This window comes from Gemmata sp. SH-PL17, assembly GCF_001610855.1.
Classification (GTDB): domain Bacteria; phylum Planctomycetota; class Planctomycetia; order Gemmatales; family Gemmataceae; genus Gemmata; species Gemmata massiliana.
This window is the reverse complement of sequence record NZ_CP011271.1, coordinates 4,201,355-4,316,697: the sequence shown is the minus strand read 5'-3', so window position 1 is coordinate 4,316,697 and position 115,343 is coordinate 4,201,355. Positions and strand designations below refer to the sequence as shown.

At 62.9% G+C, this 115,343-nt stretch carries 91 protein-coding genes and 1 riboswitch (2 of these 92 running past the window's edge); of the genes, 48 read left to right on the top strand and 43 right to left on the bottom strand.

Annotated features, from left to right (window positions below; genetic code table 11):
• The 4 genes from VT84_RS18005 to VT84_RS17990 form a co-directional block, all read right to left on the bottom strand.
• Positions 1–809, bottom strand: the 5' portion of a protein-coding gene (locus VT84_RS18005) for a putative sulfate exporter family transporter (protein ID WP_052554149.1). 607 nt of this gene lie to the left of the window's left edge; 809 of the gene's 1,416 nt are visible here — the first part of the coding sequence; it begins with the start codon at positions 807–809; its stop codon lies off the left edge, out of view.
• Positions 810–845: 36 nt separating this feature from the next.
• Positions 846–2,159: an NAD(P)/FAD-dependent oxidoreductase gene (locus VT84_RS18000; protein ID WP_052554147.1), complete on the bottom strand. Its 1,314-nt coding sequence runs from the start codon at positions 2,157–2,159 to the stop codon at positions 846–848.
• Positions 2,160–2,183: 24 nt separating this feature from the next.
• On the bottom strand, positions 2,184–2,666 hold the full coding sequence (locus tag VT84_RS17995; RefSeq protein WP_052554145.1) for a MarR family winged helix-turn-helix transcriptional regulator: 483 nt from the start codon (positions 2,664–2,666) through the stop codon (positions 2,184–2,186).
• A gap of 66 nt (positions 2,667–2,732) precedes the next feature.
• Positions 2,733–3,200 (bottom strand): hypothetical protein, encoded by a 468-nt coding sequence (locus tag VT84_RS17990; RefSeq protein ID WP_204249787.1) that lies wholly within the window; start codon positions 3,198–3,200, stop codon positions 2,733–2,735.
• Positions 3,201–3,630: 430 nt separating this feature from the next.
• Between VT84_RS17990 and VT84_RS17985 the strand changes: the two genes are divergently transcribed.
• The 3 genes from VT84_RS17985 to VT84_RS17975 are packed head-to-tail and all read left to right on the top strand — an operon-like array spanning position 3,631 to position 5,565.
• A complete protein-coding gene (locus tag VT84_RS17985) occupies positions 3,631–4,152 on the top strand; it encodes a helix-turn-helix domain-containing protein (RefSeq protein ID WP_052554143.1) in 522 nt (173 codons plus the stop codon).
• 29 nt (positions 4,153–4,181) lie between these two features.
• On the top strand, positions 4,182–4,736 hold the full coding sequence (locus VT84_RS17980) for a transposase (RefSeq protein ID WP_082839376.1): 555 nt from the start codon (positions 4,182–4,184) through the stop codon (positions 4,734–4,736).
• Between the two features lie 37 nt (positions 4,737–4,773).
• Complete coding sequence (locus tag VT84_RS17975) at positions 4,774–5,565, top strand: IS3 family transposase (RefSeq protein WP_255359554.1); 792 nt, start codon at positions 4,774–4,776, stop codon at positions 5,563–5,565.
• A gap of 127 nt (positions 5,566–5,692) precedes the next feature.
• Here VT84_RS17975 and ispH read toward each other — a convergent pair whose 3' ends face one another.
• Positions 5,693–6,628: a 4-hydroxy-3-methylbut-2-enyl diphosphate reductase gene (gene ispH, locus VT84_RS17970; protein WP_052554141.1), complete on the bottom strand. Its 936-nt coding sequence runs from the start codon at positions 6,626–6,628 to the stop codon at positions 5,693–5,695.
• A gap of 317 nt (positions 6,629–6,945) precedes the next feature.
• Positions 6,946–7,287 carry a DUF6370 family protein gene (locus tag VT84_RS17965; protein ID WP_082840481.1) on the bottom strand — a complete coding sequence of 114 codons (342 nt, stop codon included), beginning with the start codon at positions 7,285–7,287 and terminating at the stop codon, positions 6,946–6,948.
• A gap of 429 nt (positions 7,288–7,716) precedes the next feature.
• Here VT84_RS17965 and VT84_RS17960 point away from each other — a divergent pair, with 429 nt between their 5' ends.
• A complete protein-coding gene (locus VT84_RS17960) occupies positions 7,717–8,787 on the top strand; it encodes a hypothetical protein (protein WP_082840480.1) in 1,071 nt (356 codons plus the stop codon).
• Positions 8,788–8,831: 44 nt separating this feature from the next.
• Entirely contained in the window at positions 8,832–11,168 is a 2,337-nt protein-coding gene (locus VT84_RS17955; RefSeq protein ID WP_082840479.1) for a DUF6797 domain-containing protein, read from the top strand.
• On the opposite strand, the gene VT84_RS17950 is transcribed toward VT84_RS17955, so the two are convergent.
• Positions 11,150–12,733: a serine/threonine-protein kinase gene (locus tag VT84_RS17950; RefSeq protein ID WP_052554134.1), complete on the bottom strand. Its 1,584-nt coding sequence runs from the start codon at positions 12,731–12,733 to the stop codon at positions 11,150–11,152. The two genes, VT84_RS17955 and VT84_RS17950, sit on opposite strands and share 19 nt — an antisense overlap.
• A 205-nt stretch (positions 12,734–12,938) precedes the next feature.
• Here VT84_RS17950 and VT84_RS38650 point away from each other — a divergent pair, with 205 nt between their 5' ends.
• Entirely contained in the window at positions 12,939–13,106 is a 168-nt protein-coding gene (locus VT84_RS38650) for a hypothetical protein (RefSeq protein WP_157469592.1), read from the top strand.
• Positions 13,107–13,141: 35 nt separating this feature from the next.
• On the opposite strand, the gene VT84_RS17945 is transcribed toward VT84_RS38650, so the two are convergent.
• On the bottom strand, positions 13,142–13,546 hold the full coding sequence (locus VT84_RS17945; protein WP_052554132.1) for a CBS domain-containing protein: 405 nt from the start codon (positions 13,544–13,546) through the stop codon (positions 13,142–13,144).
• Positions 13,547–13,611: 65 nt separating this feature from the next.
• Positions 13,612–15,732, bottom strand: coding sequence for a sigma-70 family RNA polymerase sigma factor (locus VT84_RS17940; RefSeq protein WP_082840477.1), 2,121 nt, complete (start codon positions 15,730–15,732; stop codon positions 13,612–13,614).
• A 124-nt stretch (positions 15,733–15,856) separates the two neighbouring features.
• Between VT84_RS17940 and VT84_RS17935 the strand changes: the two genes are divergently transcribed.
• The 4 genes from VT84_RS17935 (at position 15,857) to VT84_RS17920 (ending at position 20,848) form a co-directional block, all read left to right on the top strand.
• Positions 15,857–17,242 carry a DEAD/DEAH box helicase family protein gene (locus tag VT84_RS17935; RefSeq protein WP_082840476.1) on the top strand — a complete coding sequence of 462 codons (1,386 nt, stop codon included), beginning with the start codon at positions 15,857–15,859 and terminating at the stop codon, positions 17,240–17,242.
• A 114-nt stretch (positions 17,243–17,356) separates the two neighbouring features.
• Positions 17,357–18,577, top strand: coding sequence for a DUF790 family protein (locus tag VT84_RS17930; protein ID WP_052554126.1), 1,221 nt, complete (start codon positions 17,357–17,359; stop codon positions 18,575–18,577).
• A gap of 229 nt (positions 18,578–18,806) precedes the next feature.
• A complete protein-coding gene (locus VT84_RS17925) occupies positions 18,807–19,457 on the top strand; it encodes a hypothetical protein (RefSeq protein ID WP_052554124.1) in 651 nt (216 codons plus the stop codon).
• Positions 19,458–19,504: 47 nt separating this feature from the next.
• A complete protein-coding gene (locus tag VT84_RS17920) occupies positions 19,505–20,848 on the top strand; it encodes a COG3014 family protein (RefSeq protein ID WP_082840475.1) in 1,344 nt (447 codons plus the stop codon).
• Positions 20,849–20,959: 111 nt separating this feature from the next.
• Here VT84_RS17920 and VT84_RS17915 read toward each other — a convergent pair whose 3' ends face one another.
• A complete protein-coding gene (locus VT84_RS17915; RefSeq protein ID WP_082840474.1) occupies positions 20,960–21,910 on the bottom strand; it encodes an ornithine cyclodeaminase family protein in 951 nt (316 codons plus the stop codon).
• Between the two features lie 126 nt (positions 21,911–22,036).
• Entirely contained in the window at positions 22,037–23,233 is a 1,197-nt protein-coding gene (locus VT84_RS17910) for a pyridoxal phosphate-dependent aminotransferase (protein ID WP_082840473.1), read from the bottom strand.
• Between VT84_RS17910 and VT84_RS17905 the strand changes: the two genes are divergently transcribed.
• Positions 23,232–24,674: a glycosyltransferase family 4 protein gene (locus tag VT84_RS17905; RefSeq protein ID WP_082840472.1), complete on the top strand. Its 1,443-nt coding sequence runs from the start codon at positions 23,232–23,234 to the stop codon at positions 24,672–24,674. The genes VT84_RS17910 and VT84_RS17905 overlap by 2 nt on opposite strands.
• A gap of 79 nt (positions 24,675–24,753) precedes the next feature.
• Here VT84_RS17905 and VT84_RS17900 read toward each other — a convergent pair whose 3' ends face one another.
• The 10 genes from VT84_RS17900 to polA all read right to left on the bottom strand — a co-directional run bounded on the left by VT84_RS17900 (position 24,754) and on the right by polA (position 37,613).
• A complete protein-coding gene (locus VT84_RS17900; protein WP_239465882.1) occupies positions 24,754–25,734 on the bottom strand; it encodes a DUF1559 domain-containing protein in 981 nt (326 codons plus the stop codon).
• Positions 25,735–25,783: 49 nt separating this feature from the next.
• Positions 25,784–26,227: a lipoprotein gene (locus VT84_RS17895; RefSeq protein WP_052554112.1), complete on the bottom strand. Its 444-nt coding sequence runs from the start codon at positions 26,225–26,227 to the stop codon at positions 25,784–25,786.
• 405 nt (positions 26,228–26,632) lie between these two features.
• Positions 26,633–27,700, bottom strand: coding sequence for a sulfate/molybdate ABC transporter ATP-binding protein (locus VT84_RS17890; protein WP_052554111.1), 1,068 nt, complete (start codon positions 27,698–27,700; stop codon positions 26,633–26,635).
• Positions 27,701–27,732: 32 nt separating this feature from the next.
• Positions 27,733–28,623, bottom strand: a complete 891-nt coding sequence (gene cysW / locus VT84_RS17885) for a sulfate ABC transporter permease subunit CysW (protein WP_052554109.1) — start codon at positions 28,621–28,623, stop codon at positions 27,733–27,735.
• Positions 28,624–28,626: 3 nt separating this feature from the next.
• On the bottom strand, positions 28,627–29,460 hold the full coding sequence (cysT, locus tag VT84_RS17880) for a sulfate ABC transporter permease subunit CysT (RefSeq protein ID WP_052554107.1): 834 nt from the start codon (positions 29,458–29,460) through the stop codon (positions 28,627–28,629).
• A 76-nt stretch (positions 29,461–29,536) separates the two neighbouring features.
• Positions 29,537–30,001, bottom strand: coding sequence for a 6,7-dimethyl-8-ribityllumazine synthase (gene ribE, locus VT84_RS17875; protein ID WP_052554105.1), 465 nt, complete (start codon positions 29,999–30,001; stop codon positions 29,537–29,539).
• Positions 30,002–30,089: 88 nt separating this feature from the next.
• The gene (locus VT84_RS17870; protein ID WP_082840471.1) at positions 30,090–31,664 is read right to left on the bottom strand and encodes a protein kinase domain-containing protein; all 1,575 of its coding nucleotides are present in this window, start codon (positions 31,662–31,664) and stop codon (positions 30,090–30,092) included.
• A 275-nt stretch (positions 31,665–31,939) separates the two neighbouring features.
• Complete coding sequence (rho, locus tag VT84_RS17865; protein WP_410000400.1) at positions 31,940–33,295, bottom strand: transcription termination factor Rho; 1,356 nt, start codon at positions 33,293–33,295, stop codon at positions 31,940–31,942.
• Positions 33,296–33,996: 701 nt separating this feature from the next.
• Positions 33,997–34,617 (bottom strand): dephospho-CoA kinase, encoded by a 621-nt coding sequence (gene coaE, locus VT84_RS17860; RefSeq protein ID WP_162271753.1) that lies wholly within the window; start codon positions 34,615–34,617, stop codon positions 33,997–33,999.
• 29 nt (positions 34,618–34,646) lie between these two features.
• On the bottom strand, positions 34,647–37,613 hold the full coding sequence (polA, locus tag VT84_RS17855; protein WP_082840469.1) for a DNA polymerase I: 2,967 nt from the start codon (positions 37,611–37,613) through the stop codon (positions 34,647–34,649).
• 948 nt (positions 37,614–38,561) lie between these two features.
• Between polA and VT84_RS17850 the strand changes: the two genes are divergently transcribed.
• Positions 38,562–40,235, top strand: coding sequence for a hypothetical protein (locus tag VT84_RS17850; protein WP_082840468.1), 1,674 nt, complete (start codon positions 38,562–38,564; stop codon positions 40,233–40,235).
• Between the two features lie 354 nt (positions 40,236–40,589).
• Here VT84_RS17850 and VT84_RS17845 read toward each other — a convergent pair whose 3' ends face one another.
• Complete coding sequence (locus VT84_RS17845; protein WP_162271752.1) at positions 40,590–41,330, bottom strand: 4'-phosphopantetheinyl transferase family protein; 741 nt, start codon at positions 41,328–41,330, stop codon at positions 40,590–40,592.
• Between the two features lie 83 nt (positions 41,331–41,413).
• Here VT84_RS17845 and VT84_RS17840 point away from each other — a divergent pair, with 83 nt between their 5' ends.
• Entirely contained in the window at positions 41,414–42,397 is a 984-nt protein-coding gene (locus VT84_RS17840; RefSeq protein WP_082840466.1) for a DUF1573 domain-containing protein, read from the top strand.
• Positions 42,398–42,535: 138 nt separating this feature from the next.
• Here the strand turns inward: VT84_RS17840 and VT84_RS17835 are convergent, their stop codons facing one another.
• Positions 42,536–43,147 (bottom strand): hypothetical protein, encoded by a 612-nt coding sequence (locus VT84_RS17835; protein WP_082840465.1) that lies wholly within the window; start codon positions 43,145–43,147, stop codon positions 42,536–42,538.
• A 669-nt stretch (positions 43,148–43,816) separates the two neighbouring features.
• On the opposite strand from VT84_RS17835, the gene VT84_RS17830 reads away from it, so the two are divergent.
• The 3 genes from VT84_RS17830 to VT84_RS17820 all read left to right on the top strand — a co-directional run bounded on the left by VT84_RS17830 (position 43,817) and on the right by VT84_RS17820 (position 47,401).
• The gene (locus VT84_RS17830) at positions 43,817–44,479 is read left to right on the top strand and encodes a redox-sensing transcriptional repressor Rex (RefSeq protein ID WP_239465924.1); all 663 of its coding nucleotides are present in this window, start codon (positions 43,817–43,819) and stop codon (positions 44,477–44,479) included.
• A gap of 371 nt (positions 44,480–44,850) precedes the next feature.
• A complete protein-coding gene (locus VT84_RS17825) occupies positions 44,851–45,336 on the top strand; it encodes a chemotaxis protein CheW (RefSeq protein WP_082840464.1) in 486 nt (161 codons plus the stop codon).
• A 43-nt stretch (positions 45,337–45,379) separates the two neighbouring features.
• Entirely contained in the window at positions 45,380–47,401 is a 2,022-nt protein-coding gene (locus VT84_RS17820) for a methyl-accepting chemotaxis protein (RefSeq protein ID WP_082840463.1), read from the top strand.
• Between the two features lie 624 nt (positions 47,402–48,025).
• On the opposite strand, the gene VT84_RS17815 is transcribed toward VT84_RS17820, so the two are convergent.
• Positions 48,026–49,462, bottom strand: a complete 1,437-nt coding sequence (locus tag VT84_RS17815) for a sigma-54-dependent transcriptional regulator (RefSeq protein ID WP_082840462.1) — start codon at positions 49,460–49,462, stop codon at positions 48,026–48,028.
• Positions 49,440–50,930, bottom strand: coding sequence for a sensor histidine kinase (locus VT84_RS17810; protein ID WP_052554085.1), 1,491 nt, complete (start codon positions 50,928–50,930; stop codon positions 49,440–49,442). The genes VT84_RS17815 and VT84_RS17810 overlap by 23 nt, the downstream gene beginning before the upstream one ends.
• 224 nt (positions 50,931–51,154) lie before the next feature.
• Between VT84_RS17810 and VT84_RS17805 the strand changes: the two genes are divergently transcribed.
• The 6 genes from VT84_RS17805 to VT84_RS17780 all read left to right on the top strand — a co-directional run bounded on the left by VT84_RS17805 (position 51,155) and on the right by VT84_RS17780 (position 58,557).
• Positions 51,155–52,480 carry a TIGR02996 domain-containing protein gene (locus VT84_RS17805; protein ID WP_082840461.1) on the top strand — a complete coding sequence of 442 codons (1,326 nt, stop codon included), beginning with the start codon at positions 51,155–51,157 and terminating at the stop codon, positions 52,478–52,480.
• 165 nt (positions 52,481–52,645) lie between these two features.
• A complete protein-coding gene (locus VT84_RS17800) occupies positions 52,646–53,386 on the top strand; it encodes a hypothetical protein (RefSeq protein WP_157469590.1) in 741 nt (246 codons plus the stop codon).
• 99 nt (positions 53,387–53,485) lie between these two features.
• A complete protein-coding gene (pyrH, locus tag VT84_RS17795) occupies positions 53,486–54,226 on the top strand; it encodes a UMP kinase (RefSeq protein WP_052554079.1) in 741 nt (246 codons plus the stop codon).
• Positions 54,227–54,356: 130 nt separating this feature from the next.
• Positions 54,357–54,917 carry a ribosome recycling factor gene (gene frr / locus VT84_RS17790; RefSeq protein WP_052554078.1) on the top strand — a complete coding sequence of 187 codons (561 nt, stop codon included), beginning with the start codon at positions 54,357–54,359 and terminating at the stop codon, positions 54,915–54,917.
• A gap of 152 nt (positions 54,918–55,069) precedes the next feature.
• The gene (locus tag VT84_RS17785) at positions 55,070–58,102 is read left to right on the top strand and encodes a calcium-translocating P-type ATPase, PMCA-type (protein WP_082840459.1); all 3,033 of its coding nucleotides are present in this window, start codon (positions 55,070–55,072) and stop codon (positions 58,100–58,102) included.
• A gap of 32 nt (positions 58,103–58,134) precedes the next feature.
• A complete protein-coding gene (locus tag VT84_RS17780) occupies positions 58,135–58,557 on the top strand; it encodes a (2Fe-2S) ferredoxin domain-containing protein (protein ID WP_052554076.1) in 423 nt (140 codons plus the stop codon).
• Positions 58,558–58,713: 156 nt separating this feature from the next.
• Here the strand turns inward: VT84_RS17780 and VT84_RS17775 are convergent, their stop codons facing one another.
• Entirely contained in the window at positions 58,714–59,820 is a 1,107-nt protein-coding gene (locus tag VT84_RS17775) for a GTP-binding protein (RefSeq protein WP_052554074.1), read from the bottom strand.
• A 124-nt stretch (positions 59,821–59,944) separates the two neighbouring features.
• On the opposite strand from VT84_RS17775, the gene VT84_RS17770 reads away from it, so the two are divergent.
• Entirely contained in the window at positions 59,945–61,240 is a 1,296-nt protein-coding gene (locus VT84_RS17770) for a putative oxidoreductase C-terminal domain-containing protein (protein WP_162271751.1), read from the top strand.
• A gap of 4 nt (positions 61,241–61,244) precedes the next feature.
• Here the strand turns inward: VT84_RS17770 and VT84_RS17765 are convergent, their stop codons facing one another.
• Entirely contained in the window at positions 61,245–62,027 is a 783-nt protein-coding gene (locus VT84_RS17765; RefSeq protein ID WP_162271750.1) for an NAD-dependent epimerase/dehydratase family protein, read from the bottom strand.
• Between the two features lie 67 nt (positions 62,028–62,094).
• Here VT84_RS17765 and VT84_RS17760 point away from each other — a divergent pair, with 67 nt between their 5' ends.
• The 3 genes from VT84_RS17760 (at position 62,095) to VT84_RS17750 (ending at position 66,565) form a co-directional block, all read left to right on the top strand.
• Positions 62,095–63,051, top strand: a complete 957-nt coding sequence (locus VT84_RS17760) for an amidohydrolase family protein (RefSeq protein WP_082840456.1) — start codon at positions 62,095–62,097, stop codon at positions 63,049–63,051.
• Positions 63,052–63,475: 424 nt separating this feature from the next.
• On the top strand, positions 63,476–63,874 hold the full coding sequence (locus tag VT84_RS17755; protein ID WP_052554066.1) for a PDZ domain-containing protein: 399 nt from the start codon (positions 63,476–63,478) through the stop codon (positions 63,872–63,874).
• 153 nt (positions 63,875–64,027) lie between these two features.
• Positions 64,028–66,565, top strand: coding sequence for a PSD1 and planctomycete cytochrome C domain-containing protein (locus VT84_RS17750; RefSeq protein WP_082840455.1), 2,538 nt, complete (start codon positions 64,028–64,030; stop codon positions 66,563–66,565).
• A gap of 132 nt (positions 66,566–66,697) precedes the next feature.
• On the opposite strand, the gene VT84_RS17745 is transcribed toward VT84_RS17750, so the two are convergent.
• Positions 66,698–68,056: a transposase gene (locus VT84_RS17745; protein WP_162271749.1), complete on the bottom strand. Its 1,359-nt coding sequence runs from the start codon at positions 68,054–68,056 to the stop codon at positions 66,698–66,700.
• A gap of 148 nt (positions 68,057–68,204) precedes the next feature.
• On the opposite strand from VT84_RS17745, the gene VT84_RS17740 reads away from it, so the two are divergent.
• Positions 68,205–69,617, top strand: a complete 1,413-nt coding sequence (locus VT84_RS17740; protein ID WP_052554060.1) for a DUF1501 domain-containing protein — start codon at positions 68,205–68,207, stop codon at positions 69,615–69,617.
• Positions 69,618–69,683: 66 nt separating this feature from the next.
• On the opposite strand, the gene VT84_RS17735 is transcribed toward VT84_RS17740, so the two are convergent.
• Entirely contained in the window at positions 69,684–71,048 is a 1,365-nt protein-coding gene (locus tag VT84_RS17735; protein WP_082839639.1) for a transposase, read from the bottom strand.
• Between the two features lie 134 nt (positions 71,049–71,182).
• On the opposite strand from VT84_RS17735, the gene VT84_RS17730 reads away from it, so the two are divergent.
• Positions 71,183–71,602 carry a hypothetical protein gene (locus VT84_RS17730; protein ID WP_157469588.1) on the top strand — a complete coding sequence of 140 codons (420 nt, stop codon included), beginning with the start codon at positions 71,183–71,185 and terminating at the stop codon, positions 71,600–71,602.
• A gap of 68 nt (positions 71,603–71,670) precedes the next feature.
• Here the strand turns inward: VT84_RS17730 and VT84_RS17725 are convergent, their stop codons facing one another.
• Positions 71,671–73,545, bottom strand: a complete 1,875-nt coding sequence (locus tag VT84_RS17725; RefSeq protein WP_082840452.1) for a FecR domain-containing protein — start codon at positions 73,543–73,545, stop codon at positions 71,671–71,673.
• Positions 73,542–74,129, bottom strand: a complete 588-nt coding sequence (locus VT84_RS17720) for a sigma-70 family RNA polymerase sigma factor (RefSeq protein ID WP_162271748.1) — start codon at positions 74,127–74,129, stop codon at positions 73,542–73,544. The genes VT84_RS17725 and VT84_RS17720 overlap by 4 nt, the downstream gene beginning before the upstream one ends.
• A gap of 294 nt (positions 74,130–74,423) precedes the next feature.
• On the opposite strand from VT84_RS17720, the gene VT84_RS17715 reads away from it, so the two are divergent.
• The 6 genes from VT84_RS17715 to VT84_RS42305 all read left to right on the top strand — a co-directional run bounded on the left by VT84_RS17715 (position 74,424) and on the right by VT84_RS42305 (position 82,168).
• Positions 74,424–75,209 carry a glycosyltransferase family 2 protein gene (locus tag VT84_RS17715; RefSeq protein ID WP_082840450.1) on the top strand — a complete coding sequence of 262 codons (786 nt, stop codon included), beginning with the start codon at positions 74,424–74,426 and terminating at the stop codon, positions 75,207–75,209.
• A gap of 31 nt (positions 75,210–75,240) precedes the next feature.
• A complete protein-coding gene (locus VT84_RS17710; protein ID WP_082840449.1) occupies positions 75,241–76,884 on the top strand; it encodes a hypothetical protein in 1,644 nt (547 codons plus the stop codon).
• Positions 76,885–76,978: 94 nt separating this feature from the next.
• Positions 76,979–78,598: an AMP-binding protein gene (locus VT84_RS17705; RefSeq protein WP_082840448.1), complete on the top strand. Its 1,620-nt coding sequence runs from the start codon at positions 76,979–76,981 to the stop codon at positions 78,596–78,598.
• 293 nt (positions 78,599–78,891) lie between these two features.
• A complete protein-coding gene (locus tag VT84_RS40910; RefSeq protein WP_239465881.1) occupies positions 78,892–81,528 on the top strand; it encodes an SMP-30/gluconolactonase/LRE family protein in 2,637 nt (878 codons plus the stop codon).
• A 102-nt stretch (positions 81,529–81,630) separates the two neighbouring features.
• Entirely contained in the window at positions 81,631–81,882 is a 252-nt protein-coding gene (locus tag VT84_RS42310; RefSeq protein WP_052554053.1) for an addiction module protein, read from the top strand.
• Positions 81,869–82,168 carry a type II toxin-antitoxin system RelE/ParE family toxin gene (locus tag VT84_RS42305; protein ID WP_052554051.1) on the top strand — a complete coding sequence of 100 codons (300 nt, stop codon included), beginning with the start codon at positions 81,869–81,871 and terminating at the stop codon, positions 82,166–82,168. The genes VT84_RS42310 and VT84_RS42305 overlap by 14 nt, the downstream gene beginning before the upstream one ends.
• Here the strand turns inward: VT84_RS42305 and VT84_RS17685 are convergent.
• The 3 genes from VT84_RS17685 to VT84_RS17675 form a co-directional block, all read right to left on the bottom strand.
• Positions 82,160–83,182 (bottom strand): D-alanine--D-alanine ligase, encoded by a 1,023-nt coding sequence (locus VT84_RS17685; protein ID WP_082840447.1) that lies wholly within the window; start codon positions 83,180–83,182, stop codon positions 82,160–82,162. The genes VT84_RS42305 and VT84_RS17685 overlap by 9 nt on opposite strands.
• Positions 83,183–83,438: 256 nt before the next feature.
• Positions 83,439–84,896, bottom strand: coding sequence for a KamA family radical SAM protein (locus VT84_RS17680; protein ID WP_082840446.1), 1,458 nt, complete (start codon positions 84,894–84,896; stop codon positions 83,439–83,441).
• 504 nt (positions 84,897–85,400) lie between these two features.
• Positions 85,401–86,222 (bottom strand): arylamine N-acetyltransferase family protein, encoded by an 822-nt coding sequence (locus VT84_RS17675; RefSeq protein ID WP_082840445.1) that lies wholly within the window; start codon positions 86,220–86,222, stop codon positions 85,401–85,403.
• 212 nt (positions 86,223–86,434) lie between these two features.
• Between VT84_RS17675 and VT84_RS17670 the strand changes: the two genes are divergently transcribed.
• On the top strand, positions 86,435–87,487 hold the full coding sequence (locus VT84_RS17670; RefSeq protein ID WP_239465880.1) for a histone deacetylase: 1,053 nt from the start codon (positions 86,435–86,437) through the stop codon (positions 87,485–87,487).
• A gap of 44 nt (positions 87,488–87,531) precedes the next feature.
• Here VT84_RS17670 and VT84_RS17665 read toward each other — a convergent pair whose 3' ends face one another.
• Positions 87,532–88,869 carry a PHP domain-containing protein gene (locus VT84_RS17665; RefSeq protein WP_052554041.1) on the bottom strand — a complete coding sequence of 446 codons (1,338 nt, stop codon included), beginning with the start codon at positions 88,867–88,869 and terminating at the stop codon, positions 87,532–87,534.
• A 158-nt stretch (positions 88,870–89,027) separates the two neighbouring features.
• Between VT84_RS17665 and VT84_RS17660 the strand changes: the two genes are divergently transcribed.
• Positions 89,028–89,708 (top strand): hypothetical protein, encoded by a 681-nt coding sequence (locus VT84_RS17660; RefSeq protein ID WP_052554039.1) that lies wholly within the window; start codon positions 89,028–89,030, stop codon positions 89,706–89,708.
• Positions 89,709–89,766: 58 nt separating this feature from the next.
• Here the strand turns inward: VT84_RS17660 and VT84_RS17655 are convergent, their stop codons facing one another.
• Complete coding sequence (locus VT84_RS17655) at positions 89,767–90,636, bottom strand: TIGR03009 domain-containing protein (protein WP_082840444.1); 870 nt, start codon at positions 90,634–90,636, stop codon at positions 89,767–89,769.
• Between the two features lie 246 nt (positions 90,637–90,882).
• Positions 90,883–91,029, bottom strand: a complete 147-nt coding sequence (locus tag VT84_RS38640; protein WP_157469586.1) for a hypothetical protein — start codon at positions 91,027–91,029, stop codon at positions 90,883–90,885.
• A gap of 487 nt (positions 91,030–91,516) precedes the next feature.
• On the opposite strand from VT84_RS38640, the gene VT84_RS17650 reads away from it, so the two are divergent.
• The 5 genes from VT84_RS17650 (at position 91,517) to VT84_RS17635 (ending at position 97,716) form a co-directional block, all read left to right on the top strand.
• Positions 91,517–93,550: a serine/threonine-protein kinase gene (locus VT84_RS17650; protein ID WP_052554034.1), complete on the top strand. Its 2,034-nt coding sequence runs from the start codon at positions 91,517–91,519 to the stop codon at positions 93,548–93,550.
• Between the two features lie 108 nt (positions 93,551–93,658).
• Entirely contained in the window at positions 93,659–94,111 is a 453-nt protein-coding gene (locus VT84_RS38635; RefSeq protein WP_157469584.1) for a hypothetical protein, read from the top strand.
• 150 nt (positions 94,112–94,261) lie between these two features.
• The gene (locus VT84_RS17645) at positions 94,262–96,289 is read left to right on the top strand and encodes a class I SAM-dependent methyltransferase (protein WP_162271746.1); all 2,028 of its coding nucleotides are present in this window, start codon (positions 94,262–94,264) and stop codon (positions 96,287–96,289) included.
• Positions 96,247–96,705 (top strand): hypothetical protein, encoded by a 459-nt coding sequence (locus VT84_RS39645; protein ID WP_082840442.1) that lies wholly within the window; start codon positions 96,247–96,249, stop codon positions 96,703–96,705. Before VT84_RS17645 ends, VT84_RS39645 begins: the two co-directional genes overlap by 43 nt.
• A 45-nt stretch (positions 96,706–96,750) precedes the next feature.
• Positions 96,751–97,716, top strand: coding sequence for a C45 family autoproteolytic acyltransferase/hydolase (locus tag VT84_RS17635; RefSeq protein WP_052554030.1), 966 nt, complete (start codon positions 96,751–96,753; stop codon positions 97,714–97,716).
• 27 nt (positions 97,717–97,743) lie between these two features.
• On the opposite strand, the gene VT84_RS17630 is transcribed toward VT84_RS17635, so the two are convergent.
• Positions 97,744–99,393: a hypothetical protein gene (locus VT84_RS17630; protein WP_052554028.1), complete on the bottom strand. Its 1,650-nt coding sequence runs from the start codon at positions 99,391–99,393 to the stop codon at positions 97,744–97,746.
• Position 99,394: 1 nt separating this feature from the next.
• Positions 99,395–101,311 carry a hypothetical protein gene (locus VT84_RS17625; protein ID WP_082840441.1) on the bottom strand — a complete coding sequence of 639 codons (1,917 nt, stop codon included), beginning with the start codon at positions 101,309–101,311 and terminating at the stop codon, positions 99,395–99,397.
• 308 nt (positions 101,312–101,619) lie between these two features.
• Here VT84_RS17625 and VT84_RS38630 point away from each other — a divergent pair, with 308 nt between their 5' ends.
• Positions 101,620–101,868 carry a hypothetical protein gene (locus VT84_RS38630; protein ID WP_157469582.1) on the top strand — a complete coding sequence of 83 codons (249 nt, stop codon included), beginning with the start codon at positions 101,620–101,622 and terminating at the stop codon, positions 101,866–101,868.
• 17 nt (positions 101,869–101,885) lie between these two features.
• Here VT84_RS38630 and VT84_RS17620 read toward each other — a convergent pair whose 3' ends face one another.
• The 3 genes from VT84_RS17620 to VT84_RS17610 form a co-directional block, all read right to left on the bottom strand.
• The gene (locus VT84_RS17620) at positions 101,886–102,896 is read right to left on the bottom strand and encodes a serine/threonine-protein kinase (RefSeq protein WP_162271745.1); all 1,011 of its coding nucleotides are present in this window, start codon (positions 102,894–102,896) and stop codon (positions 101,886–101,888) included.
• A 167-nt stretch (positions 102,897–103,063) separates the two neighbouring features.
• Positions 103,064–103,564: an NUDIX hydrolase gene (locus tag VT84_RS17615; protein WP_052554023.1), complete on the bottom strand. Its 501-nt coding sequence runs from the start codon at positions 103,562–103,564 to the stop codon at positions 103,064–103,066.
• Positions 103,565–103,763: 199 nt separating this feature from the next.
• On the bottom strand, positions 103,764–104,039 hold the full coding sequence (locus VT84_RS17610) for a hypothetical protein (protein ID WP_082840439.1): 276 nt from the start codon (positions 104,037–104,039) through the stop codon (positions 103,764–103,766).
• A 101-nt stretch (positions 104,040–104,140) separates the two neighbouring features.
• On the opposite strand from VT84_RS17610, the gene VT84_RS17605 reads away from it, so the two are divergent.
• Positions 104,141–105,040 carry a WD40 repeat domain-containing protein gene (locus tag VT84_RS17605; protein ID WP_082840438.1) on the top strand — a complete coding sequence of 300 codons (900 nt, stop codon included), beginning with the start codon at positions 104,141–104,143 and terminating at the stop codon, positions 105,038–105,040.
• A 315-nt stretch (positions 105,041–105,355) separates the two neighbouring features.
• On the opposite strand, the gene VT84_RS17600 is transcribed toward VT84_RS17605, so the two are convergent.
• On the bottom strand, positions 105,356–107,404 hold the full coding sequence (locus tag VT84_RS17600) for an SPFH domain-containing protein (protein ID WP_204249786.1): 2,049 nt from the start codon (positions 107,402–107,404) through the stop codon (positions 105,356–105,358).
• A 165-nt stretch (positions 107,405–107,569) separates the two neighbouring features.
• Positions 107,570–107,726, bottom strand: a riboswitch (cyclic di-AMP (ydaO/yuaA leader).
• 171 nt (positions 107,727–107,897) lie between these two features.
• Here VT84_RS17600 and VT84_RS17595 point away from each other — a divergent pair.
• The 5 genes in view from VT84_RS17595 to VT84_RS17575 are tightly spaced (at most 24 nt apart) and all read left to right on the top strand, a layout consistent with a single transcriptional unit that may run on beyond the window.
• Complete coding sequence (locus VT84_RS17595; RefSeq protein WP_052554016.1) at positions 107,898–109,241, top strand: asparagine synthetase B family protein; 1,344 nt, start codon at positions 107,898–107,900, stop codon at positions 109,239–109,241.
• A complete protein-coding gene (locus tag VT84_RS17590) occupies positions 109,213–110,139 on the top strand; it encodes a radical SAM protein (protein WP_082840436.1) in 927 nt (308 codons plus the stop codon). Before VT84_RS17595 ends, VT84_RS17590 begins: the two co-directional genes overlap by 29 nt.
• Before the next feature lie 15 nt (positions 110,140–110,154).
• Complete coding sequence (locus VT84_RS17585) at positions 110,155–111,660, top strand: NAD(P)/FAD-dependent oxidoreductase (protein ID WP_082840435.1); 1,506 nt, start codon at positions 110,155–110,157, stop codon at positions 111,658–111,660.
• A gap of 24 nt (positions 111,661–111,684) precedes the next feature.
• The gene (locus VT84_RS17580; RefSeq protein WP_082840434.1) at positions 111,685–115,188 is read left to right on the top strand and encodes an FG-GAP-like repeat-containing protein; all 3,504 of its coding nucleotides are present in this window, start codon (positions 111,685–111,687) and stop codon (positions 115,186–115,188) included.
• Positions 115,185–115,343, top strand: partial view of a CRTAC1 family protein gene (locus VT84_RS17575; protein ID WP_204249785.1) — the 5' end (the start) only. The gene runs 1,665 nt beyond the window's last position; only the first 159 of its 1,824 coding nucleotides appear in the window; the start codon lies at positions 115,185–115,187; its stop codon lies beyond the right edge, outside the window. Before VT84_RS17580 ends, VT84_RS17575 begins: the two co-directional genes overlap by 4 nt.

Here is a 115,343-nt window from a genome sequence, read left to right as displayed (position 1 = left end):
ATCTCGAAGACCGCGAACACGACCACCAGCGACGATACCATGACTGGTACCACAGGCCGGGCGCGGATCGCGGCCCCCGTAGTGATGGCCGCGGTGACACCGCAAATCGAGATGCCCGAAGCGAGAGGTGCGGCCCACTCGCGGCTGAACCCGAACACCTTCCGCGCGATCAGGTACACCAGCGCCCAGTAGATGAGGTACGCCTCAATGATGGCCGCCAGCCCACGGAACAGGATCGCGGTCGCCCGGCCCGATTCTTCGGCCGCTTTCGCTCCGAGAACCGCACCGTAGATCACGATGCCGACCTTGATAAACAGCTCCGAGCGGGCCGCCTCCTTGAACCAAGCGCCCCCACGTGGGAAGAGGTTCCCGATGAGCAACCCGCCGATCAGCGCGAGCAGGTACCCGGCCTCTCCGGTCAGCCCCATCGCCCAACTGACGCCCGCCGGGAGCTTGTTCGGGTTGGCCGCGATGTAGGCGTTGTGCCCGGCCACCCAGCAGAGAAACGCGAGCAGGAACAGCACAGCAAATCGGACGGCGAAGCGCGCCGGGCTGGTGCGCAGAAATACCGCGCCCGCGGACAACACGCAGAGCAAAAACACAAAAGTGACCGCAAAGGCGCCGATCCCGGTCAGCCCCGCAAAGGCGGGGGACGACGGGGCAAGTGCCTTCGCGGGGTCGGCCCACTCCTTCACGGCCACCGACCAGCCGAGCAGGTTCGCCCCGGTGAGCGTGGCCAGACTAAGGCCGATAAGAAACACGCCGATCAGAACAGCGAGAACATCTTCCGAACGGAACCACGATTTCATGAGTCGGCGCCTTGGGGAGAGGGACCGCGTCGAGTCTTAACGCATCGGGTCTTCGGGCAGGTACAGTTCATTCACCTTATTAATGTCGTCGGGCGGGGTACCGTCCTTCCACGTCGGGATGGCGGTCTTATCCGGCGGGTAGAGCGACTCCAGCGGCCCCCACACTTCGTCCACGTGGTCATCGAACAGGTCGCCGATGAGCAGGTCGGTCACCTTCCCCTTCAGGTGCGGGTACGTCTTCACGAACCGCCCGAAGCTGAACCCGTCGTAATACTCACATACGAGCCGGCGCATCCGGTCCACGCCCTTGTTGAACGTCTCCCCCCAGCGCCCCAACTGAGTCGCCGAGGTATCACCCGCGGCCAGTCCGTCAGCAATCGCATCCGCGGCCAGTTCCCCCGACTTCAGCGCCAGGAGCACCCCGGAGGAGTACAACGGATCGAGGAACCCGAACGCATCTCCGATCAGCACCCACCCGTCGCCGGCCACTTTCGACGACCGATAGGAGTAATCTTTCGTCGCGTAGTACCCGCCGCGGCGCTGGCCCGTGGAAAGCCGCTTGATGACTTCCGGGCAGGCATCCTTCTCCTCGTTGAACACCTGCTCGTGGCCCCCGCGCCCCTTGAACAGGTAGTCGAACGGAGCTACCACGCCGATGCTCACCGTGTTGTCGTGCTGGGGGATGTACCACCACCACCCCTGTTTGTTGGGCGTCTGGATCACGACCGTCGCGCCCTCGTCCTTGCCGGCGTCGCGGTACGCGCCCTCCCAGTAAGTCCAGATGGCTCCCTTGTTGAGTATCGGATCCCACAGCCGGAGCTTGAACTTGTTTTGGAGCATCGTGCTCTGCCCGCTGGCGTCCACCACCACCTTCGCCCGGACCTCTTCCGATCCGCCGCCCTCCTTTTGAACCTTCACCCCGACCGCGCGGTCGCCCTCGAACAGCACTTCCAGCACGCGCGCCGGCTGACGCACGTCGACCCCGTGCTGGCGCGCGTTGTCGAGCATCATGGTGTCGAATTCGCTGCGGATCACCTGCCACGTCTGCGACCGCTCGCCCGGCTTGTTCTCGTCGAAGTAGAACGGGGCCGACAGCTTCCCCTGAGCGTTCACGAACTGCACGCTGTACTTCTTGACGAACGCGCTGGCCTTCATCTTGGGCAGCATATTGAGCCGCTTGAACACCCAGTACGTCTCGGGGATCAGCGACTCGCCGATGTGGAAGCGCGGGAACGTGTCGCGCTCGTACAGCCGGACTTTGGCACCCCGCTGGGCGAGCAAAGTCGAAACCGTGCTGCCGGCCGGTCCGCCACCGATCACAATGACGTCCAAGGCGTTATCGGTACTCATGTCGGACTCCGAAGAGTAATTGGGTTACCGCCAACTGCTGTCGGCGTCCTCGTGGGGCAGCCGAGCGGTGCGGAGTAGGTCGGTCAAGTCGTGGAGCTGCGTGCGGGTCAGGTGGCCGAGTTGCCGAGTGTGGCACTCCCGCAGCGGCTCCTGGAGCTCATCGAGAAGGGCGATCCCGGCCGCGGTGATCCCGACGCGGACCTCGCGTCGGTTCGTGGCCGGACGGTGGCGCTCGATCAGTTGGCGCTCGGCCAGTTTGTCGAGCAAGCGGGTGGTGTCGGGCGCGCGGGACACGAGCCGGGTGCTCAGGTCCAGCGTGCGGAGCGTGTCCGGGCTAACAGATCGGAGCAACCGCAGCGCGTTGTACTGCTGGGACGTCAGGTCGTACCGGGCGAACAGTTCCTCTTCCATCGCACGCAAGCGGTCGAACGTCCGCCACAAGCCGAGGAACGCCTCCTGCTCGGGGGAATCGAATCGGCGCTGGGGCGGAACGGTGCGAGTAGCCATGCGGTCACAATACCGGTTTGGACGAAAGTTGTCCAAACAACTATTCCCGTCGACCGCATCTATCTATCACCGCGTGGATGAAAAAGTGATTTCGTGATGAGGTGTAAAGGTGCGAAGCGCGATCCGGTCGCGCATCGCAGCGGCACTCGGTCCCTCTCTTCGACCGGAAATGATTACGACCGGGAACGCGAAGTGAAGCCCGCCGGCTTGTCGCGACGCCCCGACTCCCAGTTTGTCCACGCCGATGTCCGCGGCAGTCGCGGCGCGGAACGCATCGGCTCCGCCCCGATCGGGGAACGACCGGGAGAGCAGATCATCGACCCGGACCGGGTACTTGTAGAACTCTCGGCGAATATCCTTGAGTCCGGCGAATAGGGGTTCCAGTTCGCTCAGTTGCAGAGCGTGCGTGTGGGACGGGTCGCGCCACTGTTCCAGTTGGTCGTAGGCCGCGGCTTGTTCCGAGGTGTTCGTGAACACGTCCGCAACGGTGACACGGCCACCCGGTTTGCACACCCGAACCATCGCGGCGAACACGCCCGCCGGATCGGTAAGTGGTGGACCGAGGACTACTTGGCGTGGGTCTGCGATCGGCTGAAGTCGGAAGGGAAGAAGGCGTTGCTGTTGGTGTGGGACAACGCGGCGTGGCACGTCAGTAATCGCGTGCGGGCGTGGATCAAGGCCCACAACCGGGCGGCTCGTGCGGAGGGCGGGGTTCAGATCGTGGCGTGCTTCCTGCCGGTGAAGAGCCCTGGCTCAACCCCATCGAGCCCAAGTGGGCGCACGGCAAGAAGGCCATCGTCGAACCGGAGCGACCGCTCGCCGCCAATGAGATCCAGACCCGCGTATACGACTACTACGGGTGTGAACACTTGGAACCAATCGCACAACTATCCGCCTGAAGCTGCACTAGTGCAGCCTAATTGCTGACCGTTTGCGAATCCGGTCGGGGTCGTATGTTGTCGGGATGAACAAGCCCCGTAAATTCGTCCGCACGCTCACGGCCGCCGAGCGGCGGGCGTTGGAGCGAGGCCGTAAGTCGGCCGATGCGTTCACCGTCCGCCGGTCGCAGATCCTGTTGGCGAGTGCCGGGCGGATGGGGCCGGCCGAAGTCGGGCGGGTGGTCGGGTGTACCGCCCAAGCGGTCCGCAACGCCGTCCGGGCGTTCGAGACCGACGGCCTGGGATGCTTGGGCGCCAAGTCGCATGCCCGCAAGGATCCCGGCCGGGTATGGGACCGGGGGCGGGACGAGGACCTCAAGGATCTACTCCACCGCCGGCCCCGAGAATTCGGCAAGCCGACGAGCCTGTGGACCCTGGCGTTGGTGGCCGAGGTGTGCCACCAGAAGGGATGGACGCCCCGGGTGCTGTCGGTCGAGCCGATCCGACAGGCGTTGAAGCGTCTCGGGGTCGGGTGGAAGCGGGCCAAGCACTGGATCACCAGCCCGGACCCCGAATACGTCAAGAAAAAAGGCGTCGGGACCGGCTGATCGCTGAGGCGGCGAAGCATTCGGACTGGGTGCTGGGCTTTCAAGACGAGTGCTGGTGGACGCGACTGGCCCAGCCCGATCTGTTCGCCTGGACGACCTCCGGCCCGCTCCGGCTCGGGGGCAACGCCCGGGATCCGAAGGGCGGCGGGCCCGAGCCGGTGGCGTGCTATGGGGTGCTGCGGGCCGACACGGGCGGGATGATGCTGCGGTTCTGCGACGGGCGCCCGGTAAGTGCCACCACCGAGGCGTTCCTGGGGTGGGTGTGCGAGGTGCTGGCGACCGAGGGGAAGGCGGTGTTGGCCCTGGTGTGGGACAACGCCGCGTGGCACGTGAGCCGGCGCGTGCGGCGGTGGATCGAGGCCCACAACCGGCGGGTCCGGCGAGCGAAGACCGGGTGCCGGATCCGGGTGTGCGGACTTCCCGTGAAGGCCCCGTGGCTCAATCCGATCGAACCCAAGTGGGTCCACGGCAAGCGGGCCATCGTCGAGCCCGACCGGAAACTTACCGCCGCTGAGGTACGGCAACGAGCGTGCGACTACTACGGCTGCACGCTCCACCCCACATTGCCAAAACCTCAGCCATGATCCTGCACTAGGCCGTGTCGCGCTCGGGCTACTACGCGTGGCGGTCGCGCGAGCCCAGCGCCGCCGATGTCCGGCGCGAGGAGTGGGCCGAGGGGAGATCACGACGATCCACGCCGAGGTGAAGGGGCGTTACGGGAGCCCGCGCATCCACGCCGAGTTGGTGAGCCGGGGGCACGAGTGCTGCGTGAACCTCGTGGCCCGGGTCACGCGCGAGGCCGGGATCGCCGCAAAGACCAAGCGGAAGTTCCGCCAGACGACCGATTCCAACCACGCGCGGCCGGTGGCCGAGAACGTGTTGGATCGGGCATTCGACCCGGAGGAGCCGAACGAGCGCTGGTGTGCCGACATCACCTACGTCCCGACGCGCGAGGGGTGGCTGTACCTGGCGGTCGTCGAGGATCTGTTCGGCCGCATGGTCGCGGGCGGGTCGATGGACGACGCGATGACCAGCCGACTGGTGGACGCGCTGGGGATGGCGCTGGCCCGCCGCCTCTCTCTCAAGGGGGCTTCGCCTTCGGGCCTGGTCGCGCACTCGGATCGCGGGAGCCAGTACGCGAGCGAGCACTACCAACGTCGGTTACGTGAGGAGCGGATCGCGTGCCGCATGAGCCGGCGCGGGGACTGCGGGGACGACGCGCCGATGGAGTCGTTCTTCGCCAGCCTGAAGAAGGAGTTGGTTCACGACGAGGACTACGCCACCCGCGACCAAGCGAGGTCGAGCATCTTCGAGTACATCGAGGTGTTCTACAACCGTGTCCGCCGACACTCGGCTCTGGGGTACGTGGCCCCGGACGAGTACGAGCGGACGCATAACCAACCCCACCGCTAAAAGCTGTCCACTATTCGTGGGCAACTCCAGATGAATTCCAACATTGGCGTGGGGTCGGTCGCCGCAAACCATTCCGCTTCCGTCATCGCTCGCCCTCCGAGCCGCAATCAGCCGCGTCCGCACATCATCACGCGCTCGTGAGGACACGCAGTTCGCGCGGGAGCGGGAAACTCACGTCTTCTTCACGGACGACACGCGGTTCCACGGTTGCGCTGAACTTCGCACAGAGATAGTTGATGCAGTCCTGGACGTGCTCCTCGGGCGCACTGGCCCCCGCTGTCACGAGGACGGTATCGGTAGACCGGAACCATTCGTCCTTCAGTTCCGACACGCGGTCGATGAGGTACGCGGGTTTGCCGTTGGTGCGTGCGAGTTCTGCTAGGCGCTGGCTGTTCGAGCTGTTCTGGCTCCCCAGAACCAACACCGCGTCGGCTTCACCCACGAGTTTCTTCACCGCGTCCTGGCGGTTTTGCGTCGCGTAGCAGATGTCATCCTTGTTCGGCCCCACGATTTGCGGGTACTTCTGCTTCAAGGCGTCGATAACGACCTTCGCTTCGTCCACGCTCAGGGTGGTCTGGGTGAGGAACGCGAGTTTCGCATCGACCGAAAGTGTCAGCGCCTCCACGTCGGCCGCGTCTTCCACGAGGACCATGTTCTCTGGGGCTTCGCCCATCGTGCCGATCACCTCATCGTGCCCTTCGTGGCCGATGAGGACGATCGTGTACCCTTCGCGGGCGAACTTGATCGCTTCCTTGTGAACTTTGGTTACGAGCGGGCACGTCGCGTCAATGGCCCGCAGGTTTCGCTCTTCGGAGTGCTTGCGGATGACCGGGGAGATGCCGTGCGCGCTGTAGAGCACCGTGCCGCCCGTGGGTACTTCGGCGATGTCGTCCACGAACACGACCCCGAGCTTCTGGAACTTCTCGACGATGGGCCGGTTGTGAACGATCTCGTGGTAGACGTACAACGGGCTGCCGTAGTGCCGCAGCGCCGTTTCCAGTGCGTCGATTGCCATGTTCACGCCAGCGCAGAACCCGCGCGGGTTGGCGAGAATGATCTTCATGCGGAACCTCCTGTGAGCGCTGTTATGCTACGCCAACCGCAACACAAGTCGAAGACCAACCCGAATCGAAGAACCTCCCCCCCTCCTCTGGTAAAGGGCGGAGTGATCAAAGGCAACCTACCCCCCGCCCCCCTCCCTGAAGGGAAGGGGAGATAAAAACACGGACGCGGATGCAGCCTCAAACACAACAGTTTCACGTGTCTGCTCCCCTTCCCTTCAGGGAGGGGGGCGGGGGGTAGGTTGCCTTTGGTCCCCAATAAACGCTGAACGCCACCCATTTTGGGTGGCGCTGCGGGCGAGGGTTCCGGTCACCCGATTTACTTGAGTTCGACCTTCGGCGCTTCGATGTGCTTCTTCTTGTCCTTTTCGATGACCTTGCCGGTCACGGTCGCGTCCACGTCGGCCTTGCAGCACTTGCCGTGGTACTTCTCGGCGCCGCCCTTGTCGTCCAGGTAGTACTTCACGTCCTTGCCGCCTTCCTTCACGATCAGAGCGTGACCGCACTTGTCGGTTTCGCTCAGGGCGCACTTGGTGCAGGTGAGCTTGCCTTCGAGCTTCTTGACGTCCTTCTTGTCATCGGCCTTGGCGGTGAAGCCGTTCCCGCCGAACCCAACAACAACGGCGAACCCGAGCGTGAGTGCTAACGCGGCGCGCAGCATGAGAGGAACCCTTGTGTTCGGTCATTCCGGTAGCGCTGACACCCGACGCGAGCGCCACAACCCCACCGGTCGGAGACAAATATACCTATCGGTCCGCGCACGTGCAAGAAGCGACCAAAATCGTCCGGTACCCGAGTACCCAAATGTAACGTGTTATTACGGAGATCGCGAATTCCCCTCCCCCGCCTCGTCTTATTCACGGATAATCGGCACAACCCAAATCCGGCGGAGGGATTTCATGCACCGTCTCGCGTGCGTCCTCGTGTTGGCCCTCGGAGCCGCGGTCCCCGCGGTTGGTAACGGTGAGATTCCGATCGTGCTGGGTGACGATGTCGTCCAACTCGAAGTGCTAATTCCACCTCCTTTCCCAGGGCAAGGGGGGGGGATCCAACCAGCGACGCGAACTATAAGGCGCCAAAAGCAGACGGGGTGGTCGTTGAGCTGCTCGACGAGGGTATTGACCCGCTACTTCCCGTGCTCATTAATGACGGCGGAGGGGAAGCCGGCACCGCCACGCGCGAAGACCGCGACGTGTTCGCGGGCGTCGAAGCAGTCCGCGTCACGCCGATGCAGAAGTACCGATCGCACATCCCCGGCTGGAACTTCAAGATCGTTGAAACTCCGAAAAAAGCCGGCGAGTTCCGCTACATGCGGTTCGCGTGGAAGAAGATCGACGGCAACGGGTTGATGATTCAACTCCACGACCCGGTCAAGGGGTGGGGGAGCCGGTTCCATGCGGGGGGCAACATTTACGGTTGGTCACCCTCGGTACAAGTCGCCACAACACCGGCGAAAGAGTGGGAGGTCCACACTCGCGACCTCTTCAAAGAACTCGGCGCGACCACCATCACGGGGTTCGCGCTCTCCCCGCTCGATGGCACCGCCGCACTATTCGATCACATGCTCCTCGGACGGACCATCGAGGATCTGGACAAGATTACCGATGCCGCGCTCGGTCGAACGAAGCCCGCAAAAATCATGGCGCGCCAGGAGCGCGACGCCCACTGGGAAAACCTGATGGGCACGGACCGCGCAAAAGCTGCGGTCGCCCAGCGCGCGTTGCTCGCGGCCGCCCCGGACCACGTCGCGTTCATCGAAACGCAGCTCGGGAAGCTATCGATCGACAAGAACGAACGAACGCGCATCCGCAAGTTGATCGAGGAACTGGACGCAGAATCGTTCGACGTGCGCGATGCCGCGACCGACGAGTTGGTGAAGCTCGGCGCGCCCGCGGCCGAAGCGGTCCGCGCACTCGAAAACAGCGCGCCCAACGACGAAGTGCGGTACCGCACCCGGTTGATTCTGCGCAAACTTAACGGAGAAAATGGGGGCGGACCGGTGGGTCAAGCGGGCCGGTTGATGCGCGCCGTTCGCGTGCTGGAACGGGCCAACACAGAAAAAGCCCGCGAACTTCTCGCGCGCTTCGCCGACGGCGAGTTCGGTGCCGAGATCGCTCCCGATGCGAAGGCCGTCCTCGCGCGCCTTCCTAAAATGCCGTAGTTCCCGCCGACCGTCATCAAATTCCCTCTTCCACGTGGTGTCGGATGGTTTCTTCGCTCGTTGCTTTTCTGCTCGCTGCGCCAGTTGCCGATGTACCGACGGCCCCGCCCCCGCGACCGGCCCCACCCGCGGCCACCTTCGATCTCGCGGACTGGACACCTCGCCCCGCGACCGGGGCGGCCCCCTGGGAGAAGATGACCGATAAGGATTGGATCGATCCGCGGTTCCGCGAGATGAACACCGGGCCGTTCCTGAACTGCACGATGCGCTACCCGTTCGACAAGCGCCACGAAATCGTCTACAAGGCGACCGTGGTAAAACTTGGTGGCAAGAGCGACGCGGCCGCGGTCTTCGATCGCAGCACGCTCCGAATGAACGCCACGTGGACTGGTGGGTACCTCAATCACAGTGACCGGCGGTTCGGGTTGCTAAACACCCCCACCCCCAAAGGACCAGTGATCTCCGCGTCGACCTCGGCGCCGGGTTGGGCCGACCCACAGGGGAAATGGGACGCCCGCGTCCCGCGATTCACCGCGCCGATCGCGCACGAGTGGGCACAGTACCGCGGGTTGTATCTTCACGACGACCGCGTCGCGCTCGCGTACACGGTCGGACCGCGTGCGGTTCTTGAGAGCGCGGAATCGGTGACTGCGAGTGACTACCAGTTCGTGGCTTCTGCCCTCGAAGTCGGCCCAGGCGTGACGGAAGCGAAACGGTTCCTTTGCGACCTCGTGGGCGGGAATTCGACCTCGCTCGAAGTAAAGGGGCTATCCGTCGTTATCTCGGGTACTGGCGCGCGAGTGCGACTCGCGTGGGTGCGTCACACGGGCGGAATCGCCCTCAATATTGGATTAACGACTAGCGTCGTGGTCGCGGCCAGCGAAAAGCCCGTGCGATTCACGGTCGGCGTGGCCGACGTCGCGGCAAAAGACGTCGACAAACTCGTCGCAGCGCTTGCGAAAGCGCCCGAAACGGCAGACCTGAGCGCGCTGACAAAAGCCGGATCGAAGCGCTGGGGGGCACCGATCGTCACGAAACTCGATCGCGGCGACGAGAGCGGGCCGTTCGCGGTGGACACGCTCACGGTGCCGTACAAGAACCGGTTCAACGCGCTGTTCTTCTGCACGGGACTCGATTTCCTGCCGGACGGCCGTGTCGCAATGTGTACCTGCCACGGGGACGTGTGGCTCATCACCGTGGACGAAAAAGCCGGCACCTGCTCCTGGCAGCGGTACGCGACCGGCCTCTACCACTCGCTCGGGCTCAAAGTCGTGGACGGCAAGGTGATCGTGGTCGAGCGCGGACAACTCACGCGGTTGCACGACCTGAACAACGACGGTGAAGTGGACTTCTACGAGTGCGTGAACAACGACTGGCACTGTAGCGGTGGCGAGCACTCCTATGACACCTGTCTCGAAACCGACCCGCAGGGGAACTTCTACTTCTTCAAGACCGGCGACACGGACACCCCGACGGGCGGTTGCCTGATGAAAGTGAGCAAGGACGGCCGGAAGTCCGAAGTGTTCTCTACCGGGTTCCGGCACCCGATCGGGATGGGCATGTCACCGACCGGCCTGCTGACCGGTGCGGACCAGGAAGGCAACTGGATGCCGGCCACTCGCATCGACCAGTACAAACAGGGCGGTTTCTACGGCGACATGCGTGCCCACCACCGGGCCACTCCGCCAACGACCTACGACCCGCCACTGTGCTGGCTGCCGCGCGAATTCGATAACTCCGCGGGCGGTCAAACGTGGGTGCCCAAAGATACCTTCGGCCCGCTCGCGGGACTGCCGATTCACTTCTCCTACGGGCGCTGTCGGCCCTTTGTCCTGCTCCGTCAGGATTTGCCCGACGGGGGCGTTCAGGGCGGGGCCGCGGCGCTGGGCGTGCAGTTCCTCTCGGGTGTTTGTCGCGGGCGCTTCGGCCCGGACGGGAACCTCTATGCGTGCGGGCTGAACGGCTGGCAAACCGCGGCCCAAGCGGACGGGTGCCTCCAGCGCGTGCGGTACACCGGCAAAGCGCTCGACATCCCGACCGCAATAGAAGTGCGCGGGAACACGATCCGTCTCACGTTCAGCCGCCCGCTCGACACGAAGGCCATTACCGCCAGTGACAACTACCGCTGTGCGTGGTGGAACTACCGGTGGAGCGGCGAGTACGGCTCGAAGCGGTGGAAAGTGTCCAATCCGAGTGCGGAAGGGCAAGATGAAGTGCCGGTTCGCAGCGCCAAGTTGCTGGCCGACGGCCGCACCCTGGAACTCACCTTCGACGCACTCAAACCGGTAATGCAGATGCAGGTGGGCTACAACGTCAAATCCGCCGACGGCAAACCGGTAACGGGGTCGGTGTTCCTCACGATTCACAGCACCGGAAAGTGACCGATGAACGCCACACCGCGGCTTCCGTGAGACAGACGGGAGTCGCGGTTCGCCAGTTTCTGCGTAGTGCCCGGCTCGACGTCACTTTGACTATTCGGTTCCGGGGCCGGACCGAGTGTCGCGGCCCAAATCGCCAGAACAACCAGAACCAGAACCGCAACGCCGATCAGAACCCACTTGAGTGCTCGCGACATCGGTGCTTCAACGGGCGCGGGCGGGGCTTTCGCTGCGCTTCGCCGGATCGCCGACGGGCGGTTGGTTACGGCACGCACGGGAGACGGTTCGATTACCGCCAGCGGTTCCTCCAGAGCGGACGGGCGCGGTGTCTTGTCCGACGGCGCAATCTGTTGCGGGACCGGCGCCGGCTCGGGCGGAATGTCGAGTAGTGGTTTCGTACCGATCGACGAACCACTCGCCGGCGCGAGCGTGCTCCGCGGGGGGTGCGTGTCTTCAGAAAGGGCGCTGTTCGTGGAGCCGTCCGAAACGGCGATCACCGGTACCGCGGGCGCACCGACCGGGTAGATGGTGAACGGCTCGATCGCGGCGGCGAACTCGCCCGCAGTCGCGAACCGGTCCCCCGGCTTCTTCGCCATCAGTTTGGCAATCAGTTCGGCGACCCCAGCCGGAACGTCGGGCCGAACGGACTGGAGTGCCGGTGGGTGATTGGTTTGGTGTTGGATCAGTTTCTCGATCGGCCCACCGTTCGGAAACGGCGGGTTACCGGTGAGCAGGAAGTAGACCGTACATCCGAGCGAGTACAGATCCGCCCGCGCGTCCACAAGTTTGGAGTTGCGGGCCTGTTCGGGGGCCATGTAGTCGGGGGTACCGACCACCGTGTGATCGCGCGTGAGGTCGGGCGAAACCATATCGTCCGGATCGATCGCGCGGGCCAGTCCGAGATCGAGCACCTTCACCACCGCGGGCTCGGTCGCTTGCGGCAAATGCCGCTCACCGGCCACCACGATGTTGCTCGGCTTCACGTCGCGGTGAACCAAGCCGTGTTCGTGGGCGTTCTGTAGCCCCAGCGCGGCCTGACGCGCGTACTCGCACACCTCTATGACTTCGAGTGACCGGTAGTCGCGTATCATCCGGGACAGGTCGATCCCGTCCACGAACTCCATTGCGAGGTAGAATTTGCCGTCGATTTCGCCCGCGTCGTCCACGCGCACGACGTTGGGGTGGTTGAGTTTCCCCGTGGCCTGCACCTCGCGCGCGTACCGCCCGCGCACCGTGGGGTTCGTCACAAGCCCCGGGCGAATCACCTTTAGCGCGACCGTGCGGTCCAGTTGAACGTGGCGGGCGCGGAACACCTTCCCCATGCCGCCCTCGCCGATTTTGTCGAGCACGACGTAGGGGCCGACGATGAGGTCCGCGACCTTTCCGCGGAAGATTTTGCCGAGCTGATACCGGGTAACGAGTTCGCGGTGAACGATGTACCGCATCCCGCCCTGTAGGTCCGCCCCGAACGAGTTCAGGACGCGCGTCACCGCCCGGAGCTGTTCGGGAGTGAACAGCCCGCTGACCCGCAGAGCTTGCATCAGGTCTTCGGCCGAGTCCAAGTGCATTCCGATTCGGGCGGTGCCGTGATCGAATCGAGGGCCGGCGCGAATGCCGACGTGTCCAATTGAACTAATTATAGCGCGCGGACAATCGATCTGGAGCGACAAATCGGACCCCTGAGTCCGAACTTCACGTTACGGACCAACACCGACTGGAAGCCCCGCGTTAAAAAGTCGATGATGAACGGTCAGCCGAAGTGAGGAGAGAACAATGTCCCAGACCGCAAAACCACAAGTGCCCACCCCTATTACCGCGTCTGAACCGGCTCCGCCGTACCGCCGCGTGTATGCGTGGGTGTTTCAGGCGTGGCTCATCATGTTTTTGGGTGTGATTTGCTGTGCGCTACTTTCCTACCTGCTCTCCTACATCCCGAAGTAATCCGAACAGGTTAAACACTCAGAACTTGCGCAATCTCACCGCAGTTTCTTTAGCACGTCCACGGGGCTAATCACCCCCACGACGATGCCACTCGGGTCCACCACAAACAGGTGGTGGATACCGAGTTCGAGCAACTGCTCCACCACCGACCGCGCCGGTGATTCAACGCGGATCGTGTACACAGCCGGTGTCATGACGCTCGTTACCGGAGTGGTGTCGTTCGGGCTAGTACCACCCGCGTGACGGGCGTGGTGCAAGATGTCCGTCTTTGTGACGACGCCGACGGGGTGCCCTCCGGGATTGATTACCACCGCAGCACCGAACCCGCGCTCGGTGAGGAACGCGGACGCTTCCGCAACGGTCGCAGTATCGACCAGCGAAACCGGCGCCGCGCTCATCAGATCGCCAGCAGTGTTTGCGTGAAGAGTCAGCGCCGACATGATGAAGCTCCAAGTGCGAAGTGCTCTTACCGTCGCACCCGGAGCCGAAGGTGTCAAGCACGGAGCTACTTCTTCTCCACCTCCGCGGCAAAATCCCAGAACCCGACGCGGGTGTTGCCCACCCCATTCTCTTCCAAAACCGCAAGGAGCGGGTTTGTCGGGCAAAACGCCCATCGCACTCCGCTACTGCTCTTCCAGGACTTCAGCACTTTCCCGGTTTGCGTGTCCCAAACCGTCAGAATCCAATCATTTCCCGACAATGACGTCGGTTCCACAGCTCCGCGACCGGCCTTCGGGCCAGGGTTTTTCACGCTAATCTTGTAAACTCGGCGCACGGCTGCGAGTAATCGACCGTCACCGCTGAAAGCGTGCGAATCAAAATGCACTTCTGCAAGCGAGGTTCCCTCCAACCGCGGAAGCGCGGCCCCCGTATCGGTGTTTAGAACTCGGCTATGCCCGATTCCACGAGAAACAACGAGCCGGCGCCCGTCTGGAGAGAATTTGAGAAGCTGTGGCTCGGAATGGCTCGGGATGTCTACCGTTTTGCCATCAGGGAGTTCAACGGTTGAATCGGTCGGCAATGTGGATTCCGACAACTTCTCTCCACGGTCCACGTCGTAAACAGTCACTTTCGTCATCTCTTTATCAAGAACGGCAAGTCGCTTCCCGTCTGGTGATAAGGTTGATTCGCCATATTTGACTTTCATCAATGGTTTGATGGTCTTTCCGTTCGCCGCGTCCACCTCCAGAACTTCGAGTGTCTCTGGGCCACTGATCGCCGTGTCTTCCCACGCCACCGTGCGAAATGTCTTTCCTTCGGCTGCAAACGTGTAACCGTGTGTTTCGGTGGAATCGAGTTTGACCGCCTTGGAAATGACCAGCGTTGGTTTCACCAATGAGGCTGGCCCTGGTCCCTCACCGCCCCCGCCGGGCGGTTGGTTGTTGCTTTCGGACCAGTAGGCCAAGTGGTGGTGGCCACTAATCAGCTTGTACTCCCGAAGGTCGGTAATGATACCTTTGCCATCCGGTGCAACAGCAACGAGGTGCGCCCCAGCATCAGGATGACCGGCAATTGGTTTAGAATCGCCTGTGGTGCCAAACAACCAAACAACCGGACGGTTCCCCGGACCGCCCCAAGCTCCACCGTGTTCCAACCCAGCGACCGCGAGGTGCGTGCCAGTTGCGTTCCAAACCACGGTCGGTCCCCAACCCACGGACAAGTCAAAAGAGTGCCGAAGCTTCGGTGCGGCAGCGTATGCGGTTGCCTTCTCAACTGTCTTCACTTCTTCTTTGGGTTTTGGTTGCTCCGTTGGTATCTCCACAACTGCCGGCACCTTCGGCGGATCAGGTAGTAGCGTATTTTCACGCGGGGCTGCCGCAAATACGGCTCCCGTCACCGCAACTGTAAGCGCTAACCCGAACATAAGCGTCTTGCGCACGGTGAATCCCCCTTGAGTAAGCTTGACAAGCGGACTTGGAACGGCACCGCTAGCCGAATAATCCGCAATCAGCCCACAGGTTTTCGTGAGTAACTCGTTCGGAAGCATCGTTGCGGCCTGAAGTTCGGAGACAGTCGTGGGTAAAAGCACGAACGGCAGAGCGATTCCGCGTTTCGCAAGACGCACCGCGAGCTTCTTGCGCCCATTGGCCAGCCGACTCGAAAGCGTGCCTTCGGGAACACCCAAAGCCGCAGCTGCCTCTTCGCGGGAAGCGCCGCGCAGGTCACACAAGACGATCGCCTCGCGATAGCACTCCGCGAGCGCGGCGAGTTCCTCGTCCAGAATCGGGACCAACTCCGGCATCACGCTGACGGAGTCGGATACGGGGTACTCGGGTAGGTTCGCCATCGTGACCTCCCGCGCTCGGCGCCGACCCGTCGCTCGTCGCGCCCGATACGCGATCCGGAACGCGACGCCGTACAACCAGTTTCCGAGAAGTGCGGCGTTCCGGAGCGCACCGGCCTTCTGCGCGAGCACCAGAAACGTCGCCTGAAAAGCGTCTTCGGCGTCGTGCGGGTTCCGAGTCACGCGCCGGCATACGCCCAGCACTAGTGCCCCGTGTCGCCGCACCAGAGTCTCGAACGCGACCGCGTCCTTGGTGGAAGCAAAGCGGGCAAGCAGTTCGACATCGGTCGCACCGGATTGCTCCAGTTGCCGCAGGATTTCTGCCGGTCGGGTCGCGTTCATCGGGTCACCTTCCGCCCTTTACTCCCCGCGCAGGCCGCGCGCGTCGCGCAATTTTTTCGGGAAGTCGTTCGATGATAACCGGCTGCGCTAGGCAACCGCAGCGAACCGCGTCATAATCCGGGGTATGAGCGATACACCGGTTGCGCTGAGTTACGATCGCGGCACCGTAATGGTGACGGGTGGCCCACCCGGGTTCGTCTTCAACACGCTTCCCGGCGTGGTGTTCGACCCGCGCACTACTGCCCACCGCGCTCAGGGGCGGCACTACCGGGCCATCGTCGAACAGTTGATCCGCGAGAAGATCCCCTACGAAGACACCGCACGCGGGTGGTCGAACGAACCGTCCGGTTGGAAGTTGAACGCGGAACGTACCCCGCGCGACTACCAACTGAATGCCCTAAACGGGTGGATGAAGGGCGGACGCCGCGGCGTGGTCGTGATGCCGACCGGGACTGGGAAAACGTTCGTGGCGTTCCTGTGCATCGAAAAAGTGAGTCGACCCACGATTGTCGTCACACCGAAGATCGACCTGATGGTACAGTGGGCGCGCGAACTGGAACAGTCCTTCGGCGTCACGGTCGGCATGGTCGGCGGAAATGAGCACAACTTTCAGCCGCTCACCGTCACTACCTACGACTCGGCCCACATCTACCTGGAGAAGTGGTCGAACAAGTACGGCCTCATCATCTTCGACGAGTGCCACCACTTGCCCGGCGAATCGTACTCCCAAGCCGCGAACGCGAGCCTCGCCCCGTTCCGCCTGGGCCTGACGGCCACCCCCGAACGCGCGGACGGCGGCGAGCAGATGTTCCCCCAACTGATCGGCCCCATTTCGTACCGGCTCGACATCACGGACGTGGCGGGCGAATTCCTCGCGCCCTACGAGACGCGACAGGTCTTCGTCAACCTCACGCAGGAAGAAGAGGAGACGTACCGCAACTGTCGCGAGGAGTACAAGAATTTCACGGCCGAGCGCGGTATCAGCATGAGTGGACCGGACGGGTTTCGGCGGTTCCTCTTTGAAGCTAGCAAGACGCCCGATGGCTGGAAGGCGCTCCGCGCCTACCGCGAGCAGAAGCGCATCGTTCAAGCCGCGAGCGGAAAGTTCAAGCTCCTCGAAGAGCTCCTCGTGCGCCACGCGAACGACCGCGTGCTGATCTTCACCGCGGACAACGCCACCGTATACGAGATCGCGCGCCGGTACCTCATCCCCGCGATGACGAACCAGACCAAGCCGAAGGAACGCAAGGCGATTCTCAGCAACTTCCACTCGGGAGCGTTCAACGCGGTCGTAACGTGCCAGGTGCTCAACGAGGGCGTCGACGTGCCGGCCGCGGGCGTGGGGATCGTGCTTTCGGGGACCGGGAGCGCGACGGAAAACGTGCAGCGCCTCGGGCGCATCCTCCGTAAATACGGCGACAAACAAGCGATTCTGTACGAAGTAATCGCGCGCAACACTGCGGAAGAGTTCGTGAGCGACCGCCGCCGGCAACACCGCGCATTCCAATAACCAAGAAGAGTTTTTGACAGGATTAACAGGATAGACAGGATCAAGAGAAGAACCTGACTTGAATCCTGTCTATCCTGTTAATCCTGTCAAAAACTCTTCGCTTTGTTCCCACTCATGTTAACAGGCAAGATGGTTCGCGTGCGACACGCGAAGAACCGACTCGTCCCGCTGTACATCGAACCCCACGATGAGAGCCTTCTCGCGCTCGCAGAGCAACTACTGTTCGCGTACCGCGGATCGCCGGGTCGAACTCGAGGGGAAGTCGAAGAAGAGTTTGCCGATCTGATCCCGGAAGGGCCGCGCGGGTTGCTACCAGCCGGACTCGCGAAGTTGCTCGAAGACCGGTGCGAGTTCGAGGTTTCGGCCGACCACCCGCCGGACCAGTTGCGCGAAGCCGTCTTCAAAGCCGCCGCCACCGCTCGCGCGGAAGCCGCGAACTCAATGCGCCCGTTCGACCGCACGGGGGTCATGAAGGAAGTCGCGGAACAACTGTCGCTCACGATCGCCCCGGAAGACATCGACCGGAGCCTGTTCGCGGACCTCAAGGACGAACAGCGCGTCATTTCCTTTGAAGACATCACGGCGGAACAACTCCTCAACCGCTACAACGTTGCTCTCGCGCAGTCGATTCTGCTCCGCTGTACGCTGATGGAATTGCGAGTTTATGCCGAAACACCCGCGCGCTTTCGCCAACTGTTCCGCGCGGTGAAGTTCCACCGTCTCATTTGCACCATTCAAGAAACACCGGGAAACAGCTACAAACTCACGCTCGACGGCCCACTCTCACTGTTCTCGTCCACGAACAAGTACGGGCTGCAACTCGCGATGTTCCTGCCCACGCTCTTGCACTGCAAGGCATTCGACCTGCGCGCGAACATCCGTTGGGGCGCGGAACGCAAAGAGAAGACGTTCCAGCTCTCGGGCCTAGACGGGCTGAAGTCACACACCGCAGACTTCGGCGTGTACACACCGCCCGAACTCCAGATGTTTGCCGACACCTTTGCGACAAAAGTGAAGGGCTGGATTCTGGACACTGATCCGCACCCGATCCTGTTGCCGACGAGTACTTGGGTGCCAGATTTTAAGTTGACGCACGTCAAGACAGGGAAAGAAGTCTTCGTGGAGATATTCGGTTTCTGGCGCAAGGGTGATATCGAAACACACTACAAGAACTTGGCGAAAGGCGTGCCGGGCAAGTTCGTGCTGTGCGTCTCCGAACAGATGCGCGCTGATGAAGAGTCCGAAATGACGCTCGGTAATGGTGTCTACCGCTACAAGCGCACCCCGCTTCCGGAAGAAGTGGCACGGATCGCGGGATTAGTTTCGGGTGTGTAGTTGCAGTTGATTGTGATCTTCTTGAGGTGTGCCTCTCGAGGCTCCGAGGCATGGTAACCCAATTTCGTGGTGAGCACTTCCATTTGCTCGCATTCTCGTGCCTGTCCAATTTTTGTTCAGGCTTGCTCGATTAAAACCCTTCTGCTATTGCCGCGCCAATTCACCGTTTGAGACACGGACCCGCGAGACAAATCGTGGGTCCGCGCCCGCACACGACCGGGGAGAGGTCATGGACCGTCGTCGCTTTTTCGGATTGGCCGGAACGTCGCTTGCGGGCTTTTCTGCTAGCGCCCTGTTGGGGTGCCGCGGGCAGCAAGTCGGCGAAGTGATGAAGGACAACAAGAAAGACCTCGTCGGCAACACCGCGGCCGGGGCCGAAACGTACAAACCGCTCATCGACGAAGCCCTCGGAAAACTACTCGCGCGCCAAGGCGCCGGGCTTCAGCCCGTTTCTGCGCCGGTACCCACACCGAAGCGGATTTGCTTCGTGGGCCTGGAAAACAAGTCGTCCGAAGAAATCGGCGATTTCAAAGAACAGATCATCGAAACCATCGACACGCGCATCAGCACATCGCAAACCTTCTCGCAGGTCAGCCGCAAGTTTACGGAAGCGGGTCTGCGTGAAGCTCGCCTCCGGCCGGATGAGCTGTTCCTACCTGCGAAACAGCGCCAGTTTCTCGCGGTTATGGAATCGGCAGGTGCTCCGTTTGATTACCTGCTGTTTGCGACCGTCACGTCCGGGACGACCCGCTCCACCAGCGACAACACGCAAAAAGACTACATGCTCACGCTCGAGCTCGTGAACATCCAAACTGGAACACCGGACAAGGAATCGGCATCGATCCGCAAGGGATACCGCAAGAGCCACGGACTGCGCTAACGGCCCAGTTCGCGGCGTTCGCACGTGTAGGTTCACCGGAGAGTCCGATGCCCAGGCTGTTTGCGCTCGCACTCACGACGACGCTCCTGTTCGGGAGCGGGTGTACGACCCACGCGGACCGATTGCAGGACATCCGCTCCGCCTACAACACCGGCAACGTTTCCGCGGCCAAAACGAAGATCGATACGGCGATCACGAAGAACAGCCGCGAGTCCGACGTACTGAAGCTCGACCGCGCGATGGTGCTGCTCTCCGAGGGCAACCCGCGCGAGGCCGAGACTACTCTGCGCGAGATTCGCGACCGCTTCGAGGCGAAGGAAGGCAAAGACCTCGCCGAAGGCGTGTTTTCCATGCTCACCGACGACCAACAACTCGCCTACGCGGGCGAGGACTACGAAAAGGTCATGATCCGCGTCATGCTGGCGCTCAGTAACCTTCTCGGTGACGGATCCGACGCGACCGCCTACGCGCTCCAGGTGAACCAGAAACAGCAGCAAATTATCGAGAAATCGAAGAGCACCGATAACGAGGGGAAGAACCTCAAGGCGAACTACAAGTTCGTGCCGTCCGGAGCCTACCTGCACGCCGCGCTACGCGAGGAAACGCACACGAACTACGACGACGTGACGCGGTCGCTGGAGCAGGTCGCGAAGTGGCAGCCCGACTTCACACCGATCAAACAAGACCTCGACCGCGCTAAAAACGGCCACCACTCGCAGCGGGGAAACGGTGTGGTTTACGTCTTCACTCTGGTCGGGCGCGGGCCGTACAAAGAAGAACGGTCCGAGATTGCCAGTACCGTGGCTCTGTTGATCGCGGACCGTATCCTCACAGCGACCGGGAAGCAATCGCTCCCGCCTACGATCGCCCCAATCAAGATCCCGCGCGTGGTGCGGCCGATCAACCAGATCGCGAGCGTCACCGTGAGCGCCGACGGCAAAGCCGCAGGGCGGACCGAAACGATCACCGATATTGGCCAAATGGCCACGGAGCAGTGCGAAGCGCTGATGCCCGAAACACTCGCACGGGCCGTGGTACGTCGGGTCGTGAAGAAGGGCGTGATCTACGGCGCAAAGGAATTGGTCGGCTCCGACCAAACACAGATCTCGAGTTTAGCCCTGAACGTGGTCGGTGTGGCGTGGGAAGCAACGGAATCCGCGGACACGCGGTGCTGGGGGCTGCTCCCAGACAAGATCCAGGTGCTACGGCTCGAATTGCCCGCGGGCGAACACAACATTGCCCTTCAACCACAGGGCAAGAACGGAACCGCGATGGGACCGGCCGAAACGATTCGCGTGCAGGTCCGCGACGGGCGCAACACCTATGTAATGGGTAACTTCCCGGACGCCAAACTGGTCGGGCGCCTGAGCACCAACGGTACGGGGAAGTAACGTCGGCCGAATGGCTTTCGGGATGTGGCCGGCAGCCCTCGCGACACGAGGGCTGCAATCGCAATGGGTTGAACCGAGCCTGCGGCCGGCGGGTATTTGACCACATCCGGCCTACACGAGCAGTTGTTTACCTAAGCCTTGTTGCTTCGCCAATTCGACGACTTTCACGGCCAGAGCGATATCCTCGATGCCTAGCCCTAACGATTTGAACAGCGTTACGTCTTGAGAAGATTCGCGCCCCGGATAACGCCCGACGAGCATGGGAGCGAGTTCCAAGACGTTGCCCCACTGAAGTGCGCCGACCTTCAATGGCTCGACGAAATCGCCAGCCTCCATCTTCGCCTGATCTTTGCTGTCGACAGTCACGACCCGCGTGCGGCGGAACACCTCGACGTCGGTTTCGGTCTTGGTGTTCATGTTCGAGCCGATCACGTTCAGGTGTTGCCCCTCGCTCACCCACTCGCCAAGTAGCACCGGTTCGCGTGCCGCGGTCGCGGTGATGACAATGTCCAGCCCCTTCGCTGCTTCTTCTGGCTTCTCAACGGGAACGACTTCGACCCCAGTTTCTTTTTCGAGTTGGGCGCTAAACGTCTTTCGGCGTTCGGCATCACGACCGTATACGAAAGCCTTCTTGACGGGGCGCACTTTGCACACCGCGAGCAATTGTGTGCGCGCTTGTTTTCCCGTACCGAACAACCCAACGGTGCTGGCATCGGCGCGGGCGAGTTTCTTCGTCGCGACCCCGCTCGCGGCACCAGTGCGGTACTGACCGAGCACGTCGGCTTCGATAATCGCCGTAATGCCGCCCTGCTTCGGATCGAACAGCGTAACGTGGAACTGCGCCCCGGCCTTCGATGTGGTGTAAGCCTTAAACCCGAGTGCCCCGAGCGTCTTCGCAGCAGCCGGCAACACGTGGAGCATCACGTGGTCGGTCTGGCACCGCTGACGCGGGTTATTAACAGCTTCTTCGAGCGCGAGTTTGCGGAACGCGGCGGATACCGCGTCGAGCGCGAGGTCCATTGTGAGCACGCGCGCGACATCGGCTTCGGTCAGGTATAACATGGCAGCCCCCTTTGGGGGGAAGGTCGAAATACAAAGTACGAAACCCGAAAGAAACTCGATCCCACCGTTCGCTCAACGTGTCCGTACCAACAAGTCTTACTTCGGATTTCGTGCTTCGCGTCGCATTTACTTCGCGGTTGAGAGCCATTCCTTCAGTTTGGCGAGACCGGCTTCGATCGTCGCGCGGTTGGTCGCGAACGACATCCGCACGAACCCCTCCGCTCCGAACGCGACGCCCGGCACCAAGTTCACGTGCGCTTGCTCTAGCAGCGCGTTGCAGAACGTAAGTGAGTCCGTCACCTGCGTGGTTCCGAACGTCTTGCCAAAGTACGCGGACACGTCGAAGAAAGCGTAGAACGCGCCTTCCGGTGCGGGCAACTTCACGCCCGGAATCTGGCCGAGTAGCCCGAGCGTCAGTTCCCGGCGCCCGGCGAACTCCTTCCGCATCTCCGCGACGCACTCCTGCGGCCCGGCGAGCGCGGCCACAAGCGCGGCTTGACTCACACTCGACGGGCAACTCGTTTCCTGACTCTGGATCGTGTCCATCGCCTTCACGACGGCCGCGGGCGCCACAGCCCAGCCCATGCGCCAGCCCGTCATCGCGTAGCTCTTGCTCGCGCCGCTCACGGTGATGGTGCGGTCCTTCAACCACGGGCGGAGCGTCGCGATACAGGTGGGCTTCGCAGCACCGTAGGTAAGCTGTTCGTAGATCTCGTCGCTGAGGATAGCAGCATCCGTGCCATCAAGCGCGTCCACGATGGCTTCGAGTTCGGCGCGCGTGTAGACCGTGCCAGTCGGGTTGCACGGCGAGTTCAGCATGAGCATGCGCGTGCGCGGGGTGATCGCGGCGCGGAGCTGCGCCGGGGTCATCTTAAACCCGCTCTCGGGCGTTGTCGTCACCAGCACCGGCGTGGCGCCGGTCATGCTCACGAGGTCGGAATAGCTCACCCAATACGGGGTCGGAATAATGACCTCGTCGCCGGGGCCGACGGTCGCGGCGAGCGCGTTGTGGAGCGAGTGCTTCGCCCCGTTGGACACGATCACGTTTTCCGGGCCGCAATCGAGTCCGTGGAACGTCTTGTACCACTTCGCGATGGCCGCCTTCACTTCCGCGGTGCCGGCAGTGGGGGTGTAGTGCGTTTGGCCCCCGGCCGCAGCTTGTTCGGCCGCGGCACAGATGTGTTTAGGGGTGTCAAAGTCCGGTTCGCCGAGGCTGAAGTCGAACACCTTCACGCCGGCCGCCTTCAGTTGACGGGCCTTCGTGCCCGCGGCTATTGTGGCGGACGGCTTCACGGAATTAGCCAACTGCGAAATACGGATCATGTCGCGTTCAGTCCTGAAACGAGTGGGAGTGGACCTCGAAGTTCCATCGTACCGGATTCGCGTGGCGCTGGAATCCCCCATCCCTTCGGAACGTGGAATGCACGTCGCGCAATTCGTCCAGCGGTACCCCCCGGCCCTCGGCGGTTCGGAAGTGTACACGGCCCGCCTCTGCGAGTATCTGGCCGCGTGCGGCGACACCATAAGCGTGTGGACGAGTAGCGCCACCGAGCTGAGCGAGATGTGGGGACGACCGGCCCCCCTCCCTAAAGGGAAGGGGGAGTTGGCACACGATGCCTCTGGGACAGAACACAGGCCCATCGAATGTGAAGATTCGGTCTCTCCCTTCCCTTTAGGGAGGGGGGCCGGGGGGGTAGGTTCTTCCCGGGGGGATGGGGGGGTAGGTATTCACCGCTCCCCTCCCCTGCACTTCCCCGCACGCCGGTACGTCCTCAAAGCACTCTCACTGCTCCCATTTCGGCATTGGCAGTGTTTCACGACGCCGTGCAACCCGATTTCCCTCGCCATGTGGCGTGACGCCGCACGCTACGACGGTCCGCTCGACGCGGTCCACGCGACCGCGTTCCCGTATTCGTTTCCGATCGCGTGCGGGTTGAAGCTCGCCCGGCGTCGCGGGGTGCCGTTCCTGCTCACGCCGTTCCTGCACCTCGGCGACCCGACCGACCCACACGACCGCACACGCAAGCAGTACACCAAACCGCACCTGCGTTGGCTCCTGAAGCAAGCCGATCGCGTGTTCGTGCAGACGCGCGCCGAGGGCGACGCCGCGGTGTCCCTCGGCATCAAAGAGAGAAAAGTGGTCCTGCAAGGTTTGGGCGTGGATGCCCGCGAATGCACCGGCGGACGACGCGAAGCCGCACGAACGAATTGGGGTGTGGCCAACGAAATGGTCGTCGGCCACTTGACCAATAACAGCGCTGAGAAAGGAACCGTCGATCTGTTGCGCGCTGCGGAAATCGCATGGGCACGAGGTCAACAACTCCGGGTCGTGCTGGCGGGACCGGAGATGCCGAACTTCCGCGCATTCTGGAACACGTTCGGGCCGAAGGATCGCGTAACGCGACTCGGCACGCTCACCGATGAGCAGAAGTGCGACTTCTTCGCGGGGATTGATTGCTTCGCGCTGCCATCGCGCTGCGATTCGTTCGGGCTGGTACTGCTCGAAGCGTGGGCCAACGGGAAACCAAACTTGGTCTACCGCGCAGGCGGACCGGCCGAACTGATTCGACACAACGTCGACGGGCTTCAGGCTGCGTGCGGAAATGTGCTAGAACTGGCAGAACACCTCGGCCGATTGGCCGCAGACGCGAACTTGCGACGAGCACTCGGCGAGAACGGGCAGTCGAGGATCGGAACCGAGTTCCAGTGGGGCGACAAACTGGAACTCGTGCGGGAAACAATTCGCGAAGTGGTTACCAAGTAAAGCGATCGGGTCAACGAGTTCGTGCCTACGGAACGGTACACGAACTCGTCGACCCGATGCAATCAGCGATCTCAAAAGATTAGTTATTGTCGCTGAGCGTTTCGCCACCGTTCCGCGTCACCATCGCGGCCAGGGTGCGAATGTTGATCGACTGGCGAATGAAGCGAACCGAGCCGTCGGCGAACAGGGCGTTCGTACCCCCGGTGTGGAAGCTGTAAACGTGACCGGTGCCGTCGGTGTTGTAGAACGGGTGCGGGTAGCTGCCGAGCGCTTCACCGTTGGTCGCGTTGATCGCACTGGCGCCGGGGAAGGTCGTACCCGTGGCGTCGGACCCACGCAGGATGTTCAGTTCCGAGGCCGGCCGGCACCAACCGCCCCCGTTCACGCGGTTGAGGCCGTTCGCAGAAATCACCAGCTTTCCGTTCCGGTAAACGTTCGGGCGCCCCGCGCTTTCGGTCAGGTGCAGCGTGTTGCTCAGCCCGTCGCTGAAAGCGCTGAAGTTCAACTTGGTCGTCTTCGAGATCGCCCCGTTATCGACCTTGCCCGTCCCGGTGGTGATGAGTCCGAGCGTCTCCAGTTCCGGGGACACGCCGTAGAACCCGCTGTAGTCACCATTGGCGACAATGTTCGTCCACGCGGGCGAGGTGTCCGGCGCGCCGTCGATGATCTGGCCGTTCGGGGACGAGGGGCACTCGAACGTCTTCAATTTGGTGCCGAACACGGCCGGCTGAAGGTGCCAGTTCGTCGTCAGGCTCACCTGCTTGTAGAGGTTGTCCTGCTCGATGTACGGGAGCAGGTACGTCGCCCAGCGCACGCGGACCGTGCTAACCGCGTCCGGGCGGATGTTGCTCGGTAACCCGTTGTTGGGATCGTGGTAGTTATGAAACGCCAAGCCGAATTGCTTCAGGTTGTTGCTGCACGTCATGCGGGCAGCCGCTTCGCGAACCTTTTGGACCGCGGGGAGGAGTAACCCGATCAAGATCGCAATGATGGCGATTACCACCAGGAGCTCGATCAGAGTAAACGCACGGCGGTTCAGCGGGCGAATTCGGGTCGTCACAGACAGTTCCTCAATGAGTAGGAGAGAGTTCGTCGGGTGGCTGGGAGGTTCAGCGTTTCACAGTAAACGGAGTGAGTTCGGTCGGGCCGGCGTTCACGGTCGCCTTCAGGCCCGACGAATCGGGTTTCGCGTACTTGTCGGACAAGCGGTTCACCGGCGGATCGTCGCCCTTCCCGCTGCTCAACCACAGTTCGACCGTCACGCGGTACTCACCGGCCACCGCGCCGTCACCGGCTGTGTGGCTGGTCAGGGTGAACGACCCGTCCGCCCCCACCTTCCCGCGCGGCTTTACCGCGCTCGGATCGGACGAATCGACCGGGTGGAACACCACGGTCGCGTGTTCGAGCGATTTCCCGTCGGGCGTCGTGACCTTCCCGGTTACGGGGTAAAGAACCGGCCCCTTCTGACCGCACCCGGTGAGCGCGGTGCAGACCGTGAAGAGGGCGAACGAAACGGCGACGCGGGCGCGCCGGTGTGTGTAGCTAGGTGTCATTGCACTTCAGAGAAGGAAGTCGCGATCGGGCGAATCGCGCGGCGGTGGGTCGGAACACGATCAAACATCGGAGCATCAACAAAGACAACCCGGAGCCATTGGAGCCATAACTTCGGTTTCGCCCGCGTCGTCCACAGGGTCCGCGAGCACACCGTATTCCGCAGCCGGCAACCGACCGGACAGGAGGCGGAAATAGCGGTCGAGTAGTCCCTCTGTCATGGGTTCGCTCCGAATCATCACTTCGCAAAGCATCTTAGTCGGGCTAAGGAAGTGTATCGGCGAATTAATCACTTAACAAGTGCGAAATATGATAATTGATTTCACGAAGCCGTAAAAAGCAAAATGGCTTGTGGTCGTAACCACAAGCCATCGAGTCAGAGATAGTATTCCGACAATGCCTACTGCTCAAATCGTGTATTCCGCCTCGAAGATTCGAGCAGACTTCGGCGTTACGTACACGTTTTCGTTCTGCTTCAGGGCAAGCGAACGATAACGATCCGGGGTGACGTCCACGTTAATCATGAGGCCAAAGTCTTCGGCCAAGAGCCGGACCTTCACGACCGAACCAGCCGGATTGATGTGAACGATCTTACCGAGGAGACAGTTTCCACCCTCCGCACTACGCGAGATATCGAGTTCGTGCGGTCGAATGTACGCATCGGTCCGGCCGTTCTCGTTCGCACCAAACAACTTCGCGGGCAATTCGACCGTACCCGTTTCACCCAACAGCGCCCGCCCGTCTTCAACGCGCACCGGCAGTTTGTTCACATTGCCGAGGAAATCGATTACAAACTCATTTTTGGGGTGCTCAAACACCTCAATCGGTCGGCCTTCTTGCTCGACGCGCCCCTTGTTCAGCACCACCACGCGATCGGCCACCTCGAACGCTTCTTCTTGGTCGTGCGTGACAAAGATGCTCGTGACGTGCAGTTCGTCGTGGAACCGGCGCAGCCAGTCGCGCAGTTCGGCCCGCACTTTCGCATCGAGCGCGCCGAACGGTTCGTCCAGAAGCAACACCTTCGGCTCCGGCGCCAGGGCACGGATCAGTGCGATGCGCTGCTTCTGCCCCCCCGAGAGGTTGGCCGGGTACAACGGAGCCTTTTCTTCGAGGCGAACGAGGCGAAGCAACTCTTGCACGCGGTCCCGGACGCGCTGCTCCGGCCATTTCCGCACGCGCAGCCCGAACGCCACGTTCTCGAACACGGTCATGTGCCGGAACAGTGCGTAGTGCTGGAAGACGAACCCAACGTTGCGGTCACGAGCGGAGTGCTTCGTGATGTCGTCGTGGCGGAACAAGACGGTGCCCGCGTCGGGAACCTCCAGCCCCGCGATTACGCGAAGCAGAGTAGTCTTTCCGGAGCCGGATGGCCCGAGCAGCGCGACCAGTTCCCCGGCCGGGCAATCGACGGTCACGTTATCGAGCGCAACGAAATTTCCGAACCGTTTCGTTACGTTCTGCGCAGTAATCGACATAGTTTGTTTCACCGCAGAGAACGCGGAGGGAATCAACTCTCGCTCACGTTCTTTTTCTCTGCGCCCCCTGTACCTTCTACGGTGGAACTCTTCTTCCCTTCGACCCAGACTTTCAGCAACAGCGTGACGACCGCGAGCATCGTGAGCACGGACGCGAGCGCGAACGCGGCCGGGCTGTTGAAGTCCTGAAACAGCACTTCAACTTGAAGCGGCATCGTGCAAGTTTCGCCCGCGATCCGACCCGAGACAACGTACACCGCCCCGAACTCGCCCATCGCGCGGGCATTGCACAGGATGACGCCGTAGAGCAGCCCCCACTTGATGTTCGGCAACGTGATGCGCCAGAAGATTTGCCGACCATTTGCGCCCAAACTCAGCGCGGCGAATTCTTCATCGGGACCGATCGCTTCCATAACCGGAATCAGTTCACGAGCGACGAACGGGAGCGTCACGAACGTGGTCACGAGCACCAGCGCGGGCACGGTGCCCAGCACCCGAAAACCGTTCGATTTCAGCCACGGACCGAGCACGCCCCAATCGGCGAACAGGATCACGAACATCAGCCCGACGACCACCGGCGACACACTGAAGGGCACGTCGATCATTGTGACCAGCAGCGTGCGCCCGGGGAATTTGAACCGCGTAATCGCCCACGCAGCCGCGACCCCGAACACGAGGTTCAACAAGACCGCGAGCGGCGCGACCGTGAGCGTGAGTAGCACCGAGTGGCGCGTGTCCGCGTCGGCAGTGAGGTTGGTCCAGTACGCACCCACGCCGTCGGCGAGTGCTTCCGCGAACACGCCCACAACGGGAATCACGACCAGCACCGTGAGCGCGAGTAGCGCGAGCGACGTGAGCGTGATCCGAACCCAGAGCGGGTCGGTGCGCCGGGCGGCACGACGGGTAGTTTCTGTGGGCGTCATGGGTCACCCGCTCCATTTCCGCGAACGGGCTTCGAGGCGGTTAATGAACACGAGCATCAGGAACGACGCGGCCAAGAGTACGGTCGCGATCGCGGTCGCTTCGCGGTACGAATTCGGGCGCCCCTCTTCGAGCCGGCTGACGATCAGGAACGCAGCAATCTCGGTTTTGAGCGGCATGTTGCCCGACACAAAAACCACGCTCCCGTACTCCCCCAATCCGCGTGCGAACGCCAGGGCGAATCCCGTGAGTAAGCCGGGCAACAGCGCGGGGAACGTGATTCTGCGGAACGTTTGCCACCGACTGGCGCCGAGCAGAGCGGCGGCCTCTTCCGCTTCCGCATCGAGCGCGCCCAGCACCGGCTGAAGCGTTCGCACAACGAAGGGGAACCCGATGAAAGTCAGTACCAGCACGACGGCAAAGCGCGAATAGGAGCCTTCGATGCCGAGCGGCACGAGGAACCGCCCGAGCCACCCGTTCGCGACGTAGAGGTTCGAGAACACCAACCCGGCGACCGCCGTGGGAAGCGCGAACGGCAGATCGACGAGCGCGTCGAAAATGCGCCGACCGGGGAATTCGTACCGCACCAGCACCCAGGCAATGAGTAGCCCGAGCACGGAGCTAATCAGGGCGGCGGCAAGTGAAGCGCCGAACGTCAGTGCGTAAGCGGCTCGTGCGCGCTCGGTCCACACTGCGGCGCGGAACTGGTCCCAACTGAGTTGCGTCGCGGTCACGACGCACGCCCCCAACGGTATAATCACCAGCACGCTCAAATAAACGAGCGTGAAGCTGATGCTCAACCGGTAACCGGGCAAAATTCGCGGGTTAGCCTGTGCCATCGCCTCTGATTTACGAAGACGCGGACCGATTTACAACTTCGGCCATGAACTTTGTCACCTTAAGACCGAATCGCCCTTATCCGGGCAGCTTCTTGAGCAGATTCACCATTTCGACGGCGCACACAGCGGCCTCGAAGCCCTTGTTACCGGCCTTCGCACCGGCGCGGTGAATGGCCTGCTCCAACGTATCGCACGTGAGTACGCCGAAAATGACCGGCACGCCGCTGTTCAGCGACGCTTGTGCGATCCCGCTCGTGGCTGCTCCGGCCACGTGGTCGTAGTGATCGGTGTCGCCACGAATCACACAGCCGAGGCAAATGACGGCTGCGTATTGGCCGCTCTTACCGAGTTTCTGTGCGACGAGCGGGATCTCGTAAGAACCCGGCACACGAACGATATCGATGCGGTCTTCGGCCACGCCGTGTCGCTTGAAAGCATCAATGGCACCTGCGGCCAGTTGCTCGACCACGAAGCCGTTGAACCGGGCCACGACCAACACGAACCGGCCCGCAGGGGAAGAGAAGTCGCCTTCGTAAATCATGAGTCGCCGCGTTAGTGTTAAGTGGAACGGGGTACGCGACGGTCACCGAACAAAGCGCGCCCCGAAATACTCACACTAGTTACGCCCATTAGCGCGGCCACGTCTTCGCTGGCAGGAGATCGGTCGCGTCCGGGTCACGAGTTGGCTCCGGCGGCGGTAGCGGCGGCGTGTCGTCGAGTGTGGGCGCAAGAGCCGCAAGTGCGTTTGCCAGTTCCTCCGCGGTCGGGCGGTCGATGGGGTTCCACGCGAGTGCGCGTTCGACTAGCGCCGACAGTTCCGCGGGAACCGCGCGCCGGAACCGGGACATCGGCCGCGGGCGCAGCGAAAGGGCCAAGCCCGCAGCGATCTCGCGCTCCTGCTCGGGCGCCCACGGCGACGCGCCACAAACGAGTTCGTAAAGCAGCGCGCCCAAACTGAACACGTCCGAGCGCCCGTCGTCAGCGCCCCCGCGAACCCGTTCCGGGGCGATGAACCGCGGCGTACCAACATACTCACCGGTTCGAGTCAGGCACTCGTCCTGCGGCTCGGCAAAGAACTTCGCGATGCCGAAGTCCACGACCTTCACGATCTCCTGACCCGCGGCATCGTGGTGCAGGAACACGTTGTCGGGCTTGATGTCGCGGTGAACGATACCCTGCCGGTGGGCCGCACTGAGTACGTCCGCAACGGTCGCCGCAACCGTCGCGGCCCGGCGCAACGAGAGCGCGCCGACCACCATCAGTTCGCGGGCCAGCGACCGGCCGGAAAGCAGTTCCATTGCCAGGAACGCGATTCCGCCGGACGACACCCCAGAATCGAGAACCCGGACCGCGTTCGGGTGATTGATCTGGGCCGCGGTCGCGCCTTCGCGCAGGAACCGCTGGAGTTCCATTGCGGAGTCGTTGCCGGTCGTGGGCCGAAACACTTTCACGGCGATGGGGCAGTTCAGCCCCAAGTGTCGCGCGCGGAACACGACCCCGAACCCGCCGGCCCCGAGTTCCTCGTCGAGCCGGTACTTACCGTCGAGCACCGTACCGGGCAGCACCTTCGCGTAGGCCGCGAACACGCGATCGGCCTGTCGGTGCGCGGCCATCAGGTTCGCGTTCGCGGCAACGAGTTGCTTGTTCGCTTCTTCGAGTTCCGCCGTGCGCGCCTTGACCCGGGCCTCGAGTTCGGTGAACACGCGCACGTTCTCGAGCGCGACCGCCGTGGTACCGGCGAGCGCTTCGAGTACCTTCACTTCTTCGTCCGTGGGGAGCCGACGGGTGGCCCAGTACGTGCCGATCGCGCCGAGCGGATCGGCCACCCGGACGGGCACCATCACCATGCTTTTCACGAACGTGGCGCGGTACGTCTGGTGCGGGACGCGCGGGTCGGCGAACACGTCCTCGATCACGGCCGTGCTGCGGTTCACGATCGTCCACCCGCTGACGGACGCGGACATGGGGAACCGCTGCCCCTTCCAGAGCGGGCCGATGGCGTCCTCGTCGACGTAATGGCACCGGTCGCCGTCGCACAGCACGAACGTGGCCCCGTCGGCGCCGGTGAGCCGGCGCGCGGCCCGGCGCACGATGTCCTGCACGGTGGCGATGTCGCGCGCCTGCGACAACCGCTGGACGACGTCAATAAGGTCCGTCACCCGGTACGAGGTAACGGACCGCGGTTGAGACTGATTAGCGCTCATGGCACGCCCGGCGGAAAAAACACCCGATCTATTCTAACATTCGTTTTTCGTCGGCGCGTGTTACCAACGATTCGCTGTACGCGGAAGTTTTCAGCCGGGAGCACGGCTCCGGCCGATCGGGGCACTTGAAATCAACAGGTTGTGAAACCCGACGGCGTTCGGGAACCGCCCGCGTCGGTGAATTGGCCCACGGAGCCAGAGAAGCTGCGTGGTTGGATAAGAACGGTCCGTCCCGGTGCGCGGGCGGCATTCCGCCCGCGCACCCGGGAGTGCGCTCACGTGAGCGTCACACTGGTGAGGAACTCGGCGTTGGTCTTGTACTTGCTCAGTTGCTTCAGGAGCAGTTCCATCGCCTCGACCGGGTTCATGTCCGCCAGGATGCGGTGCATGATGTGAACGAGGCGCAGTTCGTCCTCACCTCGCAGCAGTTCTTCCTTGCGCGTGCCGCTGGCGTTCACGTTGATCGCCGGGTACACGCGCCGGTCCACCATCCGCCGCTCGAGATGGACCTCCATGTTGCCCGTGCCCTTGAACTCCTCGAAGATCACTTCGTCCATCTTCGAGCCGGTGTCCACCAGCGCGGTCGCCAGAATCGTGAGCGACCCGCCCTCGTCGATGTTACGGGCCGCGCCGAAGAACCGCTTCGGCTTGTAGAGCGCGGTCGCGTCCAACCCACCGGAGAGCAACTTGCCCGACCCGGGCGACACGGTGTTGTAGGCCCGCGCCAGGCGCGTGATCGAATCGAGCAGGATGACCACGTCGGTGCCGTATTCGACCAGGCGCTTCGCCTTCTCGATCACCATCTCGCTGACCTGGACGTGGCGCTCCGGCGGCTCGTCGAACGTGCTCGACACGACCTCCACGCGCGGCCCCTTCACGGTCCGGCTCATGTCGGTCACTTCTTCGGGGCGCTCGTCGATCAGGAGCACGATGACGTAGCACTCCGGGTGGTTCTGGATGATGGAGTTCGCCATCTTCTGGAGCAGAACCGTCTTCCCGGTGCGCGGCGGGGCGACGATCAGCCCGCGCTGCCCCTTACCGATGGGCGTGATGAGGTCGATGACGCGGGTGTTGAGTTCGTCCGCGCTCGTTTCGAGTTTCAACCGGCGCTCGGGGTGCAACGGCGTGAGATCGTCGAACACGACCTTCTGCGTGAGCAGGTCCGGTTCGGCGTAGTTGATCGCCTCCACGCGGAGCAGCGCGAAGTACCGCTCGTTCTCCTTCGGCGGGCGCGTTTGGCCCGCGACGACGGCCCCCGTGCGCAACCCGAACCGGCGGATCTGCGACGGCGAAATGTAGATATCATCCGGACACGGGAGGTAGTTGTAATCCGGGCTGCGGAGGAACCCGAAGCCGTCCGGGAGCACTTCGAGCGTGCCCTCGCCGAACATCAGCCCGTTGGCCTTGGTGAGTTCGCGCAGGATGCGGTACACCAAGTCTTGCTTCTTCAGCCCGACGTACTCTTCGCGCGGAATCCCCTCGTCCTTCGCGGCCTTCTGCAACTGCGCGATCGTCATGTGTTGCAGTTCGGTGATGTACGTGTTGCCGCGCTTGATCTCCTCGTACCGAGAGTTCGTTTCGGCGTCGAAGCCCTGTTCGTTGGGGTCCACGCGCACGGGCGCCGGGGTCAGGGCCGGCGGCGCAACCGGGGGCAACTCGGCGCGGGGGGCCGGCGGCGGAAGTTCGGTGCGAGGGGCCGGCGGCAGAGGACGCTCCGCGCGCGGCACTGGTGGGGCCTCTACCCGCGGTGCGGGCGGGGGCACTTCAGCGCGCGGAGCTTCTCGCGGCTCCGGAGCACGCTCGCTGCGACTGCCGCGTTCGGAGCGGGTGCTCTCGCGGGCATCGGTCCGGCGCTCGCGCACTTCCTCCGCTCGGCGCTCGCGCACTTCTGGTGCGGGAGGCGGGGGCGGAATGACCGCGGGGGGTGGGGTTACCGCGGGCGGCGCGGGTTCCGGCGTTGCGGGCACTTCGTCCACGATTCCGGCCGCGAATCCCTCGTCTTCCGCGACCTCGTTCGCGACCGGAGCGGGGGGCGGGGGAACCGGCGCCGGAGCGGTCGGCTCCGCGGTCTTCCGCGTGCGACTGCGCGTCGGGCGCGCGGGTTTGGTGACTTCGGGCTTCGTATCAGACATGGGTAAACCCCTTACCGGCAGGCACAAGAAGGCAGTCACTGTGAGTTACGGGACCGTCGCAGACGGAAGCGCGGTCGCGCCCCTTGAACGCCAACGACAGCTCAGGCAAGAACCGGACCCGTACCCGCGAACCATTTATTGTCTTAATTACCAACATACCGAAACGAATCTCAAGAGCTTACAGCCGCCGACCATTCTCATCATGTTTTCAATATGTTTCCGAGCACGCGGTCCACTTGCTCCTGTAACTCGACCGTACCAGCGTCGTTAACGATCACCGCGTGCGCCCGAGCCTTTTTCTCTTCGGCGGGCAGTTGCGCCGATTCGCGGGCGCTCAGTTCGGTTTCGTTCCAGCCGCTCCGAATAGCGAGTCGCGCGAGTCGCGTACTTCGAGGGGCATCGATATAGACGAGCGAATCGACCAAATCGCCCCACCCCGCTTCGAGTAACACCGCCGCGTCCAGGACGACGAACGACACATTCGGGTTCGCTTGCGCGGCGAAAATCTCCTGTCGCGTGCGTTCGCCGATGTAAGGAAAAACCACAGCTTCGAGTGCGGTCCGCTGCTCCCGGTCGGCAAAAACAATGCGCCCGATGGTCCGACGGTCCAGGAAGCCATCCGCGTTGCGAATCTCCGCCCCCCACAACTTCACGAGCGCCGCAATGATTTCGGGCTGACGCAGAGCCTCGTGCCCGAGTGCGTCCGCGTCGATCACGTGCCCACCGCGGGCCGCGAAGCACTTTGCGGCGGTACTCTTTCCCGCGCCAATCGCGCCGATCAACCCGATGAGGGGCTTCGGGCCGTGTTTGAAGCCGCTCATGACCGATCCCATTACTGCGAATCCCTGATTTACACGTCCTCGACGTCCAGCCAGTTCGGGCCGGCGGCCACATCTACGCGGAGCGGCACGTCCAGCTTCATTGCGGTAGTCATTTCTTCGCGAACGAGCTTCGCCAGCAACGCAACTTCGCCCGACGGCGCTTCAAACACGAGTTCATCGTGAACGGTAAGAAGCATCTTCGCTTGCATTTTTTGCGCCGCGAGCCGCCGCTGCGCCGCAAGCATGGCCCTCTTAATCAGGTCCGCGGCCGAACCCTGGATCTCGTAGTTGATCGCCTCACGTTCCGCCTGCCCGCGCCCCTGATAACGCGAGTTCGGGTTAATTGCGGCCGCATTCAGAATGCGTTTGCGCCCGAGTAGTGTGCGCACTTCACCGGTTTTGTGCGCATGAGCCAGGAGCTTTTGCTGATACTCCAGCACCTTTGGATAGCGGGCGAAGTAGGCGTCGATGAACTCTTCCGCCTCCTTTCGCGGGATCGCGAGCCGAACGGCCAGCCCGGTCGCGCTCATACCATATATGACGCCGAAATTGACCGTTTTCGCCACCCCGCGTTGGGCCTTTGTTACATCCGCCTCCGGCACCTTGAAGATTTGCGCCGCGACCGCGGTGTGAACGTCCCGGTCCTCCGCGAACGCGGACTTCAGCGTTTCATCGCCGCAGAACTGGGCTAAAAGCCGTAACTCGATCTGCGAATAGTCAGCGGTAACGAGAGTCCAGCCGTCGCGCGGGATGAACGCTTTACGGAGCTGTGCCCCCTGCTCCGTCCGCATCGGGATGTTTTGCAGGTTCGGGTCACTCGAACTCAACCGCCCGGTCTCGGCAGACGCCTGATTAAACGACGTGTGAATGCGCCCGGTCTTGTCCGCCATAACCGGGAGCACGTCGACGTAGGTGCCCTTGAGCTTCGCCACCTTGCGGTGCGCGATCAGCTTCTTGGGCAGTTCGTGCCCCAACGCGGCCAGTCGTTCGAGTGACTCCTGATCGGTACTCGGCTCGTTCTTGATCCCCGTGCGCTTTTGAACCGGTAGTTTCAGTTCCTCGAAGAGAATCTTCTGGAGTTCCTTCAGGGAGGCGATGTTGAACTCACGCCCGGCGAGTGCGTGGATGTCTATTTCTAATCCCGCAAGTTCGGCGCCCATCTGCTCGCCGAGTTGCGTGAGGAAGGGCACGTCCACGCGAATACCGGTCCGCTCCATATCGGCCAGTACGCCGATTAGCGGCACTTCGAGCGTGTCGTAGAGTTCGCGGAAGCCCTTTTCTGCCAGTTGCGGTTCAAATATGGTCGCGAGTTGGAACGCGGCGTCGGCATCCTCGCACGCATAATCTCGGACGCGGGCGACCCGCACCGTATTCATCGTGGTTTGCTTCTTCCCCTTCCCGATCAGGTCGGCAATCGCGATGTTCTTGTGCTCGAGCACGTCGAGCGTAAGGTCGTCCAGTCCGTGAACCCGCGCCCCAGGGTCGAGGAGGTAGTGCGCGAGCATGGAATCGCCCGCGACCCCTGCGAGATCGACGCCGTTCGCGGCCAGAACGATCTGGTCGAACTTGATATTGTGGTTCCGTTTCTCGATCTTCGGGTCTTCAAAGACCGGCTTGAGGGCGGCGAGCGCCGCACTCGGATCGAGGGCCGCGTCCTCTTGCGGAGCACGCACGGGCAGGTAATAGGCCCGCTCCTTCTCCCAGCAGAACGCGAACCCCACAATCGGGTCGTGAATCGGGTCCAACCCCGTCGTTTCCAGATCGAAGACGAACGCCTTCTGCTTCTTTAACTCCGCGAGGAACCACTCGAACCGAGCTTCGGTGTCTACAGTCTCGTAACCCGCGTAGTTCCACGTATCAGTGGGAATCGCGGCTTCAACGAGCGTGGGAGTTTCGGCCGGCGGAGCGTTCTCACCGGTCTCTTCCATTAACAGATCGAACAACCCGGGTGTGGCCGGCTTCTTTGCCTTACCTTTGGGCTGTTTCGCGGGCTTGGCCGGCTGTGCGGACGCACCGGGAACGCCCCTTCCGTTGGTATCTTCGACGACCGGTGCTGGTGCGGGCGCAAGCCCCGCAGTTTCGAGTGCGTCGGCGTTCTTCTTGGCGCCGCTGTTGGTCAGAGTCTTGCGCACGCGCTCGGCGAACCCGCGGAACCCGAACTCGTGGAACAGTTCGAGGAGCTTCTGCCCGTCCCAGTCCCGTCGGCGCCACCCCTCCCAGTCGAGCGGGATCGGTACGTTCCGGTCGAGCGTGACGAGCTGCTTGCTCTTCGCGAGGTTGCCGTTGGCGATCGCGTCCTTGAGCGCCTGGCGCGTTTTCGGACCGCCCGGCGCCTCGTCCGCGTGTGCGATGAGTTCGTCGAGCGTACCGTACTGTTGAAGCCATTTCGCCGCCGTTTTCGGACCCACTCCCATCACACCCGGAATGTTGTCCACCGAATCGCCGACGAGCGACTGGAAATCGACCACCTGATCCGGCCGAACGCCCCAATCCGCGATAATACCGGCCGCGTCCAGAACCTCGTAATCTTTGCGGAGGTTCAGCATCTTCACCTTGTCGGTGACGAGTTGCCGACAGTCCTTGTCGGACGTGCAGAGAAACACGTTCAGCCCGCGCGCAGCGGCCGCAGACGCGACCGTCGCCATCACGTCGTCGGCCTCGTACCCCTTCGCGATCAGGAACGGCACCCGCATCGCTTCCATGACCTGCTGAATGAGCGGCTCTTGGAGCAGCAGATCGTCCGGCGGCGGGTCGCGGTGCGCTTTGTAGTTCGAGTCGATGGTCTCGCGGAAGGTCGGCTCGGCGTGGTCGAGTGCGGCAATGAGGTAGTCGGCACCGCGGTCGTAGAGGTTCATCAACGAGCGCGTGACCCCGAAGACGGCGTTGGCGGGCCGCCCGTCGGGTGCGTTCATCGGCGGCACGCCGAAGAACATTTGGAAGATGAGTCCGTGGGCGTCCAACAAATACAGGTTGCCCGCGGAAACCGGGTCCGACATCGGAATGGAGCCTGTGGGGAGAAAGTCACGCGGCCGTGGCGGGGAGCCGCATCGAGTACCGGCAGACCTGAACTCACGGAACAAATGTGGGGATAGTGTATCGAGAACCGCGGCGAACGGTCAAGGGCGATCGGGTCAACTTAGCCGAAAATGCTAAAACAGAACAATGACAATCATAATCGTCCGCGTCAATCCCAAAAAGACCATGAAGAAATTGGGCGCCCGCGTACCGAATCGACGGCACGCGACTCGCGGCCCAAGCTAACATTTGCTGACATTTCGGGGCGACCTCTAGCGCGCCCGAGCCGGTCGCGCCGGGGCAATCGCACCAAGTGCCAGAATTTCAGGCTTCTCCGCAACATTTCTCCCACTACACCCTCCCGAACCCGATACCGGCCGGGCTAACATTCACCAACATTTCGCAATCCCCGCACCGACCCCAAACTACATTCGCAGCCCCGCTCGCAGAGATCGACTGGTGCGGAGCGCGTTACCGGCAACGAATTCGAGTTTCGATCGCCACACGAATTCGATACCCTCACCCCGGCGCTCTCACCAAAAAACAGACACAACAAATCAATTATACACTACTATACAAAAAATCAAAATCTTTTCCCGCCGTGTTTCGGGTGAAACGAGCCGACCGATACCCCGGCAGAAGATCCGCACTATTTATGTAACGCTCCGGTCTTTCACCTTCCGGTATGCCCCGATTGGACACTACCCGAACCAACGTGGGGCCGGGCCGCCCGGTTATAATTCCGGCAAGTGTGCGCGGCGCGACCGGCGCCGTCGGCACATCCCTTCGCCCGGCGCGGGGTTACGGCCCCTTATCGAGTTGACACCCCTCCCGTGCCGTTTAAGCTCAAAGATGTGTGAAAGGTGCGGCCCGCCGCGCGCCATCAACTCTTGTGCCTGCACCACCGACGACACCGCACCGAGGAACACATGGCCAAATCGAAAGAGACAAATGTCCCACTGATCTCCGCGCTAGTGTTCTTCGTGCTCACGACGATCGCGTTCGGGGTGATGTGGTACCTCTCGTTCTCCGAAATGGAGACCCACGTCAACGCCAAGAAGACCGCGGAGAAGGATCTGGCCGGGGTCCGGAGCTCAAAGGACGAGGCCGAGCGGCTCGCGCGCGTCTACCGGATCTACCTCGGGATCCCTAAGGACGACGACGTGACCGTGATCGATTCCGAGTCAAAGGCCGGCGACAAGATCGCGAGCGAACTCAAACAGATCAACGACGCGATGGCCGCCAAAATGGTCACCACCGTTGACAAAGAGCAAAAAGAGTCCGAAGCGTTCGTCAAACAGTTAGATTCGAAGACTATCGATCAACTGCGCGCGTACATCACGGCGCGCCCCCCCTACGAGAGCGTCGCCCGATTCGTGACGTTCTGGCAGGTCGACAAGGACGGGAAGGCTAACAAACCTTCGGGCCAGGGCCTGTTGGACCAGATCGCGGGCTTTAAGAACCGGGGAGATGCGTATTCCGCGGCCGAAAAAGAGCGCGACAATTTACGGGCACAGAACGCGCTACTGGCGGCAGAAATTAAGGCGTACAAAGCGCTGGAGGGGCAATTTAAAACCGAAATCGATCAACTGCCTACCAAAATAGACGACAAGGTTAAAGCCGCCACGAAAGCGACCGAGGACGCAAAAACGAAATACGAAACGGCCGAGAGCGACGCGCGGAACTCCAACTCAGAGCTCACCAAGAATCTCGCGGCCGCCGAGCGCGAGTTGACAAAGAACAAGGACACCATCAAAGTAAGTAACGAAGAAATCAAGCGCCTCACGGCCGCAACGACTCGGAGGGAAAACGAACAATCTTACGACGATCCCGTGGGCAAAATCGTGCGCCGGGTTCCGAACTCGGAGAACGTCTTCGAGATCAACATTGGCTCTTCGGCCGGTGTCCGCGTGGGTTTCAGGTTCATGGTTCTGCCTTACGATTTCCCGGAGAAAGGGTACAAGTCGCGCGTGCTGAACTTCCGCAAGTACGACGAGAGGAAGCGGGAGTTCGTAAACGATCCCCAGTTCAAAGCGAAGGGGGCGGTCGAGGTCATTGAAGTGGTCAACGAGCGCCTTGCGCGCGTGCGCTACGAACCGGACCTGGACGGCAGGGACGACCCGATTCGCGACGGCATTATTGCGGGTGACTTGCTCTACAGTGACGTCAAAAACGGCGGGCCGCTACACGTGGCACTCGTCGGCATTTTTGATGTGAACGGGGACGGGACAGACGACATCAGCAGCCTGATACGCGACCTGAACCGAATGGGTGTTTCCGTGGACGCGTACTTCGACCTTCAAAAGCGCACCTGGGTTGGCCAATTAACCGAGCGCACGCGCACCGTTGTTACGGGTTATTTCCCGCAAAACACCGTCGGGGACGCGAACCGCGATGAAAAAACGAAATTGATCGGGGCCATGACAAAGGCGATCGCGGACGCTCAGCAAAAAGGTGCCAAGAGCATCGATCTCAAAGATTTCTTCACTCGTAACGGTCTCAAGTACCGGCTCAGCGTGTCCGAAAACAGCATCAATCAGGCCGCTATGCCGTACCTGCGCAATGTCGGGGTCGGGATGGAACTCACCCCGCAGGCCCCCTGAAAACAGAGGCCACAAGGTCAAGAGAGCAGAGTTAGAAACCAAAACACTGCTGGTTCCGAAAGGACAGAGAAGCGGGGCCAGGTGAAGCGCGAGCTTTTACCAAAAGCCCAACGAGAAATCCCCGGCCCCGTAGGATCGTTCCTACGGGGCCGGGGGTGTTATTGGCGCCAGGAAGCACTCCTCTACTCGCTCGAGGATGAACTCCGTAAGCCAGTTCACCTTGGTTACGCTGCCGCTCCGCCGCGACCTCAAACTGGCCCGTTATCTCGAGTCGCGTAAGCTGTGCTATTCGCGACTCGGTCTTCTGATCTCTGCTCCCTTCCTTGATGGTACCCCTTGGCCTTACTTGCCCGGTCACTCGTGGTGCAGTTTCTCGACGCGCAGCGCGCCCACTCCTTCGACCGCAATGGCAATAGCGGCGTCGGTCTGAGCGGTCCATTCGGCGAGCACCCAACCGGGACCGGTAAGTTGTGGGTCGCGGACCGCGTTGACGCACGGGGGGCGCTCCGGATCGAGTTCGACGTCGAAATCCGCTAGGCACGCGACGGTCGCACCCGCCGCTTTAATGACGGCCTCTTTGGTGGTCCAGCCGCGAAAGAACCCGGCCCGGCGGTGCCGCTCGGGGAGCGCGCGGTACGCGGCACCCTCGGCGGGCGAAAAGTAACGCCGGACCAGTCCGTCCTCGTTCTCAACGATCCGCACGCGCTCGACGTCCACACCAACGCGGTGCCAGCTCACGGCGATCACCGCAATCCCGTCCGTGTGCGTGACGTTGAAGTGCAACCCGGTTTCTTCTGTGAGAACAGGCTTCCCCGAGGGCAGGTACGCGAGGGGCACGGTGCGCGGGGCGACGTTCAGACACGCACCGAGTAGCTCGCGGAGCAGCCCGCGTCCGATGGAGAACTGTTCGCGCGCTTTGGCGATCTTGTAGCGCAGCGCCCGCGTTTGTTCTTCGGCTGTCAGGCGCTGGAACAGTTCGTCCGCGGGGATCGGCGGGCGCGCGAGGTCCACGGTCCACGCACGCACCTCGTTCCGGTCCGGCGCCCGATCGAACTCGGCGGGGCACGTGCCGACGAGAACCCGAACTTCAGCCATCTTTCCTGCGTTCGTCATACTCTCACTGCGGGTCACAATTTTGCACTTCGCGCGGGCGCGGCGGGACGCTATCCGACGTGGTCATGAACACACTCATTTTGCTCTCCGCGCTGGCCACCGGCCAGCCGGCGCCGGCCACGTTTCACAGCCCGGCGCCGGTTGCGGCAAAAGGTGATGTAAAAGCCGGCCCGCCACTGCTCCACACGTTCGACCTGACGAACGCGACCGCGGGCACGGTCACGATCACCAAAGTGGAGGCCGGGTGCGGGTGTCTGCGCCAGGCTCTGGCGACCGAGGTGCTCCCGGCGGGCGAGAAAACCAAACTCGCGCTCGAAGTAAACACGCTGACGCAACCGGACGGCCCGAACCGCTGGCAGGCCACGGTATCGTACAAGGTGGAACTGCCCGGCGCGCCCGCCCAAACGGGCACGTTATTGCTTCAACTCACGGCAACACTCTCCCGAGAAATCTCGGTCACGCCCCCGCAGGTCGCGTTCTCAGCCGCCGGAGAAGTCAGTAAGGAACTCGTTGTCGGCGACAAACGGGCGAAACCGCTCACCGTACTCAAAGCCGCGTCGTCCGCCGCGCACCTGACGGTCGAGATCGGGCAGGTTGCGAACGGTGCTGTGGGGCGCACTCAGCCGGTAACAATCAAGCTCGCGGCGAACGCACCCACCGGGCACCGCGACGAGTCCGTGATCCTCTACACCGACGATGCGGACTGCCCAGAACTGCGCATCCCGGTTCGGGTTCTTAAGCGCGCGGCCGGCGCCGTAACCGCAACTCCGGAAAATGTTTCCGTCCGCCTCGCTGCCGGTCAGACCGAAGTTTCTACGCTCGTCCAGCTCCGCTCGCCGGACGGCAAGGCCGTGAGCATCGCCGGCGCGGAGAGCGATTTGCCCGCCGTGCAGGTCAAGTGTTCCACCGGTAGCGGGCCGGTCGCGACCGTGCGCATCACGGTCCCCGAAACGGTCGCCGCACAACCCGGTCGCTGTACGGTACGGGTGCGTATGAACGACCAGGGGGGCGAGGTGTCGATCCCGGTATCGTGGGCGGGTAAGAAATAATTCGGAACGACAATTTAAAACCAGCGAGGTATTCTGTGGGCGCGCGATTTATTCGGTTGTGATTCAGCCGCCAACACACGAGCCAACGTTTCCTTGTTGTCTTTCTCGCGTCCGCAATGCAACAGGTTCGGGAACCGGCTATGCCGGTTCCGGATCGGATTCGATGTCGTTTGATTGGCGCACCCGCGGGTGAAAAGCGCGCCAACCCAAGACGGCACCGATCCCACCCCCGAGGGCGCTGCACCCGGGTAAGAACACGCGCCACCAGAAGCGATCAGCTCGTCCGATCGTCTCACCAATCGGTCCGGATGCGCTGTAGACCCGCACCTCGAGGACTTTTATGTGCACCTCCTCGACGCCCGCGGACCGATTAATCCCGGAGCTCCCGCCCCGTGTGAGCAGGGGGCCAAAATAACCTACACCGATCCCGGCCGCGCCGAACGCAATCGCACCGGCGAGCCGAACCGCGGTTCGATTCCTGGTACGAGGGCTCCGGTGGAGGCGATCGACCGCGACGACCCACGCAAGGGTTCCGACGCCCACCAATCCGATGCCCGCAAGAAACTCCGTGAGCGCATAGTAACCGAACGGGAACTCACCTGCCCAGAGCGCCCGATGGTACACCCACCCACCGGCGGTCAGCGCGATCCCCCACCAGACGCCGGCCCACGTCGGGCACCTCCACGTGGCGACCGTCGCCAGTGAGCCGAGGGCGAACCAGGCCCACATCGTACTCTCGGGTACCAGCATCTGGCCCCTCCGACCGAACCGCAAATGAATATGTCTTTATCTTCCTCGGACTTGGAGACTTCTGCAACCGTTCACGCAGTGGTTGTACACGGGTTCGCGAAGCGGTCCCGTTCGGATCGCCCGAAGCAGATCGGGCCGCGTGACAACCGAACGGCTACCGACGGCCCGTTTCGGCCCGAATCCGCTCCGCACCCACATCCGCACTGGCTCCGTGACCCGCCAGGTTAAGCGAGTGTACTCAGGTACCGTGACCTTACGGGGCGAACTCGGATTTCTCCGGATGCCACCGTGTGTAGACATAAACTGTTACGCTGCCAGCGTTTCATAATGAGCCAACCCCGAGTCCCGATACCGGGCGGACCGCCTCCGCGTTCACAACCCATCAGCCCGACACGGCTCACGGTGCCCGAACGCATACCGAAAGAGTGCGTACTTTCCGGCCCACTGCCCGTTTCTCTCTCGTAATCCACCGAATCCGATTATTACTCACATCCGCGACCAAGTTAAGTTCGCAGGCACCGGATCAAAAAAAGCGGTGAGGAATACAAGAATCGATAAAGGATTCGAGGTAAAATGGGTCGCGACAGCGGAACCCCGGCTCTCCCCCGAATCCCGCCGCCTGCATTTTTGCAGTCCGTCCCCCCCGACAGGAGGTCAGCTTTGGAAGGCGTGCCAGCCGAGCGGAGTCAACGGCTCTCGCGGGCAGCGGCCCAGCGGCTGAGCCTCTATTTGCGCTGCGTGGACGATTGGACGACCGACAGCGAAAAAATCTCGAGCAGTCGCATCGCTGAAGCGGTCGGCGTGAGCGACGCCCAGGTGCGCCGCGACCTCGCCGCGCTCGGACACTTGGGCCAGCGCGGAGTCGGATACGACGCGCGCGAACTGGCGAGCGCGATCCGAACCGCGCTGGGAATCAACCGCCAGTGGCGCGCGGTGCTGGTCGGTGTCGGTAACCTGGGCCGCGCCCTTCTGAGATACCAAGGGTTCAGGGCACAGGGGTTCCGGATCGTTGGCCTGTTCGACAGCGACCCGTCCAAAGTCGGTCAGGAGGTCGAGGGGCTGACCGTGGAAGCCGTGTCGACGCTTCCCGAGCGGCTCAACGAACTTCAGGCCGAACTGGGCGTACTCACGGTTCCAGGAGAAACCGCGCACTCGGTCGCTGAGGCACTGGTCACAGCGGGCGTTCGGGGCATCTTGAATTTTGCGCCTGTAGTGCTCAAACTCCCGCGCCGGGTTCGCCTGGTCACAGTCGATCTGGCAATTCAGTTAGAACAATTGGCGTTTCAGGTTCAACACGGCGAGGCCCCACCTCGCGCCACAGACGAAGAATAGCTCACGGTACTGACCACTTCTCGGGGAGAGACAGATTCCGTCTTCACCCCGAAGTGCCGTTTTTCGCAGCACAGAGTGAATGCGTATTTCTACTTCGATCGCACAATTTGCGCGTCGGAAAATTTAAAAAGCACAATTCTTCCGCAAATCCGCTCAGCTAGCAGGCGCCCAAGCAATTGGTGTGCAACAATGCGAATCAATTTCTGATCACTCGCAGCCCGTCTTGGCGTGACACAAATCACTGCAATAGCTGGATATGCGCCATCACTTGTATCATTAATAATATAACGCAAATTTTTCTGTCAGTTCACGATAGATAGCAACAACAGGACCGTCCGGCGCACTTAGACCTCGCAAGGCCCGGAGAGCACGTGAGCGCCCCCAAGACCAACGACCCGAGTACACCCGTGGCCGCTACCGGCCAGTTCCTGACGTTCCGTTTAGGGGACGAGGAGTACGGGTTGGAGATCCTGCGCGTACAGGAAATCAAGGGGTACTCGAAAATCACCCCGCTGCCCAACACCCCCCGGGAAGTCAAAGGGGTCATGAACTTGCGCGGGGCCGTGGTCCCGATCATCGACCTGCGCACGCGGTTCGGGCTGCGCGAGGCCGAGTACACCGTGTTCACGGTCATCGTCGTGGTCACCGTGGGCACCAAGATCGTCGGGCTCGTTGTTGACGCCGTGTCCGACGTGCTCAACGTGGAAGCCAAGGAAGTGGTCCCGACCCCGGACCTGGGTTCGGGCGTGGACACCTCGTTCCTCACCGGGATCGCGCGCACCGGCGAGCGCCTCGTTTCCCTCCTCAACATCGACCGGCTCGTCGGCAACACGACCGTGCCGGGCCTGACGGCGTGATCCGAATCAAACCTCTCCCACATCTGTTCTGAAAGACGCACCTATGAACTGGTTCCGCAATCAGACCGTAACGACCAAACTGCTCCTCGGCTTCGCCCTCGTGTGCGCCACCGTTGCGGTGTGCGGGGTGTTCGGCTACCGCGGGCTATCGAGTTCGCGGGAGGCAATGCGGGTTCTGTACGAGGACTATACGGTCGCGGGTACCGATCTGGCCAAAACTTCAATTAGTTTAGCCCGGTACCGGAGCAACATGGTCGTCGCGACGAACGCGAAAGACACCCAGACCGTCGACCGGATCCTCGACGATCAAAAAGTCCTCCGCGAGCAAATCACGGCCAGTCTAGACGCATACGCGGCAACGGTGTTGCGTATATCCCGGAGCGGGCGCGACGAGCGCAAGGATCTGGATAAGGTCCGCGCCGCCGTGAAAGAGTACATCGACGCCACACTCGTCACGACCCAGGCGATCCGTGCACAACTGACGGCAACGGCCCCCAGCGAACGGGACGAGTGGAAACAGAAGACCGCGCAAGCCCTGGCCGCGGCCGGCGGGAAATTCGATACGGCCACGGTCGCGATTGAAGAACTCATCAAGACCGTCACAACGGTGGCGAAGGACATCAACGAGGACGGGAACGCGACCGCGGCCTCGGCCCAGATGACCCTCATGGGCGGGACCGGAGCAACCGTGGTCCTGAGTATGCTCATCGGGGTGACGATTGCCGGTTCGATCACCGGCCCCCTCGGGCGCACCGTAGTGGTCCTTGAAGGTGTGGCAAAGGGCGATCTCACCAAGCGCGCCGACGTGGACTCTCAGGACGAAGTCGGCCGAATGGCCGTCGCACTGAACACGGCGATCGGCGCACTAGTGGCCGCCAAAGAAGCCGAGCGCCAGCAAGTCGAAAAGGACCGCCAGCGTGCCGAGCGCGAGGCCACCGAAACGCGCGAGCGCACCGAGCGCGAGGCCGCGGCCACCCGTGCCCAGGCCGAGCAGGAGCGCGTCCAGGCCATTGAACTCCAGCAGAAGATGAACGCCGTAGTAGCCACGGTCAGCGCGATGGCCGCGGGCGACTTCACCCAAAACGTACCCGATCTGGGCACGGATTCGGTCGGGCAGATGGCGTCCGCGCTCAACAAAGCGATCCTCGCCGTGCGCACGGCCCTGGAAGGGGTGCGTGAGGTGTCCGAACAACTCGCCGACGCCTCGGGCCAACTGTCCGCGGCCAGCGACGAAATCTCGACGGGCGCTCAAGAACAAGCGAGCAGCCTGGAAGAAACGGCCAGCACGCTCGAAGAAATCACCGCGACCGTGCGCCAGAACGCGGACAGCGCGCAGCAGGCCCGGCAGCTCGCGAGTAGTTCCCGGGACGTCGCCGAGAAGGGCGGGCAAGTCGTGGGCAACGCGGTCGAGGCGATGAGCGAGATCAACGGGGCGTCGAAGAAGATCGCGGACATTATCACGACGATCGACGAGATCGCGTTCCAGACCAACCTGCTCGCCCTCAACGCCGCCGTGGAAGCGGCCCGGGCCGGCGAACAGGGGCGCGGGTTCGCGGTGGTGGCGTCCGAGGTGCGTAACTTGGCTCAACGTTCGGCCACGTCCGCGAAAGAAATCAAGTCACTGATCGAGGACTCGGTCAAGAAGGTCGACGCGGGCACCGAGCTCGTGAACCAGTCCGGTTCCACGCTGGGTGAGATCGTGACGAGCGTGAAGCGCGTCACCGACATCATCACGGAAATTGCGGCGGCCGGTAAGGAGCAGTCCGTGGGGATCGAGCAGGTCAACAAGGCCGTGTCCCAGATGGACGCCGTGACCCAAAAGAACGCCTCGCAGACCGAAGAGATGTCGGCCACGGCTCAAACGCTGACGGACCAGGCCGCCCAACTCCGCGACCTCGTCGCCCGGTTCAAGCTCGGGGGTAACGGGCGCTCGGTGCCGCGCCCGGCCGGTCGGGGCAAGTCCTCTGGCTCCAAGTCCCGCCCCGCGGTTGCTCGGACCAAGAGCACGGTCCACGAACTCGACCAGTTCGCCAACGCGGGCGACGACGGGTTCACCGAATTTTAATTGCCAGCGAAACGAACCTACCCCCATTCACTGGCGTCACTTCCGACGGTGCCAGTGAATGGGGGTTCTTCATTTGCGAATTCGCTCCGCCTCGACCGAGTGCAGCAACCGAGCAAAAGCACCTAAAAACGCAGGAGTTCTCCCAAATCAGGGAGCAAGAATGGGTGAATAAGTGGGGTAGTGAAAGTCCGCAGAAATGAAAAAAAGACCGGCCACGATGTACTGAACTGTCGCCCATTCAGTTCAGTGCTCGTGGCCGGTCTACTTACACAATACACCACGAGTGTTTCCGAAGCAACTTTTAGCGACGGATTTTCCGGCAACTGTCGACCGCCGCTGTCGATTTTCCAGACAGTGTGAGTTTCTTAAGTTGTGTTACGGGTCTGTTACAAACTTAAAGCTCTACAGGATAAACAGTTAACATCATTAAAGAGCCGCGTCACCTTTTCGGTTTTTCGGCTGCTAGATTTCAGACGTCGCCGCAGTATTAACGCAAGAACACAGATCCCCCAAATTGAAATACGTCCCCGTCGCCCACGGGACACCGCCCAGGTTGAGTTGAGGTCGCCCACAACCTCGCCTCCTCAACTTGGGCGGCTTTATTTCACCCACAGTAGGCTCAGTTCACTCACCGCTCTGGTCGGTCACCACTTTATCAAGCGTGATGCCGAGTTCCCGGAGTTTGGTGCGCAGGGTGGTACGGTTGATGCCGAGCAACTCGCTCGCTTGCATCTGGTGCCCGTGCGTGTGACGCAGTGCCCGCGCGATGAGTTCGCGCTCCACGAGCGCAATCACCCGTTTGTGAACGTCCCTTCCGCCGTCCTGGAGCATCGATTCGATTGTCGCCGTCAGGTCGAAGGCCGCCGGCGCGTCGGGAGTGGAAGGAGAAGAAGGTGGAGCAGGTGGAACGTCGGCAAGTCCCGGTAAATCAGACGGTAACAGTGTCCGGCCCGAAGTTTGGTAGACCGCGGCCTGAATGCAGTTCTGCAACTCGCGGACGTTCCCCGGCCAGTCGTAGCGCTGAAGCAGGTCCAGTGTTTCAGGGGCGAACCCGCGCAGGTCGCGATTGGCTTCGCGCGCGTACCGGAAAAGGAAGTAGTGCGCCAGTTCCGGGATATCGGCCTTGCGCTCCCGCAGCGCCGGTACGTGGATTGTGACCACTTTCAGCCGGTAATAGAGGTCGTTCCGGAACCGCCCGTTGGCGATGAGTTGTTCGAGGTACTGATTGGTCGCGGCCAGCACGCGGACGTGGGTCGCGATGGGCTGGCTCCCGCCCAGGCGCTCGAACGTCTGGTCTTGCAGCACGCGCAGCATCTTCGCTTGGGCGGCGAGCGGCATGTCGCCGATCTCGTCCAGCAAAAGCGTCCCGTCCCCGCACTGCTCAAACTTCCCGATGCGCTTACGATCCGCTCCCGTAAACGCGCCCTGTTCGTGCCCGAATAACTCGCTCTCGACGAGCGCGTCCGGAATAGCCGCACAGTTGAGCGCCATGAACGGCCGGGCCGCGCGCCGACTGTGCGAGTAAATCGCCCGGGCCACAAGTTCCTTGCCGGTGCCGCTTTCGCCGAGAATCAGCACGTTCACGTCTTGCGGGGCGATCCGACCGATCTGTTTGCACATCTCCTGCATGAGCGGGGACCGGCCGATGATCCGGTCCCCTCCGGGGTCGTCCGGGAGCGCGGCCGATTCGCGCATGAGCCGGGCGGCCTCGAACGCGCGCCCGAGCACACCGCTCATTTGTTCGAGATCGAGCGGCTTGAGCAGGTAGTCGAACGCACCGTGCTTCATCGCCTCGATGGTCGTTTCGGTAGTTCCGTGCGCAGTGATGAAGATGACCGGGCGCTTCGGGTCCGCGGTGCGGATGCGCTCGAACAGATCGAGCCCGGACCCGTCCGGGAGCTGAAGGTCCAGGACGATCACGTCGGGGCGGTCCTGTTCGACGCGGCGCCAGCCCTCGGCGATCGTTCCAGCCGTGAGAATCTCCACATCGGGCGCGGCGAAGACCCGGCGGAACGAGTGACAGATGATCGGCTCGTCGTCAACGACCAACAGCTTCGGCATTAAGTCCTCCCGCAGCGGGTAGAGTCAGCGTGAAACACGCCCCGCCACTAACTTGGTTGGCGGCGGTCAGCGTTCCACCGTGGTCGCGTGCGACGCGCTGGGCAATGGTCAGTCCCAGGCCCGTGCCGGTCGGTTTCGTGGTGGCGAACGGAGTGAACAGTTTGTCCGCGATGCGCGGGTCGATCCCCGTTCCGGTATCGGCGACTTCGACCGTCACGGTTCCGTTCGGTGTCGCGCTCGTGCGCACCTGAACCTCACCGCCCGGCGGCGTCGCGTCGATCGCGTTGAGGAGCAGGTTCGTGAGTAGCGATAGGAACTGGTCGCGGTCCACGGATGCGGGGGCCACGACCGGAGCCGGGGCGACGCGCAATGTTACCGGCTTCGCCTCGGCCCGGCTGCGTGCAACACCCGCGGCTTCGGCCACCAGTTCCCGGAGGTCGTACCGGTGGCGGTCGAGAGTAGGAGTCCGAGCAAAGTCCAAAAGTCCCTGTACGGTTCGCTCGATGCGAACAACCTCCTGCCGAATGAGCCGGAGGTCTTCGTCAGTAAGTGGGGTCGAGCGTGCGGGACGGAGAGCACCTTCGACCAAGAATTTGATCCCGGTCAACGGGTTACGAACCTCGTGCGCGATGCCGGCAGCGAGCTGCCCAACCGCCGCGAGTTGCTCGGCGCGAAGCAATCCGCGTTCTTGCTCCTGAAGACGCTGACACACTTCCTTCACGCGCCCGACCACGTAATCCAGTTGCGCGTCGAGGTTCCCGATCGGGCGTGCAGCTTCGACCGTCAGCGCCCCCACTTCCTGATCGAGTTCGGCCTGAACCGCCCGCACCCGAACCGACAAGTGCGCAGCGCGACGTGTCAGTCCGCGTGCGGTCGCGTACCCGCTCAGAAGCCCGCCGAACGCGCCCGTCAGCCCCAGAGCGAACAGCACGCGCCCGGCCCATGTCGTTTGTGCCTCGCTCCGCGCCAACCCCGCTTCCATCCGGGCGCGCTGGCGGTCTGACAGTTCACGGCACGGTTGAAGGAGTTCGCGCATCGGGTGCGCATCGGACCAGCGCACGAGTTCGGGCACGTTGCGCAGGGGCGGCGGTAACCCACCGGGTCCGAGTCTGCGCTTGTATTCGGCGTAGTCGTTCTCGATAAGGGCGAGCAGTTCTTCGTCGTCCGCGATGAGGTCGCGCCGGATGTTGTCGAACGCCGCTTCGACCTGCAATGTGTCCGAGCGCAACGCCGCGGCGCGGGCTTCGCTCGGGTCCGCGGCGAATATCACCGAATGGAACCGGAGGTGGCGCAGTTGCACCTGAAGTTCGTCGGCCGCGTCCATTTTGGACGCATCGTGCCGAACCGCGCGTGCGAGATCGCCCTGGAGCCGGTTGATGTACCACGTACTCGCCAAACACGCCGCCGCGACCAACCCGCCCAGGGCCACGAGCGGCCACGAGTATTGCGCGAACAGGAACTGCTTCACGGCCGCTCCCCCGTTGGAACCGGCACCCCAACAACGGGGCCAGTTCCAGCAGGCATTCTAGCAGTGCAGCTCAGGTGGCACCGGGGCACCGTTGTCACCGAATTCTTGTGAACCCAGCGACCGACTGAGCGCGGCGCGCTAAAATAGCGGGCACGGTTTTTGAAGTTCGCCTATCGAACCGTTTCTTTGCTGCATCGCCCCAACTCACGAGTTACGATGCGGTCATGCACTTCACGGACGAGCAACCGTTCCTGGACGCGGTGTTTGATCGGTTCGCGGACGACCGACCGCGCCTGGTGTATGCCGACTTTCTTGATGATTCGGGCGCGCCGGAGCGGGCGGAGCTGATCCGCGTGCAACTCGCGCTCGCGCGGCTGCCCGAAGACGACCCGCGCCGGCCCGCGCTCTGTGACCGCCAGGCCGAGCTGTTGACCCAAAACCGTGCCGAGTGGACCGCGCACCTCGCGGGGCTGGTCGAAACGGTCGATTTCCGACGCGGCGTACCCGATTCCGCATCGGTCAACGCGGCCACATTCCTCGAACGCGGCGAAGAACTCTTCACACGGCTCCGAATCCGCCGATTGAGCATACGCGACGCGGCCCCCGTAATGGCGAAGTTGGCCGCGTCGCCGTTACTCGCGCGAGTGCGCGAACTCGATCTGTGCAACTGCGACCTCGGTAACAGCGGCGTGAACGTACTCGCGCGGTCGCCGTTCCTGGAAAACCTCGAATCGCTCGACCTTGGGTTCAACCGGATTGAAGACGCGGGCGTTCATCTCCTCGCCCGGAGCAGCGGCTTCCCGAACCTGACGACGCTCGCACTCAACGACAACGACACAATTGGCGACGCTGGTGCCAGCGAGCTCGCCGAATCGCCGTTCTTTGCGGGCTTGACCGGTCTGGATCTCTCCGGAAACGACATCGGTGACACGGGGCTCGGGGCAATCATCACGAGCCAGTCCTTCACGCGACTGCACTCGCTCCGGGTTACCGGGAACCGCATCGGAGACGCGGGCGTGGCTCGGCTCGCGCGCTCCGCTCTGTTCGGCCGCGTCACCAAGGCCGAACCGGAACTGTCGCTCCGCGCCAATATGATCGGCACAGCGGGCGCAGCCGCACTCGCGACCGCGCCCGCACTCGCAGCATGTACCGCACTCGACCTGTCGCACAATTACCTCAGCGATTCCGGCGTCGCGGCGTTACTGCGCTCGCCGAATATTAGTCGACTCCGGGCGCTGCGGCTCGGACGCAACCAGCTCACAGACAATGGCGTAATTGCCTGTTGCGACCTCTTCGACAAACTGTTCAAACACCTTCAATTTCTAGATCTTTCCGGCAATCGGCTCACCCGCGTGGGGATGGGCGTTCTTTCGGCCCGGCTCGGGTCGCACGCGGTTCAAATCGATGTGAGCGGGAACGTCCAGTCCGCAACAGCCGGGGACGCTCCGGTTGCGGTTTCCGGACTACTCGATGGCCTGCTCGACGGGGTCGCGGAGGCCGCGCGGCTCAAGCGCCGAGTGACCCATCCGCGTCATTTGTCCGACAGTTAGCGAAACCTGATGACTTCTGTTCGGTTCGCTTGCAACGCTCTTTCTCACAACTTAGAATCCGACTCCGCACACGACACGAAGAGTGTTGCTCGTGCGGTTCCATCGTTCCCGGGCCGGGTCCGAAAAGATCACGGCTCTAACTCTCAATTGACAGCAGCAAGCACTATGAACAACACATGCCCAACGTGTGGGGCACTCTACAACGTGGCCGAGAAGGACATCGGCCGGCGGCTCAAGTGCAAGAAGTGTCGCACGGCCCTCATGGTCACGGACGCCGGTCTGGTCCCGGCTGCGGGAACCGAATCGGTGCCCCCCGATGACCAGGATTTCGATACTGAGCCCCGAGAACCGTCGTTCTCACGGCGGCGCAAGAAGCTTTTCGCGGGGGAGAACCCGCTGGCCCCTGTTGGCGGTGTTCCAGGTCTTCTGTTCGGTATCGGCGTGTTCTTCGTACTGTTCTTCACGTTCATGCAGGTACTCGCGTCGGCGTCCAACCAGCGCGCGGTGGAGTACGAAAAGAAGCTCGCGCTGGAAGAAGAGGTACGCATCCGCGAGTTGCTCCCGAAGGGCAAGAAGGACCGGTCCGAGCTGAACGCAGAAGAACAGAAAACCTACGACGAGAAGAAAAAGAAAATCGAGGACGATTATTTCGTCTCAAAGAGATCAGCAGACGAGAGTAAGCGAAGCACCGAAATCGGTAACAAGCGCTCGCGGTTGTTCGAGGGCTACGGCACGATGTTCGGCTTCATGATGGTCTCGTTCGGGTGCCTGGGCTTCCTGCGCACCCAAGAAGCACTGCTGCTCCGGATCGTCGCGGGGATCATTCTGACGGGCATGGTGCTCGGGTTGTTCCGGCTCGCACTGGGCACCGGGGCCGGGATCGGGGCCGGTGTAAACATCGGCTAGCGTGCCGTCGGCGGAGGCGGTTCGTACTCTGTCGAAGGGCAACCGCCCCCGCGTGCGCACGTCGCGCCGCGTCTCCGTACACGTCCGATCCGAACAACTATGCCCGACACCGACACTGCCGCTCCGAAGTTCAAGCGCGTTCTGCTCAAGCTCAGCGGTGAGGCGCTCGGCTTCGGTGGAGGCAAACTCGGCATCAACCTCGACGAAACGAAACACATTGCCGAGCAACTGGCCCGCGTCGCTGCGAGCGGGGTACAACTCGCCGTCGTGATCGGCGGCGGAAACCTGCTCCGCGGCGCCCAGTTCTCCGCGGGCGACGAGCGCATCAAGCCCGCGACCGCCGACTACATGGGGATGCTCGCGACCGTGATGAACGGCCTCGCACTTCAGGACACTCTGGAAGCAATGGGCGTGGAAACGCGCCTCCAGAGCGCGGTCCGCATGGAAACGGTTGCTGAACCGTACATTCGGCGCCGGGCGCTGCGTCACTTGGAGAAGAACCGCATTGTGATCCTCGCGGGCGGCACCGGGAATCCCTTTGTCACCACGGACACCGCCGCGGCCCTACGAGGGACCGAACTCCAGGTCAATGTTCTACTTAAAGCGACAAAGGTGGACGGCGTCTTCAACTCCGACCCGGCGAAGAACCCCTACGCGGAGAAGTTCGAGCGCCTCACGTTCGATCAGGTGATCCAGAAACAGCTCGGAGTCATGGACATCGGCGCGTTCGAGATGTGCCGGCTCGCGAAGCTCCCCATTCTCGTGTTCAACTACAAGCAGGAAGGCGCGATCGAGCGGGCCGTGGCCGGCCACCCGATCGGCACCATCGTCACGGGCTGATGCGCGTAATGTTCACCGGCACCTCCGGGGCGGAATCACCGCTCCGGACTATCTTTCCTACCCCCCGTCGACCTGCGACAATAGGAATTAACTAGCAGCAAGTTCACGGACCAACGACAGAGGACGTGCCATGAACGCACCACAGATTTTGAAGGATTCTGAGGACCGGATGGAGAAGGCGACGGACGTGTTCCGCAACGACCTCAAGGGGTTGCGGACCGGGCGCGCGTCCCCCCAAATGTTGGACGCGCTCCGCGTGGACAACTACGGCACCATGTCGCCGATCCGCGACGTGGCCTCGGTAACGTGCCCGGACGCCGCGACCATCGTCATCAAGCCGTACACGGCCGACAGTCTGAAGGAAATTGAGAAGGCGATCCGCGCCAGCGACCTCGGCTTGGCCCCGAACAACGACGGCAAGGTCATCCGGCTGACGATGCCCGCAATGAGCGGCGACCAGCGCAAGAAGATCGTCGCGCAACTCAAGAAATCGGCCGAAGCCGCAAAAGTATCGTGCCGCAACATCCGGCGCGACGGCAACAAGCACTTTGAAGACGCGGAAAAAGCCAAGACCATGACCGAGGACGATCGCGACAAGGGCAAGGCGAAGATGCAGGATCTGCTCAAGGCCTACGAGGGCAAGATCGACGAACTCGCCAACAAGAAGGAAAAGGAAGTGATGGAGCAGTGATCGCGTTCGGTGTTTCGCCGCCGGTCCACCCGCGAGCCGCAGGTCAGCGCGTCCCCGATGCGCTCGCCTGCGGCTCGCCCCTTCCGAAATCGCCGGGCCGCTAAAACGAAACACCCAACACGCCCCGCCGCACACCCCCGCCGAGCTGCCACATGCGATCCCTCCGTGCCATTTCCGACACATTCCCGCACGCGACCGAGTCCGGTCTGACCACCGAGCAGGTCGCCGAGAGCCGCGCGAAGTTCGGCGCGAACCGGCTCACCCCCCTGCCTCGCGAACCCGTCTGGAAGAAGTTCCTCGAGAAGTTCGCGGACCCGATCATCAAAATCCTGCTCGCCGCGTCGCTTCTCAAGATCGTTGTGGACCTGTTCGAGACGTCCCCGCTCGCCGGCGGGCTGGCGCTCGGTGCGGTGCTCGTGGTCGTCCTAGGCGTGCTTGCCGCGAAGCTCGGGGAGTGGCTCCCGGCCATACTGTTCACACTCGCGGGGGCACTCGTCGGGGTGAGTGCGGCGCTCGGTGACCCGTCCTACGAGGGACTCGCGGTCATGGTCGCCGTGTTCCTGGCGACCGGCGTGGCGTTCTTCAGCGAGTTCCGCAGTGACCGGGAGTTCGAGAAACTCAACGCGACCCGCGACGCGATCCGCGTCAAAGTGCAGCGCGACGGGGGCGTTCACGCGATCCCGCTCGAAGACGCGGTGGTCGGCGACCTCGTGCAGCTCGAAATGGGCGACGAGATCCCGGCCGACGGGCGCATCGTGCGATCGAACGAACTGCACGTCGATCAGGCGCTCATGACCGGTGAGAGCGAACCGGCGAAGAAAACGGCCCGAACCGGTGGCAACGACTCCGACGGACCGGACCAGCCCGACTGCGTGTTCCGCGGCACGCAGGTGCGCGACGGCGTCGGCCAGATGGTCGTAACCAACATCGGCGACGACACCATGCTGGGTCAGATCGCCCAGCGCCTGTCGGGTGCGTCCCCCTCGCCCGATGCGAGCACAACTCCCGAAGACCGCGCCGAGCGCGTGCAGCAGAAGCTCACCATCTCGAAGGCGTCCACGCCGCTGCAAGAGAAACTCGAAGCGCTCGCGGGCCTCATCAGCAAAATCGGCTACGCCGCGGCGATCGCGATCTTCATTGCATTGTTCGTCCGGGGGCTGATACTCGGTGAAGTGCGGCTCCCCCAAGAGGGAGAAGACGCGAGCAAGGTGCTTCTCGGGAGCGTGCGGGCGCTGCTCTCGTACTTCGTGTACATGGTGATCGTCATCGTCGTCGCGGTTCCTGAAGGGCTGCCGATGAGCGTGACCGTGTCGCTCGCGATCGCGTGGCGGAAGATGAGCCAGTCGAACTCGCTCGTGCGGCAACTGGTCGCGTGCGAGACGATCGGCTCGGCGACCGTCATTTGCTCCGATAAAACCGGCACGCTCACCCAAAACAAAATGACGGTATCGCGCGTCGGGCTGGGCGCGGCCGTCTACGAGAAGGACAGCGCGATCGTGTCGCCGGGGATGAAAAGCGATGAACCCTGGGCGCACTCGCCGCTCTTCTGGGTGATCGTGAACTCGGCCGCGAACTCGACCGCGAGCCTCGAACAGAAGAACGGCAAAACCGGCGTCATCGGCAACAGCACCGAAGGCGCACTGCTGAACTGGCTCACTGCGGGCGCGTGGACCCACCCGAACAGTTTGAATTACATCGAACTCCGAGCGCAGTACCCCGTCCTGTACCAGATCCACTTCTCGTCCGACCGCAAACGGATGACGACCGTGGTGCGCGACGCGGGCCGCGCCGTTACGCTCGTGAAGGGCGCACCGGAAGTGCTGCTCGCGCAGGCCACACGGTACCGCTCCCTCGATGGCTCCACGCACGACCTTACACCGGAAGTTCGTGCCGAAATTCAGTCGCGCATCTCCGCGGCAGCGGGTGACGCGATGCGCACGCTCGCGTTCGCACACGCGGAATTGCCCGCGGACTTCCCACGAGAGGAAAGCGCGATCCACGATCGCCGCGCGGAGATCGAAAACGGGCTGATTTTCGACGGCTGGGTCGGCATCCGAGACCCGCTCCGCGACGACGTGAAAGAAGCCGTCCGGCAGTGTCGCACGGCGGGTATCGAAGTGAAGATGATTACGGGCGACACGATCGAAACGGCCACCGCGATCGGCCGCGAAATCGGCTTGCTCGACGAACCGGGCGCCCTAGCCCTGACGCACGCGGATTTCGCCAAACTGACCGATGCGGAGCTTTCCGCGATCCTGCCGCGGTTACGAGTCCTCGCACGCGCGCTGCCCGGCGACAAGTTCCGCATCGTGGAGTTGCTCCAGGCCCAGAACCAAGTCGTCGCGATGACGGGCGACGGTACGAACGACGCCCCCGCGCTCAAGAAGGCGGACGTCGGACTCGCGATGGGCATTTCGGGCACCGAAGTCGCGAAGGAAGCGAGCAAGATCGTGCTGCTCGACGATGCGTTCAGCACAATCGTTCGCGGGGTTCATTGGGGGCGCGCGCTCTACGAGAACATTCAGCGGTTCATTCAGTTCCAGCTCACAATCAACGTGTCCGCCCTGCTGATCGCGTTCCTCGGGCCATTTTTGGGTCTGAAACCGCCGTTCACTGTTCTGCAACTGCTCTGGATCAACGTCATCATGGACACGTTCGCGGCGATCGCGCTGTGCAGCGAACCGCCCCGCGCGAACCTGATGCACCGACCGCCCAAGACCCGCAACGAGAGCATTCTCACGCCCGCGATGCTCGGCACCATCGCGAGCACGGCCATGTTCTTCGTCGTGGTCATGATCGCGTTATTGCTCGGCATGCAGCACGCCGACTGGTTCGCAGGAAGCGGGCCGAAATCAGACGAATTCCCCGAACTGACGCTCCGACAGGTCACGCTGTTCTTCACCGTGTATGTGTTCTTCCAGGTGTGGAACCAGATCAACTGTCGCTCGCTCGCGCCGGAAGAATCCGGGTGGCACCGACTGTTCGAGAACCGGCAGTTCCTGGCGATCGCGTCACTCACGGTGATCGGACAGGTGCTCATCGTCTCGTTCGGTGGTGCGGTGTTTAATGTCGAGCCGCTGAAGGCGGTAGATTGGTTAGTGGTTGCCGCCGCGACATCGAGCGTGCTCCTGTTCGCGGAAGTCGCCCGGCGCGTCCGCTTGTGGGCCGCCATGAAAAAAGCGTGACCCGCTGTTTGTAGGTCACTGAGGTCGTCACGATGGCTGTGTCGAACGAGAAACTGACCGCGGTCGCCGACAAGCTCCTGATCGGCCTCTTCCACCGGCACGTGTTCCTGTGCCTCGGCGAAGCGTGCTGCGCGGAGATCGGCGCCGACGGCGCGGAGGCCGCGTGGGACAAACTGAAGAGCGAACTCAAGGACCGCCAGCTCTCGCTCGCGACCGGTCCCGCGGCGTGCTACCGAACGAAGGTCGGGTGCTTGCGCGTCTGTGCTGGCGGACCGATTATGGTCGTCTACCCCGAAGGAACGTGGTACTCGGGCATGACCGCCGACCGCATTCCGCGCTTCGTGCAGGAGCACTTGGTGGAAGGTCGGCCCATCGAGGAATGGATCTTCGCCCGCAACCCGCTGCCGAATACGAGTAATGGCGAAGAGAAATGCGCCGCGGATAAACGCAGATAACACGGATCAAGACAAGAACATTTTGACAGGATCAACACAATTAACAGGACTAAAATCCTGTTAATCCTGTCCAGTAATTTTCTGCTCTGTCTTGATCTGTGTTATCCGCGTTTATCCGCGGCGCATTTGATTTCTCCTCCTCCGCCCACCCGTCAGTCAGTTCTTCGCTTCCGTGTACCGGTGCGTCGGGACGGGTCGCCCGGGGCGCAAGCTCTGGCTCGTGCGGAAGTCCGCGATCACGCCCGCCAGCGCGCACTGCACGGCGACGACGCGCTTGACTTCGTTTTCCAGCACGGCCGGGTCGATCGCGACGCGGGCGTTCACGATCAGGTCCGCTTCGCGCGGGTGCAGACCGCTCGGCAGCGAGAGCTTCGGTGCGGTATCGCTGCTAATCACGTTGCCGACCGCGAACGCGCTCGCGTCGTCCATGCCGATGAGTTTCAGGTGCGCGACCTCGCCGCCCAGGGCGCGGCACACGGTCGCCAAATCGCCCAGGATCGCTGTGAGCAGCGCGTCGAGGTCGAAGGATTTGTCCGAAGTGAATCGAGCGGTCGCGTTCAGCCAGCCGAGTTCGGCCTCGCCCTCGGCGTAGGTATCGTAATCGATGTCCAGGATCTTCCGCCCGAACGCGCCCGTTTGAGCGAGCAGTTCCGCGAGGGCGTCGAAACCCGCACCCGTAGTCGCGCTCACGCGGAGGACCGGCGTACCGGGGAACTGTTCGCTCACCAACCGGGAAAGTTCCTCGACCGCTGGCGGGTTGAGTTCGTCGATCCGATTTATCACGATCGCATCGGCTTCTTCGAGCTGCTTCTTGAAGATGTACGCGGCCTTCGGGCTGAACCCGCCGGACGACTGGTTTCGCAGGATGCGAATCCCGTGGCTCGGCTTGAACAGGACCGCATAAGGCGCGACCTCGAACCGGCCCGCGTACAGATCCTTGAGCGGTTGAACGACCGTCGCCACGAGATCGGTGCAACTCCCCACGGGTTCGGCGAGTATCACATCGGGCCGTTCGGACGCTTCGAGAGAACCGACGCGACTTACGAGATCATCGAACCGGCAGCAGAAGCACGCACCGGGAACCTCCTCTACAGCGATCCCCTGTCCGCGGAACGTGTTCGTATCCACGAGGTCGTGGGCCTGGTCGTTGGTGACGACCCCGACCCGCTTCCCTTGAGCTTGGTACAGGCGCGCGAGCCGGCCGAGGGCGGTGGTTTTTCCGGCGCCAAGAAATCCGCCAACCATTACAAAACGTGCAGTCATGAATACCGCCGGGTTCGGAGATTCGTCGAAGTTCCGGGTTATTTTTACGTCCCCGCGTCGCGGCCCGCAACTTGCTATTACCCGATCGACCCACCCGCTCGTTCGGCCCACCGCGGAGTTTTCGTTGGTTCGCCTACTTCGTCTGATGACCGTTGCCCCCGGTCACTTCCACGCCGCCCTCGTGCAAAAGCGCGCCCTGTACGGGATCGACCCACGCACGCACGTATACGCCCCGCTCGACGACGATACCCTCGCGCACCTCGCGCGGATCACCGCGTTCAACAACCGGCGCGACCACCCGACCTCCTGGGAGGTGGACCTCCGGGCCGGGGCCGATTACCTCGAACGGTTCGCCCGAGAACAACCCGGTAACGCGGTCGTTCTCAGCGGGCGCAACCGGCCGAAGATCGACCTGATGCGACTTGCTGTATCGAACTGCCTGCCCGTTATCGCGGACAAACCGTGGATTATTGAACACTCCGACTTCCCGAAACTGGACGCACTGTTCAAGGAAGCCGAATTGCGCGAAGTGTTCATGTGGGACATGCTCACGGAGCGGTTCGAGATCACGAACTGGCTCGTGCGCGAGTTCGCACGCGACGCGGACCTGTTCGGGTCGTGGCAGATCGGCACCCCGGACGAACCGGCCCTGTGGCTGCGGAGCGTTCACTTCTTAAAGAAACTGGTCAACGGTCGCCCGCTCGTGCGGCCCTGGTGGTGGTTCGACCCGACCGTATCGGGCGAAGCGATGGCGGACGTGGGGACGCACCTCGCGGACCTCTCCATGTGGATCACCGCGCCGGACCAAGCGATCGACTACGCGACCCAAATTCAAATGCTCGCGGCCGACCGCGCGCCGCTGCCACTCACGCGGGACCAGTTCGGCGCGGTCACGAATCTGGGAGCGTTCCCAGAAGAGTTGCGACCCTACGTTCGGGGCGGGAACCTGCACTACGCGGGTAACAACACCGCAACGTACACTCTGCGCGGTGTTCACGTGAAACTGGACACCGCGTGGGAGTTTGAATCGCCCGCGGGCGGCGACACGCACGCTTGTCTGGCACGCGGAACAAAAGCGACGATCACGATCCGCCAACAACCAGGCGGGCGGCCGGAAATATTCGTGACAGCCACCGACCCGGCCCGCCACGCAGAGATGCTAGACCGGCTCCGCGGACGGTGTAGCGTGCTCCAGCGCGACTTCGCGGGGATGTCGGTTTCCGACCTCGGCACCGAAGCGCACGTCATCATTCCGGACGCCTGGCGCGCGAGCCACGAAGACCACTTCGCCGCAGTGATGGACGAATTCGTGCGGTACTTCCACGCTCCGCGGGCTATTCCGCCGTGGGAGCGCCCGAACGCGCTCGCACGCTACTACATCACTACGAAAGCCGTCGAGTTGGCGCGACAAGCCTCGTGAACCGTTACTGGGCGCTACCGGTCGGCCACTGATCGCGCGGCTCCCACGCCAAAAGTTTGCTTGTGGAAGTCAGGTCGTACTGACGAACTCGCACGTGCCGGCTGGTCGCGTAGACCACCGCATACGGTGGGAGCTTCGCGACCTCGACCGTTGCCGTGAAGAACCGGCCCGCGTCGCCGGGGCTGAGGTACACGTCCGGTCCCAACTCGCTCTGGCGGAACTCTTCTTCCTGCCCAGGGCGCGGGCACCAGCCGAGCCGCACCGCGAGCACCTCGATCCCGTGCTCCTTCGAGTACACCTGCCCCAGTGCTTCGAGAAACACCTTGGTGCAGGCGTAAAGGTACCGCGGGCGCGGCGGGGAATCCGGCGTGACCGGGACGTTTTTGGCGACGAGATGACCGTCGATCACCTGCCCCGTGCTCGCGAGAATCACCCGCGGGATCTTTAGCTTTCGGGCAGCTTCCATCACCTGATACGGCCCGACAACGTTGTTTGGCACCAGGTCGGAAATGAAGTTGTCGCGGTCGTCCGGAGCGGCGCCGCGAGGGAATCGGGCATCGTCCGGCGTCGCGGCGAGGTGAATGATCGCGTCCGCCCCGGTCGCGGCCCGGTGCAGCGCGTCCACATCTAACAACCCGGCAACGAGCGACTGTTCGGATGGAAGCCCGGGAGTCGGGAGCACGTCGAACCCGACAACGTGGTGCCCACGAGCGACGAGTTCGGCCACGGCCGCGCGACCGAGCCGCCCGGCGGAACCGGTCACGAGGATTCGTTTGGATGTGTTCATGGAGATGTTGTACTCGCGCGCCGGCATGTTACCATCGGGGCACCTTCTCCCTACTCCTGAGTGAACCATGAACCGTCGCGCCTTCCTCGCCGCTTCCGCGGCGACCATCACAACCGGTTCGTTCGCCCAAGTACAAGCGAAAGACAAAGCCATGCTCCCAGTCGTCGATACGCACCAGCACCTGTGGAACCTCGACCAGTTCAAGCTCGCGTGGTTCAACGCGAATACGCCCGAAGGGAAGATTCTCGGCCACAACTTCACCCCCACCGAGTACACCAAGGCGACCGAGGGGCTGAACGTGGTGAAGGCCGTCTACATGGAAGTGGACGTGGTGCCCGAGCAGCAGCAGAAGGAAGCCGATTACCTCATCGAACTGTGTAAGAGCGGCAAAACCGTGACGTGCGCCGCGGTGCTGTCCGGGCGCCCGAACTCGGACGGATTCGCCCAGTACGCGAAGCAGTTCAAGGACAGTAAGTACGTGAAGGGCATCCGCCAGGTGCTGCACGTCAAAGACACCCCGGCGGGCTACTGCCTCGACGAGAAATTCGTGAAGGGCATCCAACTACTCGGCGACCTCGGGCTGAGCTTCGACCTGTGCGTGCGCCCGGCCGAGCTTCCGGACTACGTCAAACTCGTGGACAAGTGCCCGGGCACGCGGTTCATCCTCGACCACTGCGGCAACGCGAACCTGAAGCACACGCCGACCGAGCGCGACCAGTGGAAGAAGGACATGGCCGCGATCGCCGCGAAGAAGAACGTGGTCGGCAAGGTGAGTGGGTTCATCGCCACGGCCCCCGAGCGCGGGAAGGCGAAGATCGAAGACCTCGCCCCGGTCATCAACCACACGATGGACGTGTTCGGCCCGGACCGCGTGATGTTCGGCGGCGACTGGCCGGTGTGTCTGCTCGGCGTCGAGAAGTACGGCGACTGGTTGAACGCACTCAGGGCCGTGGTGAAGGACCGCCCCGAAGACCAGCAAAAGAAGCTGTTCCACGACAACGCGGTCAAGTTCTACGGGCTGTGATAGGCCACGAAACAGCAAAGGCAGAATGGCCACAAAAAGGCACAAAGGGCACAAAAAAGAGAGCAGAGATCAGAACTCAGAGATCAGGAATAAAACGCAGAAGACAGTAAGGCCGGGAGCATTGATTGAGCCCCGATCGGGGCTGGAAATCACTCTCGTATCTGATCCGCGTAATCTGCGTGATCCGCGGTTCTGCCTTCTTGAATGTTCTCTGACTTCTGATCCCTGCTTTCTTTTTTATGCCCTTTGTGCCTTCTTGTGGCCAATCTGCCTTTTGTCTGAATTTGTGTTATCTGTGTTCATCCGCGGCTGTTCCAAGCGATCTACCGCAGTTCTCCCTTGCGTCGGGGGTCGTTTTCGGGCATGAGTGGAATAAGGCCGCGTTTCTCGGCGGCCCTGGCGCTCGCGCCACGGAGGGTCCACCGTGATTACCGTAACGGCCGCGATCACCGCCCTACTGCTCGGCGGTACGACATACACCCTCGCCCCGGTTCCACCCGAACTGCGTCCCGACCCGACGGGCCGCGGGTACCTCGGCGTGACGCTCGGTGAGGGCGTCGTGATCGATCGCATCGAGCCAAACGCGCCCGCGGCCAAGTTCGGGCTCCGTCAGGCCGATGTGATTTTGCGCGTCGGCACCCTGCACCCGCGCGATTACAGCGAAGCCGTCACGCACATCTGCTCGTTCCGGCCGGGTGCGATCGTCGAGATCGAAGTGCAACGCGGGAGCGAGCGCAAGATCTTCAAAGTGAAACTCGGGCTGCGACCCGCGGAACTCGACTACACCGACCGGCGCCCGGGTGTGCCGGTGATCGAAGATTGACGCAACGAAGTTTGGAACTCCGAGCGGGCCGCGCAGAAAGTTCTGCGCGGCCCGCTTTCGTTTTGCACCGCGTGCGTTCGGCGATAGAATACTTGTGTAGCCCTCCACACAGCCTCTTCCGTCTGAATCATCACGCCTCCGAGGTCAACAGGCATGACGGCCCCGCTCCGCCGTGCTGCGTGCGTTGTCGCAACTCTGCTACTCGCCGCTCCGTGCGTCGCCAATGCTGCGCCCCCCGCCGCGCCGACTAGTACGCCCGCGGACGACGAGTTCTTTGAGAAGAAGATCCGCCCGCTGTTCGCGGACCACTGCATACGGTGCCACGGCACCCCACCTGCAAACGGCGGGAGCAAGTCGCTCGGCGGTGGGCTGAAGGTCACGTCGCGTGCGGATCTCCTGAAGGGCGGCGAAACCGGTCCCTCGATCGTTCCGGGCAAACCGGACAAGAGCTTGCTTATCAAGGCCGTCGAGTACACCGAAGAGGGCATGAAAATGCCCCCGAAGGGCAAGCTCTCGGATCAACAGATCGCCGACCTCACGAAGTGGGTGAAGTCCGGCGCCGCGTGGCCGAACGATACCGCGAGCGTGAATCCTGCGACACCAACCGGGCCGCTCTTTACCCCCGAACAGAAAGCATTCTGGGCGTTTCAACCGGTGCGCTTGCCGACGGTGCCAGAGATCCAGAACCCGAAGTCCGAAATCCGAAACGAAATCGACCGCTTCGTCCTCGCGAAGCTCCGTGACGCTCAGTTGTCGCCGACCGCCCCCGCAGACAAGCGAACGCTGATCCGGCGCGTGACGTTCGATCTCACCGGGCTGCCGCCTTCGCCGGAAGAAGTCGATGCGTTCCTGAAAGACGATTCGCCGAAGGCGTTCGAGAAGGTCGTGGACCGGTTGCTCGCGTCGCCGAATTACGGCGAGCGCTGGGCACGGCACTGGCTCGACGTGGCCCGCTACGCGGACTCCAACGGGCTGGACGAAAACACCGCTTTCGGCAACGCCTGGCGCTACCGCGATTACGTCATCAAGAGCTTCAACGCGGACAAGCCTTATGACCGGTTCTTGAAGGAACAGCTTGCTGGAGATCTGCTCCCGGCCGATTCGAGTGCCGCGCGGATGGAGCAACTGACCGCGACCGGGTTCCTCTCGCTCGGGCCGAAGGTGCTCGCGGAGCCGGACAAGCAAAAGATGCTGCTCGACATCGCCGACGAGCAACTCGACACAGTGGGTAAGGCGTTCATGGGCCTGACGCTCGGCTGTGCCCGGTGCCACGACCACAAGTTCGATCCGATCCCGACGCGCGACTACTACAGCCTCCTGGCCGTGTTCACCAGCACGCGAACGATGCAGAACCTGAACACCGTCGCCCGGACGTTCGAGCGATCCCCGGACGGACCCGAGAAGCCCGAAATCAAAGCAGACCGCCAGAAGCTCGAACAACTCCGTAAGGACGTTCGCAAGTTGGAATCGGAGTTCAGCAAGCTACCCGCTACAGAGAAAGAAAAGCGCGCGGAGATCGCGGCGAAAGCCGACGAGAAGCGCGCGGAAATCAAGAAACTCGAAGCGGCGCTCCCGCCCGCGAGCCCGATGGTACTCGCCGTCGAAGAAGGCAGTTCGGGCGCTTACGGCACGCAGGGGCGAAACCTCTACGTGCAGATCCGCGGGACGTACTCGACCCCGGGCGCTGAAGCCCCCGCAGTCTTCCCGCGCATCATCGCGGGCGAAGACCAAAAGGCTTTCATTGAGAGTAAATCGAACGCGGCGGACAAGCTCGAAGCGAACAAAATCCGGTACGGTGCGCTCCGCACGTCGAGTGGGCGAAAGGAACTCGCGAACTGGCTCGCCGATCCCGCGCACCCGCTCACGGCGCGCGTGATGGTCAACCGCATCTGGCAGCACCATTTCGGCGAGGGGCTGGTGCGCTCGCCGGACAACTTCGGCCGACTCGGGGACCGACCGACGCACCCCGAGTTGCTCGACTGGCTCGCGGTCCAGTTCGTGAAGAACGGCTGGTCGATGAAGAAGCTGCACAAGCTCATTCTGCTCTCGGCGACCTACCAAATGAGCGGCACCCACGACGCAAAAGCCGCTCTCGCGGACCCGGAGAACCGCCTCCTGTGGCGGTTCAACCGCCAGCGCCTCGAAGCCGAAGCCGTCCGCGACTCGATGCTCGTAGTGGCCGGCACACTCGATCACACAACCGGCGGTACGCTACTTACCAACGGCAACTTCGAGTACGTAACTAACGACCAGTCCAAAACAAGGACACGGTACGACAGTCTCCGCCGTAGCATCTACCTGCCGGTCATCCGCAACAACGTGTTCGATTTCTTCCAGGCCTTCGACTTCGTGGAACCGCACGTCGGGACCGGCAAACGTGCGTCGACGGTGATCGCGTCGCAAGCGCTGTACCTGATGAATAACCCGTTCGTCACGGAGCAAGCGAAAGCATTCGCTGACTCGCTCCTGAAGCCCGAGGGCAACGACGAGGACCGTGTGAAATCCGCGTACCTGCGAGCACTCGCGCGCCCCGCGACCGACGAGGATGTGAGTCGCGCCGTGAGCTTCATTCAGCGGTACGATGCCGCACTGAGCACGAAAGAAGCGGACGCCGCTACCCGCCGCACGAAGGCTTGGGCCGCGTGGTGCCAGGTGCTGTTCGCGAGTAGTGAATTCGTCTACGTGAACTGATCCGCCCGTTAAAGATCCAGGGGTTGAAACCCCCTGGCTATTCCCGGTGGCCCCGTTGGGGCCGCGAGGCAATAGGTGCCGAACTCTCTTTCTTGCTGACCCCTCATGGTCAGGGCTGTAAGGGTGGAATGACTATCGTTTGCGTTTCTGGAGTAAACGGTGGGTCGAAACGTGTCCTCCGTTCTGGTACGGCTTCTTTGTGGGTGGAGGGTTTTTCGGCCCGCGCTTGGCTTTGCGATATCGTTTCGGATCGACGCGCGCGGCGATTGCCCGCAACAACTCCGCGAACGACTCCAGGGGCATCGCACCCAAGGGCTCCCACAACGGACCCGGCAAGGCGATGTTCATCCCCACCCAGGTGGTCCGAATTTCTTCCGTCAGGTAGTAACTCGACAACTCCGACACCGCTTCCGCACCATGCGCGCTCCGCACCGCGCCCTTGAGCAATGCCACCGCATTCGAGGCCAACAAACCCAAACAGAACGCGAACAGCGCGGCCGGCGGATAGGCCAACGTGTCGGGCTCGCAGTTGAGCGTCATCGCCAACTCGTAGAACCGATTCTCGATCAACCAGCGCTTCAAATACAACGCGGCCACACGGCACCCGTCGGCTGCGTCCGAGGGCACGTTCGTCAGCACGTGGATCTCGGTGTCACCGTCGCGCGTGGGTTGATCCAGAACCACGGTCACTCGGCGCACGCGCAACGTTCGATCCAGGTGGCGGAATTCGACCTCTTGCTCGTACCCCTGACCCGTCTCGCAACGCCCCAGGGCACGACGCTCACCCCGCAACGCCCCTTCGAGGGCTCCATGTTGACGGATCACGAATCCGGCGTCGGCCTCGTGCAACGCGCTCAGGAATCCCAGGGTGCAGAAGTTCCGATCCGCGATCCACAGATCGTTGGCCCCAATGTGAGGCACCACTTGGGGGATCAATTCGCGCTCGTTGGCGTGCCCATCGGGTGTCAGAAAGACGTCGGTGACCAAATCCAGTTGGGGGTCGTAAATGGCCAGCACTTTGCCCGGCAGAGGGGCCGCCCAACTGTCACGATGAACCCGAAGTCGGCGCTGGGTGGCGCTCGAATAGTTGCCATCGAGAACCCGAGTGCGATATCCCGGAACCAAGGGTGCCCGGGTCGCCTGAAGGGTCCGAATGAGGGGAGCAACCTGGTCCGCGGAGTCCCGAACGAGTGCCGCGCAGATCCCCAGTTCCGTGGATCGTAGTTTGTCGTACACGGCCTGGCGACTGACGGGCATGTGCTCGGCCCGTTTGTGATATGCGGCCCCGAGAGAGGATTCGGTTCGGAGTGTGGTGGCCAACATGAGTTCGACCACCTGCGAGAAGAGCAACTCGTGTTGGTACTGTCGTTGTGCGGTGTCGCGGAACAGTTGATCCAGTCGTTCGGGTAAGAACAGGCGCTCCAAAATGGTCCGAGCCAAGACGCACACCGGGGACGCTTTGAGGAACGGTTCAAATGCTGCGGGCACCACGACCGAACCTCCATCCGAGAGCATTACAACCGACCGCGAGTGGCTAACTTACGACGATCCGAATACCCTTACAGCCCTGCCCCGAAGGGGTCACCGGGAATAGCCCGGGGTTTCAACCCCTGGGTTTTGAGTTTTGAGTGACACAAACATGCCGACGTTCTGTAACGCACTCGCACCCGCCGTTTCCCGGCGCGACATGCTGAAGCTGTCGGCGAACAGTTTCGGGCTGCTCGCGCTGGCCGACATGCTCCACGCGCGCGAAACGAAGTCCGCCTCCGCGCTCGCACCACGGCCCACGCACTTCGCGCCGAAGGCCAAGCGCATAATCTTCCTGTTCATGCACGGCGGGCCGTCCCAGGTCGATACGTTCGACCCCAAGCCGATGCTGAAAAAGCACAACGGCAAGCCCTACCCGGGTCAGAAGCCGCGCGTGCAGTTCGCCGCGACCGGGAACCTGCTTCAGTCGCCGTGGGAGTTCCGGCCCGGAGGCGATAGCGGCATTCAGGTGAGCGACCTGTTCCCCGAAGTCCGCAAGCGCGCAGACGACCTCTGCGTGATCCGTTCGATCCACGCAGACAACTCCGCGCACGGCGGGGCGCTCCTTCAACTGCACACCGGGAGCGACACGTTCGTCCGGCCGAGCGTCGGGAGCTGGGTCACTTACGGCCTGGGAAGCGAAAACCAGAATCTGCCCGGGTTCATCACGCTTTGCCCCACTCTGGGACACGGTGGGTTGCAGAACTGGTCGAGCGCGTTCCTGCCGGCCGCGTATCAGGGCACACCAATCGGGCACTCGGGGATTCCGGCCAAACAAGCGACCGTGAAGGACATCGCACCGGCGGCTTCGCCCGAACTCCAGCGGATGCAGCTCGATCTCTTAAAAGAGATAAACGCCACCCACCTCACCAAGAGCGGACCGGACGCCGCGCTCGAAGCCCGCATCGGGTCGTTCGAGCTGGCGTTCCGGATGCAGGCGGAAGCACCCACGGTCACGGACCTCTCGAAAGAAACCGTGAAAACGCTGGAGAGCTATGGCATCGGTGACGGTAAACCGACGGACAACTTCGGGCGCCAGTGCCTCACCGCTCGGCGCCTGGCCGAAGCCGGCGTGCGGTTCATTCAATGCACCCACAGCTACAAGTGGGACCAACACGAAAACCTAAAGAAAGACCACACGAAGAACGCACTGGAAGTAGACAAGCCCATCGCGGCGCTCCTGGCCGATCTGAAGCAGCGCGACCTCCTGAAAGACACGCTCGTGTGGTGGGGCGGCGAGTTCGGGCGCACGCCCGCCGCACAGGGCGGTGACGGCCGTGACCACAACCCGCACGCCTTCAGCATGTGGCTCGCCGGCGGTGGAATAAACGGCGGGATGGTTCACGGCGCGACCGACGATTTCGGCTACTACGCAGTGGACAAGAAAGTACACATGCACGATCTGCACGCGACCATACTGCACCTACTCGGGCTCGACCACGAAAAGCTTACGTTCCGGCACGCCGGACGCGACTTCCGCCTCACGGATGTGAAGGGAACCGTGGTGAAAGAACTGTTCGAGTGACGTGCAACTTACCAGTAAATATGTAACCCGATCCGTACTTTATCCAAGAGCATCCCTTTCAATGCATCACGTCTGTTCATCGTTGAGTAGTCGTGATGTGGCGACGTGTTTGGCGTCGGGGAACCGGGTGCGGGGTGGGCGCGGTTTCTTCGGTCCCCGCGTGGCTTTCCGATATCGCCCCAGGTTCGCGCCTCGAGCCAACCCCACCAGCCATTCGGCCATCCGGCCGACCGACCATACGCCGATCTCGACCCACGCTTCGGCCGGGACCGCGATCCACAACCCCGGGCACGCGCCCGATACCTCCAACGCCAAGTGGTAATCCGAGACCCCGTCCGCGCGCCCCGCGCCGTGGGCCGCCCGCAACGCTCCTTTCACACCCGCGTACACGTTCCCCGCGGCCAACGCCACGCAGAACCCGAACAATGCGGCCGGCGGATAACCGAGCGCGTTCACCTCGCACCGGAGCACCGTTGTCAACCGCAGGAACAGCCCCTCGACCGACCAACGCCCCCGGTACAGCTCGACCACTCGTGCCCCGGTCGCCGCCCGGGCCGGCAGGTTCGTCAGCACCTCGATGACCTCGTCCCCATCACGGGTCGGGTGGTCCAACGTGAGCCGCACCCGGCGCACCGCCAACTCGGCCCCGCTCGGCTCGGTCAGCCAAATCGTCTGCTCGGCGAGCGCTCCGGTGTCGGTCCGACCCACCTCGACCCAGTCCGATTCCCGGTCCCAACTCAGGGTCGCGGCGTGCCGCCGGATCACGAACGAGCCGTTCCGTCGGGCGATCCCGAACAGGAACCCGGTGGTGCAAAAGTTCCGATCCGCGACCCACACGTCGTTCTCATCCACCGTCGCCAGGATCGGGTCGAGCAGGGACCGCTCCTGGGCGTGGGCGTCCTCACACGGGATCACGTCGATGGCCAACCCGAGAGCCGGGTCAAGGACCACCAGGGCCTGCCCCGGCAACGGCCCGGCGATCACGTCCCGCAACGGCTTGAGGCGCCGCTGGGTCTTGCTCAGGTGATTCCCATCGAGCACCTTTACTCGATACCCGGGAAGCGGTTCCACTTCCGCTCCGCCCATCGCCCGGATGACCGGCCCCAACCGCTCGGCCGTGTGTTGCACCCGTTCCCGTCCGGCGGCGGTCGGAACCCGGGCCAGGCGGGCGTACACGGCCGAAACGGACACCGGCAGGTGGTCGTCCGCTTGGTACGCGGCGTGGGCCGAGGGCTTCACCCGGCACACGACCGTGGCCATCAGATCGACGCATGTGGAGAACAGGAGCTCGCGGTCGTCCCGATCCCCGGCGATGCGCACGAACAGGTCATCCAGGTGCCCGGGATCGAGCGCGTACTCAAACGCACCCCGGATCGCAACCGCCATCGGGCTGTGGGCGATGAATCGCTCAAGGACCGCATCCAGCAACATCCGTGCTCCTCATCATGCCCACGCAACATCTACCCCCGTAGGCTATTACGGATCACACGCCTGTGTTGAAAGGGATGTTTATCCAAGAGCTACTCAACACTCCGTGGTTACGGCACTGCGGTGAGCCGATTACTTTGGACATCGAATATGATTCTGCCCAGTTGTCTTCATGGGCGGAAGTAGCCGGAGCATACACAGAGGACTGGGAGACTTTAAAGCACGACCAATTCAACGAGATAATATTTAAATTATCATCAGCGAATCAAAGAGAAGCCAGACACTGGAGCGACCTGCTTCGCAAAAAAAAACAACTCGTTGATGAACACCTATCCGAACCGATATCGGCCCGAATCCTCGGCGCTGGGCTAAATCATTTGTTTATCGACACCATAAAGTTCGACGTGTACATGGCTGGGATGGAACTCACCTTCGCCAAATCAGGGTGCAATCTGCATCGTTTTTACCGGTCAATTTTTGCTGTCTACAGTATCGGCCACTGGCCATGTGGATGGGACGGCGGCAAATATCCAGACGGCTTCCTCGTGTTATTTTGATGCCAATCTTCGCGACACCACAATAAATAGGTTGGCTAATTAAAATCACAGCCGGTACGCAAATTCAATCACTGAATAGCGTGAGATCCAGGAAATGTTTCATTCACGTCCCAAACCGCGACCGGGGTGCCCGGCGCCACAGTGATGAGTTCCTTGCCCGTGGGGTGGAACGCGATCGACCTTACGCCACGCCCGCCGGTTTCGATGAGCTGCGTTTGCTGAGCCGTTTCGGTGTTCCACAACCACACGTGACCGTCCGGGGTACCCGCAGCGAGGCGCTTGCCGTTGGGCGAGAACGCCAAGCACGTTAGCGCCCGCTCGAAACCGGTGATCGAGCGGAGCAGTTCGCGATTGCGCACGTCCCAAAGTTGAATGATGCCGTTAAAACCGACCGCGAGTAACCACCCATCGTCCGAGTAAGCCAGGGCCGTTATCGGCTTCTTCGGCGTCGCAAGTGCGGCGAATCGCTCACCGGTCGTGGCATCGAGCAACGCGACCTTGTTGTTCGCGCTGCGGCCCGGCTCGATCAACCCGACCGCGAGCACACGTGCGTCGGGGCTGGCAGCGATCCCCCCAACGTTCTCGTCGAAATCGCGCGCGAACCGCTCGTCCCCCGTTGCGCCGTCGAACACACGAAGCCGCTTGCTCGGCCGTGGTTCCACCAGTGCGAGCCAGGACGCATCGGGCGCCGCGGTCCACAACCGAGCCTCGTTCGGGCGCACGTTGATTGCGGCATGTTCCCCGCCGTCGGGAAGCGTGCGGACCAGTACCCGGTCGTCTTTTTCGCCGCGGAACGCCACTAGCAGGCGCTTGTTCCGCGTGAACGCGGCCGCGCCTTCAAGCTTCTTCGCGTAGAAACTGAGTTCGACAGGTCCGGTTTCGGTCCAGCGCGTGAACATCCGCCCGTTCGCGGCCCAGATCTCGGAGCCGTCGGGCGAGAATATCACATCGCGGTGCCCGGGAACCGCGAATGTCTTCTTCGGCGAACGGTCCACGTTCCACGATTTCTCGATGTGAACTTTGTCGAAGCCCGCGTTCACGAGCGCCGACCCGACCCCGACCGGCACGGGCTTCGGAGCCGCTGCACGAACCAGCTCCACCTTCCCCTTCTTAATGTCCACCCGAGCGGAATCGGGACCGGCCGAAGAAACAACAAACAGCCCGCTCCGCGTGGACACTTCCGCCACTGGTGTACCAACAACCATCGGGCGATTGGCTTGGGGGGTGATTGCAGCCGTTAGCTGGCCGGCCGCGAGGAACAGTTGCGGCTTGGTCGCGTTTTCTGGTGTGCCGTCCCGGAACCGCACGACAGAATCCGGTTCGATCTCGAATCGTGACTGATCGGAGATCAAATCCACGACCGCATGGCTATCGTCTCCCACGGTACGAAGAGTGAACCCTGCGGGAAGGTCCGCCCCCTCCTCGGCAAGAATCGCGTCGCCCGCGGGATCGAGCACCTCAACGATACCCTCCTTCCGCGACAGTTTCGCAAAGGCTCGTGTTTCAAGAGCCGGTTCATCCGGTTTGGGCTGAACAATTTCAGCGGGCTTACTGACCACCCACACTGCAAACGCAACAACCGCCGCACACGTAGCCAGTGCCACCACGCCGGCCCACAATCGTCGACGCACATGCGGTTCCGTGCTTGCCACGACCACAGGTTCGACTCGTGCCGCCCAAGTAGGCGGAGCCAAGTCCGCGATCTCGGCCATCACTGCATCAGTCGTGCGTTCCGTTTGCGCGTCACGCACCATCGCGAGTGTCACGTCGGACAGATCAAAGCCGGTGCGCAACCCGCGGAGTTCCGCTTCGAGTTCGAGCAGCGCGAGGTGCTCCGCTTCCGCTTCGGGATCGGTCGCAATGAGCGCGTCGAGTTCCGCGTCCTCGGCATCGGTAAGGGCGTGATCGAGCAGGCGCAGGGTGAGTTCGGCGATGCGAGTCATGCGTCGTTGAGCTTGTTCTGGATACAGTCACGCAGCCGGAACCGGATGCGAGAAATCATTCGCTGAACGGCCTCGGGCGTCTGCCCCTGTTTCTCGGCAATAGCCTCGAAGGTCAGCCCCTTTTCGTACCGCAAGTTCACGAGTACAGCATCCCGTGGCGGGAGCAGTTCCCGGCACCCACGAAGCGCCTCGACGAAGCTCTCGGAATCGTCGCTCGTCGAACCGGCTTCGGCCCGGAGGCGCTCCGCGAGCCGTTCGCGGTACACGGCCAATCGCCGGTCCTCGCGCCCCGCGCTCCGCAGCTCTTTCCGCAAGCGGTTCCGCGCGACCGTGCGCACCCACGCGCCGAAGTCCGTACCGGGCGCGTATTGATCCAGGTGAAAGTAAGCGTCCACGAACACTTGTTGCACGAGATTTTCGGTCGCGTCGCGGTCCCGGAGCACGGCCGCGGCGATGCGCCACACGCTCTCCTGATACAGGCGCACCAGCCCCGCGAACGCCGAGGTGTCACCGGCGAGCACTTCCGCCACAATCCGGTCGGCTTCGGGAGTCGCCGGTCCGGTCTGTTCCGAGTCGCGTTCCACAATCAGTAAAAGGAATCCCGCAGCCGGGTGCGATCAGACGCGCCAATTTGCGCACCTCCTGTGATTCTGCGAATCGTAGTTTGTCGCGAACAACCAGCCTGTTGCCTAATTCGCACGAATGCGGTCGGTATTGAGCCGCGAAAGTCGTTTACTCCACACAATTCGCCGTAAATACCGTCTATAACGGCATTTCCTGCATATCACTCGGAACGCACGGTCGCGATTGACCCGATCACGCACTTCTCCTATAACCCCGCGTCGCCCCTACCCCCGAATCGGCGGGTTATCGTTCATATGGCCCCGCTCCTCCAAAATCCCGATCCCACCCACCAGCCGATCGAGGCGTGGGACCACCCGATGTCTCCCGCGCGCACCTGCACGGTGACGCTCGTCGTGCCGACGCTCAACGAGATCGACGGCATGAAGGCGATCATGCCGCAAATCCGCCCCGAATGGGTGGACCAGATCATCATTCTGGACGGCGGGTCCACCGACGGTACGGTCGAGTGGGCGCGGGGGAGCGGGTACGAGGTTCACGTCCAGAGTGAACCCGGCATCCGCCAGGCGTACATGGAAGTGCTCCCGAAGGTGCGCGGGGACGTGGTGGTCACCTTCAGCCCGGACGGGAACAGCATCCCCGACCTGCTCGTCGACCTCGTCGCCAAGATCGACGAGGGGTACGACATGGTGATCGTGTCGCGGTACAAGCCCCCGGCGAAGAGCACGGACGACGACTGGGTGACCGCGTTCGGGAACTGGCTGTTCACGCGCACGGTGAACCTGCTCCACGGGGGCCGGTACACCGATGCGATGGTGATCTACCGAGCGTACCGAACTCGTCTCGTCCGCGAACTGGAACTCGATCAGGATCGGTGGTACCAAACACCCGAGCGCCTGTTCGGGTGCCGGATCAGTTGGGAACCGTTGCTATCCGTGCGCGCGGCCCGTCGGCGCCTTAAAGTCGCCGAGATCGCCGGGGACGAACCCCCGCGCATCGGTGGCGAGCGCAAGCTCCGCGTGCTGCGGTGGGGTGCGTCGTACTACTTCCAGTTCCTCCGGGATTTCTTCCTCTGGCGCTGAGCGCCGAAATCACCACTGAGGCGCGTCACGGATGCTTCGCCGACTCGCGGAATGGAGCCGAACCCCGATCGGTCGTCGGACCGTTACAGATCTCCTCGTCCTAGCCGGCGTGTTCGGGTTCGTGATGACGGCCCACGCACCGTCGCTGAAACACCCGCCCCGGGCGGACCAGTGGTGCTACCTCGTCGACACGATGAACGATTACTCGTTCTTCGACGCCCTACGCCACTCGTACTCTTACAACCGCACGCGGCAAATGATGCCGGGCGACACCGACCTGTTCCGGCCCATCCTATTCGCACTACTCGCCGCGGAAAAAACTGCATTTGAGGGCAATCTCGCACTCACGCAAGGGTTCGGCATCGCCCTTCACTGCGCCACCTGCGTACTGTTCCTCGTACTACTGCGTCAGGTCGCGAATATCGTTCGCCCGGCGAACGAGGGGTCAGCCACACCTGACAGTGGACGCGACTACCTCATCTACGCCACGCTCGCGTTCTTCGCGCTCAACCCGTGCGGTCAGGAACTCGTTATCTGGAGTCACCTGCACGGTTATCTGCTGTTCCTACTGTTTCTCCTCGGCTCCGTGAGTTGCTTGCTCCGGTACGCGAGCAGCGTGCAGAATGGCACCCCCGCACGCGGGTACCTCTGGGGGGCATGGGTGTTGACGCTTCTCTCGGCGTTCACTTACGAGTTGGGCCAACTCTACGCCGTCCTTGCCGGCGCGTTTACGGCGGCTGTACTGCTCCCGCAAATCGGAAAGAAGCGCGCGGCACTCGTGGTCGCGGCGTTCGCTTCAATCATGGTCGTTTACCAAACGACCAACCGAATCGACCTGCGTGCCCACCGCGGGAACTACGTCGCCGACAATCTGGGGCCAGCCATCGTGGACCAAGCGCTCACGCGCGCGACGCTCGAACACTCCGTGCGCTACGGAAGTTACACCGCGGTCCAGCCGTTCTTCCCCTCACTGGTTCAGACGACGTACAGCGGACAGCGCCTCCAGATCGCAGAAAGCCTGGAGTGGAAGGTCCGGCTGCGGTTCCTGTCACCGGCAGTGGCCGCATCGATCGCCGTGCTCGGAGCAGCCGTACTCTTGGGATGTGTGGGGCTGTGGCAACTCGTTGGCACACGGGCACGGCTACCGTTGTTCACGTTACTGCTGCCGATCGCACTGTACGCCGCTTACGGCGCGATGACCGTGCTCGGCCGAATGAACATGCGCCCCACACCGTACATCCTCAGTTCGAACTCGTACTACGCCTATACTGCACTGCTGTTCGGGCTGCTGGCGGTATCGGCCGCGTGGTTCGCGGTCGGTTCGTGGGGCGGTCGCGTCCGCACCGGGTTAGTGATCGGACTCCTCGCTCTCAGCACCCTGGGGGCCGAGCACATTCGCGACGCGAACATCACTGTAACGCAGCAGGAACAAGAACTAAGCCGCGCGTTGCGAGCCGTCCAAACGTTCGTGGACGCGCACAGGCGCGAACCGGGCTTCAGCTTCGAGATCGACTATACGGCGTCCGATCCCGTACTGAAGGTCCACAACCGCCGCACCACGCAGATCGTGTTTAACGAGTGGATGTCCGCGCCCCAACCGCGGTATCGGGTCGTGCTCAGAGACGGGAAAGTCCAAACCCAACACGCGGCTGTTGCGTCCGCGCCTGTCCCATAATTTTCCAGGCGCGACAGCACTGAGACGCCCGTAGACTTTCGCGAACCCGATCGGCACAATCGGGCTATTCTCCTGCCGCGAAAGCGAGCCCGTGATGTCGCTCCCCTCTTACGCGCACGGCGCGTCCTCGGTTCCGCTCCTCGGTGAAACGATCGGCACAAACTTGCGCCGAACCGTTGAACAGTTCGGCGCGCGCGACGCGCTCGTGGTGCGGCACCAGAACTTCCGCGCGACCTACCGTGAGTTGTGGGAGCTAGTCGAGCGCGCGGCCCGCGGACTGATCGCTCGCGGGGTGGAAGCTGGGGACCGCGTGGGGATCTGGGCGCCGAACCGCTTCGAGTGGGTCGTGCTGCAATACGCGACCGCGCGCATCGGCGCGATCCTCGTGAACATCAATCCCGCGTACAAGGCCATCGAACTGGAGTACGCGCTGAACAAGAGCGGCGTCGCCCTGCTCTGTTTGGCTCGCGGGTTCCGACAAACGGATTACCTTGCCATTTTGAGTGAGGTCCAGGACCGCTGCCCCGTGCTCCGCGCCGCACTCGTCATCGACAACGACTGGAACGCTCTCCTTGCAGATGCCGACTGTGTCAGTGAGGAGCAATTCGCGGAGATCGAAAGCAAACTCCAGTTCGATGACCCGGTCAACATCCAGTACACGTCCGGGACGACGGGTTTCCCCAAAGGCGCGACGCTGTCGCACCACAACATCCTGAACAACGCCTTCTTCACCGCGGAGGGCCTCGGTTACACCGAGCGCGACCGCGTCTGTATCCCAGTGCCGTTCTATCACTGCTTTGGAATGGTGCTCGGGAACCTCGCGTGTACCACGCACGGCGCGTGCATCGTCGTTCCCGCGGAGTCGTTCGACCCGCTCGCCGTACTGGAAACGGTCCAACAAGAGCGCTGCACATCGCTCTATGGCGTGCCGACCATGTTCATCGCGGAACTCAATCACCCGCGGTTCGGCGAATTCGACCTGTCTTCGCTCCGAACGGGCATCACCGCTGGCGCGCCGTGTCCGATCGAGGTGATGAAGCAGATACAGACGCGAATGCACATGCGCGAAATCACCAACGTGTGTGGCATGACAGAAACGTCCCCCGCCTCCACGCAGACTGGGCGAGACGACCCGCTCGAAAAGCGCGTCGCAACCGTCGGGCGCCCGTTCCCTCACGCCGAGATCAAAATTATCGATCCCGTGACGGGGGCCGTCGTTCCGCGGGGCGTACCGGGCGAGCAATGCACGCGCGGGTACATGGTGATGCTGGGCTACTGGGAAGACCCAGACGCGACCGACCGTGCCATCGATTCCACCGGGTGGATGCACACGGGCGACCTCGCGGTCATGGACGACGAGGGGTACGTGAGCATCGTCGGTCGGCTGAAGGACGTCATCATTCGCGGCGGCGAGAACGTGTACCCGCGCGAGGTGGAAGAATTCCTTCACACGATTCCCGGAGTCGCCGAAGCCCAGGTGATCGGCATCCCGTGCCCGAAGTACGGCGAAGAAGTTATGGCCTGGGTGCGCCTCCAGATCGGCGTGATCCTGACCGGTGACGACCTCTTCGCCGCGTGTCACGGGCGCATCGCGACGTACAAGATCCCGCGCCACTGGAAGTTCGTAGACACGTTCCCGATGACCGTTACGGGTAAGGTGCAGAAGTATCGCATGCGCGAACTCGCGACCGCAGAACTACGTGAAGTGCAGTAACGAGTTTTGACAGGATTAACAAGATCCCGAACGTCTCACCCCGTCAAGCTGTTCGAGGGCTCTTGCTCTCACCGGCCGATTTATATCGACCGTTCGCCAGATCAGATGCATCGATTTTGGATTTTATTGATCCTGTTGATCCTGTCAAAACTCTTCATTCGATTTCGCTCTCACCAACCGTCCTCGATCACCCACGATTTCAGCAACGAAGCGCGCTTGCCTTTCACACGTACACACCCGACAATCCACCAATTCCTACCCCACTCGCTCGTCCCACTGCTCAGAGTCAGCACATGACGCCAATCGTCTTTTCCGCCCTCGTCGCACTCGCGACTGCGGCCCCACCGCCGACCGAGAAGATCGACCACTGGGTGCCCGCGACCGCGCACGCGATCCCGAAAGAAACGGCCCCCGAAGGCGAGGGCTATTTCTCCATCATTGAGGGGCGCAATGGGAAGCTTTACATCGGCACGCACGCGAACGGCGTGAACTCCTGGCTCGTCGAGTTCGACCCGAAAACGAAGCAAATGAAGGTGGTCGTCGATTGTCACAAAGTGATCGGAAAAGACCTGAAGGGGTTCGGTTCACAGGCCAAGATCCACACGCGGAACAACGTCGGTGCGAGCGGGAAAATCTACTTCGGTACTAAGCAGGGCTACCCCGATAAGTCCGAAAAGCGCGAGGACTATCCCGGCGGGTACCCGATGGTCTACGACCCGAAGACCGGCGAAACGAAGGTGTATGACATCCCGGTGAAGTACCACGGGATCAACAGCATCACCCCGGACGAGAGCCGCGGGGTCGCGTACATTTCGACGTGCTCGGACGGGCGCCCCGGCCCGGGTGAGAGCTCAGTCTTCCTGATTCTCGATCTGAAAACCGGCAAGTATCGCGAGCTGATCGACACGAAGCACATCTACGGCTTCATCGTGCTGGATCACCTGGGCCGCGCCTACCACCCACTGTTGGGCGGTGAAATCGCGCGCTACGATCCAAAGACCGACAAACTCGACACGCTGAAGCAAACCATCGACGGGAAAGAACCGAAGATCGACCCCAATCTCGTGGAACAACCGCGAGGTCACCCAATTAACTGGGACACGTCGCCAGACGGCAAAACGCTCTACTGCGTGCCGATGAGCAGCAATCACTTGTACGCCTACGACCTGACCGCCGTGGGCGACGCACTCCCGGGGCGTGATCTCGGCGCGTTGGTGCAAGGTGCGAAGGGGACGGATTGCCGGGCGATGTGTGTCGGGCCAAAGGGCAACGTGTGGGTTTCCGTCACGCGATCAAGTGCGTGGGGCATCAACTTGCATCACGTGGTGAGTTACACACCGGGCGATAAAGCCCCCAAAGATCACGGATCGGTTGCAATCAAGAACCCCGATTACACCGCGTTCGTGGGGAAAGACGGAAAACCGCTCCCGTACCACGCTGGTACGTTCAAGACGCCCGAAGGGGTTACGACTTCGCGCCACGTCACACTCGGCGTGTGCCAAACGAAGGCGGGTAGCGTGTATGTGCTCATGCTTGGTCCGTACACGGTTCTGGAAATTGCCCCCGATGCCGTATCGACAGCAAATAAGTCAGAAAGCAAAGACGAACTGTTCGTCGCGAAACCGCTCACGGAGAAGAACAGCTTCACTCCGGGAATCGAAGGCCCCGCATGCGACGCGGCAGGGAATCTCTTCGTCGTGAACCTGAAGAAGAACGGCGACATCGCGCGCGTCACGCCCGACGGCAAAACGGAAGTGTTCGTGGAGTTGCCGAACAAGAGCGTCGGCAACGGCATCGTGTTCGACAAGAACGGGTCCATGTTCGTGGCAGATTACACTGAGCACAACATCCTCAAGATCGACCCGAAGACGAAGAAGATCGAAGTGTTTGCCCACGAACCGACCATGAACCAACCGAACGACCTTGCCATCGCACCGGACGGTACCCTGTACGCGAGCGATCCCAATTGGGGCAAGAGCACGGGCCAGCTCTGGAAGATCAGTACGGACGGAAAGGTCACGAAAGTGGCGAGCGACATGGGTACTACGAACGGCATCGAGGTCAGCCCGGACGGAAAGTGGCTCTACGTCAACGAGAGCGCACAGAGAAACGTGTGGGCGTTCCCGATCAAAGCGGACAGGAACCTCGGTGAGAAGAAACTCCTGAAGAAATTCGACGATCACGGCTTCGACGGCATGCGCTGCGATACCGCCGGCAACCTGTACATCACGCGGTACGGCGCGGGTACGGTGGTGAAACTCTCGCCCGAGGGCAAGATCCTGAAGGAAATCGACGTACTGGGCAAGAAGCCGAGCAACATCTGCTTCGGCGGTCCCGACGGGCGCACCGCCTACGTGACGGAAGTGGAATTTAACCGTGTCGTGCAGTTCCGCGTCGATACTCCGGGGCTCGCGTGGGAGCGGGCACAGAAACTCGAACCGGGCACTATCGAACTCTTCAACGGCAAAGACTTGACCGGGTGGGGGTACAAGTCGGGCGACAAGTTCGAGTCGTTCGACGGCAAAACGGAAGCGTCCGACAAGCGATACACCGCGAAAGATGGGGTACTAATCGTGAACCCCGGAAAGGGGCTTCAACAGCTCTGGACCAGTGCGAAGTTTCCCAAAGACTTCGAGCTGCGCCTGGAGTTCCGCGCTGCGGTAAACGCGGACAGCGGGCTGTTCGTTCGCGGACCGCAATTACAGGTCCGGGACTACTTCGTCGCCGGACCGTACAAGGACTTGAAGAAGTACAAGCCGCAAGACTGGAACGAAATCGTGGTGATTGTGAAAGGAGAGGTCGCGTACTGCACGTGTAACGGTGAAGTATTGGAAGCCAAATTCAAGCTCCCCGCGACCGGTCCCATCGGTCTGGAAGCGGACCGCGGTCAGATGGAGTACCGTAAGATCCGGCTGAAAGAACTCAAGTAAAGCACCACAACCTACCCACGCTGCCAAGCGAGGCGCGCGGGTAGAAATCACGGAACGTGCCTCAAAGATTGCACAACGCCCGAAAGTTGCTGTAGTATTTCGATGAGGTGGAATATGACACAAACTGCAAGTGCGATTCTCGAAACGCTCCTCCAACTTCCGACGGCGGATCGCGGTGAGTTAGCAGCGCGCCTTTTGGAAAGCCTTGATGCCGGAAACGATGAGGGAGCGGAATCGGAGTGGGCCGAGGAAATACAAACGCGCGTTGAGGACGTGCGAAGTGGGAAAGTAAAAACTATCCCGTGGAGCACGGCTCGCGAGCAGATCCTGGACGACACTGATGGCGGAAGTTGAGTTCCACCCGCGCGCAATCGAAGAAGCTCGGCACGCCCGCCGAAGGTACGCGCGAGTCAGTCAGCGATTGGCCGCACGGTTCATGAGCGAACTCGACGCTGGCGTAGCCGCTATCAGCGCTTCGCCAACACAATTCTCACCGTACCAACACGGAACCCGCTACTACCGCTTACCGAATTTCCCGTACTTGCTGGTGTACTTCGAGAGCGTTTCCGATGCTGTTCTCTTGCTCGCGGTAATGCACACCAACCGGCGCCCCGGGTACTGGCGCAGACGACTACCGTAGCCCGTACCGCGTCACCGCCGCGTCCAGAATCATGCCGATGAGTTCCGGGTACGTTAGCCCCATGCGGTACGCGAGGTAACACAAGTCGCTGGATTCGGGGTTCAGCCCCGGGAGCGGGTTCACCTCCAAAAAGTACGGCACTCCGGCGCGCACGCGGAAGTCCAATCGAGCGACGTCGCGGCACCCCAAGCCGGCGTAAACGGCCATCGCGTCCGCTTCGATCGCGCGGGTCACATCGGGCGGGAGTTTCGCGGGCGCTACGTAATCGACCGCGTCGTGCCAGTTCCGCTTCACTTCCAAACTGTAAACGAAGTCCGCGTTCGCCGTCTTCGGGATCACGTGCATGATGCCGATCGATTGCGGCGGGTCGCTCCCGACGAGGCCGATCGTCACCTCGTCACCGGCAATGAACTCCTCGACCAGCACCGGTTGCTGGTAGTCCTTCCACAAGCTCACCACAGTCGGGCCGAACTCCGCGGCCGTCTTGATGAGGCACCGGTTGCGGATGCCCTTGCTCGATCCCTCGCAGGTCGGTTTCGCGATCACGGGAAGTGACAGCCCGGCTTCTTCGAGGATCGGCGGGAACTCTGCAAAATCGCCGTCGTATTCGCCCGGAACCGGTGCGAGCGTGATCCCCTTCGGCACCGTTACGCCCAACGACTCCGCGACGCGGCGCGTCATGTCCTTGTCGAGCGCGACCGCCAATGCGAGCGGGTCGGAACCCGTGTACGGGATGCCGAGCATCTCGCACACAGCGGGGACACGAGACTCGCGCGAGCGGCTCACACCCGCCCCTTCCGCGAAGTTGAACACCAGATCGGGCGGGTTCTTGAGAACGGCTTCGAGAAAGGGGCGCCCGTCGCCGAGTTCCACAACCGTGTGACCGAGCGCACGGAACACGTCACCAATGGCCTTCACGGTAACGGGAGAATCGAACTCTTCATGGAGATCGTCCGGTGCCCCGGTCGGGAGCGGGCCGTCCGGTTTCAGGGTGCACGCGATTCCGATTCGCATGACAAGCACTCCGCATCAGTGTGGCCCGCTCGCTCGCGGAGCGACGGAGCGCAATGTGTGACAATCGATCAAGTAGCCCGACGTGTCTGGACTTCGTCTACTTGGATCGTGCCTTCAATTTGTTGTACGTGGTCCAGGCGCAAGATCCGTTCGCCGTGACCAAGATTGCCCGATTTCACGGACTCGTGAAGAGGAGCGTGTGAAACGAACAACCCCGGGCTACAGCCCGGGGTCGGATCAAAGAGGGTCGTGTGATTTACCCGTTCGATGCGGCGCTGCCGTTACCGTTGTTGTTCAACATCGGGAGCGGGATGATGGGCCGCAGGGCACCGCCATCAGTGTTGGTTTCGCCCTCGCCGTCCCCCTCTCCCTCGCCGCCACAGCCGTTACGAACGACACGCGGCTTCCGCCGGGCCATTCGCTCGTTGTCCTGCGGAATCAGCGCGGACTTGTCGCCCTGAAGCAGCCCGCTCACCCCGCGGGTGTTTGTCGGCTGGCCGTTCACGGCGGGCTTGTCTTCCGCTTGGTAGCGGATCAGCAACCCTTCGTAGTTCCGCAGAACGACCGCGTCGTCGGACATCGAGACGAGGTAGTTCGGCATCATCGGGATCTTCCCGCCCCCGTGCGGGCTGTCGACCACGTAGGTCGGGATGCCGATACCGGACATGTGCCCGCGCAGCCCCTCCATGATTTCCAGCCCCTTCCACACACTGGTGCGGAAGTGACCGGCCCCGGTTACGGGGTCGCAGTGGAAGAGGTAGTACGGACGAACTTTGGCTTTCAGCAGGTTCCGCAGGAGCGACCGCATGGTGCCGAGGTCGTCGTTCACGCCCTTCAAGAGCACCGAGTGGTTGTTGATCGGCATCCCGGCACGCAGCAACGACCGGCACACGCGCACCGCTTCCGGGGTGACCTCGCGCGGGTGGTTGAAGTGCGTCTGAATGTAGACCTTTTCCGCCGAACCGAGCAGGTCGATCAGCTCCGGATCGTACAACCGCTGCGGGAGCGTGACGGGCACCCGGGTGCCGATGCGGATCACATCGACGTGGTTGATAGCCTTCAGATTTTCCAGGTAGAACCGGAGCTTGCCGATGGGCAACGTGAGCGGGTCACCGCCGGACACGATCACGTCGCGGATCTCGCGGTGCTCGCGAACGTACTGGATCATCCGCTCGTCGTCGGCACTCACGCCCTCCCAGCCGCCGCGTGTGAGCGTGGCGCGCTTGCGCGTGCAGTACCGGCAGTACATGGTGCAGTTGGGCGTGGTGATCAGAAGCGCGCGGTCCGGGTAGCGGTGCGTGAGACCGGGGACCGGGGAGTCCTTGTCTTCTTCGAGCGGGTCGTCGAGTTCGTACCCGGACGGGTTCTCGGCTTCGAGCGGCGATGGTACCGACTGGAGCCGGATGGGGTCGTTCGGGTCTTCCGGGTCGATGAGCGAGAAGTAGTACGGTGGGATGGCGAGCTTGTACTCGCCCTCCAAGCGCCCGAGCACTTCGAGTTCGGCAGGTGAAAACGGGAGCAGGTTCCGCAACTGGCGCACCGAGCGGATCGCGTTGTGAGTCTGCCAGCGCCAGTCGTCCCACTGGTCGGCACTCACGTCCTTCCACAGCGGGTGGCGCCGCGGGAGACTCGGAGGCTCTTCGTCCTCGAACCCGCTCACGGTCGGGATGACCGCGTGCTCGACGAGCGGGTGTCGGGCGTCGGACTCGAACATACGCCGATTAACCTCCACGGGTCCGCGAGTCCCGGGCCGGCGCCACGCGGCGACCGGCTCGACGGGTGCGGTCCGACCGGCGGTGTGCGCCGGAGCGAGAACGCTTTAAGAACGAATCGTAACGCGAGGTCTGTGAAAAACAAGTTGCACGCCCGCCGATACTGCCCGGTTTCCGCGCTTTTTTCGCGCCACCATCATTACACCCCGGACGGTTCCGCGCGCCACGGTCGGTACCCGACCTTACATTTTCGACGCGCCCGGCGACCGAATACGATTGACGCTGCGAAATAGCACGCCTGTGAAATGCGGTCAAGAGAAAGCGCGCGACGGTTCGGAACGAGAGTCTTCACCTTGCTGCAACAAGTCGGCAGTAGGGACGGGCACCGCGAGAATAAGGACGTGAGCATTGGGGCACGGTCAACGTGTGCCCCGCAACCGCAGTTTTACTGAAGGCGACAGGCACGCTCGTGTCATGGGTGATTGTCGAGTGGATAATCAGCACGGTCATGTCGGCCACACAGAGCCCGGTGCGCCGAACCGCGTGTCCGCCGGGAAGACCAGTCCGAATCGTTCGGCGAGCACACTCAGTAGTTGGTCGGGGTCGGTGATCTCGAATCGCTCGATCACCTCGGCACCACAACGGCGCGTGAACTCGCGGTTCAGGATCGAGACCCGTGTCCCGTCCGGTCGTGCGCGAGCGATAAGCAAGTTCTGGCGGAACTTCGAGTTCTTGTGACGACTCGTCCACCAGTTGCCGACCTCGCGGTCGATATCGGGCATCTCGTCGAGCGTGAATTCGTACACGTCCGCCCACGTGTCGCCGAGTTTCGCCTGGTGGAAGTACCGCGGTGCAGGGTTACGCTCCTCACTGATAATGCGCCGCGTTTCGTGCGGGGTTGGTTGCTCGCTGTCGATTTGGTCGATCCGTAGTGGTGTTGTCGGCGTCAGCCCACCCAACCCCACGTCGACCAACCACGAATCGCCGTCCACCTCGACACGCAGGAACAAGTGTGTTCGCGGCGGCGTGTATTCACGCGGCATCTGGATTCGCACCCGCGCGGCCAACGGCTGCGCACTGAACCCGATGGCGCTCAGCGCCCCGAGTAACAGCGAGTTCTGCTCGAAGCAGTAACCGCCGCGGCGATCCCCCACGAGCTTCCGCTCGACCGCGGGCAGCTCCAACTGGATCTCGCGCCCCAAGAGAACATCGAGGTTCTCGAACGGGATCGTGCAGGTGTGTGCGAGGATGATGTCCCGCAATACGGGGAGCGTCGGGGTGCGCGGGCCGACGTAACCGATGCGGGAGAGGTAAGCATCGAGGTTCATTTGGAGTGGTACTTGTAGTGGTTCGGAAATCCACGAAACTGCCTTGGGAGTTCTGCGGCGACGATACGAAGTTTCAAGGCGGTCTCGGTCCCAGATGTCTACCTGCAACTTTCTGTTTTCTGTCGCCCTTTTGTAGCTCCGTATCCCTTTTGAGATTATCGGCTTCTCCTATGACTGATCCGCGCGTTCCGCGTTCATCAGTGGCGGATTGATTGCGCTCGTCGAATCTGCCGCTGCAATCTGGTATGATCGGCGAGACGCACCTCAACAGCATCGATCCGAAGACCGGGCACAGGTTCTTGTCGATGAAACTGGTCTACACTCGCCATTACAACATCGGGTTCCTCGGGCTGGAGCGCATGCACCCGTTCGATTCGCGGAAGTACGGGCGCGCGTGGAAGGCCATCGGGCGCGCGGTTCGGCGCTTGCGGAACCGCGCGTGGGTGGGAGTTCCGCGCCCAGTGTCCGTCGCCGATCTCATGGCCGTTCACGATCCGACTTATTTGAAGCGCCTGAACGACCCGCTCGAACTGTCGTGGGCGCTGGAATTGCCCTTTCTCCGGAAGTTGCCCGCGTGGGCGGTGTGGCGAGTGATTCTGCGACCCATGCGGTGGGCCGTGGCGGGTTCGCTCGTTGCTGCGCGTGAGGCGCTCGTTTCCGGCGTCGCAGTTAATCTCTCTGGTGGTTATCATCACGCCAAACCGGACCGCGGCGAAGGGTTCTGCGTGTTCAACGACGTCGCATATCTGGTCAACAGACTGCGAGCCGAGGGGCGCCTGACCGCAACTGATCGCGTCGCGTATGTGGACCTCGACGCCCATCAGGGTAACGGCGTCAGCCACCACTTCCGTGCCGACCGCCAACTGTTCATGTTCGATGCGTACAACCCCAACATTTATCCCGCCCACGACCGAGAAGCCCGCGCTCGGATCGATTGCCCGGTCCCCCTCCCCACTCGGTGTGCGGGGACAGAATACCTGCAAATCCTGGAACGCACGCTTCCCGGGTTCCTCGACTCGATCGGGCGCAGCGAGCGCGTCGGGCTGGCGGTCTACAACGCAGGTACCGATGTGTTCACGCACGACTCCCTCGGCGGGTTGCACCTGTCCGCCGAGGACGTGCTCGCGCGCGACCTGTTCGTGGTCGAACAGCTCCGGGCACGCGGCATCCCGGTCGTCATGCTGTTGAGTGGCGGGTACAGCCGCGACAGCTACCAGCTCGTGGCGAATACGGTGATTGAATTACTCCGCCGCTACAGCAAGTAGAAGCCACGGTGTGATTCGTGACTCCGCGTGCCGTGTCGCACGAATTAGGGTTTCGCGCTCGGAACAACGGGCTGCGTCCAGGCGACTTCGACATCGCCCTTCGCGTAGGGGTTCGGGTGCGGCTTGCTGCTCGTCACCTTCGCGCGGACGTACAGTTCCTTACCCGTCAGCGTGTACGTGGGGTTCGGATCGGTCGATTGCGCCACCACCTTGCCAATGTCGGGTGAGTAGTCCCCCGTCACCGGAGTTTCTTTGCCCTCTTTGTCCGTGAACACCTTCGGCGAACCGGTCAGATCGGTTCCTTTCATCGTGGCGACGAACTCCGTCTTGTATGTCACCCCGGGTTCGGTCCGGATCGCTAGCTTCAGAACACCGCCCTCATGGGTGATCTCGTTCAGTACGACACCAGTGCTCGCGTAGAAATCGCCCGCTTCCAACCCCTTCACGACGGTTTCCGCGGTGAGGAACGGGGCCTTCACCATCACCCACCCGCGCCCCGGGTTCACTTTACCCACGCCGTACTCGTGGTACCCGTGCGAGTCGTCGGTCGCGAGCCCGTACACGACCGACAGGTTGTGTTTGCCCAGGCGCAGCGCGAGCGTGATGTCCCACACGCGCTCGCAACTCGCGTGCGCGCCGTCCCCGTAGTTCCGCACGCCCGGGTGCCCATTAAACACCTCGAAGTAGCGCAACTCGTCGGCGAGTAGCATCTCCTCCGCGCGCACGCCCCACCCGAAGTTCGGGTGGTTCAGGAACGCGATCATCGCGCGGCTGGTCTTCGTGCGCTGCTCGTTCACCTGGCGCAGGTTCACGCGAACCGTTTCGACCGCGTCCGCACCGTCCAGGGGCTTGATCGGGTCGCGCAGGTTGATGCCGTTGATGTGGACCGGGCGCTTCGCGTAAGCGTGCGTGATCTCCTCCGCGGGCACGAGCAGGAACTTGCCCGGCTCTTCAAAGAGCGAACGGAACTCGGCGAGGGGCTTCAACCGCACTTGTGCCTTGTCCTTCACGGTGCGCGTTTCGAGCCACCGATCCCCGAACCGCCGCGTGTACTTCGCCACGGCCGCCTTGCGGGTCGCGTTGGCGTCGGCGTCCACCCACTTCGCACCCTCCGCAATCACGTTGTGGTCCGTGAGCGCGAGGAAGTCGTAGCCGTGCTGTTTGTACCAATCGACGACCATTTCGGGGAAATCGTCGCCGTCGCTCCAGAGCGTGTGCGTGTGCAGGTTCCCGCGCCAGTACTTCGGCGGCGCTGTGGTGAGCGGGGACGGAACGGGCAGTGTGGGCGTCGTCGGCGCGACGTCCGTGTTCTGGAACGCGACAGCGACGGCGAACACAGAACCGGTGAGTACAACGGCCGCGAGCGGACGGGAGACGGGCATGAGGGTGGGCCTCTTGGCAGCGAGAGGAACAGTAGTGAAAGTATGCGTTTCGCGGGGGCAAAGGGAACATCTTCCCGTGCCCGTTCCGCAAATGTTCACACTTCGGGCGCAGGATTGGGTAACTTGGTGGGCCACCCAACTCCATCGGACCCGCAACCATGCCGACATCACCCGGACTGTCCCGCAAGTACCCACACCACTACCTCGCGCCGCGCAAGTACGCGCTCGTCATCAGTTGCGTCGATTGCAGATTGCTCGACGACCTCGTGCGGTTCCTGGACCACGACAACCTGACGAACCGGTACTATCACCTCACGTTCGCGGGGTGCGCCATCGGGCTGAACAAGAAGGCGCCGGTCTACCACCCGACGTGTACCCAGCGCAGCGCGCACACCTGCGTCCCGTTCGACTTCTCGACCTGGAAGCAAGCCCTCTACGACCACCTGAAACTGGTGCTGACGCTCACCAAGGGCGAGGTGACGGACGTGTACGTGATCGAGCACGCGGATTGCGGCGCGTACAAGGCGTTCCTGAACGTGGACTACTACGCGGACACCGCGAACCCCGACACGGACGCCGAGCACAACGACCACCACGCGCACGCCCTGGAACTGGCAAAAGAACTGATCGAGTGGTACGACACACCGGCCGCCAAAGCACTGGCGGCGGACCTCAAGAAGCAATTCGGGCTAGAAGAGCTGCGCCCGCCCCTGGTCCGTGGGTTCCTGATGGACCTGCGAGGCGGGGTCGAGCGGCTGTTCGACTCACCGACTCCCGGCAAGCGCGCGAAAAAGGCACGCACACCGGCCGCGAGCGCCGACGACGAGTGCTACATGTGAACGCCCCCCGGCTTGCGACGTTTTCGCGCGCCGGGAACTCTTCCGCCCGACTACGGCTTTACGGTTCGAGCGAATCGTCTGCGTTTGTTTTCGGAGGTGGGAGAATCTGCTGAAGCTTCCAACCCTTGATGTTGACGAACTGGAAGTGCTTCGCCTCTACACCCGGGAGATCGATTTGCGGGTTCGTGAATTTCCACACTTCCGTGTCGCCGTTCGGCTTGAGCACATACGCCTGGGCCGGCAAGTATGAGATCTTCGCCGTGTTCGGTCCCGGACCGTAAAGGGCCAATCGCATGTGCGCGAACGCGCGCGTGCCTTCGTCCGAGCGCGGCTTCAGATCCAGATAAAGATAGTTCTCATCGCTCTTGAGGAGTTTGATGTCGAACCGCTCTTTCATCTCCTTCGCCTTCACGCCGGAAAGGAGTTCGAGTGCCGGGTTCGGGGCCAGCAGCCGGTTCCACGGCCAGTTCGCTTCTGCATTCAGTGGCAACTTGATTGCGGTGATGGTCTTGGCGAGGCCGCTGTACAAGTACAGGAATTTGCTATCGCAAATAAACGCCTCATAGTCGGTCTTCGCCGGGTCACCGATGTTATTGATCCGAAAGACTACGTAGTTCGGTTTCATCCATAGCACCACCGATTCCGGCCCGCCGAAAGAGGTCGTTTTCATGAATACCGCGTCGGTGCGGGTCAGAGCCACTTCCGCGCGCAAGTTTGTGAGCCCCGCGACCTTCTCCTCCCACGCCCGCAGGTGGGGATCGAGAACGGGGTCTACGGCTACCGGAGGTGGAGCCTGGGGAACGAGATCGGCAACAGGCGCTGCCACAATCGGAGTAACTGGGACCGATTGGACGTACACGACGCGGGACCGGCGCGGTGGACACGCCGCGATCAGCAGAACGGCCAGAACGATACCCACCGGGCGCATGCGGACCTCCTTCGACCAAGTATGGGGTCGCGGTCCTATAACCCGCCCAGCGCGCGAACAAAAGTCCAACCACCGACTGTCCGGACAATCACTCCGAGTCGATTTATTTTGAGTCAAATATTTCCTGATAGGCGAAGGGGTGGGATTGGTAGAAGAAGTGAAGTGCAGAAGAGGGGGCGGTTCACTCTCCCCGCCGAGAGCGGCGGCGGGGACTTGAGTCCTTCTTTTCAATTGTGTTGGGAAGTTTTACTCGGCCCTTCGGTCGTCTTTACCGAGCGCGATCCATAACGCACTGAGGTCGTGGGCACTGGTGTCGCTGGTCGGGCTGTGGGGGCAGCCGTCGTCCGCCAAACGGTACAGATCGTTGCGGTCAATGCTGTCGGCTTGCATCACTCGGCCCTCGATGTGAGAAGGTTAGATGCCCGGGCAGCGTGTCCCTGCGTCCCCGGCACCCATGACTTTGCAACCGCCGTGCCGTCGTGCCGTGCCGCGCCGAGTGAATTGCTTTCACACGCGAACAACCGTCGGTTAATTTTTCCCAAACCGCCGGGTTCGCGTCATCGCCCTCATTTTCCACTCACGCGCAAGTTCTATACGATTGCCATATCCGACACCTTTGCGACTCGCGTTATTCAAGCGATCTTTCGGGAACACTTACCCCAGGTGACGTGTTTGCGGTAGTTTGGGGACTTATTTGAGAGCAATGCGCGACCGGTGCGATGCTCGCGAAGCGGTCCGCGAGTAAATTAGCCTCGTTCCGCGCATAAACACGAGTGCGCTCGTGCTTCGGGTGTAAGTCCGCACGGGCGGGTATTCAGTTAGGCCCGGCGCCGGGCGTGGTGGTACTGGGACCGATGATTCCGTTCCGAGGGGATCGTTGATGAACCGAACACCCGAAGCCCCCCAATCCGCGCCGCGCGCGTGCCCCACCCCGGCCGAACTCGCCGCGTTCCTTTCGGACGAGTTGCCCGCGCCCACAATGGACGAGATCGGGGCACACGTATCGAGTTGCAAATCCTGCGACGCCGCGGTGCGCCGAATGGACGAGGTGACCCACTCGAAGTTCCGAAAGCCGGCGAGATCGTCTCAGAACAATGTCGGCCCGAGCGACCCTACACTGCCCGATTACCCTTACGTGCTCGCGTCGAGCCGCTCGCTCCCGCCCACACAGGTCCACTACGTCGTCCCCAAGCCCCCGGAGCGCCTGGGACAGTACCGGATCATGGAGCGCCTCGGCCAGGGTGGGATGGGTACCGTGTACCGGGCCGAGCACGCGCGCCTCAAGAAATTCTTCGCCGTCAAGATCCTGTCCGCGAGCCAAATGTGGGACCATCGCGCGGTGGCCCGGTTCCAGTTGGAAATGGAAGTAGTTGGGCGCCTGGACCACCCGAACATCGTCCGGGCCACCGACGCGGGCGACGTGGACGGGTTGCACTTCCTCGTAATGGAACTGATCGAGGGCTCGAACCTCGCCAAACTCATTAACCGGTGCGGACCGCTCCCGGTTCCCGTCGCGTGCGAACTCGTGCGCCAGGCCGCGCTCGGGCTGCAACATGCGCACGAGAACGGCCTGGTTCACCGGGACATCAAGCCGTCCAACCTGATGCTGTCCACGAGCGGGCAGGTCAAAGTGCTGGACCTCGGGTTGGCCCTGCTCCGGTCGAACGACCCGAACCCGAACGACGACGAGTTGACCGGGGCCGGCGAAGTGATGGGAACGGCCGAGTACATGGCCCCGGAACAGTGGGCGAACACGCACGCGGTGGACGTCCGCGCCGACATCTACAGTCTCGGCTGCACCCTGTACGCCCTGCTCGCGGGCGACCCGCCGTTCTCCGGGACCGAGCGCAAGACCTTCATGCGCCTGATGACCGCGCACCAGACAGAGGCCGCGCCGCCGATCACGACCCGCCGGCCCGAACTCCCCGCGCCACTGGTCGCGCTCCTCGACCGGATGCTGGCGAAGAACCCGGACGACCGGCCGGCGACCCCGGGAAAGGTCGCCGACGCGCTCAAGAGCCTGTCGGACGAACGCGGGCTGTCCAAGTTGTCCGGCCTGTCTGTGTCCGGTGCCGAGTCGAACGACCTCTCGGCTTCCGAGACGCCGACGTCGTTCTTCCCCGCGACGGTGAAGATCCAACCGCGCCCGAGGCGCCGCCGGTGGCGCGGGGTCGCGGCACTGGTACTGGTGCTCGGTGGGGCCGGGATCGGTGGGTACACCGCGTTCGCGCCCGCGCCGGTACCAAACCAAGCGAAACAGCCGCTACCCCCGGAAGAGCCACCGCACGATCCCAAAAAATGGCGAAACCTCCTGACCGCTCAGCCCACGGAACGCCTGTGGCGCGCCAGTCAAATCGCGTTCTTCGACTTCAACCCCAAGAAGGAACTCCTTTCGGTACGGTCACCGAGTAAATCGCTGCTCCGACTCGGGGAAACACAAGCGAAAGGGTACAAGCTCCAGGTCGGGCTCCGACAGGTAACCTGGGAAGGTGGCGTTGGTATTTACTTTGGCGGCGGTAGCCCGTCCCAGGAACCGAACGAGTTCCGGTGCCAGCTCATCCACCTCGTACACGTTGGGCTCCCCGGAAACGCGGCCAAATACTCGCTGTCGCGCTCGCGCGGCAATCTCGTCCGACTCACCGATCAAAGACCGGATCTACAAGTGTGGGGATTTTCCGGAACGCCCGTCGCGTCTCCCGGACCCAAGGAGCACCTCCTGGAACTCGAAGTGCGTCCGGAGTGTGTCTGGAGCATCCGGTGGGACGGGGCCGAGTGCTCAGAGCTGACCAACGAATTCGCACTTAGTCAACAACGACGGATGCTGCCCGACCCGCACCTCATAGGGGAATACGGGATCTACTGCAACGGGGCTGATGTGTCGGTTTTAACTGCCCGGTACATAGAAACGGAATGACCGGCTTCGGCCCGGGTCGAACCACAACCAACGGACCTAAAGGCGACTTTGCATCTGTTTCACTTGAAATTCGGAGCAACCGTGCAGATCCAGTGCCCAACGATTAACATGAACGTCCTGGTTAGCGGGACCGGTTCAGGCTCCGGCTCGTTTCCGGGTGGGACGATCTGCGTGCGCGGATCTACGGGCGACGGTGATACCGCGGGATCGTTACCGCTGACTGTGCGAGTGCGCGTGGTCGCGGGACACGTTCCACCGGTAGGATCAGCGGAGCCGAAGCAGACCTACGACGTAGACGTTACCCCCGTCGGGGGACAGTGGTGCGCGACCGGCGTACCCGTTTCCGGGTCCACCCCCGCGGGGGTGCCGCTCACGGCACTCGCTTGGCTCCGCACGGGACCGTCCTGGAGTGGGCCGGACGGCGTCTGGTTCTACGGCGGCGGCCCCAACCCGACGGGTTGCTGCCCAACGTCCCCTCTCGAACAATCCGCGCCCGTCGCCGGAGCTTTCCAGGGGTGGCCCCCCCCTCCCCCTCCGCTCCCTTCCGACATCACAGGATAATCGGCGCGTTCATCGCGGCCTCGTACCGCGCCGAACTCCCCTCCACTGCGGCACATGGTGCCGCAGGTTCGTTTTTTCTTTGCTCAAACAATGCCAACGCTACCGTATTTCGGTTTGTACGTCGTCACATGCCCGGGGCGCGAGGCCGTATTGGAACGGACCCTCGCCTCGGTCCGCGCGAGCGACTGGCCTGGCGCGCCCGTCGTACTGCGCCAGCCCGCGGACTGGCCGGTCGGGTGGCAGAGCACGTCCCGAATGTACCGAACGGTTCTCCAGCGCGCGTGGGGGGACGGGTGCTGGTGGGCCGTGGTTCTCGAAGACGACGTACAGGTGAACCGCCACCTGTGGGCGAACCTCACGCGCTGGCACCCGATCACAACGGGACAGCTCCACTGGGGCAGTCTGTTCGTCCCCGACACGATCCACGACCCGTGGGCGCGCACGTGCCCGGAACTCGGCTACCGGCTCGCGCGCCCGGCGCTAACGACCGGCCCGAACGCGCAGTGGCAGAAGGCCCGTTTGTGGGGCTCACAGGCTTACGTGTTTAGCCGCGGTGGGCTGGGCGCCATGCTCGACCAATGGGACCGGCACGGGGGCGGACAGGACGCCCGCGCAGTCACGATCGCGGGAGGCGCGGGCTGGCCGCTCTGGTACACGAGCCCGTGCCTCGTGGAGCACGTCCCCGTTATCAGTGCGTTCGGTACTCCGCCGGCCTACGCCCCGGATTTCGTTCCCGGCTTCCGGTTCGTTCCCGAACCGGCTGACACATACCGGCACCCCGAGGGTGTACCCGGGTGGTTGAGTTTCGCCGAGGGGCGAGCGCTCTGGGAACTCGCGCGCGATAAACGGGTGCTCGAATTCGGCCGGTTCCGCGGGCGCAGTACGGTCGCGCTGGCGCAATCGGCGCGCGAAATCGTTTCCGTCGACGTTCTCGATTCCGCGCCTGCGGCAGGCTGGCTTGAACGGTTCGGTTGCCCACCAAACGTTACGTTCTTCCAGTGCCACTTTGCCGAACTTGATCCGCACCTCGGTCCCTTCGATCTCGTTTTTGTGGACGGGGAGCACGACGCGGCGCACGTCCGCGCGGACATGGAACTCGCGCTCACGCGGCTCGCGCCGGACGGATATCTCGCGTGCCACGGTTACCCGGACCCCGACTGGCCCGACGTGCGCCGAGTTGTGGACGAGATCGCCGCGGCGCGCGGATTGGTGCGAGTGTGCCAAGCGGATTACCTCGCGGTTTTTCAGGTCTCCGACCCCGCGCGCACACAAGAGGTACCCGAACCGGCGCCTCTGATCGCGACATCATCGATCGATTCACTTCCGATGGAGACGGTCCGCACTCCCCGCACCGTGTGGGTGTACTGGGAAGGGCCGATGCCGGGGTACATCGAGCTGTGTTGCGAAACGATCCGCGCGCACAATCGACACGTTCGCGTTGAAGTGCTCGACCGGGGCGGATTCGATGCCTTGTTCCTCCACGACCGTGACCTCCCGATCGACGCGCTCATCCTTCCTCACAAGGCCGACTTTATTCGCGCGTACCTGCTCGCCCACTACGGCGGGCTGTACCTTGATGCCGACTGCATCGTGCTGACCAGCTTGGATTTCGTGTTCGATCTGGCCGACGCCAACGGGTTCGTCGGGTACCGTGACCCGCTTGGGTACATGAGTGCCAGTTTCATGACCTCGGCTCCCGGTGGGGCCGTGATCCGGGATCACTACGAGCGCGTGTGCGCGGTTCTCCGGTCCCGGCGCGAACGGGGCTGGCTCGACCTCTCGTCGGTGCCGCTAGACCAAGCCGTCGCCGCGCACCCGAAGTGGGCACATATCCTGCCCACAGAGCGCGTCATGCCCATCTCGTGGCAGGCGAGCGAGCGCCTGAGCGAGCGCCATTCGGACGCCGTTCACGAACTTTCGTTCCGCTCCGATGCGGCGATGTACATGCTGTCGAACAACACGATCAAGAGCCGGCGCGCGACCCGTGTGCTCGCGCACATGCCCCCGCCGACCTGCTGGTGGACAGTTACTTCCTCTCGTTCCTGTTTCGCCGCGCGCTGGGGCGCCCGCAACTGGTGCCAGAAATCAAGTACACACACGACACCGACCTCGGAGCCGAAGAGTTCGATGAAGGCGTGCTCGACTTCCTGGCGTCCCGGTTCGGGGTGCGGACGCTGATCGACGTCGGGTGCAATTCGCCCGAAACGGTCTACCGCGCCAGACGCAAAAGCATCCGGGCCGTCGGCGTGTCTGGCGACCCGCAAGTCGCACGCGACTGTCAAGTCATCATCGAACACGATTACTGCCGTAAACCACTGTTCGCGGGCGAATTCGATCTGGGTTGGTCGGTGGGTTTCCTCGAACACATTGAGGACCAGTTCGCCCCGAACATTCTGGCAACGTTTCAGGGCTGTCGCGTCGTCTTTGTGGCCGGAACTGACTCTGCGGTGGAGCGTTGGGCTGAGCTGCTCCAGCAAGCAGGCTTCACCTTCGACCCAGATGCTACGGAAGGCGCGCGCCGGCGCTCGACGATGGAAGGTGGGACCACGCGAACAACGGGCCTCGTCTTCCGGCGCGGCGAGAGCTTGGGGTGAGGGTGTCCTATCGGAGCGAAGTCACATCGCATCCGGAGGTGCCCCGTGCAAATCACGAACAGCGAGGGCTACAGCTACGAACCGGTCCGCGTCGTCGGTCACGTACCGCCGTACCCAGCGGACCTGGTCGCCAAGTCGAAGGATCTGCTCACCGCCACGTGCGGTCTCTTCAAAAAACTGGGGCCGGTCGCACACGTCGCCCCGCACGTGTTCGCGAAGTACAAGGTCCACGCGGATCGCGCCCGAACCAGTGCCGCAGTGATCGGGGTGGAACCGGTCGACCTTCTGGCCGCGAACCTGTGTTACGACCTGCTCATGGGCGCGAGCGCAATGGGGTGTTCGACCCTCGCGCTCGCGGGACCGGACGGACCGGTGCTCGCGCGGAACATGGACTGGTTCCCGGCCGAGAAGGTCGCGAAGGCGAGTTGCTTGGTGACCGAAGAGTACGGCGTGAACGCCGGCTTCCTCGGCATGTTGGGTGCGGTTACGGGTCTGTCGAGCCACGGGTTCTGCGTGTGCCTGAACGCGGCGTTCGGCGGCTCGGACCCGGACGGTTACCCGATGCTACTGTTCCTCCGGCACGTCCTCGATACCGCAACGAACTACCGCGCGGCCCTCGAAATGATCACCACCGAGCGGCTCATGTCCGGTGGCATCATTACCGTGGTGGGTACGCGAAACGAGGAACGTGCGATTGTTGAGCGCGCCCCGCGGCGCGCGACCGTGCGTGAAGCCCGGGGATCGGAGCCGTTGCTGGCGACCAATCACTTTCGTGATCTGAGCACACCGGAAGAGTGTCCGCGTTACGCACACATGGCCGCGTTCGTGGGTCAGGTCCGCCCGCTGAACCTCCTGACGAGCAAGCACGTTCTCCAGGAGATCACCGCGCAGCACGTCGTGATGTGCCCGGCCACGCAGACCGCCGAAATGTTCGTCCCCAGTCACTTGCTCCCCGAAAGCGTGTGCGAAGAAATGACACTCGCCGACCTGTACCGTTACTTCCTGAACTGAACGACCGCGATCAGTCTTGAGAAGCAATCATTCCCCGCGCGACAGCACATGCGCAGCGTGAACCCAGAACACCAAACCCGCAACACCGCACACGCACGCGGCGCTCACCAGCCCCCAAAACAGGATTTGCGGCGGGACCGGCGCCTCCCCGCGCAGCAGGTTCCACACGAACACCGGCCAGCCCACCACGAGCATCGTGACCGGGAGCAGGAGCCGGAACGCGCGCGCGTCGCTGGCGCAGCGGACCGTGAACCACGCACCCACGGCGACTACCAGTGCCATCGCGATCGCGGTCAGCCCCGCCGCAGCCAGTCCCACACGAATCCCCGCGTCCGCGATGAACGCCGTCCCTACCGCGGCCACGGCGACCGCGCCGAACACAGTTCCTCGTTCCACTTGCGCTTGAATCTTCGCGCGCAACACCGCGTGCCGGTCGAGTGTGGTGGTGAGGAGTACGTCGAGCGTTCCGCGGAACCGCTCGCCCGCGATCGCCCCACTTAGCCCTACCGCGAGCGGCAATAAGTACCGACCTCCTGCGAACACGCCGGCCCCCACCAGGAGCCAACTGCCAGTTTCCAACCCACCCGATTGCCCCGAATAGCGCTCGATCTCAGACGGATCAAAGCCCTTCGCCACGCGGGCGAGGAATATCCACATGCCACACGCGAACAACCCGATGGCGACCGTGCCCGCGACGAACCCCATGAACTTCGAGAGCGCCAGTGGTGCCCACTTCGGGCGCCAGCCCACGCACCGCTCCTTCCATAACACGGGATCGCCCGCATCGATCGGGGGCAGGTCGGGCGGAACTTCATCTTCCGGTTGGAGCAGTGGCGGCTCGGCGGGTTTAGGTGGTTCGGGATACGCGGTCGCCGGCGGTGGCCCCGCGGTGGCATCGCGCAACCGCAACGCACGCACCGCGTTGATGAGGAACAGGCTCCCAACGAGCACCTGAATCAGTGGGTACCCGAACGCCAGCCCGACGAACTGTTCGTTTATCGGCTCGCTCGCGAGCACCACGAGCACACCAAAGGGGCTGGCGAATACGAACGGCGGAACGAACGCGCCACACACGAAAATCGCGATGCGCGTGTAGGCCCGAAGCACCGCCGATCGGAGATCGGGCGCGTAACACGCAGCGCTAACACCAATCGCAGCACACAGCACAACGGTACCGGCGGTAACCGAGTAAGCCGCTGCGAGAAAGGCCGTGCTCACGCCCCCGAAAAGCTGTGTAATCATGAGCACCGGCAGACCCGCGAATAGGGCCGCGAGCACGAACGCGATCCGCCCCGCGGCCTTGCCGAACACGATCTCGCGGTCCGTCAGGAGCGTGATGAGTAGCAACGGGAGCGTCTGCTGATACTTCTCTTCCGACACGGCGGACGCGGCGAGCGCGGGCGCGAGCGCAACGACGGCCACGAGTTGCACTTCGAGCAGCGTCAGCGCGAAGGCATTGGCGAACCGGGCCAGTTCCGCCGGCGCCAGCACACCCGGGCGTCCGAAGAACACGTCGCGCGCGGGAACCTGTGGTTGGAACCAGAGTGTCGCGAACGCGATGAACGCAAGAAAGAGTGTGTAAAGCAAGATGAGGCGCACGCGCGTGGCGAGGCCGCGCCGGGCGATCCGGCGCAGCTCCCAGGCCGCGAGTGAGCCGAACAGTCCGAACGGCCACACGCTAATTATCCTGCAACCCGAGCGCGATACCGGCCTTACCGAACGGAATCCCGACCGTCGGCCACGTGTTCACGATCTTGAGTTCGGCCGAGTGGTCCCCGGACAGCCGCGTGTTCTGTCGGGCCACCCACAGTAGCCCCCACGCATGCCCGGCACGAACCTCCTTCGGTTTGTCGGCCGGGGGGAGTTCGACCCAACTTTCGTCGGCCTTGTCCTTCGATCCGGCCCCGGAGCGGGCCTGAACGATCGCCCCTCGCGCCCACGCTTTCATCCCATCGTCCGCGATGAGATTGGCCAACTCCTTCGCCAGATCGGGCTTGTTCTTCTCGGCCGCGATCTGCGCAAGCCGGAGCACGGAGAACGCCGAAATCTCCTTGCGCCCCTTGTTCGCGGACAAAATCGCTTGAGCCGCGTCGAGCGCCGGCCCCGGGTCAGCGGACCAGTCCGCACACAACGCAAGCGCCCGAATCTGCCCCTCCGGAGGGCCGCGCCGCTGTGCCAACTGGACTGCAACGTCGGGTTGGTTTTCCACCAGCGCCTTACCCACATACGCGAAGCGGCTGGATTCCAGCATCGATTCACCTGCGGGTGGCGCGATGATTCGCGGCGCCTTCTCGGGATCAACTGCGAAAAAGAGCGTTTGGGCCGAAGCCGGGGTCGGGACGCTCTTCATCAGTTCCGGCCCGCGCCCCTTCAGATCGCCCATCACCCGGCGCGGCAAATCGCTCCCCTTATCGGTACGCAAGACCTCCAGCGCGATGGATGCCTTCGCCTCGTCTTGTTCTTTCTCGTTGAAGAGCGCGAGCGGGATCATTTCGACCGCGAGAAGCCCCTGCCCCTGCTTGGTGAGTTCGCGCGAGAGTCGGCGGGCGAGGTGGTTCTTGAACTCGAACTCGGCCGCCCGCAGTAGTTCGAGCGACTGGCGCAGTTCGTCGAGTACCGTGTAGAGGCGCTCGTTGGGGCGGGTCTTCAGGTCGGTACCCGGCGTCCAGCGAATGCGGACCTGGTCGCGGGCTTGTTGTTCGCTGCCGCCCAGAATGAGGATCGCAACCGCCAGCTCACCGCCCACAGCGTTACGCGACAGGCTCGGTGGCGCCTTGCGGATCGCGTCGCGTGCCTTCGCGAATTGCTCCAGTGCCTCCTTGATTTTCGGCTCCTTGTGCCGCGCCGCGTGCTCGCCGCCGGCGATGTACAGGAGCGCGGAACACAACTGAGCTTCGGGCGGTGCATCGTTCGCCGGTAGAGCGCCGGTAGACTTGGCGAACTCCTCCTGCGCTTCCACCATCAACCGGTCTTCGCCGCGCTCGACGCGCCCCACGTAGCACGAACGAATCCCGAGTGTCGTACCGAGCAGCGCTCCCACGATCACGAGGGCGAACGTCACCTTTTGCTTCAGCGGGCGCGGTTCGTACTCGATGCCGTCGGCCCCGGCTTGTGTCAGGGCCTTACCAGACACGAATTTGGCGTCGGCCGCATCCTGAACATTTGCGAGCTTCTCGAAGTTCTGTTTCGCCATGCTCGGGAGCTTGCTACGCTCCTGATTCCAGGGCACGGGGGCATCATTCTTCGGTTCGGGGATCTTGACCCGTTGGCGGCACTCTGGGCAGAGGGCGTTCTTACCGGCCTTTGCGAGCGGTTCGGTCCATTTGTGGTTACAGTGCTGACACTCGATGGGAATGAACTGCGCGGCCGCGTCTTTTTCGACCTGGGCTTGTTCGTCGGCCAGCGCCGCGAGCGCCTTGGCCTCGGCCTCGGCGATTTCCTCGGCCGTCAGGCGCGGCGCCCCGCCCGCGACAACAACCGGCTGCGGGATCGTGAGTTTGGCGCGACAGGTCTTGCAGGTCGCCGACTTGCCGGCGAACTCGTCCTTGAGCCGGTATGCGTGCTGACAGTGCGGGCAGTTGAACTCAATCGCCATGTTCGGTGGTCCCGCTGCGTGAATCAGAGAACGGGAGACTTGTAGACCCATTATCCGGTGAATCGGGAACAGAGGCAATCGCGCATTCGCGAAGTGGTTTGACTCGCGCCGCTATCACTTCTCGTTGCAACACCAGACGTTGCGACCGTCCCAAAGAACGGTTCTTCGCACGCTTCCGGCACCAAAGTCATCGCGAAGCACATAGAGAGACTACAACCGCGCTCAACGCAGCAGAGGCGGCACGCGGTTCGGCTTGTTCGTGTCTCGGTGCGTGGTATTAACGTCCGGCCCGATCGGGAGAAACGGAAATGACGTCGCGTATGTGGGTGGTTATTGCACTGATCGCACTGGTCCAGGCAACGGGGTGCTGCCAGCACTGCTGTTGCCTCAGCGATCGCGATTCCCGATCACCGACACGCGACACGTACCGCGACGACCGGCCGCCCCACGTGAGCGGCGCCGATACTCTGCCGCCCGCAAACTTGCCGACCAGCCCGGGCGCGGCCCCGTCATCGGGACCGCCGAAAGTCACGGGCGCTTACGGTGGGGTTGAGTAATTGCGCGAGCTAAATGGTCACGAACCGGGATTCGAGAAGGGCGGTCGACGGAGCGTGCCGTGTGAAGCCGGCGGACCAGCCGGTCGGCGGAAGATATTTGACCCGCTTCGGATCGTGGCGGGGACGACTTTCATCGGAGTATCTGCGTCGCCGAAATCAACGCGCAGGTTGAGCGACTTCAGAACCGCCGACATGAACTCGCAGCAATTCGGGAACCGTTCCTGTGGAACCGGAGCGAGTGCTTTCAGTAGCGGCGCGCGTTCCGGCTCCGTGACGCCACTCAGGTCCGCGAACGGGCGCAGCGAAGACCGCGAGGCATTTTTGACCGGTGGCGGGAACGGGAACCGCCCGCACCGGAGCGCGTAGTACGTAATGGCGAGGCTGTACTGGTCGGACCAGTCGGTAATGGACCCGAGGAACACTTCCGGGGCCGCGTACTCGCGCGTCCCCTGGCGCGAACAGGGCGTACTCGGACCGAACGTGGCGGTTGCGAGCCCGTGGTCGGTGAGCTTCGCGGTGTCCCCGAACAGCAGAATGTTGTTGGGCTTCACGTCGCCGTGCTGGAACCCGACCCGGCGCCCGTCGCGAACGTGCTGCCGGGCGTTCAGGAAGTCCAACGCTTCGGCCACTTGCCACAAGTAGAGGCACAGCGTGGCCGGTTCGAGTTCCTGCCCCAAGTCGTCGCGGTAGACCAGCATCAGGTCGAGGAGCGTCGCCTCGGCCAGTTCCATGTTAACGACGAGGTACCCGGGGACCGACCAGACGTCGTAAGTCTTGACGATATAGGGGTGTTCGAGGCTCTGGAACGATTGAATCGAGCGCAACTCGCGGGCCGTGGTGTTCGTGTTCGAGGTGGGCATGAACTTGAGTGCCACCGGCGGGCCGGAAGGCGCTTCCGCCTCCCACACCTCGGCGAACCCCCCGCGCCCGCGCACGCACCGCAGCCGGTACCCGGGAGAGGGTTCCGCACCGACGGCGAACGCGAACGCCCCAGGCGTGGTCGAACGAATGTTGGGAAGGGCCGACAACACCACATCCCCTTTGGGCGATATCACCCGCGGACAACTCGCTCGCGGCGCGATGAAGGTGCATGTATTTCAGCCGAACTGTAGCACACGAAGGCCGCATGAAGGCGCCGTAAACCGGTTTCGTTCCGGATAGGGCGAAATTATCCGTCCCGGGCGCCAACGCAGCATTATACGCCGGCGCTGACGGTACTGTAACTCCAACTGACCGGCTTACCATTTTGGTACGGCATGACGCCGTGGAATTGGGGGGCCGAACGATCGAACACGAGGGGTAAGAAGAACCGATCGCCGTCCCACAACGGAAGTGTCGAAACGCGATCGACCTCGACCCATTCGAGCGCCCCTTCCGCGTTCGCGCTAAGCGGCGCCCCGGAAAACTGTTCGATCCGAAAAATGAAACCGAACCAGTCCTCGCCGCGCTTCCCGAACCCGGGCCAAGAAATAGTGCCGGCGAGCTGCACGGCATCGCACTCGATGCCCGCTTCCTCGCGGATCTCGCGCTTCATCCCCGCAACCACGTCCTCGCCGGGTTCGAGTTTCCCGCCGAGGCCGTTGTATTTTCCAAGGTGTGCGTCATCTGGGCGCGCGTTCCGGTGGATCATGAGCACCCGCCGACCGTCCGGTGAGAAAACGTAACCGAGTGTCGCGAGGATGGGGGTATAGGGCATATGTTTTTGGCCGACGGTCGCGGCGGCCACGGCTGCGGCTTTCGCGTCGTCGCAAGGATGGGGGTATAGGGCATATGTTTTTGGCGAGCGACCGGTAAGCAGGTTGGTGACTCGGGCGAAAATCGCGTACTTGGGGTAGATCGGGGCGGGTGCCCGACTCACGGAATCAGTGCAGGCCAGGGTACCTCCACCGATCGGCTTACACCGGCTGGTCGCCCTCGCTGGGTTCCAACCCCGCGACCACGGCGCGAACCTGCTTCAAGTCTTCATCTGTCACTCCCTCACGACGCGGGTAGCGACGCTCGAGGGCATCGAGCAACGTTTCCCACATCTCCCGCGACGGATTCGTCACGGCCGCCCAGTTGGTTCGGCGCCGGAACCGGACCTTGAAGTGCCACTTACGGGCGAACTTTTCTGCCCGCACAAAGCGCTTCTCTCCGCTCTCCGGGTCCGCGTCGGTCCACTCGATTTCCATATTGGCGCCCGCAAAGACTTTGGGTGTACAATTCCAGGGTATCGGCTCGTGCCCCGAAGGGGGAAGCCGGTTCCAGTCCGCGGTAGCGGGGTTCGGGAAACATGCTGCTGTTCGAGGCTCACAAGCACGAAACGTCCGAGGTGGCTCATAAGGCCATCGTCTCGATCGCGTTCAGCCCGGACGGATCGACCATCGCCACGGGCGGGCGCGACGGTACGGTACTCGTGCGGGACGCGGACGGGAATGTCGCGTCGCTCCTCGAGCGCGGTCCCAAGGTGCTCCCGGTCTACTCAGTCGGGTTTCAGTCGAACGGAACCGCGTTGGTCATCGGTAGAGCCTTTGGGTGGATGATATACAAACAGGCCGGAGAGAAGTGGGGCGAGTTCACCTCCAAATCGTCCTCAGTCACGTCACTTGCGGTGCTCAGTGACCAACTCATCGCAATCGGTACGGGGGATCGCACTAAAGCCAGCGGTGGTTGGTTTGAGCTCTGGGACACCATCAAAGATCGCAAGGCCCCGCGGCCCTTCTCCGAGCCTAATGGGGTCCGCGTGATCGCCGCTAGCCCGAAGAACAAGCTCGTGGCCTGGGCGACAGGACACCGCAAAGTGCGCGTGTGGGACATTACGACACCAGCCCCAATCGACTTTCCCCAAGAACGCGACTGCCCCGCCATCGCCCTCAGTACCGACGGGTCCATGCTCGCCGCCGCCGGCGACTGGAACGCGAAAATCTACGACCTCAAAACGAAGCGCGAACGAGTCGTGTTAAAGGGCCATAAGGGACAGGTCTTGTCGGTCGCGTTCAGCCCGGACGGATCGACAGTCGTAACCGGGAGCTTCGATTCCACCGTTCGCTTGTGGGACACGGCCACGGGAAAAGAACGCGCTAACTACCAGTGGGACATCGGCGTGGTCCATTGTGTGACCTACGCTCCGGACGGCTTCCGACTGGCCGCGGGCGGTGATTCCGGGCGCGTTGTCGTGTGGGATACCGAGTAGCGAACCCGAATTTCGCGTCCGGTCGAGCATAATTCGGGATCTCTTATCGAATCGGGACTAAACCCGAAATCCGTGCCCGCTTGAGTGGCGTCGGCACCCACCAAGCCGTTTCGCTCCGTGCTGGCCCGCCACACCGGTCCAGGCGATCCGTCGCTGGTGAACGGCACAATCAAGCAGTGTCTGGATAAAGGACGTGGTCCAGAGTCATAAAGGCCGCGCCGCGTAATTTGCGCGGCGCGGGTGATGACTTGCATGCCCCGGATCGAAGGGCTCTTGGCAGCCCGAATTCACAGCGCTTGCACGAGAGCAACGAGTCTACTTCCCGGTCAGCGTCCCCATCGCTTCGCGTGCGAGTTGATCGCACTCACCTTTGAACTCAATTGCTTCTGGAGAATCGGCGAACGAGCCGAGCCCGGTCTTCTCGCCCAGCAGCAAGGTGAGAAGGGCGTTCAGTGGCCCGCCGGCCACACCGCTTTCGCCGTTCGCCCCGCTTACGAACATGCGCTCCGGTACCAGCGGTTGGGTGCTATCAGCGAGCCGGTCCGCCAACAGCGACGCGGCGTACAATCGCGGGTCGCCATACGCAGCAACCTTACGCAACACCACCGCCGCCTCGGAAAGACCGATCTGGAGGGCCTTTTGCCCCTCGCCGCGCCCGGCCAGCACCTGCTCCTTCGCGTGGGCCTCGGCGGTCAGCACCGTTTGCTCGGCCTGGCGCTTCGCTCGAGCCAGTTCCGCGTCCGCCGTAACGACCATCTGTTCGGACTGTTTCCGGGCGCGCGCCAGCTCCGCTTCCCCGCGGCTCTCGGCGATCTGGATCTCGGCCCGCGCGTTCGTGAGTTGCACCTGAACAGCAGCTTGAGCCTGGGCCTCGTTGAGCGTCCGCAACTTCTCGGCAGCGGTGCGCTGGCGCTCGTAGGTTTCGAGTTGCTCGATGGACAACTGTCGCAACCGCAACTGTTCGAGCAGTGCCTCGATCTTGGAGTCCTTCTCGTGCGCGACGGGTTTGCCGATGAGAACGTCCACGCACTCGACGTCGAACTCGCGGAACCGGGTCCGCAGTTCGGCCCGGGCCTCGGCCTGGATCAGATCCCGCTCGTGGAGCAACTGGAGCATCGTCTTCTTGTGCGCGACGTCGCGGAAGTAGGCGCTGAGCATGGGGTCGATCGACTGCGTGATGAGCTTCTTGACGTCCCCGAACCGCTGGATCACGCTGGGCGCTCGTTGGTAGTCGATGTGAACGACCACGGAGAGCGGCAGCAGTGGTTCGTAGGCGTCCCGCGTCACCAGATCGATGGACCGCAGCGCCTCGTCGAACTTGTGCGTCTCGGTTCTGCCCGTCACCCAGTGCAACACGAAGTTCGTCGTCGGTACCAAAATCACCTGCCCCGCATAGACGTTGAACGGGTACTTCCCCGGGCCGAGGGGCCGTTCCCAAACGCCCCGCTCGCCGTCTTGCACTCGCTCGCCGTGGCGGAACCCGGTACCGGAGACGTCGCGCCCGGCACGGCCCACGTAACTCACGACCACCCCCACGTGACCGATGGGCACGACAGTCTTGGCGACCAGTTCCACCGACGCGAACCAGCGATTGATGAAATACGTGCCGTCCGTCAGCGGGGCGGACTGGCGCCCGCGGCGCCCCGCCGCCTTCAGGAACGCCTCGGAGTCCTGGTAGTTGTTGTGGTAACTGGCGCCGTCCGGCTCGGTCCCCACAGCCGGCGCGATGATCTCCCCCGGCGGCAAACTGGGACCGTCGTGAACGGTAACGACCCCGATCAGGTCGTCGTGGACTTCGGTTTCACCGGTCTTGCTCGAGCCGCCGATCACGACCGGCTGGAACCCGCCGCACGCGGTCAACTGCTCGTGCCACGCCCCGATCGCGTCCGCCTCCTGAGCTTCGAGCAGGTGCGGGAGGCTATACGCCCCGTTCTCCGTCATAACGACGAACGCAGCAGGGTTAATGGCGTAAACGCCTTCCCGGAGAATCGCCCGCTGGCGCCCCCGCTGCCCGTAATCGGCCTCCTCGCCGACGCGCGCCAGGAACACCTGGGCGTCCTGAAAATTGTTACACTCCACCACGCGCCCGAGCGTCTGACTGGGTGGCAGCGGCTGCCCGTCGCGGGCGTACACGTATCCGATTTGCCCCTGCGAAACCGTAACGAGCGGCGCGACGTGAATGCGGTACTGCCAGCGCCAGTACCCGAAGTGCAGTCCACCGCGAAGGAGCGCGGCTTGGTACCCGGCCTCGTCGTGAAGCGCGATGATCCGGCCGCCCGTCACCGATCCCTTCGGCGACCAAAGTTTTTCGACGACCCCGACCTTGTCGTTGGGAATCACACGAACCGTCAACCACCAAAACACGATTCCGCTGCACAAACCTGCGACGGCCAGTAACCCATAAAGCGCAGCAGGGCTCGAGACGTCGTCCGTGGCAACAAGCGCGAACACATCAGCACCGTGGGTGCGGAGAATGGGCGCGATCGTCCGAGATGATTCGACGAGGGAGCCCGTTCAAATAGCGGCGGGAGACGCTCCCGCGCCGGCCTACGAGGTTAGCTGACGGGCTAGGGCTTGAACGTGCCCCGGTGGGTGTACCCACCTGCGCCCCGGGGAGCGTCTCTCGTCGCTCCCAGTGGTTCCCCCGCTCCCGCTCTCTGCAAGCGGAACTCGGCTGCTTCTTAGAGTTTCGCACGCCACGTTGCAAAATTCAAACGGGATCGGACGATCTGCAAAATTGTTACCCTGGCCGAAAGAGCCCGCTGCGGCGCGGTACCATGCGACACTCTTGCCGCCGTCCGTGTACTGCTATATTGGCTACTGGAATTCATCTGCTGGCTCATTAAAGGCCGGACGCATGCACCGCACTCTCCCCCTCTCGCGGGTCATCGACCTCACCGACGCCGCTGGTAACCGCGTCTACAACATGACGGTGGACGAGGCGCGCGAACTCGTCGCCACCGGAGACGCGGGCGCGGTCGGGCGCATCGAGGGCGAGTTCGCCCTGATCGGCCAGCGCGGGCGCACGATCTTCTTCGCGCGCACCATCGGCCGGCTGCTGCGGTACTTCATCGCCAAGTGGCACGACGGGCCGATCCTCATCGTCGCCGACCGGATCGACGCCATCCGCGACCAGTTGAACATCTTGGGCCTCGGGGACCAGTTCCACCCGTCCTACACGCGCATGGTGCCCGCGCACCACGTGATGCGGCTCGAACTCGTCGGCTGCCCGGACCCGAGCCCCACCTGCGACCGCTTCTTCGCCCCGACGCGGAACTCGCTCCCCGCGGACCCGAATACCATCGGCGAGCGCTACATCGGCGCCGCTTACAACGAGATCGTCCGCTGGCTGGACCGCGTGCCGGCCCGGGAGCCGATCGGGGTCTGCTTCTCCGGCGGCGTCGATAGCGGCTCGGTCTTCCTGCTCACCTACCACGCCCTGCTCCAGCGCGGCGACAGCCCGTCCCGGCTCAAAGCGTTCACACTCGAAGTAGACGGCGGCAGCCCGGATCTCGATCAGGCCCGCGAATTTCTGAGTCGTCTCGGGCTGGAACTGTTCCTCGAACCGATCTCGGTCCGCAGCTCCGACGTAAAGATCGAAGACGCGATCCGGGTGATCGAAGACTACAAGCCGCTCGACGTGCAGTCCGCGGCGATGGCCCTGGCGATGTGCCGCGGCATCCGGGCGCGGTACCCGGAATGGAAGTATTTGCTCGACGGCGACGGGGGCGACGAGAACCTCAAAGACTACCCGATCGAGGATAACCCGGAACTGACGATCCGGAGCGTGCTGAACAACCTGATGCTGTACCAGGAAGGGTGGGGCGTCCAGGCGATCAAGCACTCGCTGACGTACTCGGGCGGGCAGAGCCGCGGATACGCCCGGACCTACGCCCCGCTCTCGGTCACAGGGTTCACCGGTCTCAGTCCCTTCGTGTGCCCCTCGGTAATTGAAGTGGCGGAGGGGATTCCGTTCATCGAACTGACGAACTGGGACCACGAGAAGCTCTATGCTCTGAAGGGGCAAGTCGTTGCGGCGGGCGTTAAAGTCGTGACCGGTCTGGACATGCCGGTGTTCCCGAAGCGCCGGTTCCAGCACGGCGCAACGACCAAACCCAAGGATCTCTTCCCCGCGAGCCCGGCCGCGTACCGCCGAATCTTCCAGAGGGTCTATGACGCCGGTGCCGCTCTTCACGGATGACTGGGTGCTGGCCCGCCGGCCGGCCCGGAACGCGCTGACCGCGGGCCGCCCGTATGCCTGGCTCGTCGAACCCGAACCGGCCGCCGACGGGCGCCTCGTGAACGTCGCGACCCTGTTCCTGACCAACCGCGAGTGCCCGTTCCGCTGCGTGATGTGCGATTTGTGGAAGAACACGCTCCCGGAATCAGTCGGTGTCGGCCAGATCCCCGAACAGATCCGTTGGGCGCTGGCGCAACTGCCGCCGGCCCAACACCTCAAGCTCTACAACGCCGGGAGCTTCTTCGATCCGCGTGCGATTCCGCCGGAGGATTACCCCGAAATTGTCCGGCTCGCGGCCCCGTTCGAGCGCGTCATTGTCGAGTGCCACCCCAAAACGATCGGTAAGCGCTGTGAATCGTTCCACGCCATGCTCGCGAACCAAGGGGTGAAGCTGGAAGTCGCCCTCGGGTTGGAAACGGTCCACCCCGAGGTGCTGCTCCGACTGAACAAGCGGATGACCACAGATGACTTCGCGCAAGCCGCGCGCGCGCTGCGGACCGCGGGGGTTACGGTGCGCGCGTTTATCATGGTGCGCCCGCCGTTCCTCACGGAAGACGAGGGGCTGGAGTGGGCCAAGCGCTCGATCGATTTCGCGTTCGCGCACGGGGCGGAATGCTGTAGTCTGATACCCACGCGCGACGGCAACGGGGCAATGGAAGAACTCGCACGGGCCGGGCACTTCGCCCCGCCCGCCCTGGAGACGCTCGAACGCGCCCTGGAGTACGGGCTTGCACAACGTGCGGGCCGCGTGTTCCTCGATTTATGGGACATCGGCAAAGTTTCTCCCGACGCCCCCGATCGCGAGGCGCGAGTAGCACGTCTCGCGCGAATGAACCTGTCGCAGCACCTCGAGCCCTAATGCGGAACCGGTACCGTGACCCGATTCGACTGTGATCTCGCGATTCTCGGCTCCGGGTTCGGTGGCACGCTCCTCGCCATCATCGCCCAGAAGCTCGGGTACTCGGTCGTACTACTCGAACGCGGCCGGCACCCGCGGTTCGCTATCGGGGAATCCTCGACCCCGCTCGCCGACTTCAAACTCGCGGACATCGCGAACCGGTTCGGACTCGATTGGCTCCGGCCCTTCGCCAAATACGGCCCCTGGAAAGCAACCAACCCGCACCTGCCGTGCGGTCTGAAGCGCGGGTTCAGCTTCTTCCGCCATGAGCGCGGGCAGCCGTTCACCCCGCGAGACGACAACGCGAACACCCTCATCGTCGCGGCCAGCCCAAACGACGAGACCGCGGACACGCACTGGTTCCGGGCCGAGTTCGATTCGCACCTCGTCGACCGCGCGGTGGAGGCGGGGGTTCCGTATCTCGACAACCTGGAAACGCATGCGGTGCGCCACGACTCTCGCGGGTGGGAACTGGACGGCACCCGGGGCGACGAAACCGTCGCGGTTCGCGCCGGGATGCTGATCGACGCGACCGGAACGGGGCAAGTGATAGCCAGCGCACTCGGTATCGAATCCGTTGATCCCACACAGCTCCGGGTCAAATCGCGGGCGTTGTATTCGCACTTCACTGGCGTCGCGCCCTGGCAGTCCGTGCTCGAAGAGCAGTACGGAACGGCCGCGACCGCCGGGCACCCGTTCCCGTGCGACGCCGCCGCTCTCCACCAGATCATCGATAACGGTTGGATGTGGGTGCTCCGCTTCGAGAACGGCGTCACCAGCGCAGGGTTCTCCCTCGACCCCAGCGCGCACCCGATCGTACCCGGGGAATCTCCCGAAGCGGAGTGGTCGCGGTTGTTGAACACGTACCCGTCGCTCGCGCGGCAGTTCGCGCGGGCGGTGCCCGTGCGCCCATTCGTGCGCACCGGACGATTACAGCGCCGGCTCTCCCGGGCCGCTGGCGCGGACTGGGCGCTGCTCCCACACGGCGCCGGGTTCCTGGACGCCTGGCTCAGCCCGGGTATCGCCCAAACACTCTTCGCGGTCAACCGGCTCGGGCGCATCCTGGCTGAAGAGCGCGCTGGTCCCGGGCGCGAACGCCGCCTGAACGAGTACGGCCAAACCGTACTGCGAGAGCTCGCGTGGGTGGACGAGATCACCGGGACGTGCTTCGCGTGCTTGGATCGGTTCCCGGTACTCGTGTCGGTCACGGCGCTGTACTTCGTGGCCGCGATCTACTGCGAGGAGCGCGAGCAAGCCGGCCTCGCTTCCCCCGACGACGCCTTCTTACTGACCGACCACCCGGAATACCGTGCGGTCGCCGATCACATTTTCCGAAAGGGCGCCGGACTCCCCGCAGCGGACGCGGATGCGTTCGCGGCCGAGGTCCGTGAGCGGCTCGCGCCGTACAATTCGTGCGGGTTGTGCGATCCCGACCGGTGCAACATGTACCCGTACACCGGCTCCCTCTCCCCGCTTCGTTGAGTTTTACCCGTCAACGGAAGTGTCATGGCTTCGTACTTACACCGGCACCGGTCGAAACTGATTGCCGCGGTCGTTGTTCTCCTCGTGGCGGCCGGGGCCACGGCGTTCTTCGTGTGGAAGCGCCAGACGCGCCTGCCCGGTCCGGGCGAGCCGACCTACGAACAATTCGTTGAAGTCTTTGAGCTCGGGAGCGCGGCCCTGGACGTGGACGTCTGGGACGTCGCGGAAACGAATCTCAATCAGGCCGTCGTACTGGTCCCGCAAGAGCCCGCGGCCTGGGCGAACCGCGCGCTTTTGAACTTCCGAACGGCCCGGTTCCCGGACGCCGAGCGCGACCTGAAAGAAGCGGAGCGGCTCTCCCCGGACAACCCCGACATCGCGAAACTGCGCGGCGTACTGGAGGAGCGGGGTGGGCGGTACACCGAGGCCATCGCGAGCCTCCGCAAAGCGACCGAGAAGGACCGCGACGACATTCAAGCCCTGTTCTTCCTGGCTCAAACCATCATCAAAGAGCAGAAGCCCGACAGTGACGCCGAGTACCAACGACTCCTGGAACAGATCCTCGCCGCCCGGCCGAACAACCGATACGCCCGACTCGAACTGTTACGCGCAGCCGTTCGGCGGGCCGATCGTACCGCTGTGAAAGATGTTACTGCACGGCTGAAAGCGGAAATCCCGAGCTGGACGTTTGAAGGCGGTGATAAGATCCGCGCCAGCTTTGAAGAATGGGAAAAGGCTTCGACCGGGCCACTTGACGACAACGCACTATTCGCGCTCACACCGTTCGCGAACCTGTACCTCGCCGCCCCGGGGTACGCACAGGACGCGACCGATATTAACCCGCGCGGGGGGTACCGCGGGTACCCGCTCCGAACGTTCCTCCGGCTCGCACCCGTCCGCCCGTCATTGGCCCCGGCCGATACCGAACTGACATTCACGACCGAACCACTCGAAAACGCTCCCGCGGGGCGCTGGGCCACCGCCGTTCCGGTCTGGCTCACGGGTGAGGGGAATCCCGTTGTATTTTTGGCAGGCGCCAGCAAAGTGCGGCGCGTGGGGGCACCAACCGCACTGCCCGCTCTCCCGGCCGCATCCGATGGTCTTGTTGCGCTCGACTGGAATAACGACTTCCGCACCGACCTCTTCGTCGCCGGCCCCAAGGGAGTGCAGTTTTACGAACAGGGGGCAGAGGGCAATTTCACCGATGTGACCGCGAAGACGAAACTCCCCGCGGACATTCTCAAAGGCGATTTCGCAGCGGCACTCGCCGCCGACGTTGATCTGGACGGCGATCTGGACCTCCTCCTCGCGCGACGAACGGGCGCGCCGGTGCTGCTCCGCAACAACCTGGACGGCACGTTCACCGCGCAACCGATTTTCCCCGACGTCGATAGCGGTCGCGCATTCGCCTGGGCCGACCTCGACCACGACGGGGCCGCCGATGCCGTGGTGCTCGACGCACGCGGGCGGTTACACGTTTTCGCCAACGAGCGCTCGGGAGTTTTCAAGCGCTGGCCCACCGCTCTACCGGATGGCCAGTACCTGGCCGTGAACATTTCGGACGCCGACGATGACGGTACCTTCGATCTCATCGCCTTGCGAGCCGACGGTGCGATTCTCCGGATCTCGGACCGAAACAAGCGGGCGTCGTGGGACGTCGCCGAACTCGGGCGGTGGGACAATTTGGCCGGCTCCGAACCGGGTTCCGTCCACCTGCTGATCGCGGACCTCGACAACAACGGCGCCCCGGACCTGATCGCGTCGCGTGCATCGGGCAGCGCGGCGTGGTTGGGTTCCGGGAACGGGAAGTTCGAGCGCCTGTCCGCGACTCTACCTCCAAACGTCGTTGCAACCGCGGACCTCACAGGGACCGGCCGGCTCGACCTACTCGCGCTCGACGCGGAAGGGCGCCCTACCCGGAGCCGCAACGTCGGCAAGAAGGAGTATCACTGGCAGAGCATTCGGTTCCGCGCGGCCCCCGGGCCGGCCGAGGGCGACAACCGCATCAACTCCTTCGGGGTCTGCGGGGAAATCGAGTTCCGGACCGGTACTCACGTCGTGAAGCGCCCGATCACCGGTCCCGTGAGCCACTTCGGATTGGGCACCCGAACCAAGTGCGACGTGCTCCGTATCCAGTGGCCCAACGGCACCCCGCAAATCGAGTTCGCGCGCGCCATCGACCAAACCGTGGTCGCCGAACAGCGATTGAAAGGGTCGTGCCCGTTCCTCTTCACCTGGAACGGCGAGCGGTTCGTCTTCGTCACCGACTTCATGTGGAGCACCCCGCTCGGCATGTACATCAACGCCCAAGACAAAGGCGGGTTCCTCCAAACGACCGAGTGGGTGAAAATCCGCGGTGACCAGCTCGTCCCACGCGACGGGCACTACGAGGTCCGCGTGAACGCCAACCTCTGGGAAACGCACTACTTCGATCACCTATCACTGCGCGTGATCGACCACCCACCCGGTACGGAACTGTACGTCGACGAGCGGTTCGCCCTCGAACCGTCCAAACCCGCGTTCCACCTCACGCAGCCGACCCGACCCGTGGCCCAGGCGTGGGACCACCGCGGCGCGGACGTAACTTCCGTCGTGCGCGCGGTCGACGGTGAGTACCTGGACCGCGCCGGGCGCGGATTGTACCAGGGCATCACGAACGATCACTGGGTCGAGGTCGATCTGGGGGCCGACGCCCCGCGCGAGGGACCGGTCTGGCTCGTCGCGCACGGGTGGATTCACCCGACCGACAGTTCGGTGAACTACGCACTCGAACAGGGGCAGAACACGCGCCCGCGTGCGCTAACGCTGGAAGTGCCCGACGGTAAAGGCGGCTGGAAAGTGGCCCGCGACAAGATCGGCTTCCCGGCGGGGAAGAACAAGAGCGTACTCTTGCGCCTCGACGGTCTGGATGGACCAGGGGTCGCGCGCCGGTTCAGGCTTCGCACGAACATGGAAATCTACTGGGACGCACTACACTACGCGCGCGGCGCCGGTGACGCCCAGATCGCCGAGAAGGAGCTGCATCCCACTGTTGCGGACCTGCGGTTCCGTGGTATCGTGGCTATGACACAGGCCAATCGCAGTTCGCCCGAGTTGCCCCATTACGATCAACTCGTAGCCGAGGGGCAACCGTGGCGCGATCTGATCGGCTACCACACCCGATTCGGGGACATCCGCGAGCTGCTCGCAAAAACCGACGACCGGTACGCGATCCTGACCGCGGGCGACGAGATCGTTCTGCGGTTCGCGGCTCTGCCCGCCCCGCCACCGGGCTGGACACGGGACTTCGTTTGGGTCAGCGACGGCTGGGTGAAGGACGGCGACCTCAACACGCGGTTCGGGAAGACGGTGCTGCCGCTCCCGGCGCACAACATGGCGAGCTACGACGTGCCGCCGACCACGCTGGAAAACGACCCGGTGTACCGCCGGTTCCGTAAAGACTGGGACGTCTTCCACACGCGGTACGTGACCCCGAACCAGTACGAACGCGGGCTCCGGAACTTCAAGCGCCGAGGGGAACAGCCGTGAACGCGATCAAGCAATTTATCGTGACCGTCGCGTTCATCGGCATGCTGGTGCTGGTGGTCGTGCTGAATCGCTCCGACAGAGCCTCCGAGAACAACCTTGGAGCGGACGAGTCACTCAAGCGCTACGGTTTCCACCTGGCCGAGTCCTCGAAACAG

Excerpts from the sequence above, each read along its gene's own strand:
- VT84_RS17715 (WP_082840450.1), top strand. The coding sequence starts at position 74,424 with ATGGCCCCGCTCCTCCAAAATCCCGATCCCACCCACCAGCCGATCGAG.
- VT84_RS17940 (WP_082840477.1), bottom strand. The coding sequence starts at position 15,732 with ATGAACGCGACCCGACCGGCAGAAATCCTGCGGCAACTGGAGCAATCC.
- VT84_RS17840 (WP_082840466.1), top strand. The coding sequence starts at position 41,414 with ATGAACACACTCATTTTGCTCTCCGCGCTGGCCACCGGCCAGCCGGCG.
- VT84_RS17680 (WP_082840446.1), bottom strand. The coding sequence starts at position 84,896 with ATGTTCGAGTCCGACGCCCGACACCCGCTCGTCGAGCACGCGGTCATC.
- VT84_RS17765 (WP_162271750.1), bottom strand. The coding sequence starts at position 62,027 with ATGAACACATCCAAACGAATCCTCGTGACCGGTTCCGCCGGGCGGCTC.
- VT84_RS17895 (WP_052554112.1), bottom strand. The coding sequence starts at position 26,227 with ATGACACCTAGCTACACACACCGGCGCGCCCGCGTCGCCGTTTCGTTC.
- VT84_RS18000 (WP_052554147.1), bottom strand. The coding sequence starts at position 2,159 with ATGAGTACCGATAACGCCTTGGACGTCATTGTGATCGGTGGCGGACCG.
- VT84_RS17850 (WP_082840468.1), top strand. The coding sequence starts at position 38,562 with ATGGCCAAATCGAAAGAGACAAATGTCCCACTGATCTCCGCGCTAGTG.
- VT84_RS17775 (WP_052554074.1), bottom strand. The coding sequence starts at position 59,820 with ATGACTGCACGTTTTGTAATGGTTGGCGGATTTCTTGGCGCCGGAAAA.
- VT84_RS17740 (WP_052554060.1), top strand. The coding sequence starts at position 68,205 with ATGCCGACGTTCTGTAACGCACTCGCACCCGCCGTTTCCCGGCGCGAC.
- VT84_RS17735 (WP_082839639.1), bottom strand. The coding sequence starts at position 71,048 with ATGTTGCTGGATGCGGTCCTTGAGCGATTCATCGCCCACAGCCCGATG.
- cysW (WP_052554109.1), bottom strand. The coding sequence starts at position 28,623 with ATGACGCCCACAGAAACTACCCGTCGTGCCGCCCGGCGCACCGACCCG.
- VT84_RS17845 (WP_162271752.1), bottom strand. The coding sequence starts at position 41,330 with ATGGCTGAAGTTCGGGTTCTCGTCGGCACGTGCCCCGCCGAGTTCGAT.
- VT84_RS17950 (WP_052554134.1), bottom strand. The coding sequence starts at position 12,733 with ATGCACTTGGACTCGGCCGAAGACCTGATGCAAGCTCTGCGGGTCAGC.
- VT84_RS17910 (WP_082840473.1), bottom strand. The coding sequence starts at position 23,233 with ATGATCCGTATTTCGCAGTTGGCTAATTCCGTGAAGCCGTCCGCCACA.
- polA (WP_082840469.1), bottom strand. The coding sequence starts at position 37,613 with ATGTCGGACCCGGTTTCCGCGGGCAACCTGTATTTGTTGGACGCCCAC.
- VT84_RS17985 (WP_052554143.1), top strand. The coding sequence starts at position 3,631 with ATGAACAAGCCCCGTAAATTCGTCCGCACGCTCACGGCCGCCGAGCGG.
- VT84_RS17920 (WP_082840475.1), top strand. The coding sequence starts at position 19,505 with ATGCCCAGGCTGTTTGCGCTCGCACTCACGACGACGCTCCTGTTCGGG.
- VT84_RS17805 (WP_082840461.1), top strand. The coding sequence starts at position 51,155 with ATGCACTTCACGGACGAGCAACCGTTCCTGGACGCGGTGTTTGATCGG.
- VT84_RS17785 (WP_082840459.1), top strand. The coding sequence starts at position 55,070 with ATGCGATCCCTCCGTGCCATTTCCGACACATTCCCGCACGCGACCGAG.
- VT84_RS17685 (WP_082840447.1), bottom strand. The coding sequence starts at position 83,182 with ATGCGAATCGGAATCGCGTGCACCCTGAAACCGGACGGCCCGCTCCCG.
- VT84_RS17655 (WP_082840444.1), bottom strand. The coding sequence starts at position 90,636 with ATGCGCCCGGTGGGTATCGTTCTGGCCGTTCTGCTGATCGCGGCGTGT.
- VT84_RS17965 (WP_082840481.1), bottom strand. The coding sequence starts at position 7,287 with ATGCTGCGCGCCGCGTTAGCACTCACGCTCGGGTTCGCCGTTGTTGTT.
- VT84_RS17870 (WP_082840471.1), bottom strand. The coding sequence starts at position 31,664 with ATGAGCGCTAATCAGTCTCAACCGCGGTCCGTTACCTCGTACCGGGTG.
- VT84_RS38635 (WP_157469584.1), top strand. The coding sequence starts at position 93,659 with ATGAACGTCCTGGTTAGCGGGACCGGTTCAGGCTCCGGCTCGTTTCCG.
- VT84_RS17905 (WP_082840472.1), top strand. The coding sequence starts at position 23,232 with ATGTCGCGTTCAGTCCTGAAACGAGTGGGAGTGGACCTCGAAGTTCCA.
- VT84_RS17925 (WP_052554124.1), top strand. The coding sequence starts at position 18,807 with ATGGACCGTCGTCGCTTTTTCGGATTGGCCGGAACGTCGCTTGCGGGC.
- VT84_RS17675 (WP_082840445.1), bottom strand. The coding sequence starts at position 86,222 with ATGAACCTCGATGCTTACCTCTCCCGCATCGGTTACGTCGGCCCGCGC.
- VT84_RS42310 (WP_052554053.1), top strand. The coding sequence starts at position 81,631 with ATGAGGTGGAATATGACACAAACTGCAAGTGCGATTCTCGAAACGCTC.
- VT84_RS17930 (WP_052554126.1), top strand. The coding sequence starts at position 17,357 with ATGTTAACAGGCAAGATGGTTCGCGTGCGACACGCGAAGAACCGACTC.
- VT84_RS17995 (WP_052554145.1), bottom strand. The coding sequence starts at position 2,666 with ATGGCTACTCGCACCGTTCCGCCCCAGCGCCGATTCGATTCCCCCGAG.
- VT84_RS17590 (WP_082840436.1), top strand. The coding sequence starts at position 109,213 with ATGACGCCGGTGCCGCTCTTCACGGATGACTGGGTGCTGGCCCGCCGG.
- VT84_RS17580 (WP_082840434.1), top strand. The coding sequence starts at position 111,685 with ATGGCTTCGTACTTACACCGGCACCGGTCGAAACTGATTGCCGCGGTC.
- VT84_RS17660 (WP_052554039.1), top strand. The coding sequence starts at position 89,028 with ATGCCGACATCACCCGGACTGTCCCGCAAGTACCCACACCACTACCTC.
- cysT (WP_052554107.1), bottom strand. The coding sequence starts at position 29,460 with ATGGCACAGGCTAACCCGCGAATTTTGCCCGGTTACCGGTTGAGCATC.
- VT84_RS17625 (WP_082840441.1), bottom strand. The coding sequence starts at position 101,311 with ATGGCGATTGAGTTCAACTGCCCGCACTGTCAGCACGCATACCGGCTC.
- VT84_RS17820 (WP_082840463.1), top strand. The coding sequence starts at position 45,380 with ATGAACTGGTTCCGCAATCAGACCGTAACGACCAAACTGCTCCTCGGC.
- VT84_RS17750 (WP_082840455.1), top strand. The coding sequence starts at position 64,028 with ATGACGGCCCCGCTCCGCCGTGCTGCGTGCGTTGTCGCAACTCTGCTA.
- VT84_RS17610 (WP_082840439.1), bottom strand. The coding sequence starts at position 104,039 with ATGGAAATCGAGTGGACCGACGCGGACCCGGAGAGCGGAGAGAAGCGC.
- VT84_RS17725 (WP_082840452.1), bottom strand. The coding sequence starts at position 73,545 with ATGACTCGCATCGCCGAACTCACCCTGCGCCTGCTCGATCACGCCCTT.
- VT84_RS17815 (WP_082840462.1), bottom strand. The coding sequence starts at position 49,462 with ATGCCGAAGCTGTTGGTCGTTGACGACGAGCCGATCATCTGTCACTCG.
- VT84_RS17760 (WP_082840456.1), top strand. The coding sequence starts at position 62,095 with ATGAACCGTCGCGCCTTCCTCGCCGCTTCCGCGGCGACCATCACAACC.
- ribE (WP_052554105.1), bottom strand. The coding sequence starts at position 30,001 with ATGATTTACGAAGGCGACTTCTCTTCCCCTGCGGGCCGGTTCGTGTTG.
- VT84_RS17605 (WP_082840438.1), top strand. The coding sequence starts at position 104,141 with ATGCTGCTGTTCGAGGCTCACAAGCACGAAACGTCCGAGGTGGCTCAT.
- VT84_RS17705 (WP_082840448.1), top strand. The coding sequence starts at position 76,979 with ATGTCGCTCCCCTCTTACGCGCACGGCGCGTCCTCGGTTCCGCTCCTC.
- ispH (WP_052554141.1), bottom strand. The coding sequence starts at position 6,628 with ATGAAGATCATTCTCGCCAACCCGCGCGGGTTCTGCGCTGGCGTGAAC.
- VT84_RS38650 (WP_157469592.1), top strand. The coding sequence starts at position 12,939 with ATGTCCCAGACCGCAAAACCACAAGTGCCCACCCCTATTACCGCGTCT.
- VT84_RS17915 (WP_082840474.1), bottom strand. The coding sequence starts at position 21,910 with ATGTTATACCTGACCGAAGCCGATGTCGCGCGCGTGCTCACAATGGAC.
- VT84_RS17710 (WP_082840449.1), top strand. The coding sequence starts at position 75,241 with ATGCTTCGCCGACTCGCGGAATGGAGCCGAACCCCGATCGGTCGTCGG.
- VT84_RS17615 (WP_052554023.1), bottom strand. The coding sequence starts at position 103,564 with ATGCCCTATACCCCCATCCTCGCGACACTCGGTTACGTTTTCTCACCG.
- VT84_RS17780 (WP_052554076.1), top strand. The coding sequence starts at position 58,135 with ATGGCTGTGTCGAACGAGAAACTGACCGCGGTCGCCGACAAGCTCCTG.
- VT84_RS17800 (WP_157469590.1), top strand. The coding sequence starts at position 52,646 with ATGAACAACACATGCCCAACGTGTGGGGCACTCTACAACGTGGCCGAG.
- VT84_RS17665 (WP_052554041.1), bottom strand. The coding sequence starts at position 88,869 with ATGCCCGTCTCCCGTCCGCTCGCGGCCGTTGTACTCACCGGTTCTGTG.
- VT84_RS17890 (WP_052554111.1), bottom strand. The coding sequence starts at position 27,700 with ATGTCGATTACTGCGCAGAACGTAACGAAACGGTTCGGAAATTTCGTT.
- pyrH (WP_052554079.1), top strand. The coding sequence starts at position 53,486 with ATGCCCGACACCGACACTGCCGCTCCGAAGTTCAAGCGCGTTCTGCTC.
- VT84_RS17945 (WP_052554132.1), bottom strand. The coding sequence starts at position 13,546 with ATGTCGGCGCTGACTCTTCACGCAAACACTGCTGGCGATCTGATGAGC.
- VT84_RS42305 (WP_052554051.1), top strand. The coding sequence starts at position 81,869 with ATGGCGGAAGTTGAGTTCCACCCGCGCGCAATCGAAGAAGCTCGGCAC.
- frr (WP_052554078.1), top strand. The coding sequence starts at position 54,357 with ATGAACGCACCACAGATTTTGAAGGATTCTGAGGACCGGATGGAGAAG.
- VT84_RS40910 (WP_239465881.1), top strand. The coding sequence starts at position 78,892 with ATGACGCCAATCGTCTTTTCCGCCCTCGTCGCACTCGCGACTGCGGCC.
- VT84_RS17650 (WP_052554034.1), top strand. The coding sequence starts at position 91,517 with ATGAACCGAACACCCGAAGCCCCCCAATCCGCGCCGCGCGCGTGCCCC.
- VT84_RS17595 (WP_052554016.1), top strand. The coding sequence starts at position 107,898 with ATGCACCGCACTCTCCCCCTCTCGCGGGTCATCGACCTCACCGACGCC.
- VT84_RS17955 (WP_082840479.1), top strand. The coding sequence starts at position 8,832 with ATGGTTTCTTCGCTCGTTGCTTTTCTGCTCGCTGCGCCAGTTGCCGAT.
- VT84_RS17935 (WP_082840476.1), top strand. The coding sequence starts at position 15,857 with ATGAGCGATACACCGGTTGCGCTGAGTTACGATCGCGGCACCGTAATG.
- VT84_RS17835 (WP_082840465.1), bottom strand. The coding sequence starts at position 43,147 with ATGCTGGTACCCGAGAGTACGATGTGGGCCTGGTTCGCCCTCGGCTCA.
- coaE (WP_162271753.1), bottom strand. The coding sequence starts at position 34,617 with ATGAGCGGCTTCAAACACGGCCCGAAGCCCCTCATCGGGTTGATCGGC.
- VT84_RS38630 (WP_157469582.1), top strand. The coding sequence starts at position 101,620 with ATGACGTCGCGTATGTGGGTGGTTATTGCACTGATCGCACTGGTCCAG.